The 112,516-nt window shown below is 64.0% G+C and carries 107 protein-coding genes and 1 tRNA gene (2 of these 108 cut by a window edge); 76 read left to right on the forward strand and 32 right to left on the reverse strand.

What is annotated here, in order from left to right; all coding sequences use genetic code 11:
- On the forward strand, window positions 1-337 hold the end of the coding sequence (locus FBY20_RS06510; RefSeq protein WP_142050848.1) for a nitronate monooxygenase family protein. Its footprint begins 629 nt before the window's first position; only the last 337 of its 966 coding nucleotides appear in the window; the start codon falls outside the window, past its left edge; its stop codon occupies window positions 335-337.
- A 588-nt stretch (window positions 338-925) separates the two neighbouring features.
- Window positions 926-1,597, forward strand: coding sequence for a lysozyme inhibitor LprI family protein (locus tag FBY20_RS06515; RefSeq protein WP_142050851.1), 672 nt, complete (start codon window positions 926-928; stop codon window positions 1,595-1,597).
- Between the two features lie 57 nt (window positions 1,598-1,654).
- Here the strand turns inward: FBY20_RS06515 and FBY20_RS06520 are convergent, their stop codons facing one another.
- Together FBY20_RS06520 and FBY20_RS06525 are read right to left on the reverse strand one after the other, a co-directional pair.
- Window positions 1,655-2,638: a tripartite tricarboxylate transporter substrate binding protein gene (locus FBY20_RS06520; RefSeq protein ID WP_142050854.1), complete on the reverse strand. Its 984-nt coding sequence runs from the start codon at window positions 2,636-2,638 to the stop codon at window positions 1,655-1,657.
- Window positions 2,639-2,932: 294 nt separating this feature from the next.
- Window positions 2,933-3,832 carry a LysR substrate-binding domain-containing protein gene (locus FBY20_RS06525; RefSeq protein WP_056320945.1) on the reverse strand — a complete coding sequence of 300 codons (900 nt, stop codon included), beginning with the start codon at window positions 3,830-3,832 and terminating at the stop codon, window positions 2,933-2,935.
- A 152-nt stretch (window positions 3,833-3,984) separates the two neighbouring features.
- Here FBY20_RS06525 and FBY20_RS06530 point away from each other — a divergent pair, with 152 nt between their 5' ends.
- From FBY20_RS06530 to FBY20_RS06540, 3 genes are read left to right on the forward strand one after another with little or no spacing between them, the layout of a single operon-like run.
- Window positions 3,985-4,899, forward strand: coding sequence for an SDR family NAD(P)-dependent oxidoreductase (locus tag FBY20_RS06530; RefSeq protein ID WP_056320944.1), 915 nt, complete (start codon window positions 3,985-3,987; stop codon window positions 4,897-4,899).
- A 9-nt stretch (window positions 4,900-4,908) separates the two neighbouring features.
- Window positions 4,909-5,769 carry a MaoC/PaaZ C-terminal domain-containing protein gene (locus FBY20_RS06535; protein ID WP_142050857.1) on the forward strand — a complete coding sequence of 287 codons (861 nt, stop codon included), beginning with the start codon at window positions 4,909-4,911 and terminating at the stop codon, window positions 5,767-5,769.
- Complete coding sequence (locus FBY20_RS06540; RefSeq protein WP_142050859.1) at window positions 5,766-6,995, forward strand: CaiB/BaiF CoA-transferase family protein; 1,230 nt, start codon at window positions 5,766-5,768, stop codon at window positions 6,993-6,995. Before FBY20_RS06535 ends, FBY20_RS06540 begins: the two co-directional genes overlap by 4 nt.
- An 18-nt stretch (window positions 6,996-7,013) precedes the next feature.
- Here FBY20_RS06540 and FBY20_RS06545 read toward each other — a convergent pair whose 3' ends face one another.
- From FBY20_RS06545 to FBY20_RS06560, 3 genes are all read right to left on the reverse strand, one after another.
- Entirely contained in the window at window positions 7,014-7,460 is a 447-nt protein-coding gene (locus tag FBY20_RS06545) for a carboxymuconolactone decarboxylase family protein (RefSeq protein WP_142050862.1), read from the reverse strand.
- A 153-nt stretch (window positions 7,461-7,613) separates the two neighbouring features.
- Window positions 7,614-9,137: a fumarate hydratase gene (locus tag FBY20_RS06550; protein ID WP_056320934.1), complete on the reverse strand. Its 1,524-nt coding sequence runs from the start codon at window positions 9,135-9,137 to the stop codon at window positions 7,614-7,616.
- Between the two features lie 245 nt (window positions 9,138-9,382).
- Window positions 9,383-10,150, reverse strand: coding sequence for a crotonase/enoyl-CoA hydratase family protein (locus FBY20_RS06560; protein ID WP_056320931.1), 768 nt, complete (start codon window positions 10,148-10,150; stop codon window positions 9,383-9,385).
- Between the two features lie 337 nt (window positions 10,151-10,487).
- On the opposite strand from FBY20_RS06560, the gene hisD reads away from it, so the two are divergent.
- From hisD to def, 12 genes are all read left to right on the forward strand, one after another.
- Window positions 10,488-11,750 carry a histidinol dehydrogenase gene (gene hisD, locus FBY20_RS06565; protein ID WP_056320929.1) on the forward strand — a complete coding sequence of 421 codons (1,263 nt, stop codon included), beginning with the start codon at window positions 10,488-10,490 and terminating at the stop codon, window positions 11,748-11,750.
- Window positions 11,751-11,795: 45 nt separating this feature from the next.
- Window positions 11,796-12,770 carry a tripartite tricarboxylate transporter substrate binding protein gene (locus FBY20_RS06570; protein WP_056320925.1) on the forward strand — a complete coding sequence of 325 codons (975 nt, stop codon included), beginning with the start codon at window positions 11,796-11,798 and terminating at the stop codon, window positions 12,768-12,770.
- Between the two features lie 38 nt (window positions 12,771-12,808).
- Complete coding sequence (locus FBY20_RS06575; RefSeq protein ID WP_142050865.1) at window positions 12,809-14,317, forward strand: M81 family metallopeptidase; 1,509 nt, start codon at window positions 12,809-12,811, stop codon at window positions 14,315-14,317.
- A gap of 70 nt (window positions 14,318-14,387) precedes the next feature.
- A complete protein-coding gene (locus FBY20_RS06580; RefSeq protein ID WP_105237452.1) occupies window positions 14,388-14,936 on the forward strand; it encodes a cupin domain-containing protein in 549 nt (182 codons plus the stop codon).
- A 94-nt stretch (window positions 14,937-15,030) separates the two neighbouring features.
- The gene (glyQ, locus tag FBY20_RS06585) at window positions 15,031-15,942 is read left to right on the forward strand and encodes a glycine--tRNA ligase subunit alpha (RefSeq protein WP_056320918.1); all 912 of its coding nucleotides are present in this window, start codon (window positions 15,031-15,033) and stop codon (window positions 15,940-15,942) included.
- On the forward strand, window positions 15,943-18,081 hold the full coding sequence (glyS, locus tag FBY20_RS06590) for a glycine--tRNA ligase subunit beta (RefSeq protein ID WP_142050868.1): 2,139 nt from the start codon (window positions 15,943-15,945) through the stop codon (window positions 18,079-18,081).
- Window positions 18,078-18,617: a D-glycero-beta-D-manno-heptose 1,7-bisphosphate 7-phosphatase gene (gene gmhB, locus FBY20_RS06595; protein WP_128829986.1), complete on the forward strand. Its 540-nt coding sequence runs from the start codon at window positions 18,078-18,080 to the stop codon at window positions 18,615-18,617. Before glyS ends, gmhB begins: the two co-directional genes overlap by 4 nt.
- 4 nt (window positions 18,618-18,621) lie before the next feature.
- Entirely contained in the window at window positions 18,622-19,350 is a 729-nt protein-coding gene (locus tag FBY20_RS06600; protein ID WP_062840273.1) for a 1-acyl-sn-glycerol-3-phosphate acyltransferase, read from the forward strand.
- Entirely contained in the window at window positions 19,337-20,347 is a 1,011-nt protein-coding gene (locus FBY20_RS06605; RefSeq protein ID WP_174245388.1) for a M48 family metallopeptidase, read from the forward strand. The genes FBY20_RS06600 and FBY20_RS06605 overlap by 14 nt, the downstream gene beginning before the upstream one ends.
- Before the next feature lie 45 nt (window positions 20,348-20,392).
- Window positions 20,393-21,535: a 2-aminoethylphosphonate--pyruvate transaminase gene (locus FBY20_RS06610; protein ID WP_142050871.1), complete on the forward strand. Its 1,143-nt coding sequence runs from the start codon at window positions 20,393-20,395 to the stop codon at window positions 21,533-21,535.
- 11 nt (window positions 21,536-21,546) lie between these two features.
- Window positions 21,547-21,942 (forward strand): lactoylglutathione lyase, encoded by a 396-nt coding sequence (gene gloA, locus FBY20_RS06615; RefSeq protein ID WP_056320907.1) that lies wholly within the window; start codon window positions 21,547-21,549, stop codon window positions 21,940-21,942.
- Window positions 21,943-21,956: 14 nt separating this feature from the next.
- Window positions 21,957-22,490 carry a peptide deformylase gene (gene def / locus FBY20_RS06620; RefSeq protein WP_056320904.1) on the forward strand — a complete coding sequence of 178 codons (534 nt, stop codon included), beginning with the start codon at window positions 21,957-21,959 and terminating at the stop codon, window positions 22,488-22,490.
- Here def and FBY20_RS06625 read toward each other — a convergent pair.
- Window positions 22,487-24,892 carry an acyl-CoA dehydrogenase gene (locus FBY20_RS06625; protein ID WP_255452259.1) on the reverse strand — a complete coding sequence of 802 codons (2,406 nt, stop codon included), beginning with the start codon at window positions 24,890-24,892 and terminating at the stop codon, window positions 22,487-22,489. The two genes, def and FBY20_RS06625, sit on opposite strands and share 4 nt — an antisense overlap.
- A gap of 143 nt (window positions 24,893-25,035) precedes the next feature.
- Between FBY20_RS06625 and FBY20_RS06630 the strand changes: the two genes are divergently transcribed.
- Complete coding sequence (locus FBY20_RS06630) at window positions 25,036-26,265, forward strand: nucleoside recognition domain-containing protein (RefSeq protein WP_056322665.1); 1,230 nt, start codon at window positions 25,036-25,038, stop codon at window positions 26,263-26,265.
- Between the two features lie 10 nt (window positions 26,266-26,275).
- Here FBY20_RS06630 and pyk read toward each other — a convergent pair whose 3' ends face one another.
- Window positions 26,276-27,718, reverse strand: a complete 1,443-nt coding sequence (pyk, locus tag FBY20_RS06635; RefSeq protein ID WP_142050874.1) for a pyruvate kinase — start codon at window positions 27,716-27,718, stop codon at window positions 26,276-26,278.
- Window positions 27,719-27,823: 105 nt separating this feature from the next.
- Here pyk and FBY20_RS06640 point away from each other — a divergent pair, with 105 nt between their 5' ends.
- Complete coding sequence (locus FBY20_RS06640) at window positions 27,824-28,966, forward strand: glycerate kinase (RefSeq protein WP_056320900.1); 1,143 nt, start codon at window positions 27,824-27,826, stop codon at window positions 28,964-28,966.
- Window positions 28,967-29,160: 194 nt separating this feature from the next.
- Here the strand turns inward: FBY20_RS06640 and rsmA are convergent, their stop codons facing one another.
- Genes rsmA through FBY20_RS06655 form a run of 3 tightly spaced genes read right to left on the reverse strand, consistent with a single transcriptional unit; the run spans window position 29,161 to window position 33,941 of the window.
- Window positions 29,161-29,952: a 16S rRNA (adenine(1518)-N(6)/adenine(1519)-N(6))-dimethyltransferase RsmA gene (rsmA, locus tag FBY20_RS06645; protein WP_056320897.1), complete on the reverse strand. Its 792-nt coding sequence runs from the start codon at window positions 29,950-29,952 to the stop codon at window positions 29,161-29,163.
- An 18-nt stretch (window positions 29,953-29,970) separates the two neighbouring features.
- A complete protein-coding gene (locus FBY20_RS06650) occupies window positions 29,971-31,563 on the reverse strand; it encodes a peptidylprolyl isomerase (RefSeq protein ID WP_056320896.1) in 1,593 nt (530 codons plus the stop codon).
- Entirely contained in the window at window positions 31,560-33,941 is a 2,382-nt protein-coding gene (locus tag FBY20_RS06655; protein ID WP_056322662.1) for an LPS-assembly protein LptD, read from the reverse strand. The genes FBY20_RS06650 and FBY20_RS06655 overlap by 4 nt, the downstream gene beginning before the upstream one ends.
- 168 nt (window positions 33,942-34,109) lie before the next feature.
- On the opposite strand from FBY20_RS06655, the gene FBY20_RS06660 reads away from it, so the two are divergent.
- The 6 genes from FBY20_RS06660 (at window position 34,110) to FBY20_RS06685 (ending at window position 39,141) form a co-directional block, all read left to right on the forward strand.
- Window positions 34,110-35,150 (forward strand): aminoglycoside phosphotransferase family protein, encoded by a 1,041-nt coding sequence (locus FBY20_RS06660; RefSeq protein ID WP_142050878.1) that lies wholly within the window; start codon window positions 34,110-34,112, stop codon window positions 35,148-35,150.
- Window positions 35,150-35,836: an N-acetylmuramate alpha-1-phosphate uridylyltransferase MurU gene (gene murU / locus FBY20_RS06665; protein WP_142050881.1), complete on the forward strand. Its 687-nt coding sequence runs from the start codon at window positions 35,150-35,152 to the stop codon at window positions 35,834-35,836. The genes FBY20_RS06660 and murU overlap by 1 nt, the downstream gene beginning before the upstream one ends.
- 146 nt (window positions 35,837-35,982) lie before the next feature.
- Window positions 35,983-36,681, forward strand: a complete 699-nt coding sequence (locus FBY20_RS06670) for a DUF6776 family protein (protein WP_056320887.1) — start codon at window positions 35,983-35,985, stop codon at window positions 36,679-36,681.
- A gap of 143 nt (window positions 36,682-36,824) precedes the next feature.
- On the forward strand, window positions 36,825-38,450 hold the full coding sequence (locus FBY20_RS06675; protein WP_142050884.1) for an FAD-dependent monooxygenase: 1,626 nt from the start codon (window positions 36,825-36,827) through the stop codon (window positions 38,448-38,450).
- A complete protein-coding gene (locus tag FBY20_RS06680; RefSeq protein ID WP_142050887.1) occupies window positions 38,447-38,689 on the forward strand; it encodes a hypothetical protein in 243 nt (80 codons plus the stop codon). Before FBY20_RS06675 ends, FBY20_RS06680 begins: the two co-directional genes overlap by 4 nt.
- Window positions 38,686-39,141 carry a MarR family winged helix-turn-helix transcriptional regulator gene (locus tag FBY20_RS06685; protein WP_142050890.1) on the forward strand — a complete coding sequence of 152 codons (456 nt, stop codon included), beginning with the start codon at window positions 38,686-38,688 and terminating at the stop codon, window positions 39,139-39,141. The genes FBY20_RS06680 and FBY20_RS06685 overlap by 4 nt, the downstream gene beginning before the upstream one ends.
- Before the next feature lie 30 nt (window positions 39,142-39,171).
- Here the strand turns inward: FBY20_RS06685 and FBY20_RS06690 are convergent, their stop codons facing one another.
- On the reverse strand, window positions 39,172-39,498 hold the full coding sequence (locus tag FBY20_RS06690) for a 4a-hydroxytetrahydrobiopterin dehydratase (protein ID WP_062841672.1): 327 nt from the start codon (window positions 39,496-39,498) through the stop codon (window positions 39,172-39,174).
- Window positions 39,499-39,568: 70 nt separating this feature from the next.
- A complete protein-coding gene (locus FBY20_RS06695) occupies window positions 39,569-40,213 on the reverse strand; it encodes an OmpA family protein (protein WP_056320876.1) in 645 nt (214 codons plus the stop codon).
- A 145-nt stretch (window positions 40,214-40,358) separates the two neighbouring features.
- Here FBY20_RS06695 and FBY20_RS06700 point away from each other — a divergent pair, with 145 nt between their 5' ends.
- A complete protein-coding gene (locus FBY20_RS06700; protein ID WP_142050893.1) occupies window positions 40,359-40,709 on the forward strand; it encodes a hypothetical protein in 351 nt (116 codons plus the stop codon).
- 56 nt (window positions 40,710-40,765) lie between these two features.
- Here the strand turns inward: FBY20_RS06700 and FBY20_RS06705 are convergent, their stop codons facing one another.
- Window positions 40,766-42,691 (reverse strand): bifunctional UDP-sugar hydrolase/5'-nucleotidase, encoded by a 1,926-nt coding sequence (locus tag FBY20_RS06705; protein ID WP_142050896.1) that lies wholly within the window; start codon window positions 42,689-42,691, stop codon window positions 40,766-40,768.
- A gap of 436 nt (window positions 42,692-43,127) precedes the next feature.
- Here FBY20_RS06705 and FBY20_RS28055 point away from each other — a divergent pair, with 436 nt between their 5' ends.
- Window positions 43,128-45,038, forward strand: a complete 1,911-nt coding sequence (locus FBY20_RS28055; protein ID WP_142050899.1) for a bifunctional diguanylate cyclase/phosphodiesterase — start codon at window positions 43,128-43,130, stop codon at window positions 45,036-45,038.
- An 87-nt stretch (window positions 45,039-45,125) separates the two neighbouring features.
- On the opposite strand, the gene FBY20_RS06715 is transcribed toward FBY20_RS28055, so the two are convergent.
- Both FBY20_RS06715 and FBY20_RS06720 read right to left on the reverse strand, forming a co-directional pair.
- A tRNA-Lys gene (locus FBY20_RS06715) sits at window positions 45,126-45,201 on the reverse strand.
- Window positions 45,202-45,339: 138 nt separating this feature from the next.
- The gene (locus tag FBY20_RS06720) at window positions 45,340-46,086 is read right to left on the reverse strand and encodes a 3-oxoacyl-ACP reductase family protein (RefSeq protein WP_142050902.1); all 747 of its coding nucleotides are present in this window, start codon (window positions 46,084-46,086) and stop codon (window positions 45,340-45,342) included.
- A 116-nt stretch (window positions 46,087-46,202) separates the two neighbouring features.
- On the opposite strand from FBY20_RS06720, the gene FBY20_RS06725 reads away from it, so the two are divergent.
- Both FBY20_RS06725 and FBY20_RS06730 read left to right on the forward strand, forming a co-directional pair.
- The gene (locus FBY20_RS06725) at window positions 46,203-46,850 is read left to right on the forward strand and encodes a TetR/AcrR family transcriptional regulator (protein WP_142050905.1); all 648 of its coding nucleotides are present in this window, start codon (window positions 46,203-46,205) and stop codon (window positions 46,848-46,850) included.
- Window positions 46,851-46,861: 11 nt separating this feature from the next.
- Entirely contained in the window at window positions 46,862-48,448 is a 1,587-nt protein-coding gene (locus tag FBY20_RS06730; RefSeq protein WP_142050908.1) for a sensor domain-containing diguanylate cyclase, read from the forward strand.
- A gap of 62 nt (window positions 48,449-48,510) precedes the next feature.
- On the opposite strand, the gene FBY20_RS06735 is transcribed toward FBY20_RS06730, so the two are convergent.
- The gene (locus FBY20_RS06735) at window positions 48,511-50,586 is read right to left on the reverse strand and encodes an AsmA family protein (RefSeq protein WP_142050911.1); all 2,076 of its coding nucleotides are present in this window, start codon (window positions 50,584-50,586) and stop codon (window positions 48,511-48,513) included.
- A 348-nt stretch (window positions 50,587-50,934) separates the two neighbouring features.
- On the opposite strand from FBY20_RS06735, the gene FBY20_RS06740 reads away from it, so the two are divergent.
- Window positions 50,935-52,839, forward strand: coding sequence for an LTA synthase family protein (locus FBY20_RS06740; RefSeq protein ID WP_142050914.1), 1,905 nt, complete (start codon window positions 50,935-50,937; stop codon window positions 52,837-52,839).
- Here the strand turns inward: FBY20_RS06740 and FBY20_RS06745 are convergent.
- On the reverse strand, window positions 52,836-53,453 hold the full coding sequence (locus tag FBY20_RS06745; RefSeq protein ID WP_142050917.1) for a DNA-3-methyladenine glycosylase I: 618 nt from the start codon (window positions 53,451-53,453) through the stop codon (window positions 52,836-52,838). The genes FBY20_RS06740 and FBY20_RS06745 overlap by 4 nt on opposite strands.
- Window positions 53,454-53,672: 219 nt before the next feature.
- Between FBY20_RS06745 and FBY20_RS06750 the strand changes: the two genes are divergently transcribed.
- Entirely contained in the window at window positions 53,673-54,134 is a 462-nt protein-coding gene (locus FBY20_RS06750; protein WP_056320849.1) for a YkgJ family cysteine cluster protein, read from the forward strand.
- 33 nt (window positions 54,135-54,167) lie between these two features.
- Here the strand turns inward: FBY20_RS06750 and FBY20_RS06755 are convergent, their stop codons facing one another.
- Window positions 54,168-54,950 carry an AraC family transcriptional regulator gene (locus FBY20_RS06755; protein WP_142050920.1) on the reverse strand — a complete coding sequence of 261 codons (783 nt, stop codon included), beginning with the start codon at window positions 54,948-54,950 and terminating at the stop codon, window positions 54,168-54,170.
- Window positions 54,951-55,058: 108 nt separating this feature from the next.
- On the opposite strand from FBY20_RS06755, the gene FBY20_RS06760 reads away from it, so the two are divergent.
- The 3 genes from FBY20_RS06760 (at window position 55,059) to FBY20_RS06770 (ending at window position 56,314) form a co-directional block, all read left to right on the forward strand.
- Window positions 55,059-55,499, forward strand: coding sequence for a transcriptional repressor (locus FBY20_RS06760; RefSeq protein ID WP_056320848.1), 441 nt, complete (start codon window positions 55,059-55,061; stop codon window positions 55,497-55,499).
- Window positions 55,496-55,915: a hypothetical protein gene (locus tag FBY20_RS06765; RefSeq protein WP_056320845.1), complete on the forward strand. Its 420-nt coding sequence runs from the start codon at window positions 55,496-55,498 to the stop codon at window positions 55,913-55,915. Before FBY20_RS06760 ends, FBY20_RS06765 begins: the two co-directional genes overlap by 4 nt.
- Window positions 55,916-56,023: 108 nt before the next feature.
- Window positions 56,024-56,314 (forward strand): ClpX C4-type zinc finger protein, encoded by a 291-nt coding sequence (locus FBY20_RS06770; RefSeq protein ID WP_056320842.1) that lies wholly within the window; start codon window positions 56,024-56,026, stop codon window positions 56,312-56,314.
- Between the two features lie 11 nt (window positions 56,315-56,325).
- On the opposite strand, the gene FBY20_RS06775 is transcribed toward FBY20_RS06770, so the two are convergent.
- Together FBY20_RS06775 and FBY20_RS06780 are read right to left on the reverse strand one after the other, a co-directional pair.
- Window positions 56,326-57,777 (reverse strand): GntP family permease, encoded by a 1,452-nt coding sequence (locus tag FBY20_RS06775; RefSeq protein WP_062841662.1) that lies wholly within the window; start codon window positions 57,775-57,777, stop codon window positions 56,326-56,328.
- A gap of 2 nt (window positions 57,778-57,779) precedes the next feature.
- Window positions 57,780-58,766, reverse strand: a complete 987-nt coding sequence (locus FBY20_RS06780) for a patatin-like phospholipase family protein (RefSeq protein WP_369818535.1) — start codon at window positions 58,764-58,766, stop codon at window positions 57,780-57,782.
- Window positions 58,767-59,189: 423 nt separating this feature from the next.
- Between FBY20_RS06780 and FBY20_RS06785 the strand changes: the two genes are divergently transcribed.
- The 38 genes from FBY20_RS06785 (at window position 59,190) to mobF (ending at window position 97,420) form a co-directional block, all read left to right on the forward strand.
- Complete coding sequence (locus tag FBY20_RS06785; RefSeq protein WP_142050923.1) at window positions 59,190-62,297, forward strand: autotransporter outer membrane beta-barrel domain-containing protein; 3,108 nt, start codon at window positions 59,190-59,192, stop codon at window positions 62,295-62,297.
- A gap of 506 nt (window positions 62,298-62,803) precedes the next feature.
- The gene (locus FBY20_RS06795) at window positions 62,804-63,079 is read left to right on the forward strand and encodes a hypothetical protein (RefSeq protein ID WP_142050926.1); all 276 of its coding nucleotides are present in this window, start codon (window positions 62,804-62,806) and stop codon (window positions 63,077-63,079) included.
- Window positions 63,063-63,389, forward strand: coding sequence for a hypothetical protein (locus FBY20_RS06800; RefSeq protein WP_142050929.1), 327 nt, complete (start codon window positions 63,063-63,065; stop codon window positions 63,387-63,389). The genes FBY20_RS06795 and FBY20_RS06800 overlap by 17 nt, the downstream gene beginning before the upstream one ends.
- 6 nt (window positions 63,390-63,395) lie before the next feature.
- Window positions 63,396-63,848 (forward strand): hypothetical protein, encoded by a 453-nt coding sequence (locus FBY20_RS06805; protein ID WP_142050932.1) that lies wholly within the window; start codon window positions 63,396-63,398, stop codon window positions 63,846-63,848.
- A gap of 103 nt (window positions 63,849-63,951) precedes the next feature.
- On the forward strand, window positions 63,952-64,689 hold the full coding sequence (locus FBY20_RS06810; RefSeq protein ID WP_142050935.1) for a TcpQ domain-containing protein: 738 nt from the start codon (window positions 63,952-63,954) through the stop codon (window positions 64,687-64,689).
- 24 nt (window positions 64,690-64,713) lie between these two features.
- A complete protein-coding gene (locus tag FBY20_RS06815; RefSeq protein WP_142050938.1) occupies window positions 64,714-66,402 on the forward strand; it encodes a type II secretion system protein GspD in 1,689 nt (562 codons plus the stop codon).
- A 1-nt stretch (window position 66,403) separates the two neighbouring features.
- A complete protein-coding gene (locus tag FBY20_RS06820) occupies window positions 66,404-67,771 on the forward strand; it encodes a hypothetical protein (protein WP_142050941.1) in 1,368 nt (455 codons plus the stop codon).
- Window positions 67,755-68,285 carry a hypothetical protein gene (locus tag FBY20_RS06825; protein WP_142050944.1) on the forward strand — a complete coding sequence of 177 codons (531 nt, stop codon included), beginning with the start codon at window positions 67,755-67,757 and terminating at the stop codon, window positions 68,283-68,285. Before FBY20_RS06820 ends, FBY20_RS06825 begins: the two co-directional genes overlap by 17 nt.
- A complete protein-coding gene (locus tag FBY20_RS06830) occupies window positions 68,282-70,075 on the forward strand; it encodes an ATPase, T2SS/T4P/T4SS family (RefSeq protein WP_142050947.1) in 1,794 nt (597 codons plus the stop codon). Before FBY20_RS06825 ends, FBY20_RS06830 begins: the two co-directional genes overlap by 4 nt.
- On the forward strand, window positions 70,072-71,169 hold the full coding sequence (locus FBY20_RS06835; RefSeq protein ID WP_142050950.1) for a hypothetical protein: 1,098 nt from the start codon (window positions 70,072-70,074) through the stop codon (window positions 71,167-71,169). The genes FBY20_RS06830 and FBY20_RS06835 overlap by 4 nt, the downstream gene beginning before the upstream one ends.
- A 56-nt stretch (window positions 71,170-71,225) precedes the next feature.
- Complete coding sequence (locus FBY20_RS06840) at window positions 71,226-71,852, forward strand: type 4 pilus major pilin (RefSeq protein WP_142050953.1); 627 nt, start codon at window positions 71,226-71,228, stop codon at window positions 71,850-71,852.
- A gap of 68 nt (window positions 71,853-71,920) precedes the next feature.
- Window positions 71,921-73,198 carry a prepilin-type N-terminal cleavage/methylation domain-containing protein gene (locus FBY20_RS06845; protein WP_142050956.1) on the forward strand — a complete coding sequence of 426 codons (1,278 nt, stop codon included), beginning with the start codon at window positions 71,921-71,923 and terminating at the stop codon, window positions 73,196-73,198.
- Between the two features lie 57 nt (window positions 73,199-73,255).
- Entirely contained in the window at window positions 73,256-74,116 is an 861-nt protein-coding gene (locus tag FBY20_RS06850) for a hypothetical protein (RefSeq protein ID WP_142050959.1), read from the forward strand.
- 15 nt (window positions 74,117-74,131) lie between these two features.
- Complete coding sequence (locus FBY20_RS06855) at window positions 74,132-74,749, forward strand: TrbM/KikA/MpfK family conjugal transfer protein (RefSeq protein WP_142050963.1); 618 nt, start codon at window positions 74,132-74,134, stop codon at window positions 74,747-74,749.
- Window positions 74,750-74,751: 2 nt separating this feature from the next.
- The gene (locus tag FBY20_RS06860; protein WP_142050966.1) at window positions 74,752-75,465 is read left to right on the forward strand and encodes a lytic transglycosylase domain-containing protein; all 714 of its coding nucleotides are present in this window, start codon (window positions 74,752-74,754) and stop codon (window positions 75,463-75,465) included.
- A gap of 109 nt (window positions 75,466-75,574) precedes the next feature.
- A complete protein-coding gene (locus FBY20_RS06865) occupies window positions 75,575-75,901 on the forward strand; it encodes a TrbC/VirB2 family protein (protein WP_142050969.1) in 327 nt (108 codons plus the stop codon).
- Window positions 75,902-75,903: 2 nt separating this feature from the next.
- Window positions 75,904-76,308, forward strand: coding sequence for a type IV secretion system protein VirB3 (locus FBY20_RS06870; RefSeq protein WP_142050972.1), 405 nt, complete (start codon window positions 75,904-75,906; stop codon window positions 76,306-76,308).
- A complete protein-coding gene (locus FBY20_RS06875) occupies window positions 76,305-78,764 on the forward strand; it encodes a VirB4 family type IV secretion/conjugal transfer ATPase (RefSeq protein WP_142050975.1) in 2,460 nt (819 codons plus the stop codon). The genes FBY20_RS06870 and FBY20_RS06875 overlap by 4 nt, the downstream gene beginning before the upstream one ends.
- Window positions 78,765-78,766: 2 nt before the next feature.
- A complete protein-coding gene (gene virB5, locus FBY20_RS06880) occupies window positions 78,767-79,516 on the forward strand; it encodes a P-type DNA transfer protein VirB5 (RefSeq protein ID WP_142050978.1) in 750 nt (249 codons plus the stop codon).
- Window positions 79,516-80,406, forward strand: coding sequence for a type IV secretion system protein (locus FBY20_RS06885; protein ID WP_142050981.1), 891 nt, complete (start codon window positions 79,516-79,518; stop codon window positions 80,404-80,406). Before virB5 ends, FBY20_RS06885 begins: the two co-directional genes overlap by 1 nt.
- Before the next feature lie 610 nt (window positions 80,407-81,016).
- The gene (locus FBY20_RS06890; protein WP_142050984.1) at window positions 81,017-81,712 is read left to right on the forward strand and encodes a virB8 family protein; all 696 of its coding nucleotides are present in this window, start codon (window positions 81,017-81,019) and stop codon (window positions 81,710-81,712) included.
- 5 nt (window positions 81,713-81,717) lie between these two features.
- The gene (locus tag FBY20_RS06895) at window positions 81,718-82,305 is read left to right on the forward strand and encodes a hypothetical protein (protein ID WP_142050987.1); all 588 of its coding nucleotides are present in this window, start codon (window positions 81,718-81,720) and stop codon (window positions 82,303-82,305) included.
- On the forward strand, window positions 82,302-83,120 hold the full coding sequence (locus FBY20_RS06900) for a TrbG/VirB9 family P-type conjugative transfer protein (protein WP_142050990.1): 819 nt from the start codon (window positions 82,302-82,304) through the stop codon (window positions 83,118-83,120). Before FBY20_RS06895 ends, FBY20_RS06900 begins: the two co-directional genes overlap by 4 nt.
- On the forward strand, window positions 83,117-84,283 hold the full coding sequence (gene virB10 / locus FBY20_RS06905; RefSeq protein ID WP_142050993.1) for a type IV secretion system protein VirB10: 1,167 nt from the start codon (window positions 83,117-83,119) through the stop codon (window positions 84,281-84,283). The genes FBY20_RS06900 and virB10 overlap by 4 nt, the downstream gene beginning before the upstream one ends.
- 122 nt (window positions 84,284-84,405) lie before the next feature.
- Window positions 84,406-85,425: a P-type DNA transfer ATPase VirB11 gene (gene virB11, locus FBY20_RS06910; protein WP_142050996.1), complete on the forward strand. Its 1,020-nt coding sequence runs from the start codon at window positions 84,406-84,408 to the stop codon at window positions 85,423-85,425.
- A gap of 113 nt (window positions 85,426-85,538) precedes the next feature.
- Complete coding sequence (locus FBY20_RS06915; protein WP_142050999.1) at window positions 85,539-86,231, forward strand: hypothetical protein; 693 nt, start codon at window positions 85,539-85,541, stop codon at window positions 86,229-86,231.
- Window positions 86,215-86,721 carry a hypothetical protein gene (locus FBY20_RS06920; RefSeq protein WP_142051002.1) on the forward strand — a complete coding sequence of 169 codons (507 nt, stop codon included), beginning with the start codon at window positions 86,215-86,217 and terminating at the stop codon, window positions 86,719-86,721. Before FBY20_RS06915 ends, FBY20_RS06920 begins: the two co-directional genes overlap by 17 nt.
- A complete protein-coding gene (locus tag FBY20_RS06925) occupies window positions 86,722-87,036 on the forward strand; it encodes a hypothetical protein (RefSeq protein ID WP_142051005.1) in 315 nt (104 codons plus the stop codon).
- Entirely contained in the window at window positions 87,023-87,469 is a 447-nt protein-coding gene (locus FBY20_RS06930; RefSeq protein WP_142051008.1) for an HNH endonuclease, read from the forward strand. Before FBY20_RS06925 ends, FBY20_RS06930 begins: the two co-directional genes overlap by 14 nt.
- Window positions 87,462-87,980 carry a class I SAM-dependent methyltransferase gene (locus FBY20_RS06935; RefSeq protein WP_142051011.1) on the forward strand — a complete coding sequence of 173 codons (519 nt, stop codon included), beginning with the start codon at window positions 87,462-87,464 and terminating at the stop codon, window positions 87,978-87,980. The genes FBY20_RS06930 and FBY20_RS06935 overlap by 8 nt, the downstream gene beginning before the upstream one ends.
- 199 nt (window positions 87,981-88,179) lie before the next feature.
- Entirely contained in the window at window positions 88,180-88,449 is a 270-nt protein-coding gene (locus FBY20_RS06940; protein WP_142051014.1) for a hypothetical protein, read from the forward strand.
- A 64-nt stretch (window positions 88,450-88,513) separates the two neighbouring features.
- Window positions 88,514-89,563, forward strand: a complete 1,050-nt coding sequence (locus FBY20_RS06945; RefSeq protein WP_142051017.1) for a helix-turn-helix domain-containing protein — start codon at window positions 88,514-88,516, stop codon at window positions 89,561-89,563.
- 734 nt (window positions 89,564-90,297) lie between these two features.
- Window positions 90,298-91,176, forward strand: a complete 879-nt coding sequence (locus FBY20_RS06950) for a hypothetical protein (protein WP_142051019.1) — start codon at window positions 90,298-90,300, stop codon at window positions 91,174-91,176.
- A gap of 40 nt (window positions 91,177-91,216) precedes the next feature.
- Entirely contained in the window at window positions 91,217-91,648 is a 432-nt protein-coding gene (locus FBY20_RS06955; RefSeq protein WP_142051022.1) for a hypothetical protein, read from the forward strand.
- 9 nt (window positions 91,649-91,657) lie between these two features.
- Entirely contained in the window at window positions 91,658-92,365 is a 708-nt protein-coding gene (gene stbB / locus FBY20_RS06960) for a StbB family protein (protein WP_142051025.1), read from the forward strand.
- Window positions 92,366-92,373: 8 nt separating this feature from the next.
- On the forward strand, window positions 92,374-92,778 hold the full coding sequence (locus FBY20_RS06965; RefSeq protein WP_142051028.1) for a hypothetical protein: 405 nt from the start codon (window positions 92,374-92,376) through the stop codon (window positions 92,776-92,778).
- 61 nt (window positions 92,779-92,839) lie between these two features.
- The gene (locus tag FBY20_RS06970) at window positions 92,840-94,468 is read left to right on the forward strand and encodes a type IV secretion system DNA-binding domain-containing protein (RefSeq protein ID WP_142051031.1); all 1,629 of its coding nucleotides are present in this window, start codon (window positions 92,840-92,842) and stop codon (window positions 94,466-94,468) included.
- A gap of 54 nt (window positions 94,469-94,522) precedes the next feature.
- Complete coding sequence (gene mobF, locus FBY20_RS06975) at window positions 94,523-97,420, forward strand: MobF family relaxase (RefSeq protein WP_142051034.1); 2,898 nt, start codon at window positions 94,523-94,525, stop codon at window positions 97,418-97,420.
- A 158-nt stretch (window positions 97,421-97,578) separates the two neighbouring features.
- Here the strand turns inward: mobF and FBY20_RS06980 are convergent, their stop codons facing one another.
- From FBY20_RS06980 to FBY20_RS07005, 6 genes are all read right to left on the reverse strand, one after another.
- Entirely contained in the window at window positions 97,579-99,513 is a 1,935-nt protein-coding gene (locus tag FBY20_RS06980) for an RNA-binding domain-containing protein (protein ID WP_142051037.1), read from the reverse strand.
- Window positions 99,514-99,666: 153 nt separating this feature from the next.
- Complete coding sequence (locus tag FBY20_RS06985) at window positions 99,667-99,969, reverse strand: hypothetical protein (RefSeq protein ID WP_142051040.1); 303 nt, start codon at window positions 99,967-99,969, stop codon at window positions 99,667-99,669.
- Window positions 99,970-100,649: 680 nt separating this feature from the next.
- Entirely contained in the window at window positions 100,650-101,579 is a 930-nt protein-coding gene (locus FBY20_RS06990) for a Fe-Mn family superoxide dismutase (RefSeq protein ID WP_142051043.1), read from the reverse strand.
- A gap of 29 nt (window positions 101,580-101,608) precedes the next feature.
- On the reverse strand, window positions 101,609-102,085 hold the full coding sequence (locus FBY20_RS06995) for a chromate resistance protein ChrB domain-containing protein (protein ID WP_142051046.1): 477 nt from the start codon (window positions 102,083-102,085) through the stop codon (window positions 101,609-101,611).
- 9 nt (window positions 102,086-102,094) lie between these two features.
- On the reverse strand, window positions 102,095-103,477 hold the full coding sequence (chrA, locus tag FBY20_RS07000) for a chromate efflux transporter (RefSeq protein ID WP_222119263.1): 1,383 nt from the start codon (window positions 103,475-103,477) through the stop codon (window positions 102,095-102,097).
- Window positions 103,474-104,412 (reverse strand): chromate resistance protein ChrB domain-containing protein, encoded by a 939-nt coding sequence (locus FBY20_RS07005; RefSeq protein ID WP_142051049.1) that lies wholly within the window; start codon window positions 104,410-104,412, stop codon window positions 103,474-103,476. The genes chrA and FBY20_RS07005 overlap by 4 nt, the downstream gene beginning before the upstream one ends.
- A 145-nt stretch (window positions 104,413-104,557) precedes the next feature.
- Between FBY20_RS07005 and FBY20_RS07010 the strand changes: the two genes are divergently transcribed.
- From FBY20_RS07010 to FBY20_RS07020, 3 genes are read left to right on the forward strand one after another with little or no spacing between them, the layout of a single operon-like run.
- A complete protein-coding gene (locus FBY20_RS07010) occupies window positions 104,558-104,836 on the forward strand; it encodes a metal-sensing transcriptional repressor (protein ID WP_142051052.1) in 279 nt (92 codons plus the stop codon).
- A gap of 11 nt (window positions 104,837-104,847) precedes the next feature.
- Window positions 104,848-105,999, forward strand: a complete 1,152-nt coding sequence (locus tag FBY20_RS07015; protein ID WP_142051055.1) for a nickel/cobalt efflux transporter — start codon at window positions 104,848-104,850, stop codon at window positions 105,997-105,999.
- Between the two features lie 25 nt (window positions 106,000-106,024).
- Window positions 106,025-107,341, forward strand: a complete 1,317-nt coding sequence (locus FBY20_RS07020; RefSeq protein WP_142051057.1) for an MFS transporter — start codon at window positions 106,025-106,027, stop codon at window positions 107,339-107,341.
- 63 nt (window positions 107,342-107,404) lie between these two features.
- On the opposite strand, the gene FBY20_RS07025 is transcribed toward FBY20_RS07020, so the two are convergent.
- Genes FBY20_RS07025 through FBY20_RS07035 form a run of 3 tightly spaced genes read right to left on the reverse strand, consistent with a single transcriptional unit; the run spans window position 107,405 to window position 109,322 of the window.
- The gene (locus FBY20_RS07025; RefSeq protein ID WP_142051060.1) at window positions 107,405-108,121 is read right to left on the reverse strand and encodes a transmembrane anchor protein; all 717 of its coding nucleotides are present in this window, start codon (window positions 108,119-108,121) and stop codon (window positions 107,405-107,407) included.
- Between the two features lie 11 nt (window positions 108,122-108,132).
- A complete protein-coding gene (locus tag FBY20_RS07030; RefSeq protein ID WP_142051063.1) occupies window positions 108,133-108,870 on the reverse strand; it encodes a HupE/UreJ family protein in 738 nt (245 codons plus the stop codon).
- Window positions 108,871-108,920: 50 nt separating this feature from the next.
- On the reverse strand, window positions 108,921-109,322 hold the full coding sequence (locus FBY20_RS07035) for a hypothetical protein (RefSeq protein ID WP_142051066.1): 402 nt from the start codon (window positions 109,320-109,322) through the stop codon (window positions 108,921-108,923).
- Between the two features lie 127 nt (window positions 109,323-109,449).
- On the opposite strand from FBY20_RS07035, the gene FBY20_RS07040 reads away from it, so the two are divergent.
- Window positions 109,450-109,575, forward strand: a complete 126-nt coding sequence (locus FBY20_RS07040) for a YHYH domain-containing protein (protein WP_142051069.1) — start codon at window positions 109,450-109,452, stop codon at window positions 109,573-109,575.
- A 273-nt stretch (window positions 109,576-109,848) separates the two neighbouring features.
- Here FBY20_RS07040 and FBY20_RS07045 read toward each other — a convergent pair whose 3' ends face one another.
- From FBY20_RS07045 to FBY20_RS07055, 3 genes are all read right to left on the reverse strand, one after another.
- Entirely contained in the window at window positions 109,849-110,244 is a 396-nt protein-coding gene (locus FBY20_RS07045; protein WP_142051072.1) for a type II toxin-antitoxin system VapC family toxin, read from the reverse strand.
- Window positions 110,241-110,480: a type II toxin-antitoxin system Phd/YefM family antitoxin gene (locus tag FBY20_RS07050; protein WP_063954271.1), complete on the reverse strand. Its 240-nt coding sequence runs from the start codon at window positions 110,478-110,480 to the stop codon at window positions 110,241-110,243. The genes FBY20_RS07045 and FBY20_RS07050 overlap by 4 nt, the downstream gene beginning before the upstream one ends.
- 125 nt (window positions 110,481-110,605) lie before the next feature.
- Window positions 110,606-112,516, reverse strand: the 3' portion of a protein-coding gene (locus tag FBY20_RS07055) for a ParB/RepB/Spo0J family partition protein (protein WP_142051075.1). The gene runs 75 nt beyond the window's last position; 1,911 of the gene's 1,986 nt are visible here — the last part of the coding sequence; its start codon lies off the right edge, out of view; the stop codon is at window positions 110,606-110,608.

Genomic DNA, 112,516 nt, shown 5'->3' on the forward strand with positions numbered 1-112,516 from the left:
GACGCAGGAGTCGTTGGCGGGAGATGCGTACCGGGAAATGGTGATGGCGGCGCAGGCGGCTGATGTGACTTACACGCCGTACTTCTCGGGGGTGCCGGCTAATTATTTGTCTGAGAGCATTTTGGCGGCGGGGTTGGATCCTGTTGTGCTGGCCAGCAATGGAGTGGCCCCGCCCGCGAACATGGACAAGAGTTCGCGGCCGAAGGCTTGGAAGGATGTCTGGAGTGCTGGGCAGGGGGTGGGGGCTGTGCAGGAAGTGTTGGCTGTGGCGGAGTTGGTGGCGCAGTTGGAGGGGGAGTATCTCGGGGCTATTGCTGCTGTGCCGGGGAAGGATTGAGTTCTTTTGACGCCCGGCGCGGCGTCGGCCTGGGGCGCGCGGGGCTACGATTGCGGTCCGGAGCCTTCGCTCCGGACTGCCCCTTCGTCAACCTCGTCCGCCTTCGGCTCCCTTCGGTTTCCCTCGGGCGCATCTACACGCCCCGCGCACCCCAGGCCGACGCCACGCCGGGCTCCGGTGGTTTGAACTTGGCGGTCGCTGGGGTGGGTGGGGTTCTTTAGGTTCTTGCCTGCGTTTGCGCGGGTTTGGAGCTTCTTGCGGGGCCCGCGCCCGGTTGGCCGCGCGGGCGGCCTCCGGGCGCTTACGCGGTGTCTTGCGTCGGAGGATGACGCTTCGCGCTTGCGGGGGCCGGTTCGAGATCGGGTATCTGCTCGCTTATCTGCTGGGGTATCTGCTCGGGTGTCTGACACCCTTGAGGCACATCGTCGGCATCGCTCGGGTGTCTGACACCCTTGGGGCACAACGTATGCCCGACGGCAGTCTTCGCAGGGTGTCTGACACCTACTCCAAGATGACACCGGTAAACTGCGCGCTCATGCGGCGCCGGTCGGCGGTCCGACTTGTACATCCTCTGGAGAGCTTCACACCATGATCCGTCTTCTGGTCCTTTCCGCTTCGCTGGCGATGGTTGGCAGCGCGGTAGCCGCACCATCGTTCAATTGCGCCAAGGCTTCCACGCCGGTTGAGAAATCCCTTTGCGGCAATTCCAGGCTTGGCGATCAGGATGCTGCGATTGCGCAGCAATACAAGGCTGTGCGCGATCAAATGGATGCGGAGTCGGCCAAGGCGTTGATGGCCGATCAGAAGTACTTTCTGAGCGTGCGCGACGCGGCCTATGCGGAGCCGTACGTGCAAAGCACACCGTTCGAGGCGCTTACCGACACCATGCGTTACCGGCTGGCGTTCCTGAAGGCGATCAATCCCAAGCCGGCGGCGGGCTTTGTGGGCAAGTGGAAGAACATCGAAGGCGAGATCGAGATCACGCAGAATGCCCACGGCGAGCTGCTGGTGGCGGCCAATTCCGCGCGGCCCTATGACGGGCGCTGGGTGTGCGATCTGAGCGGCAAGGCCGTGGTGTCGGGCGACACGCTGACGGTGACCTATCAGGATGGGCCGCCCTGGACGTTGACGCTCAAGCGCCGCGGTGCGGTGCTGGTGGCGCGGGTGACGCCGCCGCCGGGGGGCAAGGATGACGGTTTCGGGCCGCCGTTCTGCGGCATGAATGGCAACCTCCACGGCGACTGGTTCGCGGTGCGCTGATCGGCCTTTCTTGGGATGCACGGGTGAGCCGCGCTGTGCTCACCCGTCGCGCACGGGTCATTCCAGTTTGATGTTCGCGGTCTTGATGAGGTCGCGCCACTTTGCGATTTCGTCGCGCACGAATTTGCCGAATGCTTCCGGCGATCCGGGCTTGGGCTCGGCGCCGGCCGCGATCATCGCCTTTGCCGTGCTGTCGTCGGACAGCACTTTCACCATGTCCGCATTGATGCGCTTGACGATGTCGGGCGGCGTGCCCTTGGGCGCCATGACGCCGCTCCAGGAGTAGGCCTCGTAGCCCGGCAGGCCGGATTCGGCGATGGTGGGAATGTCGGGCACCATGCTGGATCGCGTGGGGTTGCCGACACCTAGCGAGCGGATCTTGCCGCCCTTCAGGTGAGGCACGGCAGAGGGGCCGTCTGCGAACATGACCTGGACCTGGCCGCCGAGCAGATCCTGCATGGCGGGCGCGCTGCCGCGGTATGGGACGTGCTGGATGCGCACGCCGGCCATGGCGTTGAAGAGTTCACCGGCCAGGTGCGTGCCGCCGCCGGTGCCGGACGAGCTGAAGGACAGCTTGCCGGGGTTCTGCTTGGCGTAGGCGATGAGTTCGCCGACCGTGTTCACCGGCAGCGACGCGTTGACGACAAGAACGATGGGGAATACGGCGGCCATGCCGACCGGCACGAAGTCGGTGGTGATGTCGTAGCTGAGGTTGTTGCGCAGGCTGGGCAGCACGGCGTGATGGATGGACGCGAAGAAAAAGTTGTAGCCGTCCGGCTCGGCCTTGGCGGCGAATTGCGCGCCGACGATGCCGCCGGCGCCGGATTTGTTGTCGACCACGGTGGGCACGGACCATAGCTGGCCGAGCGGCTGCGTCGTGAATCGTGCGGTGGTATCCACCGGTCCCCCTGCGGGAAAGGGAACGATGAAGGTGACGGCGTGGCCCGGCCAGGTGGCGGCGCGGGCCCAGGAAGGAAGCATGGCGGCGGCGCATGCAGCGCCCAGCCCCGCGAGGACGCGGCGGCGGTCTTGATGGATCACGGCAGTCTCCTGAGTCTTGTTCTGGTCGCGGTCAGGCCTTCAGCACTGCCACCCGCCGCGTTTTTTTATTATTTGCCGAATGCCGGGATACGCCGCTACGTATTTGCAAAAGCCCCTCTTTCGCGCGGGCTGAAGCAGGCCGCGGATGTGCGCGTGCGCCCCTGTGGCGCGGCACTACGGCGCATGGGCTACGGCATAGGGGGCAGGGCAAACCCCGATCCGGACGGGGGCTGCCGGCGCCGCGCCATTGTCCGCGCCCTGGCGCGCAGCGTGGACTGGATGCGCCGGGGTGCGTTATTGGCCGCGTGCGGCCCGCTGCACGTGGCCGATGAAGCACTCGGCGAAGCTGGGCAGGTCGCGGCCGCGTTGGCGGCACAAGAGGCGATCGCGCATCGCCCAGGCGTCATCCAGCTTGAGCACATGCAGCCCGTCGGGGCGGCTGTAGCGCGCCGCGCAGGCGCGCGGGACGACGGCGATGCCCGCGCCGGCCTCGACCATGCGGCACACGGCTTCGAAACTGCCCACGTGCACACGCTGGCAAATGCGCTTGCCCAGGCCGCTTGCGATGTCTTCAAGAAACGTCTGGATGGCGCTGTCCGGGTGGATGCCGACGAACTGGTAGGCATCGACCAGGTCGGCGAAGTGCGCGGTCTTCTGCGCGGCAAGCGGGTGGTCCAGGGACGTGACCACGGTGAGCTCGTCGCGAAAGAGTGGCGTGACGTCCAGGCCTTCGACGTCGATGTTGCCCGCCACGAGGCCCAGGTCCGCCGCGCCTGCGCGGATGGCGATGACGATGTCGCCGGAGATCTTTTCCTCTAGCTCGACGTCTACGTCGGGGTTCTCGGACAGGAACGTGGACAGCGCATCGGCCAGGAAGGAGTTGGTGGCGGTGGTGTTGGCCAAGAGGCGCAGGCGTCCCTTCAGGCCGCTGGCGTAAGGCTGCAGATCCGCGTTCAGGCATTCAAGCTGGCGAAAGACGGCGTTGGCGTGCTTGAGCAGCACCTCGCCTGCCGGCGTCAGCGCCACGCCCGTGGCCATGCGCACCAGCAGCCGGGCCTTGAATGCCTCTTCCATGTGCTTGACCCGCGCGCTTGCCGCCGGCAAGGACAGGAAAGTGCGTTCCGCAGCACGGGTCAGATTGAGTGTTTCGCCCACGTTCAGAAACAAACGCAGGTCCGTCAGATCATGTCTCATGTTCCACCACGCAGAAGGGGGGCATTTCTAATTTTGAATTCTTCGAATGCCGGGTCGAATCTACCATGAGGCCATGCCCATCAACCAGACGGGTTGATGCGGAACTGTTTTCCACAGACGGCGTGCGCGCCGCAGCACAGGAGTCAGAGGCAATGAGCGGCTTGGTATCCGGAAAGGTGGTGATCGTGACGGGCGCGGGCGGAGGAATCGGCCGCGGCGTTGCACTGGCGATGGCCGAGGCGGGCGCGAAGGTCGTGGTCAACGACATCGGCGTTTCGCTCACGGGCGAAGGCGGGGCGGACGGTCCCGCGCAGGCGGTCGTCAAGGAAATCGTGGACGCGGGCGGCGCGGCCGTGGCCAACACCGACAGCGTGGCGGCGTACGACAGCGCAAGCCGCATCGTGCAGACGGCCATCGATGCATTCGGCCGCGTCGATGCCGTGATCAACAACGCGGGCAATCTGCGCGACCGGGTTTTCCACAAGATGAGCGAAGAGGAATGGCGCCAGGTGATCGATGTGCACCTGAACGGCTCGTTCTACATGAGCCGCGCGGCAGCGCCCTACTTTCGCGAACAGGAATCCGGCGCCTTCGTGCACATGACCTCCACGTCGGGATTGATCGGCAATTTCGGCCAGGCCAACTACGCGGCGGCCAAGCTGGGCATCGTGGCGTTGTCCAAGTCGATCGCGCTGGACATGGCGCGCTACAACGTGCGCTCGAACTGCATCGCGCCGTTTGCCTGGAGCCGCATGACCAGTTCGATCCCCGCCGAAACGGACGAAGAGAAGGCGCGCGTCGAAAAGCTGAAGAAGATGGAAGCCGGCAAGGTGGCGCCTATGGCCGTGTTCCTGGCCAGCGACGCGGCCAGCGAGATCACGGCGCAGATCTTTGCCGTGCGCGCCAACGAAATCATGCTGATGAGCCAGCCGCGGCCCTTGCGCACGGTGCATCACGGCGAAGGCTGGACGCCGGAGCGCATTGCCGAGATCGCGGCGCCCGCCATGCGCAAGCATTTCTACGCGTTGGAGCGTTCGCCCGACGTGATCGACTGGGATCCCATCTGAGGCCGCCACATGCCGTTGGACTATGCAACCGTGAAGGACTGGCGCTTTGACGACGTGCGCCAGCGCTACGACCAGAAGGACACGATGCTGTATGCGCTGGGCATCGGCCTGGGGCAGGACCCCGAAGACACCGGCCAGCTTCGTTATGTGTACGAGAAGGACCTGCGCACGTTTCCGACGATGAGCGTGATCCTGGGCTACCCGGGGTTCTGGGTCAGCGACCCGCGCTCGACGGTGGACTGGGTGAAGGTCGTGCATGGCGAGCAGCGGCTGACGCTGCATGCGCCGCTGCCGGTGGCGGGCATCGTCACGGGCAGGACGCGCAACACGCACGTCATCGACAAGGGCGCGGACAAGGGCGCCATCATCGTCAGCGAACGCACGCTGCACGACGAAAATGGCGAGTGCCTGGCGACGCTGCAATCCAGCACGTTCTGCCGCGGCGACGGCGGCTTTGGCGAGGGCGACGCCAGCCCGCAGGCCCTGCCCGCCGCGCCCGATGGCGACCCCGATTCGCGCTGCGAGCTGCGCATTCCGCCCAGCGCGGCGCTGCTGTACCGGCTGAACGCGGACCGCAATCCGCTGCACGCCGATCCCGACGTGGCGCGTCAGGCGGGTTATCCCCGGCCCATCCTGCATGGCCTGTGCTCGTACGGCGTTGCCGCGCACGCCCTGGTCAAGACGTACTGCGGCTACGACGCGGCGCGGCTCACCAGCCTGAACACGCGCTTTTCGGCGCCCGTCTATCCGGGCGAGACGCTGCAATGCGACATGTGGCGCATGCCGGACGGCCAGATCCGCTTCATCGCCCGCGCCAAAGAGCGCGGCATCGTGGTCATGAGCCACGGCACCGCGACGGTGCAATCATGACGCGCCCGCCTCCGCTTGACGGCATCCGCGTGCTGGACCTGTCGCGCATCCTGGCCGGCCCGTGGTGCACGCAGAACCTGGCCGACCTGGGCGCCGACGTCATCAAGATCGAACGCCCCCGCGTGGGCGACGACACCCGCGCGTGGGGGCCGCCCTACCTGAAGGACGGCAACGGCCAGGACACCAACGAATCGGCCTATTACCTCAGCGCCAACCGCAACAAGCGCTCGGTCGAAGCCGACATGGCCACGCCCGAGGGCGCGGCGCTGATCCGGGAACTGGCCGCTGTCAGCGACATTCTGGTCGAGAACTTCAAGGTGGGCGGCTTGGCCAAGTACGGGCTGGACTACGAAAGCCTCAAGCAGGTCAACCCGCGCCTCATCTATTGCTCGGTCACGGGCTTTGGGCAAGATGGGCCGTTTGCGCAGCGCCCCGGCTACGACTTCATGATCCAGGGCATGGGCGGGCTGATGAGCATCACGGGCGAGCGCGACGACCTGCCCGGCGGCGGACCGCAGAAGGCGGGCGTGGCCGTCACCGATATCGTCACCGGCATGTACGCCACCGTGGCGGTGCTGGCGGCCCTGCAAGAGCGCCATCGCAGCGGCCAGGGCCAGCACCTGGACATCGCGCTGCTGGACAGCCACGTGGCCCTGCTGGCCAACCAGAACTCCAACTACTTCAACTCGGGCGTGGCGCCCACGCGCGCCGGCAACGCGCATCAGAACGTGGTGCCCTACCAGGTGTTTGCCGCCAGCGACGGCCACCTGATCGTGGCCACGGGCAACGAATCGCAGTACCGCGCCTACTGCCGCGCCATCGGCGTGCCGGAACTGGGCGACGATCCGCGCTTTGCCACCAACCGGCTGCGCGTCACGAACCGCGTGGAACTGATCGGGATCCTGACGGACATCATGCGAGAAGGCCGGCGCGACGACTGGATCGCCAAGCTGGAAGCGGTGGGTGTGCCGTGCGGGCCGATCAACGACATTGCGCAGGCCTTCGCCCATCCGCAGGCGCAGGCGCGGCAACTGCGGCGCGACATGCCGCATCCGGCCGGCGGCGTGGCGCCCGTGACGGCCAGCCCGCTGCGGTTTTCGGATTCGCCGGTCGTCTACCGGCGCGCGCCGCCGATGCTGGGCGAACACACCGAGGAAGTGCTGCGCGACGTGCTGGGCAAATCGGCGCAGGCGATTGCGGCGTTCAAGGGTAAAGCGCAGGCGTGACGGCGCGTTGTAATCCCATCACGCCTTGGCGGCGACGGGCAGCCGAAACGGCGCGCCCAGCCGATTGAATGCATTCATTGCGGCAATCGTGATCGTGAGGTCGACAAGGTCCTTGGGCTCGAACGCGGCCGAGGCGGCGGCGTACGCTTCGTCAGAGGCGTGGGTTTCGCTCACCCGCGTCACCTCCTCCGCCCACGCAAGCGCCGCACGTTCCTGGTCGGAGAACAGATGCGGCACCTCGTCCCATACGGGCAATAGCGTGATCTTGTCGACCGACATGGTTTTGCGCAGGTCACGGCTGTGCATGTCGATGCAGTGCGCGCAGCCATTGATCTGCGAGACGCGCAGAAAAACGAGATGAACGAGCTCTTCCGGCAGGTTCGTGCGTGTCGTGACGTAGTGGTGGACGCCAAAGAGCGCCTTCGCGCCTTCCGGTGCAATCTCTTGCCAGTTCATGCGGGTCATGTCAGTCCTTTGCTGTCGAAAAGTGAACCCCGCCACCTTACACGCCGGCGTTTCGGTGAAACAGGTCCAAGAATCGGCAAATCGACTGATCCAAGATCGGCCCGGACCCCATAAAAAATTGGCCGCTGTTTCCAGCGGCCAATTCGTCTTCACTTAGGCAACGGCAACCGGGATCTTGCCGATCTTGGCCTGCCACTCCTTGGGCCCGGTCGTGTGGACCGAGGTGCCCTGGGCGTCCACCGCCACGGTCACCGGCATGTCCTTCACGTCGAACTCATAGATGGCTTCCATGCCCAGGTCGGCAAAGCCCAGCACCTTGGCGCCGCGGATCGCCTTGGACACCAGGTAAGCCGCGCCGCCGACGGCCATCAGGTAGGCCGAGCCGTGCTTCTTGATGGCTTCAATGGCGACCGGACCGCGCTCGGACTTGCCGATCATCGAGATCAGGCCGGTCTTCTCCAGCATCATGTCCGTGAACTTGTCCATGCGCGTGGCGGTGGTGGGGCCGGCGGGGCCGACCACTTCGTCGCCCACGGGATCCACCGGACCCACGTAGTAGATGACGCGGTTGGTGAAGTCCACGGGCAGCGGTTCGCCCTTGGCCAGCATGTCCTGGATGCGCTTGTGCGCGGCATCGCGGCCGGTGAGCATCTTGCCCGACAGCAGCAGCGTCTGGCCCGGCTTCCAGCTGGCGACTTCTTCCTTGGTCAGCGTGTTCAGGTCGACCTGCTTGGACTTGTTGTAGTCCGGCGCCCAGTGCACTTCGGGCCATTCGGACAGCGACGGCGGATCCAGGCGCGCGGGGCCCGAACCGTCCAGTTCGAAGTGCGCGTGGCGCGTGGCCGCACAGTTCGGGATCATGGCGACGGGCTTGGAGGCCGCGTGCGTCGGGAAGGTGTTGATCTTGACGTCCAGCACGGTCGTCAGGCCGCCCAGGCCCTGCGCGCCAATGCCCAGCGCGTTGACCTTTTCGTAGAGCTCGATGCGCAGCTCTTCCAGCTTGTTCTGCGGGCCGCGGGCCAGCAGCTCGTACATGTCGATGTCTTCCATCAGCGACTGCTTGGCCATCAGCATCGCCTTTTCAGCGGTGCCGCCAACGCCGATGCCCAGCATGCCGGGCGGGCACCAGCCGGCGCCCATCGACGGAACGGTCTTGAGCACCCAATCCACCAGCGAATCGCTGGGATTGAGCATGGCGAACTTGGTCTTGTTCTCGGAACCGCCACCCTTCGAGGCGATCTGCACGTCGACCTTGTCGCCCTGGACAAGCTCGACGTGCAGGATACAGGGCGTGTTGTCGCGCGTGTTCTTGCGCGCGAACAGCGGATCGTCCAGCACGGAAGCGCGCAGGGGATTGTCCGGGTTCAGGTAGCCGCGGCGCACGCCTTCGTCACAGAGTTCCTGCAGGGTGCGCTTGGTGTCAAACCGCACGCTCATGCCGATCTTCAGGAAGACGTTGACGATGCCGGTGTCCTGGCACAGCGGACGCTTGCCTTCGGCGCACATGCGCGAGTTGGTCAGGATCTGCGCCATCGCATCGCGCGCGGCCGGGCTTTCCTCGCGCTCGTAAGCGCGCGCCAGGTGGCGGATGTAATCGACGGGATGGTAATAGCTGATGAACTGGATGCCATCGGCTATCGACTGGATCAAGTCTTCTTCTTTAATGATGACGGACATGGCGGTTTGCAGGTCTGGATGGAAAACGTGAAAACGCGGCTGATCAGGTAATCAGCCGCAGGTGAAAAGAACTATTTTGCCGCCGGGCCGCCCCAAGGCAAAATGCGCCCCCCTCGGGGGGCAGCAAGCGCGCGAAGCGTGCGCGGCGTGGGGGCTCCTTTTGCCGCCGGGCCGCCCCAAGGCAAAATGCGCCCCCTCGGGGGGCAGCAAGCGCGCGAAGCGTGCGCGGCGTGGGGGCCAACCACTTATTTGCCTTGCCACACGGGCTTGCGCTTCTCGGCGAAAGCCGTCGCGCCTTCCTTGGCGTCGGCCGACGTAAAGATGTGCGCGATCAGCGGACGCTGGCGGTCGAACATGTCTGCCTGGTCCCAGTCGCCGCCCTGCGCCACGATGCTCTTGGCGGTCTGCACGGCCAGCGGGCCGTTCTCGACGATGGCGCGGGCCAGTTCCAGCGCGCCGGCCAGGGCGCCGCCCGGCTCGGTCAGGCGGTTGACCAGGCCAAAGGCGTGCGCACGCTCGGCGGTCAGCATCTCGCCGGTCAGGATCACTTCCATGGCGATGTGGTACGGCAGGCGGCGCGGCAGGCGCAACAGGCCGCCGGCGCCGGCCACCAGACCGCGCTTGACCTCGGGCAGCCCGAACTTGGCGTTGCTGGCGGCCACGATCAGGTCGGAAGCCAGCGCCATTTCGCAACCGCCAGCCAGGGCATAACCCTCGACCGCGGCGATCAGCGGCTTCTTGGGCGGACGCTCGTTCAGGCCGGCGAAACCGCGGCCTTCCACGTAGGGGCGCTGACCCGACGCGGCGAACGCCTTCAGGTCCATGCCCGACGAAAACGTGCCGCCGCCACCCGTCAGGATGCCGATGCGAACGTCGTCACGGCTGTCCAGCTGGTCCAGCGCGGCGGCCATGGCCACGGCGGTTTCCAGGTTGATGGCGTTCTTGGCCTCGGGACGGTTGATCGTGATGATCTGGATGCCGTCAGTGACTTCCACCGTGATCAGGTCGGACATGGGACTGCTCCTTTTTCGCGAATTCTCGGAATCGGGTTCCGGGTTTTATATAAGACTCAAGACTCAACCTGGAATCATACGACCATTGGCCGGCGGGTGCTGGCGCAACCGGCCGATCACAATATTCACCAGCAGTGCGCGTTCCGTCCCCAGACCGCAACGCGCGCCAAGTCTGCGCCGCGTCGCATTGCCCGATGCGCCGGGAAGCCGATATCTGCGTCCGGGACAGCCCGTCCCGTTCAATATAGTGACCACACGCGTCCGGGCATGAAACAAGCGCCGGAGCGGCTTTTATAGTGGCCTTCACCCGCAACACTTAAGCCACAAAGAGCCCTTCATGCCCGCAACAACCGATCGAAACTACATCAAAGCCCCCGCCGCCCGCGCCGAGGACAGCGCCAGCGCCATCGAGGACACCGTGCGCGAGATCATCGCGCAAGTCCGGGCCCGCGGCGACGCGGCGGTGCGCGAGTATTCGCAGAAATTTGACGGCATGGAGACGCCGGCGCTGGAAGTATCCATCGAGGCGCGCCTGCAGGCGGTTGCCGACCTGGACGAGCAGACCCGCAAGGACACGGAATTTGCCATCGATCGCGTCCGCGCCTTTGCCGAAGCGCAATTGGCAACGGTGCTGCCCTTGGAAATCGAGACGCTACCCGGCCTGCACCTGGGCCACCGGGTCATCCCAGTACAACGCATCGGCGCGTACGTGCCCGGCGGCCGCTATCCGATTCTGTCGGCCCCGGTGATGACCATCGTGCCCGCCAAGGTCGCCGGATGCGATGAGGTCATTGCCTGCCTGCCGCCTGGCGCCCATCCTGCGATGATCGCGGGCTGCCACCTGTCCGGCGCCGACCGCATCTTCCTGGTCGGCGGAGCGCAGGCCATCGCCGCCATGGCGTGCGGCACGGAATCCATTCCTGCCGTGGACAAGATCGTCGGCCCCGGCAACGCCTACGTGAACGAGGCGAAACGCCAGGTGTTCGGCGAAGTCGGCATTGACCAACTCGCGGGGCCCAGCGAGATCTTCGTCGTCGCGGACGACAGCGGCGACGCGGACATGATTGCGACGGATCTGCTGGCACAAGCCGAGCATGATGTGCGCACGCGCGTCGGCCTGATCACCACCAGTGAGCGTCTGGCCCGGGAAACGCTGCGCGCCGTGGAACGCCAGCTCGAGGATCTGCCCACCGCCCCCGTGGCGGCCCGCGCGTGGACGGATTATGGAGAGATCGTGTTGTGCGACACCGAGGACGAGATGCTGGCGTACTCGGATTACGTGGCCGCCGAGCACCTGCAGGTCCACACCCGCGATCCGCACGCGACCGCCGGCCGGTTACGCAACTACGGATCGCTTTTCATCGGCACGCTGGCCAGCGTTGTGTACTCCGACAAATGCTGCGGCACCAACCATACCCTGCCCACGATGCGGGCAGGCCGTTACACCGGCGGCTTGTGGGTGGGATCGTTCCTGAAGATCTGCACGCACCAATGGCTGGATGCGCGGGGCGTGGCCGCCGTCGCACCGCCGGCCGAGCGGCAGAGCCGCACCGAAGGCATGGAAGGCCACCGCCGCGCCGCTGCGCTACGCCTGGGCTGAAACAGTCCGGCAGCCATTCTAAAAATTGTCCACAAGGGGAAAACAATGAAGCTTGGCATCATCTTCAGTGCGCTGGCGATCGCCGGCGCAAGCCTGGCGGTACCTGCCCAGGCGCAGTCGTCCTATCCGTCGCGTCCCATCAAGTTGGTCGTGCCCTTTCCGCCCGGCGGCACGACCGACGTGCTGGCCAGAACCATCGCCGACCCGCTGGGCAAGCTGTTGAAACAGACGGTGGTCGTCGAAAACCGCAACGGTGCGGCAGGCCGCATCGGCAGCGAGTACGTCATCCGAGCCGATCCCGACGGCTACACCTTGGGCATTGCCACGGTCAGTTCGCACGCGGTCACGCCGGTCGTGTACGACAACATCTCGTATGACGTCACGCGCGACCTGGCACCCATCACCAAGCTCGCATCGGTGCCCAACGTCCTGACGATCGGCCCGAAGGTGCCTGCCTCGGACATGGCCTCCTTCGTGAAGCTGCTCAAGGACAAGCCGAACGTCTACACCTATGGGTCGGCGGGCGCCGGGTCCGAGGCCAACATGATGGGCGAGTTATTCAAACTCAGCACAGGCACTGAAATGATGCACGTGCCCTACCGCGGCTCCAGCCCCGCGCTGCAGGACGCATTGGGGGGCCAGATCGCCGCGGTATTCGACAACCTGCCGTCGTCGTTGCCCTTCATCCGCAGCGGTGACTTGAAAGCGTTGGCGGTTGCCTACCCGCAACGTCTGAATGCGCTCCCCGATGTGCCGACGTTTGCCGAGGTAGGACTACCCGATGTGAACGACGCTTCATGGTTCGGTCTGGTGGCGCCGCGCAATACGCCACCCGCCGTGGTGGAGCAGATCTACCAGGCAGTCGCCCAGGTTCTGGCCATGCCGGACGTGAAGGAAAAGCTGGCAGGCTTCTCGGCCGTGCCGGTGGGCAACCCGCCCGCAGAATTCGCCGAACAGCTCAAAGCCGAGATCGACAAGCAGCGCGCCACGGCGAAGCGCGCCAACATCAGCCTAAAGTAGATCCCGGGCGTGTTCCGCCCGCATCAGGAGACCGAGACATGCCTGCCCGCTACCGCGTCCTGGTGGCCCAGTTGTTCCAGGAGACGCACGGATTCACGCCTGTGAATACCCCGCTGTCCGCGTTCGAGATTGAACGCGGACGGACCATGTTGACCGCCAATGCCGACGCCGACTCGGTACTGGGGGGCATCCTGCGCACCTTGAAGGCGCAGGAATGCGAGGCCGTGCCCACCCTCGCGGCGCGCGCCCGGCCAGGCGGCCGGGTCGACGATGGCGCGTACTCGCTGCTGCGCGAGGGCATTCTGGACGGCGCGCGCGCCGGCGACTTCGACGCCATCGCGCTGTGCCTGCACGGATGCATGCAGACTGTCGGATTGGATAGTGCCGAAGCCGACCTGCTGGAAGGCCTGCGCGCCATCGTCGGGCCCGCCATGCCGATCGTCGCGGGCTTCGATCTGCATGCCCACGCCGTGCCGGCGCTGCTGCGCCAACTGGATTTTGCCTCGGCCTACAAGACCAATCCGCACGCGGATGCCGCCGAGACCGGCGCGCGTGTGGCGAAACAGCTTCTGCATATGCTGGACACGGGTGAGCGGCCCGCGGGCGTCAGCGTCCTGGTGCCCATGCTGACGCGCGGCAACGACGAGACGTCGCATGGCCCCCTGGCCAAACTGCATGCCAAGGCGCAGGGCGCCGTGCAAGCGAACAAGGGTGTGCTGGACGTCTCCCTTTTCAACGTCAATCCCTTCATCGACGGCGAAGGCGTGGGGCAGACCGTCCTGGTTTACGCACGCACGGCGGACCATATGGCCGAGGCGCGCAAGCTGGCAGGGACGCTCGCTCGCGCACTGTGGGACGAACGCGCCGCCTTCGTGCACGACCTGCCAGACATCGATACGCTGCTGCGCGGTCATGCAGACGTTGGGCGCAGGCTCATCGTTGGCGATTTCGGGGACCGCGTGCTTGCCGGCGGCCCCGGCGACAGCCTGCATGTGATGGAGCGGGCGCTTGCGTTGACGCAGGGACGGATCGCCGCCATCGTGACGGACCCGGCCGCGCTCAGTGCCTGCGAAAGGGCCGGCGTCGGCGCTCACGTGCAGTTGCGGGCGGGCGGGCTGTACAGCGTGGACTGTCCGCCGATGCGGGTGTCGGGGCACGTCGCAGCCCTGGGCAGCGGCGTCTTCCGCAACCGCGGCGCGTTCATGCGCGGGGCCACGCTGCGCCTGGGCCCATACGCCGTTCTGCGCAATGAGCGCTATGACCTGCTGATCACGCAGGACGCTGTCATGTCGCAGGATCCTGGCTGTTACCTCGACGCCGGCATCAATCTCAACGACGTGGACCTGATCGTGGTCAAGTCCGGCTATCACTTCAAGCTGGCCTTCGAGGAATGGGGGTACTGCGCCTGCGCCGAGACGCCTGGCCTGACCGGCTACCATCCCGAACGCCTGCCGTTCGACAAGGCCAGGCCGCTCTACCCGCTCGACGCCCCTGCATACCGTCCCCAAATAGTGGAATTGCGGGTTCCGCCAGCGGCGGCGGGTTGAGCCACCGCCCCGTGTATCCTGCAGACCACGTCGACCGCCGGCCCCCGCCCGGCTCGCAGGAGGAGACACGATGCCGAGAATTGGCGAAGACATCAGGGAATTACGCCGCCGCCGCGGTCTGGGCATCCGCGAGGTTGCCCAGCGCTCCGGCGTTTCGCACGCCTCGATTTCGCTGATCGAGCGCGACAAGATCAGCCCATCGCTCGACACCCTGGCTGCGGTGCTGGACGCCTTGGGCACGACCATCGTAGGGTTTTTCTCGAACAGCCGGCTGCTGGTGGCGGAATCGCCCTTCTACACGCCGGAGGACCTGCCGGAAATCGGCAATCCCAACGCCATTTCCTACCGGATGATCGGCAGCCGCTTCTCCAACCGCGCCATGCTCATGATGCAGGAGCGCTACCAGCCAGGCGCCGACTCAGGCGAGCTCTTCAGCCATCCGGCCCAGGAAGCCGGTCTGGTGCTGTCCGGGGCGGTGGAAGTGACCGTCGGCGACAAGAACCGGGTGCTACAGGCTGGCGATTCGTACTACTTCGACAGCCGGGTCCCCCATCGATTTCGCAACGTTCACGACGGCCCCAGCGAAATCGTCAGCGCGGTCACGCCGCCGACCTACTAGGCCTCTTCGGGACGAGCCGCTCGCCGCCGGTTAAAATGCCGGGTTTCCCACGCGCAGGGCAGCCCTTGCCCGGCGGCCGAATTCCAAGAATCCTATGCTCACCTTTCAGCAAATCATCCTTACGCTCCAGGAATACTGGGACAAACAGGGTTGCGCCCTGCTGCAGCCCTACGACATGGAAGTCGGCGCCGGCACCTCGCACACGGCCACGTTCCTGCGCGCCATCGGGCCGGAGCCCTGGCGCGCCGCCTACGTCCAGCCCTCGCGCCGCCCCAAGGATGGCCGCTACGGCGAAAACCCCAACCGCCTGCAGCACTACTACCAGTACCAGGTCGTGCTCAAGCCCGCGCCCCCTGAAATCCTGGACCTGTACATCGGTTCGCTGAAGGCGCTGGGCATCGATCCCACGCAGCACGACATCCGCTTCGTCGAGGACGACTGGGAAAACCCCACGCTCGGCGCCTGGGGCCTGGGCTGGGAAGTCTGGCTGAATGGCATGGAAGTGACCCAGTTCACGTATTTCCAGCAGGTCGGCGGCCTGGACTGCACGCCCACCACCGGTGAAATCACCTACGGCCTGGAACGCCTGGCCATGTACCTGCAGGACGTGCAAAGCGTCTACGACCTTGTCTGGACGGAAGGCGCCAACGGCAAGCGCGTGCTGTACCGCGACGTGTTCCACCAGAACGAAGTCGAGCAATCCACGTACAACTTCGAGCACTCGTCGGCCGACATGCTGTTTGCGCATTTCAACGACTACGAAGCCGAGGCCAAGCGCCTGATGGACGTGCCGCTGGCGCTGCCGGCCTACGAGGCCGCGCTGAAAGCCGCGCACACCTTCAACATGCTGGACGCGCGCGGCGCGATCAGCGTGACCGAGCGCGCCGCCTACATCGGCCGCATCCGCAACCTGTCGCGCGCCGTCGCGCAGGCCTATTACGATTCCCGCGAACGACTGGGCTTTCCCATGCTGGGCCGCGACAAGGCCGCCGGGGAGGCTGCATAAATGACGACGAACATCCGCCCGCTGCTGGTCGAACTGCTGACCGAAGAACTCCCGCCCAAGGCCCTGCAGAAACTGGGCCAGGCCTTTGCCGAAGGCGTGCGCGCCACGCTGGACCGCCACGGCCTGCTGGCCGAAGGCTGCGCCGTGACGCCGTATTCGACGCCGCGCCGCCTGGCCGTCCACCTGTCCGCCGTGCTGGCGCAGGCACCCGACCAGGCCTATGCCGAAAAGCTGATGCCCGTGAAGATCGGCCTGACCGAAGACGGCAAGGCCACGCCGGCGCTGCAAAAGAAGCTGGCCGCCAAGGGCCTTGAAAACATCGATGTCGCCACGCTGGACCGCGAATCCGACGGCAAGCAGGACTACCTGGTGGCGCGCGGCACGGCCGCCGGTGCGCAACTGGCCGCCGGCTTGCAGGAAGGCATCGAGGCCGCCATCGACGGCCTGCCCATCCCCAAGGTCATGCGCTACCAATTGGCCGACGGCGTCACCACCGTCAAGTTCGTGCGCCCGGCGCACGGCCTGATCGCGCTGTTTGGCGCCGACGTGGTGCCGGTGCAGGCACTGGGCCTGTCCGCTGGCCGCGAGACGCTGGGCCACCGCTTCATGAGCCAGGGCGCCGTTGCCATTGCCGACGCCGACGCCTATGTCGCCACGCTGGCCGAAAAGGGCCACGTCGTGGCGTCGTTCGAAGCGCGTCGCGCCGAGATCCAGCGCCAGCTGCAAGAAGAAGCGACCCGCCTGTCCGCCACGCTGGGCGACGACCCCGAAGTGACCGCGCTGCTGGACGAAGTGACCGCGCTGGTCGAACACCCCACCGTCTACGTGGGCCAGTTCGAGGAACAGTTCCTGCAGGTTCCGCAGGAATGCCTGATCCTGACCATGCGGCTGAACCAGAAGTACTTCCCGCTGTTCGATCCGGCCACCGGGCGCCTCACGCACCGCTTCCTGATCGTGAGCAACATGCGCACGGACAACCCGGTGAACATCGTCGAAGGCAACCAGCGCGTGGTGCGTCCGCGCCTGGCCGATGCGCAGTTCTTCTTTGAAACCGACCGCAAGACGCCGCTGGCCGCGCGCGTCGAGCAACTGGGTTCCATCGTCTATCACAACAAGCTGGGCACCCAGCTCGAACGCGTGGAGCGCGTGCGCGCGATTGCCCGCGGCATTGCCGGCGAACTGGGCGGTGACGTGTCCGCCGCCGACCGCGCCGCCATGCTGGCCAAGGCCGACCTCGGCTCCAACATGGTGGGCGAATTCCCCGAGCTGCAAGGCATCATGGGCGCTTACTACGCCGCCGGCGACGGCGAGCCCGCCAGCGTCGTCGAGGCCCTGCGCACCCAGTACCGCAACCGCTACGACACGCCGGTGACCCAGGACACCCTGACCGCCGCCACGCTGTTCATCGCCGAACGCGTCGAAACGCTGGTCGGCATCTGGGCGATCGGTCTTGCCCCCACCGGCGAGCGCGACCCCTTCGGCCTGCGCCGCGCCGCGCTAGGCCTGATCAGCGCCTTCGAACAACTGGCCGCGGGCGGCTGGCTGAAGATCAGCCAGGACGGTCCGCTGACCCTGGACGGCCTGCTGCAGCTGGCCGCCAGCACGTTCGCGGACGGCAAGATCCCGTCCGGCACGCTGGCCGAGGTCCGCACCTTCATCTACGAGCGCTACCGCAACCAGCTCATCAACGACTTCGACCGCAATGCCGTCGAGGCCGTGATCGCGCTGACCCCGCCGCTGCATCAGGTCGCCGAGCGCGTGCGCGCCGCCGCGGCATTCGCGCAATTGCCCGAAGCCGCCAGCCTGGCCGCCGCGAACAAGCGCATCGGCAACCTGCTCAAGAAGGCCGAAGGCGAGATCGGCACGGTGAACGACGCGGCGCTGGTGGAACCGGCTGAAAAGGCCCTGGCCGCCGCCGTGGCCGCGCTGCGTCCGAAGGCCGAGGCGCAACTGGCCGCCGGCGACTTCACCGGTAGCCTGTCCACGCTGGCTCAGGCCCGCGAACCCGTGGACGCGTTCTTTGCCGACGTCATGGTCATGGCCGAAGACCCGGCCGTGCGCGCCAACCGGCTGGCCCTCCTGGCCCAGCTGCATGGCCTGATGAACCAGGTCGCTGACATCTCCAGGCTCGCCCAGTGAAGCTCATCATCCTCGACCGCGACGGCGTCATCAATCAGGACAGCGACGCCTTCGTCAAGACGCCCGACGAATGGATCGCGCTGCCGGGCAGCCTGCAGGCCATCGCGCGCCTCACGCAGGCCGGCTGGAAGGTGGTGGTTGCCACCAACCAGTCGGGGCTGGCGCGCGGGCTGTTCGACATGGACACGCTGACCGCCATCCACACCAAGATGCGGCGCGAACTCGCCGCGGTGGGCGGCAGCGTCGACGCCATTTTCATGTGCCCGCACGGCCCCGACGACGACTGCACCTGCCGCAAGCCGCGTCCGGGCATGTTCGAGCAGATCGGGCACCGCTACGACGTCGACCTGGCCGGCGTGCCGGCCGTGGGCGATTCGCTGCGCGACCTGCAGGCCTCCTCGGCAGCGGGATGCTCGCCGTGGCTGGTCCTGACGGGCAATGGTGCCAAGACGCTGGCCAAGGGCGGCCTGCCCGACAACACGCGCGTCTGCGACGACCTGTCGGCCCTGGTCGACGCCCTGCTGCAGGACGCGTGACCCGATGGCCTGGCTTCGTTCGTTCCTGTACTTCGTGTTCCTGGCCGTCACGGTCATTCCGTATGCCTTCGCCTGTGTCCTGTGGGCGCCGCTGCCGCTGCACTGGCGCTACAAGCTGACGGTCGGCTGGCCCCGGCTGGCCATCTGGGGCGCCAAGGTGTTCTGCGGCATCCGCTGGCAGGTCAAGGGCTGGGAAAACCTGCCCGACGGCCCGGCGGTGCTGCTGTCCAAGCACCAGTCAGCCTGGGAAACCCTGTTCTTCCCGGCCTACATGCCGCGCGAGGTGTGCTTCGTCTACAAGAAAGAACTGCACATGGTGCCGTTCTTCGGCTGGGGCCTGGCGCTCTTGCGCATGATCGCCATCGACCGCGCCAAGGGCCGCGACGCTTTCGAGCAGGTGGTCAAGCAAGGCCAGACCCGCCTGAACGAAGGCCGCTGGCCGCTGCTGTTTCCGGAAGGCACGCGCGTGGCGCCCGGCAAGACCGGACGCTTCAAGATGGGTGGCGCGCTGCTGGCCTCGCGCACTGGCGCCGTGGTCATCCCGGTGGCGCATAACGCCGGCGAATGCTGGCGCCGCAACGCCTTCATCAAGTATCCCGGCATGATCACCCTGTCGATCGGTCCCGCGATAGAATCCAAGGGACTCACCCCCGAGGAACTGAACCAGAAGGTTCAGGACTGGATCGAAGGGGAAATGCGGCGTCTCAACCCCGAAAGGTATGCCCAGCACTGATCAGCTAGAACTCCTGTTCAACACGCAGGAAGACGACGCGCCCGCGGGCGCGCCGCCGCTGATCGCCGTGCCGGCGGCGCCGGCCGCCCCGCGCGCGCCCTCCGCCGGGCCCGGCACGGCCCGCCCCGTCACGCCCCCCAACCTGTTTCCCGACGCCGCCAAGGCCCCCGCCCCCGCGGGCGAGCCGCTGCTGACGCTGTCGCCCAATGCGGCGTCGCGCGTGCCCACGCCCTGCCCCGACCCGCTGCCGCCCGGCGCGCGCTGGCGCGAGGTGCCCACCGATCAGCAGACCATCGGCTTCGTGCTGCTGCGTTCGCGGCGGCGCAGCATCGGCTTCGTCATCACCGACGACGGCCTGCGCGTGACCGCCCCCAATTGGGTGACGCTGACGCAGATCGACGACGCGGTGCGCGAAAAATCGCGCTGGATCCTGACCAAGCTGCGCGAATGGCACGCCCGCAAGCAGCAGCTGGCCATGGCGCACACGCGCTGGCAGGCGGGCGGAGAACTCCCCTATCTGGGCCGGCGCATCGTCATCGGCGTGGGCGGCGACAGCCGCCAGGCCAATCTGTCCGGCGACGCCGACGCGCCGCAAGATGGCGACACTCTGTGGCTGGCGCTGCCGTCCCACGCCGACCAGGGCCGCATCCGCGATGCGGCCCAAGCGTGGCTGCAACAGCGCGCGGGCGCCTGGTTCGGTGCGCGGCTGGCGCACTTTTTGCAGGTGAGCGGCCTGAAGATCCGCCGCTGGCGCCTGTCGTCGGCCGCCACGCGCTGGGGGTCGTGCACCAGCGACGGCAACATCATGCTGAACTGGCGCCTGATCCACTTCGCCCCGGCCATCATCGATTACGTCATCGCGCACGAGCTTGCCCATTTGCGCGAGATGAACCACAGTCAGGACTTCTGGCGCGAAGTCGGCCAGATCCTGCCCGACTTCGAAGACGCCAAGAACATCCTGCGGCGTCACGATCCCGCTTCGCTGCCTCAGTTCTGAAGCGCGCGGCACCCAGCGCCTGTTGCGATCCCAAGGAGAATCGAAATGTTGCTGCTGATTCCGGGCCCGGTCACCACCGACGCGCGGGTGAAGGCCGCCATGGCGCAGGACTACGCGCCGTGGGACAACGATTTCCGCACGCTGTACCGTCAGGTGTGCGACGGCGTGCTGGCAATTGCGCAGGCCGGCGCGGACGAGCACGTGGCGCTGGCCTTGCCGGGCTGCGGCCACTTTGCCGTCGAGGCCGCGATCCGCACCTTCGTGCCGCCCGGCGGCCGCATGCTGGCCCCGTCCACCGGCGCTTACGCGGCCCGGCTGCAAAAACTGGCCGCCGAGGCAGGCCGCATCGCCGTGCCGCTATCGGTGGGCGCCGCCGAGCGCGTGGATCCGCAGGCGGTGGCCGACGCCCTGGAACGCGACCCCACGCTCACGCACCTGGCGCTGGTCTACAGCGAAACCGGCAGCGGCATCTGCCACGACGTCCCCCATCTTGCCCGCATCGCCCACGCGCTGGGACGCCGCGTGATCATCGACGCCGTGTCGGCATTCGGCGCGTTGCCGCTTGAATTGCGCGCCCTGCCCGCGGTCGACGCCGTGGTGCTGACCGCCAACAAATGCCTGGAAGGCCTGCCGGGCGCGGCCTTCGTTGTCGCGCGCCGCGACAGCCTGGATGCCGCGCGCGGCAATGCGGGCAGCTGGTCGCTCGACCTGGCGGACATCTACCAGCACACGCTGGCGCCCAACGCCGGCCCCCGCTTCACGCCCGCCGCGCCCACGCTGGCCGCGCTGGCCGTGGCGCTGGAACTGTTCCGCCAGGAAGGCCGCGAGGCTCGTCTGGCGCGTTACACGGCCAACATGCGCACGCTCTATGATGGCGTGATCGATCTTGGCCTGACCCCATACCTGCCGCCCGAGCTGCAAGGCCCCATCGTCGTCAACGTCCGCGCGCCGGATGCCCCGACCTGGCACCTGCAGCTCTTCGTGGACGCGCTCAAGCAGCGCGGCTATGTGATCAGCAACTTCACCAACACCGAAGAACCCACGTTCCGGGTCGGCTGCATCGGCGCCTTTGGCGCCGGCCAGATGCGGCAGGCGGTCGACGCCATGGGCGGCGCGCTGCGCGACATCGGAATCTCCCGGGAACACGCCGGAACCCCCCAGCGCTTCCCCCAACCTCTCATCGCGTAAGGAATCCTCCCATGCGTCTGCTCCACACCATGCTGCGCGTCGGCAACCTCGACAAGTCCATCGACTTCTACACCAACGTGCTGGGCATGCGCCTTCTGCGCCGCAACGACTATCCGGACGGCAAGTTCACGCTGGCCTTCGTCGGCTACCAGGACGAAGCCGACGGCGCCGTCATCGAACTGACCCACAACTGGGACACCGACAAGTACGACCTGGGCAACGGCTACGGCCACATCGCCCTGGAAGTCGACAACGCCTACGAAGCCTGTGACAAGGTCAAGGAGCGCGGCGGCAAGGTCACCCGCGAGGCCGGCCCGATGAAGCACGGCAAGACCGTCATCGCCTTCGTGGAAGACCCCGACGGCTACAAGATCGAATTCATCCAGAAGAAAGACCGCCAGGACTGAGCGGAACGCCAGCCATGATCCATCCCATCCTGAAAATGGGCGACCCGCGGCTGCTGCGCGTGGCGCCCCCGGTCGACCGTTTCGACACGCCTGAGCTGCACGCCCTGATCGACGACATGTTCGAAACCATGGCGGCCGCGCAGGGCGTGGGCCTGGCCGCGCCGCAGATCGGCGTGGACCTGCAACTGGTGATCTTCGGGTTCGACCGCAACGACCGCTATCCCGACGCGCCGCCGGTGCCGCAGACGATCCTGTGCAATCCGGTCATCACGCCGCTTTCGGACGAGATGGAAGACGGCTGGGAAGGCTGCCTGTCGGTGCCGGGACTGCGCGGCCTGGTGCCGCGCTACCGCCATATCCGATACAGCGGCCGCGATCCGTACGGCCAGCTGATCGAGCGCGAGGCCGAAGGCTTTCACGCACGCGTCGTCCAGCACGAATGCGACCACCTGATCGGCCGCCTGTATCCGTCCCGGATCCAGGATTTCTCGAAGTTCGGCTTCACGGAAATCCTGTTCCCGGGCATGGACCCGAATCAGGACGACTAGGCGTTATCGCCGGGTCTTGCAGCAGCGGGGGGCTCGTCCTCCTGCTGCTGCGGCGGCTGCGGTTGCTGTGGCGGTTCCGGCTGTTGCGGCGGCTGCTGTTGCTGCGGCTGTTGCGGCGGCTGCGACTCCGGCTGCGGCGGCTCCGGCTGCGACTCCGGCTTCTGTTCCTGCGCCCGAACCGGCGCGCCTTCGCCCAGCGGCGTCAGCGCTTCCGGCGCAAAATCATCCACCTGCAATACCTTCAGCACCGTCGCTTCCGCGGCTTCGAGCTGCGCCGCCTGCGCGTCCGTGATGGCGCCGCGCTGATGGGCTTCGCGCCAGTTGCGCACGTTGGACTGACGCAGACGGTCGCGAATCGGCTGCACCGCATCGGCCAGCGCAAAGGCGCGGGTCAACAGGCCCAGCGGATCCTCCCCGGGTTCGCGCTGCAGGTCGGCCGCCAGACGCACATGCGTGGGCGACGGCTTGAGCAGCAATTCGGCGCATTCCCGCGTGAGCGCGTCGTCCGGCCCCTTGGCTAGCCGCAACGGCAGGATGGCCGCCCGCAACGCCCAGGACAGCGCCTTGACCGGCAGGTTCCGCAGCACCTGATCCATGCTCTTCTCGATGCTGGCGAAACCCTGCGCCATGCACCAGCGCACCAGCGGCAGGTCATCGTGCTTGCGCCCCTCGTCTTCCCAGCGCTTTAGCACCGCGGACAGCAGATAGAGTTCGGACAGGATGTCGCCCAGGCGCGCGGAGATCATTTCGCGGCGCTTCAGGCCCCCACCCAGTTGCGCCAGCGTGGCGTCGGCCAGCAGCGCGAAGCCCGACGCATAACGGCCCAGCCGGCGGTAATGACCCGCCACCGGTCCCGAGGCCGGCGCGGGCGCCAGCATGCCGCCCGTCCACGCGCGGCCGATCGCGCGCAGCGTGTTCATGCCCGCGTGGCGCAGATGGCGCCAGAAGACATCGTGGAAGACCTCGATGCCGCGTTCCTCGTCGGGGTTGCCCAGCGCCAGGATCTCCGGCATCAGATAGGGATGCGCGCGAATGGCGCCTTGCCCGAAGATGATCAGATTGCGCGTCAGGATGTTGGCGCCCTCGACAGTGATGGCGATGGGCACGGCGCGGTACAAGGAGCCCAGGTAATTGCTGGGGCCGTCCATGACGGCGCGGCCCGCGTGCACGTCCATGGCGTCGTTCACCGACACGCGCATGCGCTCGGTGGCGTGGTATTTCATGATGCCGGACACCACCGCAGGCTTGACGCCCTGATTGAGCGCGGCGCAGGTCAGGCGGCGCGCGGCCTCGACCAGATAGGCGTTGCCGGCCAGGCTGGCCAGCCGCTCCTGCACGCCCTCGAACTTGCCGATCGGGATGCCGAATTGCTCGCGCACCCGCGCATACATGCCGGTGGTGTGCGCGCACATCGCCGCGGCGGCGGCAGACAGCGACGGCAGCGAAATGCCGCGCCCTGCGGCCAGTGCGCTCATCAGCATCTGCCAGCCCTGCCCGGCGCGCTCGACGCCGCCGATCAGCGCATCCAGCGGCACAAAAACGTCGCGGCCCGAGTTGGGCCCGTTCTGGAACACCTGCATGGCGGGCAGGTGGCGCCGGCCGATCTCGACGCCGGGCGCGTCGGTGGGAACGAGCGCCACCGAGATGCCGATATCCTTGGGCCCGCCCAGAATGCCGTCGGGGTCCGACATCTTGAACGCCAGCCCCAGCACCGTGGCCACCGGCCCCAGCGTGATGTAGCGCTTGTGCCAATTGAGCCGGATGCCGATGAGCTCACGCCCATCCACGACCTGGCGGCACACGACGCCGGTATCCACCATCGAGGCCGCGTCCGAGCCGGCTTCGGGACTGGTCAGGCCAAAGCACGGGACTTCCCGGCCGTCGGCAAGCCTTGGCAACCAATAATCGCGCTGCGCCTGCGTGCCGAACTGCATGAGCAGTTCGCCCGGCCCCAGCGAGTTCGGCACCATGACCGTGACACCCGCCGTGATGGAATAGGCGGAAATGCGCCGCACCACTTCGGAGTGCGCATAGGGCGAGAACCCCAGGCCGCCGTGGCGGCGCGGAATGATCATGCCGAAGAAACGCTGCGTCTTGAGGTATTCCCAGACGCGCGGCGGCAGATCGCGCCGGTTCCAGGAGATATCCCATTCGTCCAGCATGCCGCACAGTTCGCGCACGGGACCGTCGATGAAGCGCTGTTCATCCGGCGTCAGCGTGGCCGGCGGCACGCTGAGCAGCTTGCGCCAGTCGGGATTGCCCGTGAACAGGTCGGCGTCCCACCAGCTGTCGCCGGCTTCGATGGCTTCGCGTTCGGTGGCCGACATGGCCGGCATGGCATTGCGGGCCCAGCGGTATGCGGGTTCCGAAATGCGGCGCCGGCGCCAGGCGTTGAAATCCATGGGTCCCCCTGTTGTTCGCTACAAGACGTATCGGGCCAAAGTACCAGAATTGGCGCGGCCCGGCCAAGCTGCGGCTTACCGACTCTGCGACAATGGGCGTCGCCGCGCAGATGCGCAATCAACCGCTGTCCGGGCACGTCCGCATGCTGAACAAACTCTGGCTTGGCTTCTTCCTTACCGCTGCCGCGGCCGCGCTGTACCGCTGGCTCGTCATCGGGGACCCGGAAGTCTTTCGCCAGATGGTCGCCAGCCTGTTCGACATGGCGCGCGTGTCCGTGGAAGTGATGGTGCTGCTGTTTGGCACGCTGACGCTGTGGCTGGGTTTCCTGCGCATCGCCGAGGGCGCGGGCCTAGTCGAAAAGCTGGCGCGCGTCCTGGGCCCCCTGTTCGCGCGCCTGATGCCCGAGGTGCCGCGCAATCATCCGGCCATCGGCCTGATCACGCTGAACTTCGCAGCCAATGGCCTGGGGCTGGACAACGCCGCCACCCCCATCGGTTTGCGCGCCATGCGCGAGCTGCAAGCGCTCAATCCCAAGCCGGACACCGCCACCAACGCGCAGATCCTGTTCCTGGTGCTCAATGCGTCGTCGCTGACGCTGCTGCCCGTCACGCTGTTCATGTTCCGCGCGCAGCAGGGCGCGCCCGATCCCACGCTGGTCTTTTTGCCCATTCTGCTGGCCACCAGCGCGTCCACGCTGGCCGGCTTTCTGGCGGTCGCGCTGTGCCAGCGGCTGCGCCTGGCCGATCCGGTCATCCTGCTGTGGCTGGGCGGCGCGGCGCTGGTGCTGGGCGGATTCATGGCGCTTCTGGCCAGCATGTCGGCAGCCGCCATCGCGTCGCTGTCTTCGCTGCTGGGCAACCTGACGCTGTTTGGCATCCTGCTGGCGTTTCTGGTCGTCGGCGCGTGGAAAAAAGTGCCTGTGTACGAGGCCTTCATTGAAGGCGCCAAGGAAGGGTTCGATATCGCCAAGAGCCTGCTGCCGTATCTGGTGGCGATGCTGTGCGCCGTGGGCGTGCTGCGCGCATCCGGCGCGCTGGACTTCCTGTTGGATGGCATCCGCTGGCTGGCGCAGCAGGCAAATTGGGACACGCGCTTCGTGGACGCGCTGCCCACGGCGCTGGTCAAGCCGTTCTCGGGCAGCGCGGCGCGAGCGATGATGCTGGAGACCATGACGCACTTCGGCGTGGACAGCTTCCCGGCGCTGCTGTCCGCGGTGGTGCAAGGCAGCACCGAGACCACCTTTTATGTGCTGGCGGTGTACTTCGGGTCGGTGGGGATTCTGCGCGCCCGGCATGCGGTCGGCTGCGCGCTGATCGCCGACCTGGCCGGGGTGCTGGCCGCGATCGGCGTCTGCTACTGGTTCTTCGGCTAGGCGCCCTGCTTCAGTCCACCAGCAGGATCTTCATCCCGTTGGTGCCGCCGCTGTCGCGATAGAAATCGCCCTTGGTCAGGATCACCCAATCGCCGGCCTGCACCAGATTGCGCTTGCGCAGCTCGTCGATGGCGGCGTTGGAAAGATCGGCCGGATCGTAGTCCGATGGCGCGAACGGAATCGTGTACACGCCGCGGAACATCGTCACGCGGTTTTGCGTCACGCTGTGCGGGCTGTAGCAGTAGATGGGCACGCCCGAGCGGATGCGAGACATGATGAGCGGCGTGTGGCCGCTTTCGGTCAGCGCGATGATGGCCTTGACGCCGGGAAAATGGTTGGCGGCATACATGGCCGCCAGCGCGATGGTTTCGTCGCAGCGCGTGAAGGTCTCGCCCATGCGGTGGTGCGACTTCGTGGACGTGGGATGCTTTTCCGCGCCCAGGCACACACGCGCCATGGCTTGCACGGTTTCGACCGGATACTGGCCCGAGGCGCTTTCAGCCGACAGCATGACGGCGTCGGTGTAGTCCAGCACCGCGTTCGCCACGTCGGAGACTTCGGCGCGGGTCGGCATGGGGCTGGAGATCATCGATTCCATCATCTGCGTGGCGGTGATGACCACCTTGTTCAGCGTGCGTGCGTGCTGGATGATGCGCTTCTGGATGCCCACCAGCTCGGCGTCTCCCACTTCCACGCCCAGGTCGCCACGCGCCACCATCACGCCGTCGCTTGCGCGGATCAGCGCATCCAGGGCCTCGTCGTCGGCTACTGCCTCGGCGCGTTCGATCTTTGCGATGATCCATGCCTGGCTGCCGGCCTCGGCAAGCAAGGTGCGGGCCTCGTCGATGTCGCTGCCATAGCGCGGGAACGACACCGCCACGTAATCCAGCTCCATTTCGGCGGCCAGCTTGATGTCGACGCGATCCTTGTCGGTCAGGCTGGGCGCCGACAGGCCGCCGCCGCGGCGGTTGATGCCCTTGTTGTTGGACAGCGGACCGCCCACCGTGACGGTGGTGTGGACTTCGTCGCCTTCCACGCGATCCACGACCAGCACGACGCGGCCGTCATCGAGCAGCAGCTCGTCGCCCACGCGGCAATCGGTCACGAGTTCCGGATAGTCGATGCCCACGATGCTGGACGTGCCCGCATCCTTGGGATGCACGCGCGACAGCGTGAACGGCTGGCCCACGTGCAACTGCACCAGCTTGTCGACAAAGCGGGCGATGCGGATCTTGGGACCTTGCAGGTCTCCCATGATCGCGACGAAGCGGCCCTGCTTGGCCGCGATCTCGCGCACCAGCCGCGCGCGCTCGCGGTGGTCGTCCGCGCTGCCATGCGAGAAGTTCAGCCGTGCGACGTCCAGCCCCGCGCGGATGAGCGCGTCGATGCGTTCGGGCGACGAGGTCGAGGGTCCCAGGGTGGCGACAATTTTTGTGCGGCGCAATACAGGCATGGCGGTCCACTCTCGCAAAAGCAACGAAAGCGCTATGGTACGCCGGCCGCGTTGTCACGGGTATCATGGGTGACACATCGATCACTAACGCGCCCCCTTCCGACCGTGAAAATCGTCATCGCTCCCGACTCGTTCAAAGAAAGCGTTTCCGCGCCCGATGCGGCGGCGGCCATTGCGCGCGGCGTCAAGGCCGCCTTTCCCGGCGCGCACACCGTCTGCATCCCGATGGCCGACGGCGGCGAAGGCACCGTCGAAGCCGTGCTGGCGGCCACTGGCGGCAAGGAACATCAGATCACAGTGAACGACGCGCTCGGCCACAAGGTCGACGCCGTGTGGGGTTTGCTGGACGACGGCACCGCCGTCATCGAGATGGCCGCCGCGGCGGGCCTTGAATTGATCTCCCCGTCCAAGCGCGACCCGATGCGCGCCAGCAGCCACGGCGTGGGCGAGCTGATGCGCGCGGCGCTGGACGCGGGCGCCAAGCGCATCATCCTGGGGTTGGGCGGCTCGGCCACCAACGACGCCGGCGCCGGCATGCTGACGGCGCTGGGCGTGCGGCTGCTGGACGCCGGCGGCAACAGCCTGCCGCCGGGCGGGGGGGCGCTGGGCCAACTTGCCTCCATCGACACGCATGGCCTGGACCCGCGGCTCGCCCAGGTGCGCGTCGACATCGCCTCCGACGTCGACAATCCCTTGTGCGGCCCGCATGGCGCGTCGCACGTGTTCGGGCCGCAAAAGGGCGCGACGCCGGAACAGGTGCAGACCCTGGACACCCTGCTGAGTCACTTCGCCGACGTGTGCGCAAAGCACCTCGGCGCCGACCACCGCGACGCCCCTGGCGCGGGCGCCGCCGGTGGCCTGGGTTTTGCCGCCAAGGCGTTCCTGAACGCGCATTTCCGCCCGGGTGTGGAGATCGTCGCAGAGCTGGGCGGTCTGGCCGACGCCGTGGAAGGCGCAACGCTGGTGTTCACTGGCGAAGGCCGGATGGACGCACAGACGCTGCGCGGCAAGACGCCCGCGGGCGTGGCCCGGATTGCGCAACGCGCGGGCGTTCCCGTCGTGGCGCTGGCCGGCTCGCTGGGCGAAGGCTACGAGGCCCTGCACACCTGCGGCATCAGCGCCGCATTCAGCCTGGCCCCCGGCCCCATCACCCTGCAGCAGGCCTTGGCCGACGCCGAGCGCCTGCTTGCAGACCGGGCACGCGATGTGATGCAGCTGTGGATGGCGGCGCAGAAGCGCATGCTGTAATCGGGCGCCAGGGACAAACCCATCTGCCTGCAACGTTGCGGTTCGCGATGCCAGGTGTCAGACACCCTTGCGGCGCCTTATCAATCTGACGATCACCTCTGACGGGTGTCAGACTCCGTCGCACGCTCCCAGCACCGAAATGCAAAGAGGCCCCGTGGGGCCTTATTGCACTGCCATGCCATACCGAAAAGACGTCAGTCCCGCGCCAACACCCCGGCTTCGACCAGCGCATCCGACAGGCGCATGTAGCGGTCCACCGAAATGTCCTCGGCGCGCGCGGTGGGCGCGATGTCCAGCGCTTCCCAAGGCACTTGCGCGGCCCAGTCGGCCAGCACCCGCCGCAGCATCTTGCGGCGCTGCGAGAAGGCGCGGGCCACCACGGTTTCGAAAGCGCGCTCGCTGATGGGCCGCTGGCGGTCCGCCGGCAACGGCACCATGCGCACGATCGCCGACACGACCTTCGGAGGCGGATCGAAGGCCTCGGGCGGCACGTCGAACAGCTTGTGCATGCGGTAGCGCGATTGCAGCATCACGGACAAGCGGCTGAAGTCGCCCGAGCCGGGCTTGGCCACCATGCGGTCGATCACTTCGCGCTGCAGCATGAAATGCTGATCGCGGATGTGGTCGGCCCACGTCATCAGGTGGAACAGCAACGGGCTGGAAATGTTGTAGGGCAGATTGCCCACGACGCGCAGCGCGCCGCCGAACTGCGAGAAATCCACCGTCAGCGCGTCGGCCTCGACCACCGTCAAGCGTGATGCGTCGAACTGCTTGCGCAGCCGGGCGGCCAGGTCGCGATCGATTTCGACCGCGGTGAGATGGTCCAGCCGTTCGAGCAGCGGCCGCGTCAGCGCGGACAAGCCAGGGCCGATCTCGACCACGGCATCGTCGCGGGCGGGCGCAACCGCCCGGACGATGGACTCGACGACGCTGTCGTCGGTCAGGAAGTTCTGGCCAAAGCGCTTGCGCGCCTGGTGTTGAGACATGAAAAGCCCGTAATGCGTTTAGCGGTTGTTCTGCTGGATTTTCTGCTGCTTTTCGAAGCGGTTGTCGACGTACGCCTGTGCGCGCAGTTGCTCGAGCCAGTCTTCGAAGGCCGGCTGGGCGCGGCGCTCGAACAGCGTCTGGCGGGCGCGCATGCGCGCCAGGTCGTCGGTCGCGTCGTGCTCGCGGCGCTCTTCCACCTGGATCAGGTGCCAGCCGAACGGCGACTGCACGGGCTGGCTGATTTCGCCAGGTTGCAGCGCGTTCATCGCGGCCTCGAACGGCGGCACGGTTTCGCCCGGGTTCAGCCATCCCAGCTCGCCGCCTTGCGGCGCGCTGGCGTCCTGCGAATACTGGCGCGCCATTTCCTCGAACGTGGCGGCGCCATTGACCAGGCGCTGGCGAACCTGCTCCAGGCGCTGGCGGGCCAGATCATCGCTCATGACGGTCGAGGTCTTGATGAGGATGTGGCGGGCGCGCGTCTGCACGACCTGCGTCGGACCCTGGGGCGCCTGCTCACGTGCGGCCGGCTGAGGCGCCGGTTGCGGCGCGGCTTGCGGCGCCGGGGCGCGGGCCGTGCGGCCGGGCGCGGGCTGGGCGGTGCCGCGGTCCATCACCTTGATGATGTGAAAGCCATTGCCGCTTTGGATCAGCTGGCTGACCTGGCCCTTCTGGAGATTGCTGATGGCCTTGACGAAAAGGTCAGGCCAGCCGTCCAGCGGGCGCACGCCCATGACGCCGCCCTGCAGCGCCTCGGGGCCGTCGGACGATGCCGCGGCGAGGCTGGCAAAATCGTCGCCGCGCTTGGCTCGCGCCAGCAGGCCTTCGGCCTTCTTGCGCAGCAGCGCCAGTTGGTCGGGCGACGATCCTTCCGGCACGCGCACCAGAATCTGCGCCAGCGCGTAAAGCATGGGGCCGGCAGGCGCGGCGGCCTGCTCGGGCGCGGGCTGCGGCTGCACCTGGGGCTGCGCTTGCGCCGCCTGCGCAGGCGCCGCGCCAAAAGCCGGGTTGCGGCGCTGGTCTTTCAGGAAGGCGTCGACTTCCGCGTCGGAAATGACGATGGTCGAGTCGACCGCGCGCTGGCGCAGGCGATCCGAACGGATCTCGTCGCGCAGCGATTTGCGGTAGTTTTCCCAGGTCGTGCCGGACTTTTCCAGTTCCTGGCGCAGTTGCTGCACCGTGATCTTGTTGCGCGAGGCGATCGCCTGGATGGCGGTGTCGATCTGTTTGTCGTCAACCCGGATGCCAAGGCGGTCGGCTTCATGGCGCTGCACGCGTTCCATGATGAGACGCTGGAGCACCTGGTGCTGCAGCGTCTGGTCATCGGGCACCTGGATGCCGCGCGACTTCAGTTCGCCGGCAATGCGCTGGGAAGCGTCGCGCAGTTCGCGCAGCGTGATCACGTCCTTGTCGACGATCGCGGCGATGCCGTCCACGAACTGCTCGCCCTTGGGCGCCGGCGCGTCCTGTTTCTGCGCGGCGGGAGCGGCCTTGGCGCTGTTGGCGCCGCGGCTGGTCTGCTCGGCCGCATGGGCGGCGGGCAAGCCGGCGCACAGGGCCAGCAGCAGCGCGTTGCCGGAGAGGCGGCGCAAAGAGTGCAACCTACGCATCATTCATACCTTTCAAATGTGGTCCCGGCCTGCGCGGGCGGCGTGACGCGCGTGTAACCGGGGATACTTCTGTTCAGCAGGCTCATGGGGTCGGTTCCGAGGGAACCCAGGCCCGTGAGCTCAAGCTGGAAGAACAGCGCGGAATTGGTGTCCGCCGCCGATACGGCGTAGCGCTGGTAGACCATGCGGCCCACCCAGCAGCAGTCGCCCTTGTACTCCAGGCCGGCGATGGCCTGCGTCACGCGCGGGGATTCCGTCGTATTGGCAATCGTACTGGACGGTCCGGAACGCAAAGAATAGTCGACCCGGCCCACACCGTACCAGCGCTTGCTGAATGGCCATTGAACGGCCAGGCTGACCTGGTTCTGACCCTGCGGCTGATAGAACACGCCCGGCTGCGGATCGCGCTGGTAGCGGTAGGCCACCGCCACCGTGGTCAGGCGCTGGGGCGACCAGCGCGCGCTGATGAGCCCGCGCGACCAATTGTTGTCGTAGGGGTTGTACTGCGCGGCGAGGTCCGTGTTGAGCGTATCGGTCAACGCGGCGCTGACGCCCACCAGGAAGTCGGAACGCACGTCCGTGCGCGGGGTTTCCAGCGGCAGCGTGACTTTCTGGTCTTCGAAGTACAGACGCTGCGCCACGCCCACCGACAGGCGCTCGAATCCGCTGTCGGCATCGAGCCAGCGCGTCGTCAGGGCCGCGGTCAGCTGGTTGGCGTTGGCGATACGGTCCCAGCCGCCCGAGTAGATGTTTTCCTCAAACGCCTGGGTGAAGCTGAAATCGGCCAGCGACGTGTCGAAGACAGGAATCTTGGACTGGTCGCGGTACGGCACGTACAGGTAATACAGCCGCGGTTCGAGCGTCTGCGTGGACGATTTGCCGAACAGCGTGGTGTCGCGCTCGAAGATCAGGCCCGAGTCCAGCGACAGGATGGGCACCGTGCGGGACTGCGAGCGCGGCAGGCCATTGGCCGTGCCGCCATTGAGCCCCTGCGCATCCACTCCATACCATTTGGTCTGATACGACGTGTAGTTCACGCCCGCCTTCGGGGTGATGAACCAGCCGGGGCGGACGATCGGATACGAGATCGTCGGGTAGGTCTGGAAGCGGTCGCCATCGGGGGCTCGCAACGCCGCGCCATACTCCGGCATGCTGAAGCGCACCGCGGTCGAGGTCCAGTCCAGGTCGAAGCCGCCGACGTCGTACCGCGAACCGCGCAGGTAGATCTCGGGTTCCTTGTTGTACGGCGGAACCAGCGGCGCATCGGGATCCTGCAGCGTCTGGAACTTGTAGACCTGCGCGTAGGCGCTCCAGTAGTTGGAGACCCAGCCCACGCGGCCGCGTTGCGGCAGGTAAGTCGTGGAGGCCTGGTTCAGGCCCAGCTGCGAAATGTCGCGGAAGTAATTGTCGTCCGAGACCTTGGCGATATCCCAGTCGGCGTAGAAACCGTGCGAGAACTGCTGCTGATGGCGCCACCAGTACATCCAGCGGTCGTTGCCCGTCACGTCGTCATTGGGCAGGTAGGTGCCGTCCATAATGCCGCTGTACCCGTAACCCAGATAGCGGAACTCGCCGCCCAGCTGGGTGCCGCGCTTGGAGAAGTAACGCGGCTGCACCGTCAGGTCGTAATTGGGCGCCAGGTTGAAGTAGTACGGAATCGAAATGTCGAAACCGCCCTGGCTGGTCGTGCCGTAGGTCGGGATCAGGAAACCCGACTTGCGTTCGCGCTTGACCGGGAAGGTCATGTAGGGCGACGCCAGGATCGGCACATCCTTGAAGTACAGGACGCCGCCGCGGGCGACGCCTTCGTTTTCGTCGAAATCGATATCGACCGAATTGGCCTTGATGTACCAGGACGGGTTTTCGCACGGGCAGCCGCTGTACGTCACCGTGTGCAGCCGCATCTGCGACTTGCTGAAAATGTCCGCGTGGTCGGCGACGGCAAAGCCGCCGGTGGCGCCCAGCCAGAAGTTGGGCTTTTCGACCTCGCCGGAATACCGGTCCACGTTGAACGTGGCGGACGGGCCCGTGACCAGGGTGCCATCGCGCATCATGCGGGCATTGCCGCGGACGTCGACCTTGCCGGTGTCCTTGCGGTAATTGATCGCGTCGCCCTTGATCACGCCGTCGATGCGGCGCACCTGCGCGTTGCCGGTCAGGTTGAGCTCGTAGTCGGGATCGCCCGAAATCGTGTCCGCTTCCATGAAAGCGGGAATGCTCTCGTCGGGCAACCGGTGCATGCGCAGGCCGGGCGAGGTGCGCAATTGCGGGGTTGACGTGACCGACGGCGCGGAAGCAGCGGCGCCCGGGCTACTTTGAGCCTGGGCGGCTCCGGCGGCGACGCTGACTACGGAGAGGATCAACCACGGAACCTTGCGCACGAATGAAAACAGCCCTTTATGACCATGGGAGAGCCGCACAAAGACGCCCACGCGGCGCCAATGCTGACGGAAACGAGCCGGTATTATAGAGAAGCCGCGAACAACGCCCAGCCTTATGTTCGCCAAATCGAAAATTCCCCAATTTTGCCCTTCTGACACGGATCTTCCTTGAAAAACGATCACGACCCCCGCTTGGCGCAGGTGCGCAACTGGCTGCAAGGCCTGCCCCCTGCCCTGAACCTGGCCGTGGAGACGCTGCGCCCCGCGTCGGCTGACGCAAGCTTTCGCCGGTACTTCCGGCTGGACGCGGGATCGCGGACCCTGATTGTCATGGACGCCCCGCCCCAACACGAGGACTGCCGCCCGTTCCTGCATGTGGACAAGCTGCTGGCGGACGCCGGGCTGAACGTGCCGGCCGTGCTGGCGCAGGACCTGGACCAGGGCCTGCTGCTGCTGTCCGATCTGGGCGAACAAACCTATTACCAGCGCATCCAGGACGGCCTGGACGACGCCCAGTTGCAGACGCTGTACCGCGAGGCGCTGGCCGCCCTGGTCAAGCTGCAACAGGCCTCGACCGCCGGGCTGGGCGTCTACGACGGCACGCGGCTGGCCGACGAGCTCAAGCTGTTCCCCGAGTGGTACGTGCAAAAGCACCACGGCGTGACGCTGGACGACAAGACGGCCAATGCGATGGAAAAGATCTTCGCCCTGCTGTCGGCCAGCAACGCCGGGCAGCCGCAGGTGCTGGTGCACCGCGATTTCCATTCGCCCAACCTCATGGTCTGCGACCAGCCGCAATACGGCCCCAACCCGGGCATCATCGACTTCCAGGATGCGCTGGCCGGTCCCATCACCTACGACCTGGCGTCGCTGGTGACGGACGCCCGCACCACCTGGGAAGAACCGCAACAGCTCGACTGGGCGATCCGCTACTGGGAAATGGCGCGTGCGGCCGGCCTGCCGGTCGACGCCGATTTCGCCGAATTCCACCGCGCCTATGAATGGATGGGCCTGCAGCGCAACCTGCGGATCCTGGGCGTCTTTGCCCGCCTGAACCATCGCGATGGCAAGGCCCACTACCTGGCGCACATTCCCCGCGTGAACGGCTACGTCCGCCAGGTGGCGCGGCGCTATGGCGTTTTCACGCCGCTGCTGCGCCTGCTGGACCGCCTGGACGACCGCCAGGTCAGCGTCGGGTACACGTTCTGATGCGCGCCATGATTCTTGCCGCGGGCCGCGGCGAACGCATGCGCCCGCTGACCGACCGCCTGCCCAAGCCCATGCTGCCGGTCGGCGGCAAGCCGCTGATCGTCTGGCATCTGGCGCGCCTGGCCGCGGCCGGCATCCGCGACGTCGTCATCAATCACGCCTGGCTCGGCCACGAAATCGAACGCGCGTTGGGCGACGGCGCCGCGCACGGCGTGCGCATCAGCTATTCGGCCGAAGCCACCGCGCTGGAGACCGCGGGCGGCATCGCCCAGGCGCTCCCCCTTCTGGGCGACGACCCGTTCCTTGTCGTCAACGGCGACATCTGGTGCGACTGGAACCCGGCCGACGCGCACGACGCCGCCGGCCTCGTGACGCAGGGCGGCGCATGGCTGCTTCTGGTGGACAATCCCGCGCACCATCCTGCCGGCGACTTCGTCCTGACGGCCGAGGGGCGCGTGCTGGCGCAGGGCGAGCCCCGTTTGACCTTTGCAGGCGTCGGCGTCTACCATCCTTCGTTGTTCGCGGACGTCCCGCGCGGCCAGGCCGCGCCGCTGGCGCCGCTGCTGCGGCAGGCGATGGGCCAGGATCAGGTGCGCGGCGCGCGGCATGCCGGCCGCTGGACCGACGTCGGCACCCCGCAACGGCTCGCCGACCTGGACGCGGAACTGGCCAGCACGGCCGCGTGACGCTCACATATTTCACAATATCAAGGTGCGCAACGAGGCTTGTCCGCGCACGCAACGCCCCCGGCTAACGGGGTATTCTCTGACGCTTTGGCATGCGCGCGCGCCTGCCCACGAGCACATACACAGGAAGTTTTCTAGGAATGGGGATGTTTGGAAGATCGCAACGGGCCACGTTCAAGCCCTCCGTATACCAACCGGGACAACGCACGCGCCGCATGCCGCGCTGGCTCGTTCTGCTGCTGGTTGGCATTGCGCTTGGCGCGGGCGGCGTGCTCTTCCTGCAAACCAACTACGGTCCGCAACGCCTGACCGTCGAACAATCCGAACAGCTGCACAGCGAGCTCAGCGCCTCCAACATGGAGCGCCAGCGCCTGCAAACCCAGCTTGAAGAAGCCACCCAGCAGCGCGACGCCAACAAGGCCGGTCACGAAAAGCTGACCACCGACCTGGCGGAAAGCCGCGCCAAGATCGAAACCCTGAACAAGGAACTGGTGCTGTTCCAGGACGCCATGCCGCCCGACCCCCGCGGCGGCAACCTCGGCATCCGTTCGGCCACCTTCAAGCGCGCCCCCGGCCTGCTCGACTACCAGGTGCTGGTGATGCGCGAAGAACGCACGGGCGCGCCCTTCAAGGGCACGCTGACCTTCGCCATCGAAGGCTCCTACCCCAACGGCCGCTCCGCCACGGTGACGCCGGAAGGTCCCGCGCTGACGGTCGACCGGTACGACTACGCGCTGGGCCAGCTCAAGCTGCCCGACGGTTTCACCGCCAAGGTCGTGGTGCTGCGCGTGCTGGACGCCAACCAGAAGCAGCAGGCGATGCGGATCTACAACGTACGCAACTGACACGCGCCACTGATGGCCGCCAACCGGCCTGAACCGGCCCCCAAACCCGCCCCTTGGCGGGTTTTTTATCGCCTTCAAAAATTGGTTGCGCGCGCAACATGGCGGGCATATAGTTGCGCAAACAACCAAATTCTGGAGACAGCATGACGCTCCCCTCGCACGTTCCCGTCCTGATCGCCGGCGGCGGTCCGGTCGGTCTGACCCTGGCCGCCCTGCTCGCCGAGTACGGCATCGCCTCCCTCACCGTTGAGGCCGATGAAGGCTATTGCAGCGGCAGCCGCGCCATCTGCATGTCGCGCCGGTCGCAGGAGATCCTGGGCTGGATCGGCGCCGACCGGCCGCTGATCGACACGGGTCTGGCCTGGACGGGCGGGCGAAGCTACTACCGCGACCGCGAAGTCCTGCACTTCCAGATGCCGCACGATCCCCTGCAGCGGTATGCCCCGATGGTGAACATCCAGCAGTACTACGTGGAGGAATTCGCGCACCAGGCCATGCGGCGCCATCCCGGCCTCGCCACGCTTGCCTGGTCGGCACGCGTCACCGCCGTGCAGCCCGGTCCGGACGGCGTATCGGTCGAGGTGGAGGCGGACGGCGCCCGCCAGACGGTGCGCGCCGATTGGCTCGTCGCCTGCGACGGCGGCCGCAGCACCGTGCGCGACGCGATGGGCTTGAAGCTGGAAGGCATGCAGTACGAGGGGCGCTACGTCATCGTCGACATCGAACAGGAATCGCAACGGCCCGTCGAACGCCTTGCGTGGTTCGATCCGCCTTCCAATCCGGGATCCACGCTGCTGATGCATCGCCAGCCCGGCAACGTGTGGCGCGTCGACTACCAGATCCGCGACGACGAAGACCCCGACGAAGCCGTCAAGCCGGAAAACGTGCTGCCGCGCGTGCAGAGCCATCTGGACATGATCGGCGAGACCGCGCCCTGGAAGCCGCTCTGGATCTCGATCTACAACGCCAAGTGCCTGACGCTGGATCGCTACCGCCACGGCCGCGTGCTGTTCGCGGGCGACGCGGGCCACCTCGTGCCGATCTTCGGCGTGCGCGGCCTGAATTCCGGGCTGGACGACGCCGGCAACCTGGCCTGGAAACTTGCCTGGGTGCTGAAGGGCCAGTCGCCCGACGCCCTGCTGGACAGCTACAGCATCGAGCGCGTGCATGCCACGCGCCAGAACCTGGCCTACGGCGCCAAGAGCACGGAATTCATGGCGCCGCCGGACTTCGGCTTCCGGCTCATGCGCGAGGCCGCGCTGCGCCTCGCGCTGGTGGACGACGGCGTGCGCTCGCTCATCAATCCCCGCCAGTCCGCGCCCATCTCGTACGACACCTCGCCCTTGAACCGCGAGGACCGCGCCCCCGAGGCCGGCCCGGCCGCCGCACCGGGCCAACCGGCGCCCGACGTGCTGCTGCAGGATGGCGACGCGCCGCAATACCTGACCGCCCATTTCGGCGCGGGCTTCGTGGCGCTGGCCATTTCGCCCGACCCGGCCGTGTCGGCCGCGCTGGATGCGCTGGCCGCCGCCACGCAGGACGCGCCGCGACCACTACAGGTGTTGCGTGCCGGCCCCGGCGGCCTGGCCGACCCGCACGGCCAGCTCGCCTTGCGTTACGGCAATCAGGCCGGCGCCGTCTACCTGCTGCGCCCCGACGGCTACGTGCTGGGACGCTGGATTGCGCCTGCCGCCGCCGACCTGCGCGCCGCGTTGGCACCCTACCACCCCGCGCTCACTTCCACCGCCACCTCGAAAGGCCACGCATGAATCCCGAAGCCCTGGACCAGGTCTACACCAGCATGGCGCAGACGCTCACGCGCGTCGGCGAATCGCGCGCGCCGCTTTTTCTGTCGATACTCGGCTTGTCGCTGCTCAGCCGCCTGCCGTCGGCCGAAGAAGCCTTGTCGCTGCTGGCGCAGGCCGAAGCCGCCAGCCAGGATGACGGCGCTGTGGCAAACTATCCGGCCTCATCCTGCGCGGGCGCCGATCCCGCCCGCCCCACGTGAAAACGCCCGCCCTGGAACGATTCCTCACCTATCGCCTTCACGTGCTCAACAAGATCACGGACCGCGACACGAATCGTGCCTATCTCAAGGACTGCGACATTCCGCTGGGCGAGGCGCGGTGCCTCGCCGCCATTGGCCGGTTTGCGCCGCTGTCGGTCAACGACCTGGCGCGCGCCGCCAACCTGAACAAGGGCCAGGCCAGCCGCTCGGCGCAGGCGCTGGTGGATCGCGGGCTTGTCGAAAAGACGGTCTCCGCATCCGACGGACGCGGCGTGGTGCTGGCGCCGACCGCCGACGGCCTGACGCAGTACCGCCGCATCGTCGACCTCATTGCGCGCCGCAACGACGAAATCTTCGGCTGCCTGACCGCCGATGAACAGCAGCAATTCGGCGACATGCTCGACCGCCTGATCGGCCACCTGCAAACCGAAGCCGGCGACACCGCGGACTAAGTCACGGGCCGCGCAGCCGGGCAACTCAAATCAGGGCTGCGCTTTGGGCGCTGTCGCGCCCGCGTGTTCGGCCGCCTCATCCATGAACTGCGCCATCCGCACATCCAGCTCGGTCACACCGCCCGCGTCATGCGTGGTCAGCGTCACGTCCACGCGGTTGTAGACGTTGGTCCACTCGGGATGATGGTTCAGCTTTTCCGCGAACATCGCCACCCGCGCCATGAAGCCGAACGCGGCGTTGAAGTTGGGAAAGCGATAGCGCTTTTCGATGGCATCGCGCATGGCCACGGCCTGCCAGCCGGTGAGCGCGGCAACCGCGGTATCGGTACCGATGCAGGCGGGAGGAAAATCGCTCATGACAGACTCCGGAAAGAAAAGGCGGCCGCGCATCGCGCCAGCCGCCTGACAGCAAGGAACGTGCCCGTGCTTACTGCCGGACCGCGTACAGGTAGATTTCCACGCGCCGGTTCAGCGCGCGCCCTTCGGCCGTCGCATTGTCGCCGATCGGATCGTTCGGACCGCGGCCTTCCACGGACAGACGCGTGCCCGCCACGCCCTGCTTCGCCAGGTAATCGGTCACGCTCTTGGCACGGTTCACCGACAGCGTCTGGTTGTGCGCAAGCGAACCCGTGCTGTCGGTATGGCCGACCACCTTGGCCCGCAGCTCGGGATGCTGGTTCAGCGAACGCGCCACGCTATCGAGCACCGGCAGCAACGCCGGCTTGAGCTGCGTCTTGTCCGTATCGAACGACACGCCGCTGGGAATATTGACCTTCAGGCTGCCGTCGGGCATTTCCACGACGTCGATGCCCAGCGACGAGGCGCCGGAACTTTGCACGTCCTCCTTGACCACCTTCCAGTTGTAGCCCACCAGGCCGCCCGCCACCGCACCGATGCCCGCGCCGATCGCCGCGCCCTTGCCGTGCCCGATCAGCGCGCCAATGCCAGCGCCCAACGCCGCGCCCGCGCCCGTTCCGACAGCGGTATTCGTTTGCTGTTGCGTCGCGCAACCGGCCAGCAGCACGCCCGCGGTCGCAAGCACGGCGATCCGGTTGATTGTTCTTGAGTTCATGGCAACCTCCACTGTCCATCCAGATACCGGTTCATTCCGGCGAGGATCATGCTAGCAAGGGGCTGCCGGGCGTCGGGCAACATTTTGTACGCCCCCGATTCCCGTTGCGCCGAGCGATATGATGCCGCTATCAGCGGAGGCTCCCATGACCGTGGCACGCACTTACTTTCTAGATAGAACCAGCGCCGAACAGCTTGCCGGACTATGCAGCAACCGGCAGGACTTCCATCTGGAAAACGTCGAGGCCCTGAATCCGACGCTTGCGCGACTTCAGGCCCTGTTGAGCGAAAGCGGCCTGAGCATCGAGGTCATCCAGGCGCCGCTCAATCCGCCGCCAGGCGTGGACGACCTGCTGAACGTGGCCGCGCCGGCCTTCGGCCTGCTGTCCGGACTGGTCCGCGCCGCAGGATGGGCGACGCGTCCGGCCAGCGATGTGCAGCTACGGGTAACGTCGGCGCATTCGCTGAGTGTAGTGTTCGCCAACGCTGCCAAATGATCGACGTTTTCTAGACGGCCGCGCGCCAGGCCGAAACCCTGGCGCGCGGCTCACGATCACGGCTGCCAGTTATGCGTGCTGTAGCGGTCGTTGTCGATGCGGTTCAGGATCGGCAGTCCGGTGCCCGCGTCCTTGGTCTGCATGTCGATGTAGGCCTGGAACACGTCGGCGTCCAGCACACCGATGTCGGAACGGCGCTCGGACGGCACGTTGGCCAGGGTGGCGTAACCATCACCGCCCGTCGCATTGAAGCTCAGCACGAAGAGGCGATAGGTGCGCGCATTGTCCAGCGGCAGCCACGTGCGGGTTGCCTGATCCAGGTACTGAAAGTTGCTGGCGCGGCTGCCCTTCGCGTTGGAGGCCGTCACGTCCCAGCGCAGGCCTGCCGCGTAGGGATAAGGACCGTCCTTGCCGCCCGGCTTGTACGTCGCGTCCAGACCGTCCTCGACCATGGACCGGACCTCATTGGCGGTCAGGTCCAGGCGCCACAGCATGTTGCCGAACGGCACGACGGCGATCACGTCGGCCGCCGTCACGGTGCCATTCAGGGCGCGCCGCACACCGCCGCCGCTTTGCAGGGTCATGTCGGCGCCGCCGTATTCGGCATTGGCCACATCAAGATACGCTTGCGCCACCAGTTGCTGGATGTCGCCGCCGCGCAGGGCGACGTTGCCTTCGCTTTCGCAAGCCGGACTGGCTGCATTGCTGGCGGGCGTGGGGCCCGGAATGCGGCGAAAGCACAGCTCCAGCGGCACCTGCGCAACGTTGGTCTTGCTGAAGACGTCGATCTTGTCCTTGAAGGGTTGCAGCACCGACAACGCCGCAGCGTCCGGCGTCTGCTCACGCAGGAAGCCGCTGGCCGCAACCTCGGCCTTGAAGGCGGCGCGGTCGGCGTCGGAGGCCGCAACCAGGGCGCTGCCCGACTTGACGCGGTAGTCGGTGTCGATCAGCACGTGGGGCGTGCCGGCGCAGTTCGTCACATCGCCGTTGGCATCGAAGCTGACCTTCAGTTCGCCCACGACTTGCGAGTATTCCCATGCCTGCACCAGGCAGACGGGTTTGCCGTCCTTGTCGGCCAGACGGGTCGGATAGGCGCCGCCCGGCGTGCCCACGGCCATCGTCTTCATCGAGTCGGGACCTAGCAGCGTGTGCGAATCGCCACCTACCACCACGTCCACACCGCTCAGCTTGGCAATCACTTCCTTGTCATAGCCGTAGCCGATGTGGCTGAGCAGGATGATCTTGTTGACGCCATCGGCGCGCAGCGCGTCGATCTGCCCCTGGGCGGCGACGGCTTCGTCGGTGAACGTCGTGTCCGCGTTGGGGCTCGACGATTCTTTGGTCTTGCTGGCGATGGTCAGGCCGACGATGCCGATCTTCTGGGCGTCGCGCTCGACGACAATGGCAGGCTTGATCAGATCGGTGCCGTGCAGCGGAGAACTTGCGCCAAACGCGACGTTCGCACTCAGGACGGGCGTCTGGCACGCGCCGGCATGCAGGAAGTCCACAAAGCGCTTCAGCCCGTCGTCGCCCTTGTCGAACTCGTGGTTGCCCACCGCCATCGCATCGAAGCAGACCGTGTTCATCAGCGCGGCATCGGCCTCGCCCGGCGCGCCGGCGCGGTTGAAATACAGCGTCCCGGTCTGCGCATCGCCCGCATGCAGCTTCAGCACGTTCGGCGAATTCGCGGCCAGCTGGTCGATGGCGGCTTTCACGCGCGGCATGCCCGCGGCCGACACGGTCACGTCGGTATCGACCCCGGCCGCATTCTTCAAGGTCAGCGTCTTGTCCTTGCCGTCCAGCGTGGAATGGTGGTCATTGATGTGAAGGATCGTCAGTTCCAGCGGCCGGGCCTGCGCGGGCGGCTCCTCGATGACCGGCGGCGTTTCGTCATCGCTGCCATTGTCGCCACCGCAGCCCGCGATCAGCGTCATCGCACTCATGACGGCGCAGGCAAGCACATTCCGATTCCAGAACTTCATTTCCTTTTTCCCGTGGAAGCTGTTCGAGGCCCGCATTCTGTGTGCCGCGCATGACGCAACGATGAATGCAAGCTGAAAACCTTCCGCGCAAAAAAATGATTGTTTTCGGCCGGCGGGTAATGGTTTTGACTCGTTTTGTGCGTACCGCGCGGGCTCGCGCGCGCGACCTTCGCGCCCCGAGTGATCGCGCAATCGCGTCCCGCCGCGCGCTGGCAAACGGAAGAAAGCTGCGCTAAATTCGAAAACGGAATATTCAGTTACAGGTGTGTCGGGGAATCTTTCATGATCGCGTCACACTTCGATACTGGTTCTTCGGCGCCTCCCGCGCGCCAAAACAGGCCACAGGCCAGGACGGTGATACGTTGCGCGGCTCGGCCAAGCAACGCCGGGAAATCCAGTACGTCGCAGGACAAGGAGAAATAAAAGGAGGCTGTAGATGAAATGCCCCCCGCCTTTGCCAAGCGAGACCGAAAGACTGCGCGCCCTGTCGGAATATGGGCTGGATGCGCGGCGCGCGCTTCCCAGTCTTGATCCGGTGGTTCGCATTGCGTCGCGCATGTTCAACATGCCGGTGTCGGCCATCAACATGATCGGCAGCGATCACGTCTTCTTTGCGGCCAGCACGGGCTTCGAAGAGACGGACATGCGCCGCGACGTCTCCTTTTGTGCCCACGCAGTCTTGCAGGACGACGTCATGGTCGTGCCGGATGCCCGGCTGGACGATCGCTTTCACGACAACCCCCTCGTCTGCGGGGCGGCGAGCATCCGGTTCTATGCCGGCGTGCCACTGAATTCCCCCGAAGGCCATCCGCTGGGCGCGCTGTGCGTCATCGACACGGAACCGCACACCGACTTCAGCGAGGAAGACAAGGACCGGCTGCGCGAACTGGCCCGAATGGCCTCCGACCGCCTGGAGCTTCGGCGTGTCGAGGTCAACGCCGAACGCGCCCGAAAAATAAGCGATCTGGCCTCGGTCGAGCGGCAGACGCATCTGGCCGCGCCGCGTGCCGGTGCGGACCCCGCGCCCATGCGGCATGACGAGGACGCACGCAAGTTCACCGGCTTCGATCCGCTGACCGGCCTGGCCAACCGCGGCGTCTTCTATCGGCGCGTGGAAGAAGTCCTGGCGCGCCCGTCTCCTGCCGCCATCCTGATGCTGGACCTGGATGGCTTCAAAGACATCAACGACACCCTGGGCCACGCGATCGGCGACGCAATCCTGCTCGAACTTGCGGCGCGCCTGGAGCGCACGGCGGATCGCTGCGACACCGTCGCACGCCTGGGCAGCGACGAATTCGCCATCCTGCAGCAAGACGCCGGCGACCTGACGCAGGCGACGGAATTGGCGCAACTGGCCCTCGCGCGGATTGCCGAACCTTTCCACATCGGCGGGCAGGAGCTTCGGCTTACCGCAAGCTGCGGCGTGGCCATTGCGCCGCTGCACGCCCACGAAGCGCTCGAGCTCGTCGGCAACGCCGATCTCGCCCTGGTCAAGGCCAAGGCGGTGGGCCGCGGCCGCGTCTCCGTCTTCGCCCCCAACCTGCGCCTGGAAGCCGTCGCACGCCGCCTGTATGGCATGGAGCTGCACCGCGCGGTCGCCAAAGGCGAGTTCCTGCTCTTCTATCAACCGCAGATCAACCTGGCCACCGGTGCGCTGACCGGTGCCGAAGCGCTGTTGCGATGGCGTCATCCTCAACTGGGCCTGCTGGCGCCGGCGGTATTTCTTCCCTCCTTGGAGAGCGGACCGCTGGCGGCCACCGTCGGCTCATGGGTGTTGAACGAAGCATGCAGCCAAGCCGCGTTCTGGCGCCGCAGCGGCTTGCACGACTTTCGCATCGCCGTAAACCTTTTCGGCGCGCAGTTCCGCGAAGGAGACCTGGCGGCCGAGGTTGCGCAGACCCTCGCCCGGCACGGCCTGCCGCCCGAGGCGCTGGAACTGGAGATCACTGAGAACATCGTGCTGAACCACGACGCCGCGGTGCTGGAAATGCTGCAGCGCCTGCGCGCGCAAGGCGTGGGCATCTCGTTCGATGACTTCGGCACAGGGTATGCGTCGCTGAGCCTGTTGAAGACCCATCCCATCACGCGCATCAAGATCGACCGCTCGTTTGTCAGCGGCATGCTGGACTCGAACCGCGACGCCACCGTGATCCGCGCCATCGTGGACGTGGCGCGCAGTTTTGACCTGAACACCATCGCCGAAGGCATCGAAACGGATGCGCAACGCGAACGGCTGCTGGCCGAGCATTGCGAAGAGGGTCAGGGGTATCTGTTCGGCAGACCCCTGCCGGCGCAGCAGTTTGCGCAGGCGTTTGGGATCGAGACGGCGCTGCGGATATTGGCGTAAGGGTTGCGCGCGCCAAGCCAATAATTGCGAAGCAATGCAAAAAGCCCACCGAAACCGGTGGGCTTTTTGATGTACTGCCAAGAATTCTGGTGGGCTGTGAGTGGCTCGAACACTCGACCTACGGATTAAGAGTCCGCTGCTCTACCAACTGAGCTAACAGCCCTGCGAGTCACTCACTTTGATCTGCTGCCGCGCTGTGCGCCGTAGCGTTTCGTTATGTGTGTGCTGCGAAGAAGAAAGATTATATGGGGCTTTTTTTATTTGTGCAAGTCGGGTGGCGAAATAGTTTGGACGGACCGCATCAAGCCGCGTAGCCGCCGTCCACCGCGAGGCTCGCGCCCGTGACGTAGCGGCCTTCGGGTCCTGCCAAGAATGCGACCATCCCGGCGATATCGCGCGCTTGTCCGTAGTGGGGCAAGGACAGCACCGCCACCATGTCGGCCGCGCGGTCGCCGTCGGCCGGATTCATGTCGGTGTCGATGGGACCAGGGTGCACGACGTTTGCGGTGATGCCGCGCGGACCCAGGTCGCGGGCCAGGCCTTGCGTCAGGCCGACCAGCGCGGATTTGCTGGCCGCGTACAGCGCGACGCCTGCCCGGCCGGCGCGGGCTGCCAGGCAACTGCCGATGTTGATGATGCGTCCGCCATCTGGCATGGCGGCCTGAACCGCCTGGATGGCGACGAAAGGCGCACGCACGTTGATGTCCATCGTCCGCTCGTAGTCGTCCAACGTGTTGTCCGCGATGTGCCCGGCCAGGAAGATGCCGGCGTTGTTGACCAGCACATCCACCGGTCCGAGTTCGCGGATGGCGATTTCCACCGCGCGCCTGACCGCGGCCACGTCCGCGGAATCGGCTTGGATCGCTGCGGCACGGCGGCCCTGCGCCTTCAGTTCGTGCACCAGCGCCTCCGCGGGCCCGGCCGACGACGCGCTGACGTACGTGAAGGCCACGTCCGCGCCGTCGGCCGCGAGCCGACGCACGATGGCGGCGCCGATGCCGCGGCTGCCGCCGGTGACGAACGCCACTTTGCCGTTTAAGTTCTGCATGGTCAAACCTCGTTTTGTAGTGATCGGTACAAATATCATCGCCGGGCGCTTCATGGCTGGTCAATGAATTTTTTATCGATCAACACAAAATAGTCGGCACGGGTAAAATCCCCGGCATGGCTGAACGAGGGCGCCCGCGCAACTTCGACCGGGACCAAGCCTTGCAAAAGGCCATGGAAGTCTTCTGGTCGAAGGGATATGAAGGGGCATCGCTGACCGATCTGACGGAAGCGATGGGCATCAACTCGCCCAGTCTCTATGGCGCATTCGGTTCCAAGGAAGGCCTTTTCCGGGAAGCCGTTCAGCTGTACCGCGACACGGAAGGCGGTTCGGCGCGTCGCGCGCTGCTGGCGGCGCCAACCGCGCGTGATGCCATCGAGGCCATGCTGCTTGCGTCGGCCGAGCGCTTCACGGCGCCGGGCTTGCCTCCCGGCTGCATGATCGTGCTGGGCGCGCCGGCCGGTTGCGACAACCAGGCCAGCGTGGGGCATTTTCTGGGGGACAACCGGCGCGAGATGCAAAGCCGCATCCTTGCCCGCCTGACCGCGGGCGCCGCGCAGGGTGAATTGCCCGCCGGGACTGACTTGAAGGGATTGGCCGCGTTCTACACGACGGTGCTGCATGGCATGTCGATCCAGGCCCGCGACGGCGCCAGCCGCAAGACATTGCAGGCGGTGGCCCGGCAGGCGATGCGCGCCTGGGAAGCGCTTGCCTGCGACGCCTTGCCGCCTTCCGGCGATCCGCCGGGCCGCGCCCGCAGCTGACGGATGCCGTCATGTTTCGTGTCGACCTGCGGCGTCTCATCCTGTGGATCAGCCTGCTGTCGGTCCTTGTGGTGCTTGCGGGCGGCCTGCATGCCAGCTATCTGGTGCAGCGCGATCTGCTCTTGCGCAATGCGATGGACACGAATCGCATCTATGCGTCCAAGCTGGCGCTGACCACCAATGCGCTGCTGAACGACATCCACCGCTACCTTTCCTACAGCGCCGACGAATTGGCCGACATGGAAAGCCACCCCGAGCGCATGGCGGCGGAGACGCGGCGGCTGGAACAGCAGATGGGCCACTTCAACTCAAGTTTCGTGGCGTCACCGCAAGGCAAGGTGCTGGCCGTGTCGCCGTCGTATCCGCAATTGCTGGGACACCAGCTGGTCAGCGATGCGGTCAAGCAGGCGCTCGCCGTCCGCCAGCCCACGATCAGCGAGCCTTTCAAGGCCAGCAACGGGCGTTGGCAGATCCTCTATACCCATCCAATTTTTTCGCGCGACTACCGTTACCTCGGATTCATCGCGGGGTCGCTCTACCTACACGAAGACAACGTGCTGGACCGCTTGCTCGACGAGCATTTCTACCGCGATGGTTCATTTCTCTATGTCATCGACCGCAACGGCACGCTGATCTATCACCCGGACCGCGCGCGGCTGGGCAAGCCCGCCCCCGACAACGACACCTTCGCGGCCGCCCGGCGCGGCGAGACGGGTGAACAGCGCTTCATCGACAGCGATGGCCGCGACATGCTGGCCGGTTTTGCGCCGGTTCCCAGCACCGGCTGGAGCATCATCGCGCAGCGGCCGGTGGACAGCACGCTGCGCCCGCTTGCCGACCTGCTGATGGCCACGGTCCGCAACACCCTGCCGCTCTTGATGCTATCGGTCGTTCTGATATGGCTGCTGTCGCGCTGGATCGCACGCCCGTTGGGGCAGATGGCAAGTATTGCCAAGCGCATGCAGGACCCCGATTCCGCGGACCGGATCCGCGCCGTGCGCTCATGGTATTTCGAGGCCGCGCAGTTGCGGCGCGCGCTGCTGACGGGTCTGGCGTCGATGCACCACAAGCTCAGCGACCTGCGCCAAGAGAGCACGACCGACACGCTGACGGGTCTTCTGAACCGCCGCGGCATGGACGAGGCGCTGGCGCTGTTGGGCGCCGAGGGTACGCCGGTGGCCATCGTGGCGATCGACGTCGACCACTTCAAGCGCATCAACGATCGCTATGGCCACGCGGCAGGGGATCAGGCCTTGCAGGCGTTGGCCGGCGTGATGCGCGAGGGTTCGCGCAGCGGCGACGTGCTGACGCGGCCGGGCGGCGAGGAATTCGTCATGCTGCTGCCGGGCGCCAGCATGGCGGCGGCCATCGGGATCGCGCAGCGCCTGCGCGCGCGCCTGGCCGTCGCGGAAGGCTCGCCCCTGCCCGCTTTCATCACGATCTCGGTGGGTGTGGCGCATTACCCGGATCAAGGCGCGACACTGGAAGCCGTGTTCGAGCGCGCGGACCAGGCGCTCTATTACGCCAAGAATCACGGCCGCGACAGGGTCTGTGCGGCCGACGACACCGCGCCGGAGGGATTCCGGACGATGCCCTGAGCCTTAGCGTCGCACGCCGATGACAGCGAGAAGGCCGGCAATGTGCCGGCCTTCTTGCCTATCTACTTCTTGGCCGGCGCAGGCGCCTTGGGCGGCTTGCGCATCTGCTCCAGCAACGGCCCGCAAGCATTGTCGTCATTCGCGCTGGGCGCGATCAGCGCCAGCAGCCCGGCCGCCGGCGTCAGCAGCACGCCCAGCGCCACCATGCCCGCCCCGCGCGCCGCCAGCGGCGCGACGTGCACGCCCACGTCGGGCGAACCGAACGTCCCGCGCACGTACAACGGCGAGCGCAAGGAGAAGATGCGAAAGCCCTTGCTGTCCGGGTCGATATCCAGATCCAGGGTCTCGTCCTTGAAGCTGGCCGAGCCGGTGATGGTGATCAACGCGTTGTCGGTGTCGAACACAAAGACGCGCGGCGTCATCACGCCCCGTTTCAGCTCCAGGTCGGCCGCGCCGCAGTTGATCTTCACTTCATCGTCGCCGAACAGCTTGGAGACCACATAGTTGGCGACGTTCAGACCCGCCAGCTCCATCAGGCTGCGGCTGATGACGCCGTCGTTGACCAGCATCTTGACGTCGCCCGTCGCCGTGCCCAGCAGGGCCGCCACGGAGTTGCCGGTACCGCTGATCGCCAGGTCGCCGTTGAGCTCGCCCAGCGTTTTCTGCATGGCTTCGGCAGACGGAAACAGCTGCTTGAGCTGCAACCGGCGCGCGTGCATGTCGATGCGGCCGGTAAGCGGCGCTTTCGAGCCGTCCAGTCGCGCCGTCGCGTTCATCGTGCCGCCGGCCATGCCGAAGCGCAGCGGATCAAGCGTGAGCTTGCCGTCCTGCAGGATGACGTGGACCGAGAGATCAGACAGCGGCAGTTTGCTGTCGTGGACGATGCGCGCCGCATCCAGCGACACATCCGCATCCATGTCGCGCCAGCGGTCGGTGCGGAACTCCTGCGTAGGCAGAACCTTGCCGCCCTTGGGCTTGGCTGGCGCGTCCTTGGATTTGTCCGTGTCGGCCTTCGGGCCGCCGCCGGACGGCACGCCGATCAGCGGGCCCAGGTCGGCCATTTGCAGCAGCTTGGACGACAGCTTGCCCGTCAGCTTGGGACGGGGCGCGCCCAGCGCGAACCTGATGTCGCCATGCAGATCGCTGTCGCCGACCTTGCCGTTGAAATTCTTGTAGTCGAACACCGCCCCGCCGGGGTTCTGCAGTTTGGCCACCAAGTGGCCGTCGGTGCTGTAGGGCGGGGTGTCCGGCAGCGTGACGCCCGTCAACGGATACAGCTGCGCCATGGACGAGCCGGACAGTTTCAGGTGCAGGTCCAGCGCGCCCAGATGCGCGGGATCGGTCAGCGTGCCCGCGACCGAGGCGCGCGTGCCGCCGATGGCAACGTCGGCCTGCAAGGGGAACGGCTGCTTGGGATCCTGCAAGGCCAGCATGCCGCCGACCTTGCCCTCGCCCTTGGTGGACAGCCCCTTGTACTTGCCGTCGACCTTCCATCCGAACACGTAGTCGCGCGGCGCGACGGCCGAACCGTCCTCGGGCTCGAAGGATTTACCGGCCACGTCCGCGAATGGCACGGGCTTGCCCAGCGGATCGACCAGCACGGTCAGGTCGGCCTTCATGACTTCGTCGGCATAGCCGACGCGCCCCTTGTCAAAGCCGATCTCATTGATGTCCAGGACCCACGGGGACGGCTCGCCGGACTCTGGCAGGGTGAAGACCCAGTTGGCGCGGCCGTCTTCCAGCCTTTCGAGGTCAGCCGCGGGCTCGGTCAACTGGATATGACGGATGACGACGTGCTGGGCCAGCAGCGGCAAGGGGGACAGGCTGAACTCCGCGCGCTTGAGGGTGGCGAAGTGCGGCGCCTTGCCCCAGTCGGTATTGGCGATGGTGATGTCGTTGGCGACCACACGCGGCCACGGTACCCAGCTGCGCCAGCCGCCCTCTCCCGCCTCCCGTTGCCATCGCACGCTCAGGTCGCCGTTGATGGCAAACGGGCGGCCCATGGCGGCCGTGGCCCGTTCGTTGATCATGGGCTTGGCGCGGTTCCAGTCGAACGTGGCGATCACGATCACCATTACCGCCACCAGCAGGGCAATGCCCCCTACAATCCCGATCGCTATTTTTCTTGTTCGCGTCATGGTTACTATCCTTGGCTTTGCTGCCCGGCCGAACTGAGCTGGCCGGATCACTACCCCAGGGTATCGCGGCCTGCAGCGACGGTCGGACGGAACGACGCCATAATGTGTGCGGATTTTTCCGGGCGAACTCGCCATGCAGGCATGCCGACGGCGCGAACGTCCGCACCGCTGCGCAGCAAGCGGCGTGCCCGTGCAATGGGTGCGCCGTTACAAAGAGAGACGACTGCGGCTGGGCGGTAGTAACCGTATCCGGCCCTGTTGCCGAATTTTTGACGCCGGCGCGGTTCCAATGCCAAATGACCAAATCCGCCCTGACCGGGCGCAAGTGCAGGACAACCTGGAGGCCCGATGCGGCACTCGACTTTGATATTCGTGTTGGCGGCCTTCGCGCTGCTGACGCTCAGCCGCTTGGCGCTGGCGCTTTGGCAGTGGCAGCGCGTGCGCAATGCCGGCGGTTTGGCGCCTTTGCTGCTGCGGGGACTGCGCATCGATGCGCATCAGATCGCGGTGCTGGCGGCGCTGCCGGCCGTGCTGTCGCCGCTATTCGGCCACATCCCGGTGGCGGCGGACATCACCGCTGTCTGGTACATCGTGGCGTTCGTCTTGCTGGCGTTCCTGGAAGTGGCGACGCCGCCCTTCATCATCGAATACGACTCCCGTCCAAACCGCCTGTTCGTCGAATACCTGAAGCACCCGCGCGAAGTCTCGGGGATGCTGTGGCGCGGCTACAAGGGCGCTCTGCTGGGCGGACTGGGCGCGCTGGCGCTGATTGGCTGGGGCGCGTGGGCGCTGCTGGGCCACGCGCGTCCGGATGCGCCGCTGACGTGGTGGCAGATGCCGCTGGCCAGCGTGGCGATCCTGGCGGTGGTGATCCTGGCCATCCGCGGCACGCTGGGCCACCGTCCCATCAACCCGTCCTCGGTGGCCTACAGCTCCGACGGCATGCTCAACACCCTGGCGTTGAACTCGCTGTACAACGTGTTCTATGCGGTCTACAGCATGAAGAACGAGAAGTCGGCCTCCGCCGTATATGGCGGCATGGACGACGACGAAATGCACGCCCTGGTGCTGGCGAAGTCCGGGCTGCCGTTTCCCCCGCCGAATCCCGATTACCCCAGCCTGCATCGCCAGCCGGCCACGCGCAAGACGCATCGCCCGCTCAATCTGGTCATCATCCTTGAAGAAAGCCTGGGCGCGCAGTACAGCGCGGCCTTGGGCGGCGCCAACCTGACGCCGGAGCTGGACGCGCTGGCGCGCGAGGCTTGGACGTTTACGCGCGCTTACGCCACCGGCACGCGCTCGGTGCGCGGACTGGAAGCCGTCACCACCGGGTTCCTGCCCACCCCCGCACAAGCGGTGCTGAAACTGCCGCGCTCGCAGCGCGGGTTCTTTTCGCTGGCCGACCTGCTGGGGCGCCACGGTTATCACTCGCGCTTCATCTATGGCGGCGAGTCGCACTTCGACAACATGAAGGGCTTCTTCCTGGGCAACGGCTTCAAGCAGATCGTCGACCGGCCTGATTTCGTGGACCCCGCGTTCGTCGGCACGTGGGGCGCGTCGGACGAGGACATGTTCAACCAGCTTGACCGCCTGCTGCGCGAAGACGGCGACCAGCCGACCTTCACGCTGGCGTTCAGCGTGTCCAACCATACGCCTTGGGAGTACCCGGCGGGCCGCATCGAAACCGACGGCAACCCCGCCACCGTCGAGAACACGGTGCGCTACGCCGACTGGGCGCTGGGCCGGTTCTTCGAACGCGCCAAGGCGTCTCCGTATTGGGAAAACACGGTCTTCCTGGTGGCGGCCGACCATGACTCGCGCGTGTTCGGCGCCAGCCTGGTGCCGGTACGCCACTTCCACATTCCTGCCGTGATCCTGGGCGCCGGCATCGAGGCGCGGCGCGACGACCGCATCATCAGCCAGATCGACCTGCCGCCCACCCTGCTGTCGCTGATTGGCGTGGATACCGAGCACCCGATGATCGGCCACGACCTGACGCGCAGCACGCCCGGACGCGCCATCATGCAGTACGACAGCACCTATGGGTATCTGAAGGGAGACGACCTGCTGGTGCTGGCGCCCAACAAGCCCCCGGTGCAGTACCGCTACACGGCCCCCGAGGACTACGCGCCCGCGCCGCTGAACGCCGAACTGGCAACCGAGGCACTGGCGCACGCGCTGTGGCCAAGCTGGGCTTACCGCGAGGGGCGCTACAGCTTGCCCACGCAGGCACCGGTGCAGACCGCGCCCTAGGCTGACCGGACACCCGGCCGAACAAACGCCTTGCGCTTCTTTTCGACGAGCGCATGGCAATGGCAGCCGGGGCTGTGGTCGTTGACCATGCCCACGGACTGCATGAAGGCGTACACCGTGGTCGGCCCCACGAACTTCCAGCCCAGCTTCTTGAGCGACTTGGACAGGGCTTCGGACTGTTCGGAGGTCGAGGCGCCGTAGGTGGATACCTTGGAGGGCGGCGCTTCGAAGCGCCAGAAATACGCGGCCAGGGACCCTTCGCGGTCGATCATTTCCAGCGCGCGGGCCGCGTTGTTGATCATGGCTTCGATCTTGCCGCGATGGCGCACGATGCCCGGATCGGCCAAGAGCGCCTGAACTTGCTGTTCGCCAAAGGCGGCGAGCCTGGCCGGGTCGAAGTTGGCAAAGCCGCGGCGGAAGGCCTCGCGCTTGTTCAGGATGGTGCGCCAGCTGAGCCCGGACTGGAAACCTTCAAGGCAAAGCTGTTCGAACAGCGCGCGATCGTCGCCTTCGGGGTGGCCCCATTCGGTGTCGTGATAGGCCATGTATTCGGCGGACGTGTCCACCCAGCCGCAACGGGCAAGGCCATCTGGGAAATCGGTTTTGGCGGACAAGGGATCGCTCCTTACGGCTGACGGGAAACCGATGCTACTCCAGCAACGTCCCTGAAAAAAGTCGTAGCGGCCGCAACGCAAATCCAGATAATATTTCCGGCCTTGATTCGGCGCCGGCCTGTGCCGCGCGCACCGTCGGATCAGCGCGGCGGGCCGGCGCATCGCAGGCCCGGCATGCGCCAAGACGGGGAGCCGGACAGGCCATTTCGGACCTTGCCCATGTCCCTGCCACTGACTTCGCTCGTTACCTTCGTGTCGCCTGCCGTGCTGGCCGGCGACGACCCTTCAGCCAATCCCTGCCTGGACTGCGGCGCATGTTGCGCGCACTTTCGCGTGTCCTTTTACGTCGGTGAACTGGCCGGTGAAAACGGCGGCCAGGTGCCACTGGAACTGGTCACCCAGATGAGCCCCTTGCGCGCCTGCATGAAGGGCACGGAGATGGGCGGCGGGCGCTGCATCTCGCTGCGCGGAGAACTCGGCAAGCCCGGCATTCACTGCGACATCTACGACAACCGGCCCACGCCGTGCCGCGACTTCGACATCTGGATGCCGGACGGATCGCCCAATCCGGATTGCCAGCGCCTGCGTCTGGGATTGGGTCTGGCACCCGTGCCGCCCCGTCCCGACGCCGAGAACGACCCGCAGGGACCGCTGCATCCGGACCAGCCCGCGGCCGCCTGACGCGCGCCGCGGCGAACCCTTCGCGGTCATTTCCTAGGCGCGCCCCGCCAGATAGCGCGTGGGCGTCATGCCGAACGCTGTGCGAAAGCTGCCGATGAATGCGCTGGTGCTTTCGTAGCCCACCGACAACGCCGCCTGCGTGACGGATCCGCCGCGAAACAGCATCTCCAGCGCCCGTAGCAGCCTGGCCTGCTGACGCCACTGCCCCAGCGTCACGCCGGTTTCCTGGCGAAAGCGCCGCATCAGGGTGCGCGAAGACATGTTCAACCGCTGCGCCCATTCGTCGATGCCGGCCGTGTCGTCCGGCGTATCCAGCAATGTGTTGGCCAGATCCTGCAGGCGCGGGTCGGCCGGCATCGGCAGCGGCACGGTCGCCTCGGCGCTGCGCTGTCGCAGCTCTTCCAGCAGCACGTCAAAGAGTTGCGCCTGATAGGCCGCCGGGGTCTCCCGCGACGTGCCTTCGATGAAGCGCTCGACCAGCGCCTCGATCAGCCGCGAGGACGGCCACGCCCGGCAATGCGGCGGCAAGCGCGCGCACACGTCGGGGTGCACGTGCAGGAACGAGCCGCGCGCCTCGCCAAACCAGCGCGCGCCATGTCGCACGCCGGGCGGAATCCAGCCCAGGCTGCCCGGCAGCACCGTCAACACGCGATCGCCCGACTGCACCATGACAAGTCCCTCGTGCACCAGCACCAGCATGCCCTCGGCGTGGACGTGCGCGGGCACCGAAATGCCCTTGGATTCCCGGCGCCGGCGCAGGCTGTACGGCGTCAGCAGGACGTCGGGCAGAGGGGGAGAGGCAGCCGCTTCACGCATGGTTGGCAGGTTTGAGGTACAGGTTGACGGATTCCCGTTAGCGGGTCCATTTGAAAATGTACATCATTCTCATCATTGGGATATCCGCCCACCGAATGGAGAAATTTCATGGACCACGCACGGCTGCGCGACGCCGGCATCAAAGCCACCTTTCCGCGTCTGAAGATCCTGGACATCTTCTACCGCCATGCCGACGAGCACATGAGCGCCGCGGACATCTACCGCCGCCTCATCTCGGACCACAGCAATATCGGCCTGGCCACGGTGTACCGGGTGATCACGCAACTGGAGCACGCCGGCCTGCTCAAACGCACCCAGCTCGATTCGCACACCAACGTGTTCGAACTGAACGACAAGGGGCATCACGACCACCTGGTCTGCACGCGGTGCGGCCAGATCCGGGAGTCCAGCGATCCCGCCACGGCGCAGCGGGTCAGGAAGATCGCGCGGCGCTGCGGCTTTGAACTGGATTCCTACAGCCTCGTGCTTTACGGCAGCTGCGGCTGCGCCACGGACGACCCTGCCCTGCCCCACGGAGCCTTCGAATGAACCACGACCAATTCTTCTTTCACGACCTGTCGCAGTTTCCCATCGTGACGGCCCGGCACGGCGGCGCGCCGCTCGGCTATTCGGCCACGTGGATCCGGGAAATGGAGCTGCTGGTGGAGAACCCGCGCACCTTTGTCATGGTGGTGCCCGACACGCGCCATGAGGCCGCGCACGAGGACCGCAGGGCCATGATCGAATGGCAGACCGCCAACATGCCGCGCCTGCGGGCGCGATGCCGGGCGTTCATCGCCGTCGAACGCGATGCCCAGGCGCTGGACAAGCTGCGCAAGCGCGGCGAAAAGATGGCTCGCGCCTTCGGCCTGCCGTTCCTGGCGGTCGCGACACCGGGAGAAGCGGTCCAATGCGCCCGGGAATTGCTTGGGCACGCGGGGCCGGGCGGCTTCAATGTCGATTAAGGCGCCAAGCCCCGCGATTTAAGACTGGGCGTGCGCGGCCGTTGTTCAATGACAGGCCCCGTCGTTTCCGTGGCCGTTTTTGCCAACTCTCGTCCCGCCGCCCGACGCATGAACCACGCCCTCGCCTGTCAGTTTTGCCAATCGACGCTCGCGCAGGGCGCGCCGCTGCTCGAGCAGAACGGCGCGGCCATCTGCAAATCGTGCGTGGACCAGTTTGCCGTGCGCTTTGCGGACCGGGCATGGGCGATGGCCGCCACGCCGCAAGAGCAGCTGGACGTGCTGCTGGAGGAAAGCAGCCGCGCCCTGGCGCAGAGCGAAACGCTGGCCGAGCGGGCGCGGTGCTGCGGCCTGAGCCTGAACGACCTGTCGGCGGCGCTGCCCGCGCGCACGCTGTCCTGACGGGCGTCGCGTCAGAACGATCCCACCGCGCTGCCCAGCGCGATGACCGCCGCCAGCCCGATGATGGGTCCCACGATGCCCACCACGACGATATTCATGTAGCCATCCCGGTGGTTCGACCCGCACACCGCCAGTAAGGTCACCACGGCGCCGTTGTGCGGCAAGCTGTCCAGCGTGCCCGCGCCAATCACCGACACGCGGTGCATCAGCGCCGGATCGATGCCCAGGGTCTGCGCCAGCTCCATGTAGGTGCCGGCCAGCGATTGCAGGGCGATGGTCAGGCCGCCCGACGCCGATCCGGTCAACGCCGCCAGCACGTTGGTGGCCACGGCCAGCGACACCAGCGGCCCGCCCTCGATCGACAGCACCCAGTCGCGCACCGCCGCAAACGACGGCAGCGAGGCGACCACCGCGCCGAATCCCACCAGGCTCGCGACGCTCAGGAGCGGCAGCGCGGACGCGTTCACGCCGGCGTCCATCGTGTCGCGCAGCGACGGCAGGCGCCGGAAGTTCAACACCACCAGCACCACGATCGCGGCCAGCAACGCGGTGATCACCGACCAGACGCCGCCAACCGCGGCCAGGCTGGTGCCGCCCCAGCGCGCCTCGGCGAGCCACGCGGTGTCCATGCGCGGCAGGACGATCAGCGTCATGAGCAGGTTGACCAGGATCACCACGACCAGCGGCGTCGCCGCCACCAGCGCCGAGGGCGCGTCCGGGCTGCGCTGGCCATGTTGCATTTCGGCCGGGTCGAACTCGCGCGCGACGGTGGCGCGCTCGCGCACCAGCACGTCGTCGGCCACGTCGCTGGCCATGCCCGCGGGCGCAACGTAGCCTTCACCCGCCCGCCGCGCGGCGGCTTCCGCGCGGCTCAGCCACCACAGCCCGAAGCCCAGCATGATTGCGCTGGCAACGATGCCCAGCCCCGGCGCGGCGAACGGCGTGGTCGCAAAAAACGGCATGGGAATGGCGTTCTGCACGGCTGGTGTGCCCGGCAACGCGGACATCGTGAAGGTTGACGTGCCAAGCAGGATGGCCGCCGGCATCAGGCGTACCGGAATGCCGGCCGACCGGAACAGCGCATGCGCCATGGGCGCCAGCACGAAAAACGCCACGAACAGGCTGACGCCGCCGTACGTCACGATGGCGCCGGCCAGCACCACGGCCAGGATGGCGCGCCGCGCGCCCAGCTTGCGCGTCATGGCGTCGGCAATCGCAGTGACCGAGCCGCTGTCGGCCATGAGCTTGCCGAACAGCGCCCCCAGAAGGAACAAGGGAAAGAACTGGGCGACGAACCCGGCCGCGCCGCCCATGAAGGTCTGCGTCCAATGGGCCAGCAGCGGCTCCCCCGCCGCGGCAGCCGTCACCATGGCCGCGGCCGGCGCCAGCAGCAGGATGCTCCAGCCGCGATAGGCCAGCCCGATCAGCAGGACCAGCGCCAGCAGAATACCGAACAGTCCCATGATCAGACCTCGCCCAGCAATTCGTCGATATCCAATGACGACCGTTTGCCCAGGTCGTCGCCGTGTTCGGCCAGGAAACGCTCGGCCGCCTTTCTGCCCTCGTCGCGCAGCATGCACAGGAACGGCCATTCGGCGTTGAGCTTGGACGAATACCCCAGCTCCACCATGAGCTCGGACGAGATCCGGTGTATCCGCATCTGCGCCCACATCCTGCCCTCGCCATTGCCGGGGTCGGCCACCTGACGCAGCAGCGCGATCATGCGCAGCTCCTTCAGGAGCGATGCGTTGAAGGTGACTTCGTTCAGGCGGTTCATGATCTCGCGGGCGCTGCTGGGCAACCCGGCCCGCTCCACCGGATTGATCTGCACCAGGATCGTGTCGTGCGACTGGCAGTCCCGCACCAGCGGCGTGATGGTCGGATTGCCGCTGTAGCCGCCGTCCCAATAGGGATCGCCGTCGATCATCACGGCGCGGAACAGGGTGGGCAGGCAGGCCGACGCCAGCAGCACGTCGGCATTGACCTCGGCATTCTTGAACACCCGGCCCCGGCCCGTGCGCGCGTTTGTCGCGGTGATGAACAGATGGATGGGCGCGCGCGCCAGTTCGTCGAAATCAATGACCTCCCGCAGGATGGCGGCCAGGGGATTGGCCCCGGACGCGCTGAGGTCATAGGGAGAGAACACCCGCGACGCCATGTCGAAGGCGATGAACATGGGGGAATTGTCCAGCGACCACGAGCCCATCAGGATGTCGAGCGGGCTGCGGCGAAAGGGACTGAAGCGGGCGGCGTCGGACACGCGGCGCCAGAAGTCCTCGAGCGCGGCGCGGGCGCCCTGCGCGCCCCCGCGCGCATGTCCCAGCACCAGCACGGCGGCGTTCATGGCGCCGGCCGAGGTGCCGGAGATGCCGTCGATGCCGAGCCAGGATTCTTCAAGCAGCCGGTCCAGCACGCCCCAGGTGAAGGCGCCGTGCGCGCCTCCCCCCTGCAGCGCAAGATCGATCAAGACGGGATCGCGGGCAGTCGCTGACGCTTTGGATCGGGCCACGGCGGAACTCCTTGCGGGAGGCTGGGGGTGAGCTTGCGATCGGTGTGACTGCGACATGCGCCATGTTGCGCTGCACATATCGTTCGGAAGTTATACGCGATGCGCCTGGAAAACGGAAGACTACGCCCTCGGGATAGAAATTGGGGTCGCATCATAATAAGAAAAATAGCCGTCAACACCGGTGTTTTTTTGGGTTTTGGCTTTTTCAGCAAATCGTAAGATCGATTGCGCGCGCCCCAACGCGCAGGCTTCCCAAGCATCGAGGCCGCAGCATCCCTCGCATCCCCGCTTTCCCTTCACGTGCGCCATGGCTTTTTCAGGATTTGCGCCATTCCGCCTCAGCTAAATTCACTTCTGAAACGCGAAATGCCTCGACAAAAACTGAAAAAAAGGGCGATTGTCATTGCCTTGCAAGCGCTTGGCCTGTCCGGGTCCGGCATGCTGACCTTGGGCGCCGCGCCTGCAATTGCGCAGAACATCACCTGGAACGGCACGCAGAGCGCAGACTGGCAAGACGTGCAAAACTGGTCGTCGGCATCGCTTCCGGGCTCGACCGGCTATCTGTTCATCAATAGCGTTACGCCGTACGCGCCGGTTATCTCCAGCGGCAGCAACCAGGCGGGCGTCATCTTTCTTGGCGCGATTGGCGGTCCCTCGCTCAACGTGGAACATGGCAGCCGTTTGACCAGCGGTTCGGCCATCATCGGCAACTCCACGAATGGTTTCACGCCCGGCACGTCCGAACTTCAGTCCGGCACGGCCACCATCAACGGCGCGGACTCTCAGTGGACCGCAGAGGCCTTCAGCGTCGGCTTCTATGGCACGGGCACGCTGAACGTGACCCGCGGCGCCAAAGCCATCGCATCGACGGCCGTCACGCTGGGCTCGCACACCGGCTCTCTCGGCACCCTGAATATTTCTGGCCTGGGCAGCTCCCTGAACGCCGGGCAAATCACCGCAGGTGACAACGGCACCGGCGTCGTCACGATCTCCGACAAGGGCACGGTTCAACTTACCGGCCTGCTGGTGGCCAACTCGGCGGGTTCGACGGGCACGATCGAAATCACGGGCGCTGGCTCGTCGATGCAGACAGTCAGAAGCATGTCGATCGGCTCGCGCAGCACTGGCACGCTGGACATCAAGGGCGGGGCCACGGCCACTTCCGGCGCCCAGACCTATGTGGGCATGTACGCGGGCGGCGACGGCAAACTGCTGGTTTCCGGCGCCGGCAGCCAGCTCTCCTCGCTGACCAGCTACATTGCGCTGGGCATGTATGCGGGTTCGAGGGGCCATCTGGCTGCGACGGACGGTGCGATGATCGATGCCTACCAGGTGGTCGCCGGCTTCAGCGCAGGCAGCGAAGGCACCCTCGTCGCGGACGGCCCGCAGACCCGGCTCAGGACCTCCAGCGCCTTCCTCGTCGGCTATCAAGGCACGGGCGCCGCCACCTTGTCCAACGGCGCCACCCTTGAAACCGCCAACCGCGTCCGAATCGCCGATGCGGCGGGATCGGTGGGCACCTTGAATATCGGCGCCGCCGCCAGCGATGCCGCTGCCGCGCCGGGCGTCGTGCAGGCCGCGCTTGGCGTGCGCTTTGGCGACGGGACCGGCAAGCTGGTCTTCAACCACTCCAGTTCGAACTACGTCTTCGCCCCCGGCATCAGTTCTCTGTCGCCGGGCAAGGGCACCATCGACATGCTGGCGGGATCGACCACCTTGACCGGCGATTCCAGTGCCTTCAGCGGCCAAACCAATCTGCTGGGCGGCGCCCTGACGGTCAACGGCGCCCTGGGCGGCACCCTGAACGTCGCCAGCGGCGCATCCCTGCGCGGCTCGGGAACGGTCGGCACGACCACGCTGCAAAACGGCGCCACGCTGGCCCCTGGCGCGGCCGGCACCACCCTGAACGTCGCGGGCGACCTGACGTTCTCGCCAGGTTCGGTCTATCAGGTGACGGCCGATTCCCAATCGTCGGCAAGCAGCCGTGTCGTTGTCAGCGGCACGGCAAACCTGGCGGGTTCGGCGGTGCATGTCGGGCCGGACGGCGGGTTCCAGACCCGGCGCGAATACGCCATCCTCAGCGCGGGCACGGTCAATGGGCAGTTCAACAGCGTCTCGTCCAACTACGCCTTTCTGGATCCGGCCCTGCGTTATGACGGCCAGAACGTCGTGATGCAGCTTGGCCGCAAACAGGTGCCCGTGACCCCGGAAACCCCGGAAACCCCGGTCACCCCGGAGACCCCAGTGACTCCGGTTACCCCGGTCACCCCCGTCACGCCGGTCACGCCGGTCACCCCCAGCGTTCCTGAAACGCCGACTCGCCCGATCGCCTTCGCCGACGCGGCGCAAACCGGCAACCAGCGCGCCGTGGCCAACGCCCTGGACAGCCTGCCCGCCGGCAACCCGCTGCACGAATACATCCTGACGCTGCCCGAAGGCGCCACGGCCGCGGCCTTCAACAGCCTGTCCGGAGAAGCGCACGCCAGCGTCACCTCCACCCTGACGGGTCTCAACAACTCGGTACGCGCGGTGCCCCTCGCCTACCTGCGCGCCAACCTGGGCGCCGGCATGCGCGCAGGCGCGCCGACCGCGCAACTTGGCGGCACCCCATCCGCGTCCGCCCTGCCTTCCTCCAATGCGCAGCCCGCCTGGGCCGAAGTCATCGGCAACTGGCAGACCTGGAAGGGCAACGGCGACTCGGCGCAAGTGCGCCAAAACACCGGCGGCGTCTTCGCCGGCGTCGACCACGCCTTGGGCGGCGGCTGGCGCCTGGGCGGCGCCCTGGGCTTCACCGACAGCAAGATTCGCGTGGACGACCGTTCGTCGCAGGCCGACATTGCCGGCTACAGCGCGGCGGTGTTTGGCGGCAAGGTGTTCGAGGTCGGCCCCGGCAAGCTGAACGTGATGGCCGGCACGGCCTACACCTGGCACGACATCTCCACCGAACGCCGCGCCAGCGTCTCCGGCGTGTCCCAGACGCTGACTGCCGACTATGGCGCAAGCACCACCCAGTTGTTCGCCGAACTCGGCTACGCCCTGCCGATGTCCGAGCGCGTCAGCATCGAGCCCTTCGCCGGGCTGTCCTGGAGCGATACGCGCAACCGCAGCTTCTCGGAGTCCGGCGGATCGGCCGCCTTGAACGGGCAGAGCGACAGCAACAAGCAAACCACCTCCACGCTGGGCTTGCGCGGGCTGATGAACTTCACGGTTGGCCAGACCGAAGGACGCGTGCAGGCCACCTTGGGCTGGCGCCACGCCTTTGGCGACGTGCAGCCCGAAAGCACCATGTCTTTCGATGGCGGCCAGGCCTTCACCGTGGCCGGCGCTCCCATCGCGCGCGATGCCGCGCTGGCCGAGCTCGGTGTCGAAACCGCGCTCACGCGCAACGCAACCATTGGCCTGAACTACACCGGCCAGTTCGGCGGCGGCAACCGGGAAAACGCCGGTTCCGTCCATATGACCTGGCGGTACTAAGACGTACACGAACGCCAGGCAAAGCAAAACGCCGCTATGTCGATAGCGGCGTTTTTGTATTTGGCACAAATATTTGTGCACCAACAAAAAACGCCGCTAACGAAATAGCGGCGTTCGACTTGATGTTGCGCGAATTGGGGTGGTGGGTTGTGCGAGACTCGAACTCGCGACCAACGGATTAAAAGTCCGCCGATCTGCAAATCCCTGCAAGTTAGAATGTCTTTCCAATCAAAGACTTGCAACGATAGCCCCCTTTTAATCACTGGACATTCAAACAGTGATATGCAGGGTTTTGCGTTCTTTTTTAAAGACTACGGTCAAGATTTGGTCAAGGTCTCCTAGAGACCACTGCCCTGATATCCACCTCTCCGGCGTCCTGCCCCTGGCGCCAGCCGCCCCTATAGCCGCTTCTTTCGCGGTCCATCCCCCATAGCTCAGCCCGCACCCCCGCGTATGTTGCCAACGGCGACAGGCTGGGGCGCGCAGGCCATTCGCAGAGGATCAATATGGTTCAGTCGTCCGCGGCCTATCCCTCCGGCGCCGCTTTTGAATTTCCGTCTACGGCGCGCGACGCCCGTCACGCCGCTCGTACTTGGTTCGAAGCGGCGCCCGAGATGAGTCCGGCCCAGTACCGCGACCAACAATTTATCGAGCATTGCAAAGGCAAAGCCGACTCGCCCCTCGAACGCAGGATCCGGCGGGACGCATTCAAGCAGGCGTTCGCGGAGGCCATGGGCCACATCGTGGTGGAGGAGGCGCGCCTGCATGCGCTCCCTGCTTGAGCGCCCAATTACCTTCCGGCTGTCAGACGCCGCCCGCCGGAGGTACGAGCAAGCCGCTGCGGAACGAGGAATGACGCTCTCGGCCTACCTTCGTGACCGGCTCGAAGTCGATGACCAGGTCGCCGAACATGTCTCGCAATTGCGCCTCACCCTACTAGATGGTGGCGTTGGGGGACAACATGGCGAATCTCTGCTCCCCATATTGGTGGAGATGCTGTTGCTCACGCGGCGGATTACCTCTCCGGGTGACCTCCGCGCCGTCCACCTCGAACTCGACCGGCAAGGGATAACGCCCTGGACGGCCCCATAACTTCAAATGTCACACCCCACGATGCAATTCGCGCACTATCTTCAAACCTTGCTCCTGGCGCTCTTCCTTGTGCCGGTCACCGCATCCGCCACGCAGGAGGCGCCGCGGCCGCTGCTCCGGATCGCGCCCTTGCCACCTCTCGAAGACACACTTCCCCAGGCCGTCCAAGAGAACCTGGAACGTGATACCTGGTTCTCCGCCGACGGGTCGGACTGGGGTATCACGGTCCAGGACGGAGAGTATGTGGAGACGTACTTGTCTCCGCTGGCGTGCCAACGTTGGCTTCTAAAAGGTAAGTCGATGCAACCCCGGACCCTGCATATCAATGGAAATCCGGTGGACAAAGCTGCCTGCCGCAGCAGCATTAACAAGGCGCAGTACATTGCGCCGCCCCTTGTTGCCCGAGACGTTGAGGAACTCCTCTTTAAAAAGCCCGGCTCCGACATCGTGCTTCCATAACCGCGCCATCAGTCCGCCCTAGTCGTCTTTCGCGCCCCGATTGCGCGAGCGCAGACGCTTCTCATCCCGGCGAAATCGCCAAGCTCCCTGCGGAGTACCCTCCATGCAAGCATCCCATTTGGTTGCCGTGATTACGGCGGCCAGCCTCCTTTCGGCCTGCGGATTCGTACCGCCCTCCCCCCCAACTCCTCCGGACTCCGGACGCATCCTCATCAATCATGCGGATCCGCGCACCGTTCTACCGGGTAAATCGCCGACGGCCCTGGCCTCGGCGGACATTCCCTCTGTCCCCGTGCCCGAAGCGCCGCCCAAGGTCGAAAGCACTGCGCCCGCTGCCAGCGCGCCGCTTCCGGCCGCTGCGGCTGAAGCCACGCCTGGCGCCATCACCTCTGCGTCGGCGCCGACGCCGGGAGCGGCAAGTGAAGCCTCCGCGCCTCCCACCGATGTGAGCGCAAGTCTGCAAGTCGCTCCGACCGCTGGCGCCGTGGTCACGGTTGAAGTTGCTCCGACCGAGCCCGCAGCAGAACCGCAAGTCGTGGAACCGCCTAAGCAAATTTGGCGGGTCAGTCCACAAGACGGGACAGTCCGGCAAGCGCTCGTGCGCTGGGCAGCCGATGGCAACTGGACCTTCGGGCCTGACCAGTGGGAACTGAATTTCGACATACCGATACAGGCTCCCGCTGAGTTTGAGGCGAACTCGTTCCAAGAAGCCACGCAAGCGCTATCGCAGGCGGTCGCCATGAGTGATTCGCCGATCCGCCCCTGCTTCTACGGCAACCGCGTGCTCCGCGTGTTGCCCTTCACCCGCAGCTGCAACCGATCCCCCGCCACGCAATCCTAGCCGTGGTGTTGAACAGGAAATCCAATGATTGCTTACCGCACCGTACTGCCGGCGGTCATGCTGGCAGCGCTTGCCGGCTGCTCGGCCCTGCAGGCCACCGACCGAGTCGAATCCCGCGCCGCCCTCCGTCAAGCCGACGGCGCCATCGCGCTGGACCATTTCAAGCTCAAAGCCGGAGACATCGACCGGGCGAAGGGTCAGGTCGTGGAGCTGCCCTGGATCGCAGGCCGACCCCAACCTCTGGCTCGGGAAGTGACTCTACCGCCGGCACTCCGGGCAAACGTCAATACGACGCTGCTATTTGAAAACAATTCCGCAGACCTCAAGACGCTGGCCGACCGCATCCAGCACGCTACGGGCATCCTGACGCAGGTAACGGCGGACGCCTTGCTGCCGGCCGAGTACTTCTTACCACGCCTGGCGGGCGACCTCGGTACGGTAAACCCGCTTAGCCTGGGCGCCAACACCGCTGACACGCTCGTCCCGGCCCTCGTCCCCGGCGCGGCGGTGGATCGAATTGCAGGTCCCGCGCTGCCCAATGGTGTGGCCCGCACAAAGATGGCGCCCCTTCCGGCCGGGCAAGCCCCACTCGCGTCCGTCCTGGATGCCATCGCACTCCGCTTGGGCGTCTACTGGCGATACGACGACAAGATCGGCGCGCTGCGCTTCTACCGGACAGAAACCAAGAGCTATGTCGTTCGCACGCCCACACAGGCGGCAGAAGAGAACCTGCAGCGGGACATCAAGTCGACCAATTCGATGCTGGCGGACAGAACTACCGCCGGCGCGAAGGACGAAGCGCGCGAGCTGGCCGCAGTCGTCAGCAAGGTCAGCCAGTTCCTCAGCCGTGCCGGCGTGATCAAAGCGGCGGACGGCGCGTCGAACACGATCGTGGTGACGGACACCAAGGAAGCCCAGGACCGGATTGGGGAATTCCTCGACGCCGAGAATCGCCAGATGACCCGCCGCGTTCGCCTGGTCTTTGAAGAAATCACGGTGCAGAGCGACCGCATCAATCAGGGAAGCGTCGATTGGAGCATCCTGTTCAACAGCCTGGGCCGCCAAAACACGGCCTCCGCAATCGGTGTCGCACCGATGCTGGACGCGGCCAAGGCCGCCGGTAGCGTTGGCGCCACCGTGGGAAGCGGCCCGTTCGCAGGTACCAACCTTGCACTGTCAGCGCTCTCGCAGTTGGGCTCGATCATCGACCACAAGAGCATCCCGCTCTTGATGCAAAACCGCCGCCCGGGCAAGTACGACACACGCCGCTCCTTCGACTACATCAAGGACCTGCAGCAGACGCAGAGTACGTCGGACAACTCGGCCCCTACCGTCACCGTCACGCAAGACAACAAGACTGTCGGCACTTTCCTCACCGTTGTGCCCGATGCGCAGGACGACGGCCAGGTGCTCTTGACGATCGCCTACGACGACACCCGGCTCATTGAAATGAAAAGGGAGCCGGTCGGCTCCCGCGATGATCAATCGTTCGTCCAGCAGACCGACATCGGCGGCCAGGGCCGGGTGCAGCAAGTGATGGTCCGGCCGGGTGAGCAGGTGGTGATCGGCGGCTACCAGCAGTCTGCAGACACCTCCACCAGACGGCGCCTGGATGACAAGGCGCCGATGCTTGCTGGCGGGTCGGACGCCTCGCAAGAGAAGCAGATGCTCACGGTCGTGCTGGTAACGGCCATTCCTGAAGAAGGATTCTGACGTGGCACGACGTGAGAAGACCCCGCGGCGGCTGAGTTATCGGCTCGTCGCCATCCCTGGCACCTCGAATCAGCTTGTCTTCGGCATTCGGTGGCAGACGATCCTCGGCGAGGATCTGCAAAAGGAAGCGCTGCGCCTGGCACGCAAGGTGAAGGCCACGCACTTCGTTCACAGCGATGCTCGCAGCCCTTCCGTGGGGCTTCTCATCGCCAAAGGCAAGGAGCGTCGCGCAAAGACGCGCGCCAGCCTATTCTCGGCGGCGTCCGCGTTTGCACAGCTACACCGCCACGGCACCCACATCGTGGCGCTCAATCTGCCCGACAAATCCGTATGGATTGCCATCATCGTCGCGGGTGTGGTCCAGGCGGGCGGCGACACAGTCTTTGCGGATACCCAGGCGGAGGCGGCTCAACGCGCCCTCGATGAGGCGCTGGCGCGCTACGGCGAGGCGCAGGTGCACGGAGACCACCGGGCGCAGTCACGGCCGTTCTCCCTGCAACAGCTCGCCGCTCACACCAACCAGCAGTCGTCCCTGCGCCGAGCCGGCTTCAGTCTCGCCATGGTCTCGCCCTTCTGGTGGACCATCCTGGGCCTATTTCTGGTCTACGAGGCCTGGGACATCGGCATGAGTTACTGGGAGGAGCGGCAAGCACGAATTGCACAGGAAATGCTGGCCGCGCAGCCCGAAATTGACCCGGCAACGTTGTGGAAAAAAGCAGTTTCCGCATGGGCAAAGACCGCGCGAACCCTTGGCGAGCCAGGGCTGGCGCCATTGCTGCAGCAATTGGAAGCCGTGCCCACCGCACCCGGCCGCTGGAAGCTCATCGAGGTCGACTGCCGACCGCGGGCACGCAACTGCGTAGCGAAGTACCAACGCACGCGGCTTGCGGACAATCGCACCCTGCACGCGGCCTTGCCTTCGACCTGGAAGATCGACCACCTCGATCTCGAAACCGCGAACGCCTCATGGACTATCCCAGGGGCAATGGCGGATCAGCCCTTGGTGCTTGCGGACCTGCCCGACGCTAGGGCAATGCGGCAGCTTTGGGAGCCATCTTGGCAGGCGCTGCGCCCGGCGTTGCAGGACTTGACACTCTCCCCCCCGGGACAGGTGCCGATCACGGTGCCAAACATCAAGCTGGCGAACGGGTTGGAGCAACCCGTGGTCCGGCCCAAGGAAATCAAGCTTCCGGCTACGCGAGCGCTCGTCATCAATGCGCCGCTGCGCTCCCTGTACGGCTTGGCGCTTCCGCGTACCACAGAAGTCACGCAGTTGCAGATGCGCTTTACGCCGGACACTACACCAGGGCTCACGACGAGCGCCTTCGTCACAACGCTCAAAGGAACCATCTATGTTGAATCGCCCTGAACGCAAGCGGCGAAGCTGGCTCGTGTTTGCCGCCGCCGGCGCAACTGTCGCGCTCGCAGTCCCTCTCTCGGCATTGGCACAAAACGGGGTGGTCGGCGCCGGAGTCGACGTCGCCAGCCTGAGCCAGCCTGTTCCCCAAACGGTTCAAGAACTGCTGCAGCTCGACGCCCAGCGCGCCCTCGATGAGGAAAAGCGCAAAGCGCAATCCGCAAATGGTGGAAGCACTCAGCTTGCCGCTCCCGGCCCGTCTGCCGCCCAGGACGTCGGCCACAACTCCGAAGCCGCACCCGTCGTTGCCCCGCCCCGGCTTATCGCAATCATGGGCGTGGGCAAACAGTTGACCGTGACGGTCGACCAGGCCGGCCGCCGGGCGCATTACCGCGCAGGCCGCGCCGAGCCAATGGCGGGGGCCGATCTCGGCCTCCGCCTGCAGGCCGTTTCCCAACCGTGCGCCAGCTTCGTTGACCAGTCGCAGGACGTCGTCACCTATTGCCTTAATCGGGGAACACCATGATCTCAAGCCTCATTCAGTTGATGCGGCGGCTCAAGCGCACGGTGCATGTCAGCCTGCGCGAACAAGAGGAAATGCCAGTGCTGGACATGCATGCATCGATGCCTGCAGTGGCCACCGGTGGCGCCTACCAGCACCTCGATTCGTTCGAAGACATTACCCAAATGCAGCCGCCGTTTAGGACGCTCAAGGTCGATTGGTGCGGCTCGACATCGGCGGTCACCGCGTGCGTGGCCGAGCTCGAGGGACCGCGGTATGTCGTGTTCGTCAAACCGCGCGAAGTCGACACGGACATCTTTCGCGCCGTCGAACAGCGCGCCATCGACGCCGCCAAGGGCCCGGTCCAGATCTATACGATCAACCCGGTCATTCTGCTGACCCTTGTCAGAGAGCGTATGCAGGCCGAAGACGTGATGCAGCGAAGCTCCCGGATCCGAGGCCAAAAGGAGAAGTCGGCGGTACGCCAGGGGTTTTACGACATCGTGTCCTGGGCGGTACGCAACGATGCGAGCGATCTGCATCTGAATATCGACACCACGGCCGCGAAATCGCGCATCAGCGCCACCATCGACGGCCAGTACACCACGCCTGAACATCTGGCGATGCCCACGCAGCAGCTCCTCGACATGGCCAGCGTTGCCTGGCTGGATGTCAGCGGCGGAAACGGCTTATTCCTTGACATGGCCAACGAGCAACAGGGCCGACTATATGAGGTGGTGGACGAGCGCAGCTACATGCTTCGGTGGGGTTCATTTATTGCAGACAAGGGACCGTCCATCACGCTGCGATTGCTCGACGTGGACTCCAAGGTGCAAAAGGTGGACATGGCAGCCCTCGGATATCTCCCCTCGCAAATCGCCCAGTTCGAGCGGGCGATGCGGAGCATGGGCGGCGCCATCGTCATGGGCGGCATCCCTGGCTCCGGAAAAACGGTGAGCATCGCCCAGCTCATCGTGCGCTTGCCAAAGACCCGCAAGCGGATGTCGATCGAAGATCCGGTGGAACTCATTATGGAGGCAGTGCTCCAAGCCAGCGTTTCGCGCTCATTGGATGGCTCCGACCGCGACACGATGAAATCGAAGCTCATGGCGCTCAAGCGGGCGGCCGCCAGTGACGTCTTTCTCGGTGAGATTCGCGATGTGCTCACGGGCGCTGCATTTCAGGACATCGTGCTCTCGGGCAGCAACCTCTATTGCACGACGCACGTGGGAGGTGCGCTTGCCATTCCGCAGCGCTTTGCCTCCAGCGAGATCGGGATACCACGCAGCACGCTCGGAACCCCTGGCGTACTGAAGTTGCTCGTTCACCAGGCCCTGATGCCCAAGCTATGCAGCTGCGCCCTTCCAGCGGCGGCGCTCCTCGACGGAGCCGAAGACCGTATGGGCGTCAAACGTGACCGGAGCATCTGGCAGCAGTATTTGGCGGACATCGAAACCCTTTACGACTTTGGCAGCAATGCACTCTGGATCAGAAATCCGCTCGGATGCGAACACTGTCGCAAGAAGGGGATTCCCGAGCTCTTCGGCTACGCGGGACGCACGGCAGTGGCTGAGCTTTTTGAGCCCTCTAGCGACCCTGATGCACTTCGTGCCATCACGAGCGGCGACGAAATCCGCCTGAGAGAGATCTTCGCGAGCCAGCGCACCGCCCGGTACGACGATCCCGACATGCAAGGGAAGTCCACCATGGATTGCGCGGTCTACAAGATGAGCCAAGGGTTGATAGACCCCCGGGACATTGAGCCCCACTTCACGGCGTACGCAACACTTCTACGCCAAAGGAAAAAGGGATGAAAATTCCTTTCTACTTCACGCGGGTCGGGCAAGCCGCCAACAAGTTCGCGCGCGCCCGTGCGGACTGGTACGAGTACTTGGCAGACATGACGGAGGACACCCAGGGTCGCCGGACGTTCCTGAGCATTCTTGAAGCTGATGCGCAGCGCTACGGCAAGAGCGCCCGCGGCGTCCTGTCGGCTTACTGGGCCCACCGTATCGTGGAAACCGGCGAGCTTGGCAGGACGCTTCACCGCACGCTCCCACCGCGAGAGGTAGCGGAATTTGTTTCGCTGCAAACCCAAGGGCAAGCGGTCTTCGCGGGCGGCCTGCGCGACATGGCCGCCGTCGTGCGGGTGACGGCCAAGCTTAGGTCCATCCTCGTTGGAACGTTGGCGGTGGCCGCGCTCATGCTGCTGCTGGTATGGGCCATGGTGATGCTCGCGGTCCCTTACCTCACCGCACCAATGCTGCAGGACGCCATGCCCGACATTCGGTTTGAGCTCCTCAGTCCGTCGACGCAGGCGTTCTTCGACATGGCGCAGTGGATTCGGGACAAAGGTATTCGACTGTGGTTGGTATCGATCGCCCTCGGCGTTGCCGTCTATCTCTCGTTTCCCTATATGGACAACGCTCTACGCCGATGGCTCGACAAGTGGGGGCCGTATCGGCTTTACCGGGACGTTCAGGCGATTGCAGTGGTGAGCACGGCGGCAACCGCCGTAAAGCCCCGCGCTGGCAAGGTCATGCAGATCCGTCAAGCGATAGAGCTGCAGTTACCGGGGGCATCCCGTTGGCTTAGCCGCCGGCTTCAGGCTATCCAGAATCGACTCGACGACGCAAAAAAAGGCGCAGAGATATTCGACGTCGGGCTGCTGGATCGAGAGATCTATTGGTATCTCGAAGACCTCACGAACACACTTGGCCTAGACGCCGGTCTGCAGAAGACACGAGCACGCATGGAAACAACCATTCTCAAGCGCGTGGAAGACCGCGCAAAGGTCCTGCGATGGGCGGCGCTCATCTGCGCCGTCCTCGTCATGGCGGGTCTCTTCTTTTGGCATCAAAGCGTGATCATGGACATGCGCAACGCCTTGATGATCGACGCAATGTAGCAATTCGCCACCACGAAGGCTCGTGGTGAAAACTCATTCGAACAATCGGAATTCAAATGCAAATGCACAACATCGCAACCCAGCGCGCCATCCAGCGCGCAAATTCGGCGGATCTGCGCCGCCAAGGCGGTTGGACGCTGGCGGAGGTGGGCGTGGTCATCACCATCGTCATCATCCTCGCTATCGTGGGCTTTCCCTCGGTGAAGGGATTCTTTGTTCAAGGACGGGTTCCCGCGGCGGCCGGCGAGCTGCAGCGGTTCATGTCCACCGCACGAATCATGAGCGAGGGTGACTCGGCTACGCCCTATTCGGCGATCGACAATGCCCAAAACCTGGCTCCGTCGCTGCGAGATTCCACCGTCTTCAAAGTGACCGGAAACACGGTTGCACACCGCCTCGGAGGTACGGGCGTGGGCTCGAACGGAACGATCACCATCGCACCGGCCGCGCTGGGCGGCGGCGCGGTGGGCAGCGCTTTCTCTCTGACGCTGACGAATGTCAACCATCGCGCCTGCCCCGTTCTAGCCTCCACGTTGAACGGCATCTCCGAGATGATCAGCGTGAACGGCACGGTCGCAAAGACGTTGGGCGCTAACAGTGAATCGGGGACGTTCAACGCCGTCACTGCCCAGAACCTGTGCGTCAATGGTGACAACAACACTTTCGTCTTCGCCACGCGTTGATTCCCCCGGGACAGCGTGAGGGGCGTGCCACCAGCACGCCCGGACGGGCTCTCAACGGAGGCGACCAAATGCAATTATTTCAATCACCGCCGACCCACCGGGCGCGCACACAGGCAGGCTTCACCCTCGTCGAGGTCACGGTTGCCCTACTGCTCGTGATGTTGCTGGCTGTATTCGCGGCGAAGGAAGTCAGGCGCAAGGCCGACGAAAGCGCCGCAGAGGCGACCGGACGTTTCCTGATGCAAGTCCGGGGCGCGGTAGTCGATCTGCAGTTAAAGCACGAGGCGTGGATGCGCGGCGAAAACCTCGCTGGTCTGCCCGATGGCTCGTACCCCACATTTCCAGCTCTAGCCTGGACCAGCGTGGGAGGCGCCCAAGTGGCGCGGGGCGGGCTGTCCGACCTCACGGCGCTCGGTCTGCTGCCGGCGACCATCCCGCGATACCCGAGCCTGGGAGACGTAGCGCGGTTCATTTTGGTCCGACAGGGCGCCTGCCCAGGCGCTGATTGCCGTACCAGCGCCTTTGTCTATGTCTGCCATCCCATCAGCGCAGCGAGAAGCCTCCGGCAAAACTCCGAATGCACATCACCTGTCGGCAGCCGTGGCGTCTTCGATCCAACCCTCCTGAGCAAGGTGGTCCTGGCCGCTGAAGGCTACGGTGGCCACGACGCCCGCGGATCGACAAATGTACGCGGCCCCCTGATGGACATTCCGCGTGCCTGGTTCGATTTCGGCACGCAACCTGGGCACGCAGTCATCGCTGCAAGCCTGGACGCCACACCCTTCGGCCAGTTTGTGCGGCATGGAGAAACTCGGCCAGTCACGCTTCACAACACGCTCACCGTTGGGGAGACTATCCAGAGCAACAAGGGTCTGCTGCTGAACACGTCAGTTGCGTCAGGCGCGGCGTGCGCGGTGGAGGGTCTTTATGCCTCCACGGCCAATAAGATGCTGGCGGTCTGCACAGGCGGCGTTTGGTTCACGCCCTTCGGGCACGTGATCACAGGCGTCTACAGCAATCTGCCCAGCGATGCAGCGATCCCAGCGCTTTCCTGCCCGGCTGGTCAGACGCCGTGGCGGTATGCGTCGGTCCAATCCCTGGACGTCACCGTCACGGGTAGCGACGTCAACGTTGGGGGCTCGGTGGGGGGGTCCATCCAAGGGTCCGGGTCGGTCAATGCCGCCGGCGCTGTTGCCGTGAACGGGACCTTTGCAGGAAGCTTTCAGAACTCAGGCTCCAGCTACGTGCGCGTAGGTCAGACCGTGGCCATCGCCGGAGACCGTGTCGTTATCTCTCCGGCCGGCGCAAACGCGCGCGCGGCTGTCATCCAGGGCTGCAGGAACTAAGCAGCCCGCTCGCTTTGTGCGTCCGATCTGGGCGCACTCATTACCTCTGAGGCAAGCATGAATTTCCACACTCTCAAGTGCTGGGGCAGGCGCACGCTCGCCCTGGCCGCGCTCCTGATCTCAAGCCACGCCGCAGCCGCTGCGGATCCGACTGGCAAGCAGGCAGACGTGCAGCTCAAAACGGATCTCACCCATATGAACATCCTGGTCACCCAGGGCGCACCGCTGCCCCCGGGTGGATGCGTGACCGGCTATGCCTGGCATACCACCTACGGCGGCTGCCGACGGGCCGAATCCCAACCCGAGTCGGCCGCCTGCCCGGCCGGGTTCACCGGGAGTCGTACCCGATATAGGACAGCGTATATCCTGCAGGCGAACGCCTACGACGTCGCGTATGAGCCGTGGGGACCCTGGCAGGATGCGTGCACTGCATCTCGCCTGTCGGGTGTCGTGGACACGTTGATCGCAGCGGCGAACGGTGCGGAATCGGGGGAAACCAACAACACGTCCACTCTCCCCCCAAACCTGGCGAAAGCCATGCAGGTCAATTACGGAACTCGCTTCGGCGTCACCATCCATCGACCTACCGCCACGTTGAATTGCACCTATGCATCGGGCACCACATCCGGCAGCGGGAACTCGACGTCACTCATCTGGTTCGGCCTCTTGATGAGGCCCGGGGAGTCGATTACCAAGGGCGGCGAGAGCGGCTCCTTCGGGCACTGCCAGCTTTCAAACGGCAACCGCACCGCGGAGCTGTACGGCAGCTGCGACAGCAGCACGGGTGGGGATGGCGATTACTGCGTTGGCGCAACGCGCGTGGTCAACATCACATCCGTCAACGGATGCACCGTCACCACGGAAACGCGCGAGAAGAACAATGTCATCGACGTCGGCAGCTACGACATCTGCCACTGATCCAAGGAAATGACTATGCAAACGCTGCCGCGCCTGATGGCGCTCCTCTTCCTCTCGCTTCTCCCGGCACTGCCTCCCGCCGCGTGGGCCCAAGCCCCGGGTCAGTTCGACCTCCTGACCGGCGACAAGAAGTTGGCCTGCGAGGCGCTCCTTTGCCTCTCCAGCGGGGTACGGCCGGGACAATGCGACCCGGCCCTATCGCACTTCTATGGGATCAAGAAGAAAAAGCTATCCGACACGCTGGATGCTCGCCATGACTTTTTGAAGCTGTGCCCGTCCTCCAACCAAACCAAGGAAATGGCATCACTCGCAGATGCGCTCGCCCACGGTGCAGGGCGGTGCGACGCCGGCTCCTTAAACGCGGGCCTCGGTGCCTGGCGTGGGACCAGCGACGACGGATACCCCATCATCAGCGACAAGCGACCGGGCTACTGCAACGCCTACGCCTCGCACGAGTACACATCATTTGATGATGATCTTCCGCGCTACGTTGGAACGCCCGAAGAACGCGGCTACTGGGTCGAAGCGAAGGACTATGACCGAGAGCTCGCCAAGTACGAGAAGGAGCTTGCCGAACGCAAGGAGCGCGAGCAGAACGGCCAAGGGACCGGCTTCGGCATGGTCGGGAACTGACCATGGACTTTCCCACACTCGCCCGGCAATGCGCCCCGGACGTGCATATCAGCACGCTGAGTGCCGTAGTGCGGCATGAGTCTGGCTTTAATCCCCTGGCCATCGGAGTCAATTCCAAGCCGCACCGCAGCATCCGCCCGAAGTCCAAAGACGAGGCTGTTCAGGCAGTGCGTGACCTCATCGCCCGGGGTGTCGACTTCGACGTGGGCTATGGCCAGATCAACGTGCGCAACTGGAAGTGGCTTGGCGTCACACCGGAAAGCATCTTCGACCCCTGCGTCAACCTGGCATCTGCCCAACGCGTCCTCGTTGACTGCTACAAGCGAGCCGCGAAATTGCACGGCCCCGGGCAGAACGCCCTGTATGCGGCGTTCAGCTGCTACAACACGGGCAACCTGACATCAGGTTTCAGGAATGGGTATGTTGGAAAGGTCATTGCGAGCGCAGGCCTGGCGGTACCGGCCATCGTGAAAGAGGCAGGCGCAACCGCCAACGCCGACAAGCAGACACGTGGTTCGCCGCCAGCGAAGCCATCCAAGCCAGATGCATTCCAGACGCCCCGTGGAGATGCTTTCGGCACGCGGCGCGACGATGCATTCCAGACGCCCCGTGGAGATGCTCTCGGCACGCGGCGCAACGATGCATTCACGCCGCAGTCCGACGCGGTATTCGGGCGCCCAGTACCAACTACTCCCTCAGGCAGGCCTGCGCAGTAGCCGCGTACCTCTCAGCGGTGTTTAGCCGCTAAACCCAGCACCTTTTCATCTACGTCAACGAATGCCACCCCGCTGTTCGGCCGGGTGGCGCCACCCATTGGAGTTTCACATGTTCGTCGCTTCCAAATCCGCCAGCGTTCCCGCTCAGTCCAAGGCCTGGCGCACGTTCTGCGCCCTGGCGTATGCCACCCTTGCAGTGCTCATGTTGCTGCAGCCTGAGCTTGCTATGGCGCAGTTCGAGAAAGCCACCAGCACCGCGCAAGCCTTCAAAGATTGGCTGTGGATCATCATCCCGGTCGTGGGCCTCATTTCCGCCGGCATCATCGGCATCCTCTATTCCTTTGACGTGATTCGCAAGGAAACCGCGTATCAGTGGGCGGTCGGCATGATCTTCGCTGGCGCAATCGCCGGCGCAATCATTAAGCTGCTGTTCTGAACATGGCCACCTCGCCTAAGCAGAAGGCCAAAGCGCCCGCCCCAACGGCGCCAGCCGCGGTCGGATCACAGGTCCCGCCCAACCGCTTTCCTTTGTTCAAAGGGGCGACCCGCGTCGCGACCGTTCCGGGCGGTGTCCCCACCCGGGCATTTGCGGGCCTGGTCTTCTTGACCGCCACCGCCGCCTCGTTCATCCCCATCTGGGGCTGGCTTCTCTTTCCCATCCTCTACCCGATCATGGCCATTCTCAGCCGCAATGATGATCGGGCCTTCTGGATCTGGGAGCTTTGGGTAAAGACCAAGCTGTTTGCCAGAAACAAGGGATATTGGGGCGCGATTTCCCTTACGCCCACACCCTACAGCCGGCGGCGCCCCTGGGCCCGCTGGCTCGGAGTTCACGACCGATGACACAACAATCTATCGTGGCGCTGCCGGCGTATGAACCGCCGGTCAGCACGTATGTCCCCTACTCTCACCACGTCACGCCAACCATCATCGCAACCCGCGACTGGGAGTACCTCTCGGTATGGCGTATCGATGGGCGCACGTTCCAAGGCTACAGCGATGAGGAGCACTACCGCTGGATCGAGGAGCTGAACAACGTGTTCCGGGGGTTCCCGACCGGTTTCGGAATCTGGTCGCACTTGGTCCGGCGCAAGGTGTTCGAGTACCCCGAAAGCGAGTATCCGGATCAGTTCTCCCGCGATCACGATGCCGCTTATCGGAAGGTCTTCGCCGGCAAGCCGCCGATGATCAATGAGATGTACTTGACCGTGTTGACACGGGCGCAGATCGATCCCGCTCTGCGCTTGTTGTCAAATTTTGAAAAGCGCACGGCGCGCTCGGCGCTCGCATGGCAGAACCAGGCTATCGAGCAACTCGATGACGTCAACCGCAAGCTTCGCGGATCGCTTAAGCGCTATTCACCCGAGCTCTTGTCCATTGTCGAGCGCGGGTCGCCCCACGACATGGGCGGTGGCGGCGCTCCGCGCGGAAAGTCGCGGTTCTCAGAACCTGCAGAGTTTCTGAGCTTTCTGCTCAACGGCAAGATGCAACCGGTTCCGCTGGTGGACGCGCGCCTCTATAACTACCTGCCCACCAGCCGGCAATTCTTCTCCACGCACGGTGAACTCGCCGAGATGCGGGGGCCCGACTGGACCCGCCGCTATGTGATGTTGGAACTGCGCGAATACTCCAACAACACCAAGGCGGGCCACCTGAACTGCTTGCTCAATCTGCCGCACGAGTTTGTACTGTCCCAGTCCTTCGGCGCCATGTCGAAGGCAGAAGGGCTCAAGGCGCTATCGCGCCAGATCAAGTGGCTGGAGGATTCGGGTGACTATTCGGCGTCGCAGATCGCGGACTTGCACAAAGCGCGCGACGAGCTGGCCGCAGGCCGCTTCGTCATGGGCGACCACCACGCCACCATCCAGGTGTTCGGTGAGGACAACGAAAGCGCCCTCCGCGCAGCCGCCAATATCAGCGGCGCGCTGGCCGACGAGGAGATCATTGGAAAACTGTGTGACCGCGCTTCCCTGGCGGCATGGGCGGCGCAGCTCCCGGGAAACTGGAAGTGGCGCCCGCGTCCGGCGCCAATTACCTCGCTGAACTTCCTGAGCTTCGCCTCGATGCATAACTACCTCTTCGGAAAGCCGGCCGGCAATCCTTGGGGGCCGGCGGTCACGATGCTCAAGACGACGGGGGGCACGCCCTACTACTTGAATTTCCATGCTTCGCTGGAGGACGTGGACGAGACCGGCAAGCGCCGCCTCGGCAACACATCCATCATCGGGCAATCAGGTGCGGGCAAGACGGTCCTCTTGGGCCATCTGATCACCCAGGCCCGCAAGTTCAACTACACGGGCGTCGTTTTCGACAAGGATCGTGGTATGCAGGTGACCGTCATGGCGATGGGCGGTAAGTACTTTCCGCTCCGGCTTGGCGTCAAAACCGGCTGGAACTACCTGCAGTTGCCACCCGACGCATCAAACGTCGCTTTCATGGCCAGCATGACTCGGCAGTTGGGTGCAAGAGGCGACGAACCGCCCAGCAGTTCCGAACAGAAGCAGATCGCTGAGGCCATCGACCACCTCGTCACCCACATCGACCTGGAAAGCCGGTGCCTTTCCACCCTCGTGCAGTTCTTGCCTTCGGCGCCGGCGCCGGACGGCCAGCTCAGCCTGAAGGACCGTCTCAAGCGCTGGTGCGCGGGAAGCGAAAACGGCTGGTTGTTCGATAACCCGAAAGACGAGCTTGACCTGGCCGTCAATAACCTCTTTGGCTTTGACCTGACGGAGTTTCTCGAACAAGGGCCAATCCGGGATGCGGCAATCACGTACCTGCTCTATCGGACGGATCAGATGATGGACGGCCGGCGCATCGCCCTCTTCTTTGACGAAGTGCAGCACCCGTTGAAGGTGCCGTACTTCCAGGCATCGATGCAGGACGCAAGCCGCACGGTCCGTAAGAAGAACGGCGTGCTGGTCTTCGCCACCCAGGAGCCCGCTGCAATCTTGGAGAACCCCGTGGGACGCTCGCTGATTCAGCAATCCGCAACCGCCATGTTTCTCGAGAATCCCAAGGCGACCGCGGAGGAGTACGTCGAGGGATTCAAGCTGTCGCCTGCCGTGTTCAAGATGGTCAAGGAGCTGCCGCCCTTCAGCCGCCAGTTCGTTGTCAAGCAAAACGAGTCTGCCGTCACCGCCGAACTTGACCTCTCATCATGTCCCGAAGCGCTGCTGGTGTTCTCCGGATCCGAGGACCTGGCGGAAATAGCAGAAGGGGCAGTCGCCAAATATGGCGAAGACCCAGCCCTCTGGCTGCCCCACTACCTCAAGCTCGCCCAAGAGGCGACAAGGAGCTGAAAATGTCCCAGACGCACAACGTCAACCACCACCCGCGCCGCGCCTGGCGCATCCGGTTTACCACCGCCCTGGCTGTTGTCTTTCTTACCAACTCCCTGGCGCCCGTGCACGCGAGCGGCATCCCGGTAGTGGATGCGGCCAGCATCGCCGACCGGGCAATCAAGCACGTCGAGACGCTGGCCAAGTACGCCGAGCAGATCGAAGTCCTCAAGGGCCAGCTCGAAAGCCAGAAGCGCCAGCTGGAATCCCTCACTGGCACCCGAAACTTGGGGGACATCCTGAACAACCCAGCTATCCGCGAGGCGCTGCCGGCAGATGCCCGCGAAATCCTGCGCGCCTCCAACGGGGGCCTGGGGGGAATCTCGGACGCGGTGGAGCGCATCGAGCGCGAGGAACGGCTGACGGGCAACTACGAACAGGACAAGAAGAACCTGGACGCCCGCGCGGAAAAACTCGCAGTCCGCAGTCAGGCGATGATGGAGCAGACTCAGAAGGCGATGACGGCTCGCGTCAAGCAGGTGGACCAGTTGCAAGCCAAAATCAACCAGACTCAGGATCCGAAGGCGATCGCTGACCTGCAGGCCCGCCTGTTGGTCGAACAGGCGAACATTCAGGCCGATCAGACGCGGGCCGACATGCTCACCCGCCAGATCGAGGCCGAGCAAGCATTGATGGAGCAGCAAGCCCAGAAGCTCGCGGACAGCTCTTTCAGCCTGAACGCAATACGAGCACCACTTCCGGGAGTGCGGTAATGGCCACCACCGGGGTTAGCCTGGTCAGTCTCGGTGGAATCGCGAACTGGATTGATCAGTCGGTGACCACGATGCTGACAACCATCATCACGCCGATGGTCGCATCCGTTACCGCCAAGCTACTACCATTCGTCTCCGTCTGCCTTTCCATCTCGCTGGTATGGTATGGGTGGTTGATCTGCTCCGGAGCCATTCAAACACCGGTACTCCAAGCGTGTCGGCGAGTCTTCAACATCGCGATCATCGTGAGTATCGCAGGGGCAAACGGGCTGTATCAGAAGCAGATCGTCAGTGTCATGCTGGATCTGCCCACCTCCGTCGCTCAGCTGTTCACGGGCACCGTCAAAACCCCATCCGAGATGATGGACGATGCAGCGAACAACGGCGCAGAGATCGGCACCCGGTTGCAAGAGCGCGCACCAGGCGGCATCAAGAAGATCGCGCAGGCCTTCGTCTTTGTAGTTGTGTCGGTAATCATCACCATAATCTCCGCGGTCATGAGCGCCATAGGGATGCTGGTGCTGATCACGGTAAAAGTTGGGATGGGCTTAGTCGTCGTATTAGGGCCGTTTTGCATACTGGCTCTACTGTTCGATGTCACCAAGGACTTCTTTACCACTTGGCTACGTCAGGCCTTGTTTTACGCAATCTATGCTGGTCTTTTCATGGTGGTATTTATGTTCATCATGGGGATGTTCGGCATGTTGCAGCAAGGACTGATTGACCTTACAAAGGCAGACCAGATCAACATCTTTTCCATGCTCACCGCCATCGTCTTTTTTATGATGTGTTCGAAGTACATGCTTGAACAGGTCGCTACGGTCGCGGCGAAAATTACCGGCGGTGAAGGTGGAGGTATTTCGGTTCCCTTCCTGGGTAGGATCGGCTAACATTGATTTCATCCCACTGCAAGTCATCATCGCGTTTCACGTTTATATGTAGGAGCTCTGATGGCCCCGATCACGCCACTCGGCAAACCTCTTTCCCGTGCTCCACTCGTGAGCCAGGATGTCCCTTTATCTGCGCCCGTTCAAACCGGTACCGAACAACCGATTTCGGCGTTCCAGTGGGTCAGCTTGGCACGCGCCAGTTGGACGTGGATTCTGCGCCCGCTGTGGTACTTATGTTTCAAATGGCCAACGCAGCTGTTCATAGCGGGGACCGCGACCTCGACTCGCTCCGGTGACGCCGGACGTAAGCCTTGGCAGAAGAGACATTCGCAGCAGCAGCAAAATGAAATGACCCGCTCGATGGTCCGAAACATGAGCCAGGACCGCTAACGCGGCCGGAGCCTTATTGCAGTCTTGTCACAGGGCACAGCACTCGCTGTGCCCTTCTTATTGCGCTGCGCCTTAGCCAGCCGTCTCTGATTTAAATCCCCTTATCTCTTCGGAGAATCGATGAAGCACGCCACTTCGGCCGCGCTCGCCGCGGCTCGCCCGTTCACGCCCGTACGAAACGCGGCGCCCCTCCATCTCACTCGGCGATCGGAGGACCACCATGTCCTTTGAAGATCCCAAGCTCTCCCTGCAGCAAGAACTAGATCGCAATCGAAGCCTAGACAAGGACCTTCTAACCGAGTTCATTTCCTCCAGGGCCAAAGCTTGGCGTGTGGCCCTCGGCTTCTTTGTGCTCGCGATCCTAGCAGTGGGCGCTTTGGCAGCCCTCATGCTCAGCTACACGCCCCAGCCTCCATACGTTGTGCGCGTCAACGACGCGACCGGTGAGGTCGAGAATGTTTCGCAGGTCGGCGATGCACGAGAGGACTACGGCCCTCGGCTCGCACGGTACTTCGTCACTCAGTACGTGCTTTCCTGCGAAGGCTATGACTGGCGAACCCTGCAGAACATGTACGACCGATGCGGACTGTTCAGCTCGCCGGATGTGCAGAAGCAGTACCACTCGAAGTTCGAAGACGACCCCAGGACAGGCCGCGAGGCTTTGGACAAGAAGTACGGGGAGCACGTCCGCCTCGTCATCAATGTTCGGTCGATCACACCCGGCCCCAACCAGACCGCCACGGTCCGATTCACGAGAAGCGAGATAGGGCCCAACCGCTCGCCCAGCTCAGAGCAGTTCATTGCCACCCTCGCCTACCGGTTCGTCAACGCGCCGATGTCAGAAAGCGTAATCCGTGACAACCCCCTGGGCTTCCAAGTCATTTCCTACTCAACCGCTGTCGAAACGCTGAGGTAATCGTCATGCAAAAAGCACAAATCAACGAACTCGCCCGCCGCCTCGAAGAAGTGGGCCGCATGGACAACGCACAGCGCACTGCCCTGCTGCGCGACATCGAGCGCTACGCGAAGAGCGACCTGTACGGCGCCGCACGCTTGTGCAAGGACCATCTTCACAAGGATGCGAACCTGCGTCTGCCCACGGCTGTTATGGCCGCCGACCGCATCGGCAAACACTTCGAGGAGCGGATCCGCGAAGCGCGCCGACCGGTGGAACTGTACGGCGAGCAGGACCGGCAGATCCGCCAGCCGGAAGACGGACGCGAGTACAAGGGTCCGATCGTTGGGACGACTCCCAACTGCCTGATCCAGCGTGATAACGATACGGGAGACCTCATCGTCCACGCCCGTAACACGCTGAACCGGTCCTTCGAGATGACCGGCAAGGAAGATTCGCTCGCCATCAGCTATCCCTTCAAGGCGGTGGGCGGCGTAGGCCTGGTGCGTGAAGCAGACCACGACAAGCAGGCGGAGATGGGAATGGACCACCAACATACGCACCAGACGGCGCGCCAACGTGAAAGCAACCTCGAGATGGGACACGCCCGATGAATAACCGCTTCAGGCCTTTGGCCATGGCGGTGCTGTCAGTCGCGCTTTGCGCGGCTGCAACGCCGGCATGGTCGCTTGACCGTCCTGCAGCTTCGCCCAAGGATCAGCGCATCCGCTGGACGGACTATGACGCCGCCGACGTCATTCAGGTCGATACAACGCTGGGGGTTGCCACGCAGATCCAGCTGAACGACGACGAGGACTATGTGACGCACGCTTTCGGCGACTCGGCCGCGTATGACTTCCAGCAGATCGGCAAGCACCTCCTTCTCAAGCCCATCGTCGAGCAGGCGGACACCAACCTCCTTTACATCACGACCAAGCGCAACTACTCGTTCCTCCTGAAGTACGAAAAGGCCCGAAAGAGCGGAGGAGTATTTCGCGTGGTGCTGCGCTATCCCGAGCTCGAGCAGGCAAAGTCTGCGGCTCAGCAGGAGCGCGACCGCGTGCAGCGCGATCTGGCCACCGCCGAAGTCGCCATCAACTGGCAGGCCTACTCGATGAGCGGCGACACCAGCCTGGCGCCGACCGCCGCCTGGGATGACGGCGCGCAAACTTGGCTGCGTTTTGCTCCTGGCCAGGATCTGCCTGCGATCTATTTCGTGGATGCCGATGGACAGGAAGTGATCGTCAACCGTCATATGGAGGACGAGCAGACCGTGGTGCTCCATCGGGTCGCCAAGCGCTGGCACTTGCGCATCGGCAACCAGGTCTTGGCTGTTCACAACGACGGTCCGCCCGTTGCACGCAGCTTGGCCACGGGCACGGTCTCGCCACAAGTTGAGCGTGTCATTCGTGAGGAAGCTGCGCCATGAGATTATTCAAAAGGCGGAAAAAACCCGGTCAAACCATCGACGCCGTGGCCGAAATCGAGGAACACCAGGCGGAGATACAAGGCCGCGGCCGCCCGGACCTGTCGGGCACTGCCAAGCCCATGCAACAGGGCGCGAAGGCCTTCATGTTTCTGATGATCCTCATCGCATTGATGGCGATCGGCGTAACGGGATGGCGCGCGGCAAATGCACCGACTGCGGAGGAAGCGGCACCAGCGCTACAGGCGAAGATTGAAAATGTGCTTCCCGGTTTGAAGCTCCGGCCCGATCCTCCACCGCCACCTCCCGCCCCGCCAGAGCCTGCCCTTTCGGCACCCATCGTGCCCGGCCCGGAACGCTTGTCAGAGCAGAAGGGCACGCTCTCGAACCTGGCCGAAGCCGTCGCTGTTGACGCTGTCACGCAGCGGCGCTTGAGCAGCGGGCTGCGAAATGCCAAGCGAGAGGGGGACCAGTCCTCTGCCCAGCAGAATTCGTCCCAACCGCCGGCACGCGAGGCGGATAGCGGCCCCATGGCCAACAAGCTGACTCCCATGAAGCTCTCTGCATCTCGCGCGGGCCTGATCGGCGATAGAGACATGTTGATCACCCAGGGATCAATGATCGACTGCGTCCAGGAAACCAAGCTCGTCACGGCACAGGCCGGGATGCTCAGCTGCCATGCGCCGCAAGATGTCCGCTCAACCAGCGGCCGCGTGGTGCTGATCGACAAAGGAACGCGCTTTATCGGCTATCAGCAAGGGGTGCTGGCGCAAGGGCAGCCGCGTGTCGGCGTTGTATGGTCGCGGCTGGAAACGCCCAAGGGTGTGGTCATCCATCTGGACTCGCCTGGCACCGGCCCCTTGGGCGAGGCAGGCCTGGACGGGTTTATCGACACGCACTTCGCTGAGCGGTTCGGGGGAGCCATCATGGTTAGCCTGATCAGCGATCTGGGCACGTGGGCCACCTCACGTGGCAGCAGCGACAACGGCCAGGTGCAATTCAACACCACTGGCGACGCAGCCACCAACGCTGTGACCACGGTACTGGACAACACCATCAACATCCCGCCGACGCTCTACCGCAACCAGGGCGGCCGATTGGGAATCTATGTCGCTCGCGACCTGGACTTCGGCTCTGTCTACACCCTCCGCTCCGTCGCACGGTAGCAGCGCCGGGCACCGGCTCGGCCAACGCTGCCGGCGGGGACCGACTCCTCCCACTTCAACACCCGCCAAGCCCACCTGACCATTTGGTCGCGGTGGGTCGGCGGTCCTTGACTAGGCATCCCATGAAAGATTCCTCCAGCGCGCCGCCCGTCGACTCGGGCGGCCGCGACACCGCATTGCGTCAGATGATGCGCCCCATCTCTGGCTACATGGCTGACGACGCCGTGCGCGAGATCACCATCACCCGGCCAGGCGTGATCTTTACGCGCTCTCAAGGGCGATGGCACGAGCGCCACGATCCGAAGCTGACGTACAGCTTTCTGGAAGCGCTGGTGTCGGCCATGGCCAGCTACAACAACGTCAACTTCACGCCGATCATGTCGCTGCTGCTGCCGGACGGTGAGCGCGCACAGGTGGCCCAGCCGCCTGCAGTGATCGAGGGCACGCTCTCGATCAATATCCGCAAGCACAGTAGCGTCGTGAAAACCCTGGACGAGTTGGCCTCTGAGGGGGCCTTCGCCAACTGGGTAAATGTGAGCGGTCGGGTGGGGAACCTCGACAACCCGACCGACAGCGACAAGGAATTGTTCGACCTACTGGAAGCAAGGGATATGCTGCAGTTCCTTCGACGCGCAGTCCTTCAGTGCCGCAACATCATTGTCGCGGGCAAGACCGGCTCAGGAAAGACGACGTTCGCGCGCAGTCTCATCGACTGCGTTCCTTTCCACGAACGCCTCTTGACCGTCGAAGACGTGCACGAGCTCTTCCTGCCTAACCATCCCCATCGCGTGCACATGATCTACGGCAAAGGTGCGGGCCGAATGTCGGCCACAGAGTGCATCGAGGCCGCCATGCGCAGCTCGCCCGATCGGATCTTCCTGTCCGAGCTGCGCGGCCCCGAAGCGTGGGATTACCTGAACGCACTCAACACCGGCCATCCTGGCTCTGTTACGACCACGCACGCCAACAGCGCCCGCGACACGTTCGAGCGCGTCGCGCTACTGGTCAAGCAGTCCGCTGCGGGAAATCAGATGGATATCGAAACCATTCGGCGCTACCTGTTCTCGACACTGGATATCTCGCTGTTCTTCGCCGATTACAAGCTGGTCCAGGTCTATTTCAATCCCGCGCGAAAGATCTAGTGTCGTATTCATGAATCCTCGGGCGTCACATCGTGTCGCGGCGGCACAGTCCGCCACCTCGCTCGATTGCCCTTCCGCAAAGGCGTGCGCATCCGCGCCATATGGAGAAATCAATGTATTTCAGAAAATCCGATCTTTCTTTTCCGTGTCGCATCGCCGTATTCACGATCTGCTCCCTGTTCATCTTCCTCATTGGGACGGTGAGCGGTATGCCGATGTCAGACTTCGGCATACTCGCCGGTGTGTTCGCCGCTTTTACGATTTTCATTGCCGTGAGTACCGACCGTCGGCTGCAGGCACGTATCACGAAGCCCCAGCCATGGATCTGGGAGATCGCCGTGAATGACGTCCCTGTTGGCACGATCACAGATGGACAATACGCCGCGATCCTGCGCGGTGTCCTGCGAAATTGGCGCGTCGCAGCAGAGCAACTCTTGGCCTCCTTGAAATGGGCGGCAGTCCTGACTGGAAAGATGGTCCTCATTATTCCTTTGGTGCTCTTCTGGCTTCTGGCCGTCCTCGCCATCGCCTTCCCGGATGAGTCCATGCCTATCGTGCGGGAACTGTTTGTCGATTGGCAGGGACGCGCGTGGGGCAGCGTATCGCTGAAGAACGCTGTTGGCATCACCGGCATGCTGGCCTTCTTCTTGGCCTTCTTTTCCATGCCGGCGCGTTCGCTGTCTCGCTACGAGCAGGCCGTCGACCGCCGGCTACGCCTGTACTTCAATACGCCCGCCGACGGTGACGTGCAAGCTCTTCGATTGCCTGCGCCTTGGAAAGATTGGAAAGATGCAAACCCTACGTGAGAGCATGCGGAAGCTCTTCTACCGCCGGACACCAGTCGGCACTTTAAAAGGCTCGCTGCGGCCGGTCAGCGAAGCGGTAGAACTCGGAGTCATCGATCCGCGCATCGGGCGACTCGTGACTGCCTTCAATGTCAACGGCATCGTCTCATCAGTAAGCAGCTGCGAAGGCCATCGAGCGTGGCTCCTGCCCGCTCGCCACACGCCGTTCGTGATGTTCTCTACGGAAGTCTCGCGAGCGGCGAGGCTCGCAAGCCGAATCCTCCGGGATTACGAGCAAGCCTGCGAACTGCAGCACTACTGGACCGTCGAAGCCACGTTCAACGCTGACAGCGAGCTCGTCTTCTCCCTGAATTGCCCTGACCGTCGCTTCAATCGCCGCAGGCTTGACGCGGACATGGCGCTTCTCGCGGAATGGGCCAGAGAAAGCTTTCAGGTCAGCGGGGAGAGGCTCGCCGCTCCCCAACACAGCACAGACCAAGGATCGCAATAAATGGGTAGCCATATCACCACTTATATCGTGCCGCCGACGCTGCCGGGCGAGCAGTGGCAACCGAGCAACGGCACGGTTGGCCATTCGTTCGTCGAGCGTTACTGCGGCGACTGCGAACGCAACCGCGGCAATGATTGCGACATCCTGGCGCGCTCGTTCTGTGGCGAGGCCATCGAATGGCGCAGCACCGGCGAAGGGCAGTTCTGCATGGCGTACGCCCCGCTGGGAGAGCGCCTGCCGGAAGCGCCCTGCTCGAACACCAGCGCTCTGGATCTGGGCGAGCATGGGGAGGAGCAGAGCGATGGCAATCAGTAAGGCCCAACGCGCCCGCGTCTTCGCGATGTTCGACGGCAAATGCGCCTACTGTGGTCAGCCTCTGCCGGAGCGCTGGCACGTTGATCATCTTGAACCCGTGCAACGCGATCTCACGATGGTTCGCGGCGAGCGATCTTGGAAGCTTGTAAGCGGTGCTCCGCTTCGGCCTGAGCGGGATGTCCCCAGCAACTACATGCCCGCGTGCCCGCCCTGCAACATCGACAAGCATGCGATGAGCCTGGAAGCCTGGCGCGTAAAGCTCCAGCGCACCTGCAAGGTACTGACCGACAACTACCCGACTTATCGCCACGCGCTGCGCTTTGGTTTGGCCGTGGAAACGGGCGCGAAGATCGTCTTCCATTTCGAGCGCGTGAGCGGCACCGCTGCGCATTCCCATCTCCCGAAGTACAACAGCGGAGAGAGCTATGAGTGACGCAGCCGTGCTGGACCCGTGCTGCGGTGGCCGCATGATGTGGTTTGATCGGGCGGACCAGCGAGCGCTGTTTGGCGATATTCGCAGCGAAGAACACACACTATGCGATGGACGCGCGTTCAACATCACACCCGATCTGAACATGGACTTTCGGAATATCCCGTTCATGGACTGTACGTTCGGGCTCGTGGTGTTCGATCCGCCCCACCTGCGCCGCGCCGGCAAGGACTCCTGGTTGCGCGCCAAGTACGGAATCTTGGGCGACGACTGGCAGGAGGACCTTCGCCTAGGCCTGGCAGAGTGCTTTCGGGTGCTCAAGCCGGAAGGAGTTCTGATCTTCAAGTGGGCCGAGGTGCAGATCCCCGTTAGCCAGATCCTGGCCCTCACGCACCACAGGCCATTGTTTGGCCACAAGTCGGGCAAACGCGAGAAGACGCATTGGATGGCGTTCATGAAACCGTCCGCGCAGAATCCGTCCAAGGACGCTCATATCGAGCCGTGTCGAATTTGATCCCCGACCGCAGTGCCCGCGCTTTCACTTAATACACAGTAGGCAATAGCGTCGTTGCGGTCTGAAACGCCACCCTCGGCGCACGGCGCACCATCTTCTCCCTCTTCCCTAATTCCAGCGCACCCCGACCATCCGGGCCTGCGCCGCCGTCGGCCGACCTTTTCTAGCGTGCCGACGCCAATTCCACCCGGAGACTTCCATGACCCGAGCGAACCGCCAACGCGGCGCGCAGGAAGCACGCACCCGCATGGCCTACAAGATCATGCAAAGCGTCTTCGAGCGCTGCCGTGCCGAAGGCCTCAGCACAGAACAAACCCACCAGGCCATCAAGGACGCGTACCCGTGGGGTGAGCGCCGTGCCTGGCCCTACAAAGCGTGGCTGATGGCCCGCCGCGAGTTCTACGAAGCACACGGCCTGCCATTGCGCGCACGCCGCTCCATCGCTGAATCACTGGAGACGAACTCGTGATCAGCACGCTGTACGCGCAAGAATCTTTACCCGGCAAAAACTCAATGCAACGCAAGGGACGAACATGAGCGTCGAAGCAGCAAAATGGGCCAGAATGGCCAGCGTCCAGAAGTCCTCGTCCAAGATCGTATTGCTAAACCTGGCGCTGCTTGTTCGCTACGATGCCGAGCACTGGACTGTTTTCGCGTCGATCGACTATCTGGCCAAGGTTACACATCTGAACCGTAAGACGGTCATCGAAGCTCTTGGCCGGCTACGCGAGCTGGGCGCAATACAAGACACTGGGCGTCGTGCCGGCGACAATCGCAGCAGCATCATCTATCGCCTGTGCCCGAATGCGGTCCCCCTGATCGACCTTGCGTCCACCGGCGCCGTCGCCGGCGGCGAGTCACAGGCAGCGCAGCAGGACCTGGCGCTGCAGGACGGGTTCGAGGTTGATGATGGGAATGTGCCGCCGGCAGCTCGCGCCGGCGCCGGCGGGACGAATGCCAACCAAAGCCAGCCGTCAGAGCGGGAAGGATCCGCGGTCGAGGAATCGCTGTTTCTCCCCAAAGGTGACGCCCCGTCGCCGCACGAAGGCGTGACGGACGCGACGTTCCTTCCGGCGCCCGGATCAATCGATGCAACGGGTACTGCCGTCGGCGCGGCAGGTCAGCCAGCCTCTGATGCCGCACGGAACATGCCCACAAGCAAAGCAGCGAAGGGATCCAAGCGAAAGGCTCGACGCCGCCAGTCCGAAGCGCGCGCTGCCGGCGCCGGCCAGACCCGGCTTCCAGCGAGTTGGACCCTGCCGGAGCGGTGGCGAAGTTGGACGCAGGAGCAGCGGCCGCTTTGGACGCAGGAAAAGATCGACGCCATGGCCGCCACCTTCAGCGCGTACATGCGGTCCAGGCCCGGAGAACTGGGCATGTCGCCCGACTGGTTCGAGTCATGGCGGCTTTGGGTTTTCCGGGAGCGGGACGCCGGAAAGACGGCGGGCACGGCCTGGCAGAACAGTTGGACCGGCATCGTGGCCACGGGCAAGAAGCTCGGCTTGGAACAGGCCCCGAACGAACCGCCGCCCCATTTCAAGGCTCGCGTGTTCCAGGCCGCTGGGCTTGAGCCGTCCCATTAGAAGTTGTCCACAGCATGGCCCGGTATCGGGACTAGTCCCAATTTTGGGCCTAGCCCGAAAAGTGTTTTTGCCCGTCCCAATTTCTCCATTCGCCAGTACCGAAAACGGCTTTTTGCCAGTACCGAAAACGGTACCCAATAGGTATATATAGGTTTTATAGGTTTTAGAGAGAGTCGCGCGCGAGGCGCTGGCTCATCGCGAAGACCGATCCGCCTACCCTTCGGTCGCTGCGCTCCCTCCGCCCCGACGCCTTTGGCGCCGGCCTGAACCCCTAGGTTCAGTCCCCCTCCCCGCCGGCGCAATGCGCCGTCGGGCGGGGGAAAGACGTCCCCCCGGGGCGTTGCGGGCCGCTGGCCTCGCCCCGCCCTGAGCGCCCCGACCCGTCTGCCGAACTTGGCCAAAGCCGCGCCACCGCTGCTGACCTCCAGGGCCGCGCCAGCGTGCTCGCGCCATGGAAAGGTCCGTCCCCTTCCCGGCGGGCATCCCGCCGGGTGGGGATCGGCAGGCCCCACAAGCGCGGGGGCTGCTGCCCCCCTGGCCGGCCGCCTAGCGGCGTCCGCGCTTCCGACCCCCCGGGGAACCGCAACGGTTCCCCCGCGCCCGCCCACGGGCGCGGCTCCCCCTCCTCCAACCCAGGTTCTCCAGCAGGAGGGGCGCCACGGCTCACGTCAACTTAACCGCCCACCGGTGCCCAGCCGGGACCGCTACGCACCTTCACTTCACGAGGAAATCTCATGAAAATCTCTGATTGGAAATCCAAAGTCCAAGCGCTGTTTCGCCCGGCCCAGCCCGATCGCGCGGACGTTTCGAAAAGCCCGCGAGCTCTTTCCGCCGACGGGGAACGCAAGCCGGTCGAAATCTCAATCATCAGCACCGGCGAGCGATTCGTCCATGCCCCCTCGCTCGGGCCGGCCGCCGAGGCCCGCGACCTGTCAGCCGATCCTCATCGAGACGAACTGGAACGCGGCGCGGCGGAGGGAATCGAGCGCTGGGACGGAAGATCCGTCCGCGACATCGACACCGAACGCTTCTACGACTATCCGCATCTCGAGACGCACACGGCGCTGCAGACCAGTGTGCCTGTGGAGGCACGCGCCGAATTGTGGAATCCGGCACAGCAAGACCCGGCCTATCGGTCCAGCATCACTGTGCTCGCTATCGACCAGGTTGGTGAGGCGCTCGTCAAAGAGTACGTGGTCGACGATGCTCGCGACGCCGAAGGTTGGTCCTACTCCGTCATGTCCGCCGACCGAGCCGCCCAGCTCCTGCGGGATTACGGCGCGGCCGCAGATCTGAAGCTCGACATTGCAGATGACCTTTGGGAAGGCTCGCTTCCCGTGCAGCCCGCTGAGATTGGCGCGACCTATCGCGGCCAGCTCGTCTCGATCCGAGGCGATATCGCGTGCCAGATCGTTGGTGATGAAGTCGCAATTGAACACAGGATCGGCACGCTGGCAATTTCCGACCCCCAGCAATACGTGGGCAAGGAAGTGGAGATCAGCTACCCGTGCGGCAAGGTTGGCCTGGTGCGCCAGGTCGACACCCTCGCGCTCGAAGTGAACACGTTACAGAAGCTGGGCGTGGAGAAAACTTCGGGCGCCCTCGAACGCTAGACAAACCTGCCTAGCACCAGCAACGGTGAAGCTACTCACCATGGAAAAGAAACACTCATCACAGTCCGGCTTTCAACCTACCACTGTTCAGCGGCTGAACACACTCGCGGCCACGAGCCGAAAGGCCAAGCTTCGGGCATTGCTGCCGACCCTGGACGCGCTGCAACAACAGGGCGTTTCGTACAGCGAGATGGCAGAGGCTCTCGACAAGGAAGGGTACGCGCTGAAGGCCGAATCTGTTCGGAAGGCTCTTATTCGTTGGCGAAAGCGCCAAGTCGGCCCGCCATCCGCCAACCCAATCCCAACGACACCTACACCGAACCATGATTCCGGCGCCCCGTCGCGCTCCGCTCCTCCGGCGAACCCTGCGGTAACGCCAACGATCACGACCAAAGGCGACTTGGTACGACTTCGCACTGCTTCGGATCCCATTGACCTCAACGAACTGGCCGAAATCGGCCGAAGAAAATAGGCACTAACCATGAAAATCGCAACCGTCAACTATTCCGGCTCTGTCGGCAAAACCGTCACGACCAGCCACCTGCTGGCACCCCGCATTCCGGACGCCGAGATCATCGCCGTCGAGTCGACCAACGAGAGCGCAGCTGACCTGGGTCTCGCAGTTGAACAAATGCGCGGCGGCCAGTTCGGCCGGCTCTTTCGCAAGTTGCTGATGGCCGAAGCTGCCATCGTGGACGTCGGCGCCTCCAACATCGAGGACTTCCTGGCCGAGCTGGTGAAGTATGACCAGGCGCACCTCGAGATCGACTACTACGTCCTGCCCGTGGTCCCCTCGGGTAAGGCACAGCGGGAGACTATCAAGACCGTCCAGGTTCTCGCGCAGATGGGCGTGCCGGCTGACCGGGTGCGCGTGCTTTTCAATCGCGTCGATTCCGACGTCCGAGAGGAGTTCGCAGCCATCTTTGGCTACGCAAAGCAATCCGGCGATCTCCGCGCCAATCCTGAAGCGGCGATCTTCGAGAACGAAGTGTTCGATCTGCTGGCCAACAAGCGGACTACGATCAAGGAGATCCTCGCCGATCCGCGCGACTATCGCCAGGAGCTGCGCGAGGCTGACCGCGACGACGAGAGGCTCGTCAGCCATCTGAGCGACATGCACGCCCTGCAGTCGCTGGCGCGTCCGGTCGACCGCCAGTTGGACAAGGCGTTCGGCGCACTCTTCCTGTAGGAGGCTCCGTGACCGCCACACCTCCCGATGGCCCGGCCACTTCGTCCGTCATCCCCCGCAGCAGGATGGAGCTTCTGTACCGCGACATGCTGCAGGAGAGCGCGCAACTTGTAGGACTGATGGAACAGCTGACGGCACGCCAAGAGGCAATCTCCCAGGCGATGCATGCGCTGCCCTCCACCGTGCGCCAAGCGGGCCTGGAGGCGGCGGCAGATGCCGGCGGTCAAGCCGCCCGCTCGCTTCTTGAGGCAAGCCGGACCCTCGCCAAGTCGACGTCCGAAGCCCGTATCGCGACTCGCGTCGCAACCCGTGCGTTGCCCGCGACCGCGTGGCGGGCTGGTGTGCTGTGCGGGGTGTGCGCGCTCATTGGAAGCGGCATCGGCGCCGCACTCATGACGCTGGCTCTGCGCTAGCCCAAGCCGCAATCACGAAGGCGTCCTCAGACGCCTTCTTTCTATTTCCGAAAGGACTTTCATGGCACCCGACATACGCCGGCGAATCATCAAGTTCGCCCTACTCGTTTTCCCGCTTTGCGCCTGGCTCCTGACAGCCAAGGTTATCTCTGGCCTCCCCTTTGCCCACATAACCTGGACGGTCCTCTCACACTGGGTCGTTTCCACGCCGGACTACCCCTCCCTGATCGCGGCGCCCAGCATCGCCTTCGTCCTAGCGCTCGCGCTCTCCCTCACCCTCAAAAAGTACTCGACCAAGGATGGCTTTGACGGCGCGGGATACAAGAAGCACATTCGCGGGACCGAGGCGGTGCCCGTCAAGAAGCTGCAGAAGCTTTGCGCGGAGAATGGCCGCCAGCAGATCGATGTAGCGGGTGTCCCGATGCCGACGGGCATCGAGAATCTCCACATCCTTCTGAACGGAGCAACGGGCAGCGGCAAGTCGGTGTTATTGCGCAACCTGGTCTATTCCGCCCTGCGGCGCGGCGACCGCATGGTCGTAGTCGATCCGAACGGCGACCTTTACAGCAAGTTCGGGCGGGAAAGCGACGTTTTGCTCAACCCCTACGACCAGCGTACCGAGGGGTGGTCATTTTTCAACGAGGTGCGGGCGGAGTACGACTGGAAGCGCTTGGCGCTCTCCATTGTTCCCCTGGGGAAAGACGCGAACGCGGAAGAGTGGAACGGCTACGCCCGCCTCCTGCTGCGCGAGACGGCCCGTAAGCTCAACGAGCTGGGCACGCCGTCCATCGAGGAGCTCTTTCGTTGGACCACAATCGCCTCCGACAAGGATCTGCGGACCTTCCTGTCCGGCACGTTGGCAGAGTCCCTATTCGCCGGCTCCGCCGAGGCGAGCAAAGCCCTGACGAGCGCACGCTTTGTCCTCTCCAAGTATCTCGCGGAACACGTCACGATGCCTGCTGGACAGTTCAGTATCCGAGACTGGATGGAACGAGGCACCGGCAGTCTGTACATCACCTGGCGCGAAGACATGAAGGAGGCGATGAAGCCGCTTATCTCCGCCTTCGTTGACGTGTTCTGCTCGGCCCTGCTGTCGCTGCCAGAAGATCAGGCGCGGCGGTGGTGGCTTGTCATCGATGAGCTGGGTTCGATGGAGAAGATGGCCAGCCTGGAGGACTTCTTGACGAAGGGTCGCAAGAACGGGGGCCGGGCGCTCGCCGGCCTGCAATCGGTGTCCCAGATGGACGACATCTTCGGAGAGAAGATGTCCCAGACTCTACGGGCAAGCTTCCGCTCGCTGGTCGTGCTGGGCGGCTCCAAGACCGATTTTGAAACCGCTGAGGTCATGTCCAAGTCGCTCGGCGAACATGAGGTCGCGCGTCCGGAATACACCGATAGCCGAAATCCCGGCAAGACGCCCAACACGAGCGAACGCATGGTCCGCTCCACCGAACGCGTCGTCACCCCGGCGCAAGTGCAAACGCTGCCTGAACTTACCGGCTGGGTCGCCTTCGCCGGCAACCGGCCGATCTCGAAGTTTGTGCTCGAGCCGCGGACCTTCGCCATTCGCAATGCACCCTTTGTCGAAGCAAGGCGCGGCGGCGCTCGAAGCATGACCAGCGCGTCCGCCGGCGGCCCCCAACCCTGGTCGCAAGTCGATCTACCCGAGGATCCGACACTCGCAGCGTAAGCGCATCACACCAGGTCGCCGGCGCCGCCGGCGGCCACTCGCATGGAGCATCCGATGATTTCGCTCAAGACCATCCACCGCAGCGCCGCCAACAAGGCGTCGCACTACTACGCGGATCAAAAGGACGATTACTACAGCCGAGACGGCACCGCCGCGCAATGGCAGGGAAAGGCTGCGGAAGCTCTTGGCCTCACGGGCAACATCCGGCAGGACGAGTTCCTTCGTGCTCTGCGTGGAGATTTTGGCCCTGACGTGACGTTGTCCCGCTCGGTACGACTAGATGCGCAGGCCCGCGCTGCGTTGGACATGACGTTCTCCCCGCCAAAAAGCGTGAGCATTCAGGCGCTGGCTGGAAGAGACTCTTCGGTCATAGAAGCTCATGACCAGGCAGTCACTAAAGCGCTCGAATTCCTTGAACAGGAGCTTCTACGCGCTCGGCAGACCGCGAATGGAATCACTACGAGCGAGCGCACCGGCAACGCCGCCATTGCGAAATTTCGGCATGAGACGGCAAGGCCAACGGAGGGCGCCTACTCCGATCCTCAATTGCACACGCATGCGCTGCTATTGAATATCACGCGACGCGCCGACGGAACGTGGACGGCAATCTCGAACGACGAAATCTACCGTCTGAAGTCAATGACGGAGGCCGTGTATCACGCCGAGCTGGCGACCGGTCTCGAGAAAGCAGGCCACCAGCTGCGCTACGAGCGCAAATCGTTCGAGCTTGCTCATATTTCCCGCGCCCAGGTCGAAGGCTTTTCGAAGCGCTCTCAGGACATCAATGCTGAGCTGGCCGCCATGGGTGAAACCCGGGGTACGGCTAGCCGGGCGCTAAAGCAGACCATCGCTTTGAAGACACGCATGAACAAGGCTCCGGAGATTACGCGCGAAGAGCTTCAGAAGGACTGGGAACGCCAGGCCGTTGATCTTGCGGTCGATCTGAGCAACGCGGGGCGCCCGCGAGGGAAGGAACGCGATGTCTCCGAGGGAATGGGAGCCGAATCTGGAAGCCAGCCCGCATCCGGTGAACGGCCCGCCCTCACACCAGAGGCCGCCGGCCTTATTGCAGACGAATGCTTGAGATGGGCGATCAAGCACCACACCGAACGCGAGTCGGTGATGGAGGGCAAGGAAATGTTAGAAACGGCGCTGCGCCGCGCGCACGGGACCGGCGTCACGTTGAACGACCTCAAGGCCGCGGTACGACGCTCCTTAGGAAAAGGTCACCTAATTCTCGGCACGCTGCAGTATCGCGACGTCAAGAAGCACAGCGGACCAGCCAGATCGAAGACGGCTATGGTCCAGGAGCTTGTCGATGGTGGCATGTCTAAAAAGCGTGCCGAAGAAAGCGTGCGCAGATCGATCGCTCGCGGCGAGGTCATTCCCATTGGCGCGCAGTACACCACGCAGTCTGCTCGCGAGCGGGAGAAGCGAATCTTGCAGATCGAGCGCGAGGGCCGCGATCAGGTGGCCCCAATCCTCGAAGTCGAAGCTGCTCAGGCAGCACTGTCAGGCAAGCGGCTCAAACCTGGCCAGTTGGCTTCAGCGTCTCTAATCCTGAGCACGGCGCACCGCTTCGTAGGGGTCCAAGGTTTGGCGGGAACAGGGAAGTCTCACATGCTCGCACAAGTGAAGGAAGTGGCCGAGGCCGAGGGCTATACCGTGCAGGCCGTAGCCTCGTATGGGAAGCAGATCGAGGCTTTGCGAGAACTCAACATGGAAGCCCGGACCGTCGCCTCGGTGTTGGAAGCACGGCAACAAGAGCGCTTCAAGCTTGATGACAAGACTGTGCTTGTTATCGACGAGGCAGGCGTGATCCCCGCTCGGATTATGGAAAGACTGATGAAAATGGCTGAGGCCGATGGTGCCCGCGTTGTGATGTTGGGAGATACCGGGCAGACGAAGGCAATCGAGGCGGGCCGGCCGTTCCATCAGTTGCAGGTTGCCGGGATGGAAACCGCGCTCATGGGCGACATCATTCGTCAGAAATCGCCGGAACTGAAAGAGGCTGTAGAACTGGCCGCTACAGGAAGGGCCTCAGCTTCGTTGGGAGTCCTGAGCAACAAGCTGAAAGCGGTCCATACCATCAATGACGATGACGAGCGATACGGGACCATCGCTGATCGATATGCTGCACTCAGTGCTGACGAGCGACACGAGACGCTGATCGTGACAGGTACGAACAAATCACGCAACGCCCTGAACGAAGCGGTTCACCAAGCCATTGGTCTGGGCGGGCGCGGTTTCGAGTTCAACCTTCTCACGAGGCGTGACACCACTCAGGCCGAGCGGCGTGTGGCGTCGTATTACTTCGTTGATGACGTCATTCAACCAGAGCGCGACTACAAGTCCGGCAACTTGCGTGAAGGTGAGATGTACCGAGTCATCGGTACGGCGCCAGAGCGGCCCCGTGATTTGGTGGTCGAGCACGTCGTAACCAAAGAGCGAACCCAATTCAACCCGGCGCGAGCTGCGAAGCTCTCCGTATACCAGCCAGTCGAAGCCGAGCTAGCTGCAGGAGATCTGGTTCGTGTCACTCGCAACAATGCCAAGCTCGACCTGGTGAACGGTGGCCGCTTCAGAGTGTCGGCCGTTACACCGACGACCGTCACCATCGAGGGCGGCGGTCGGCGGGTGACGTTGGATGCAGGATCACCTTTGCACCTTGATCGCGCCTATGCGGCGACAAGCCACAGCGCCCAAGGGCTGACATGTGATCGCGCTTTCATCAATGGCGAGAGCTTTAGCCGAACGACGCAGCGAGACGTCTATTACGTTGCGATCTCGCGCGCACGTCATGAAACGGAGGTTTTTACGAACGACGCTGGCCGACTTGCCAAAGCTGTTGATCGCCTGGAGGAAAAGACTGCGGCTCTCGATATCGGAATTGAACCCGCCCGTGCGTGGCAAGCGCAAAAGAATCCCGTCAACATGGAACTCGACCCTTGAAAAGCCCACGATTCAATGGTGTGCAACCACCGTTCGTCACACGCAAAAGTCACGGGGTGTTGTGTATTCCCGAAACTCCCGTCACGGAAGCGGCCCCCCTGATATCTGAACATTTGCATATCCGTCCCAGGCCTATACTCAAGCTGGGCCGGCCTCGTTCAGGCATCCGTTCCTTCGGTGCGCCGTTTGTACGCCTGTTGGGGGTGGCTAGGCGCGGGATGCTTTCGCACCAGCATCCCTGCATCTACGAGGGGATTCAAATAGTGCTTTCTCAGGGACGCGTCTGAACGGCGGAGTGTCTGAGCCAAGTCCCGGAGCGTTACAAAACGATCATCGCAAAGTGACACGATGAGTTCGGCCATCCGTTCGGGTGACATTCGCCCGGGGAGCGGTTTCCCCTCGAGGAGAATTTGTAACCGTTCTTGTAGGTCTACCCCCCCTTCCTCTACAGCGGCCTTATGTACAGAGGCGAGGTCGCTAAGTCCAGAGGTGGGCGCCTTATGTCCAGAGCTGGAAGGCGCCGCAGCGATCGCTTCGGCTGCTTGCGCCGAGCCGGTCGCGGGGGTAGCGAACAGTTCCGAATTGTCCTTTTTGTATCCTGGCAGGAAGTAAATCATCCCCCTACGGACGCCGTCCGACTCGAGCATCCCCGTCCGCACTAACGACGTCAGCGCGCGGGTTATGTCCACAGGGTGATCGGCGCACAGTTCCTTTACGCGTGCATGGTTAATGACGCCTTCCGCCGCCGCGGACACCAATACTAAGCGTTCCAGTTCCGGCAACTCTGCAAAGCGCTCGCCGAACCGTTCCTTCAGACCGTCAATGGCTTCCTCCGGAAACATGCTCTCCATACGCAGTTCCATGAGCGTCTGCTCTGGCTCATCCAACTCGTACAAGGAAGGACGCCGCCACTGTTGGCTTTGCCAGTTGCTATAGATTTTCGGTATCCCAGAACCGGCGTGATCACCGTACCCGACAAGCTGGAACATGGTCTGCAAGCGTCGATTTCTGCAATCACTATTTCCACCCGCCAGAGCAAGCTCCAGCGGAATGCGCATCCGCCCAGGATTTCTAAAACCGTACATATCCGGACGTTTGACCACGAGCACGGACACCCGTCCCGTGAAATCCGCGTGGATGAGCGTGTTTACCAAGGCTTCTCGCAAAGCCTCCGTCTGCGCGCTGTCCTCCACGCGCTGGCCGTCCACTAGGCGGAACGGCACCTTCGAACCATCCGTCAGCTTTTGATAGGTGCGCCGGAAGAAATCGTAGACATTGCCGGACCAGGATCCATCCGGAATCAGTCGATCAACCCACCTCTTTTCGGCCTTGGCTTCAGGCCGCTCTTGATAATCGACCATGTAGTTCGGCAGAACCTCCCGGATAGTCTCCGACTGCCCGAACATTAGGAGGCCGGCCAGTGTTAATCCGCTTCTGCCTGTCGCCCTATCTCGAGCGTAAGCGCCGATTTTCTGAAGGAAATCGGGAGTTCCCAGGTCTAGGTAGATATGGCCGGGGCGCACTGCCGAGAATCGGTTGCGATATGACGTAACGCTTTCGAGGTCCAAGTCCGCAATGTCGTAGTGCTCAAGGACCCGAGCATCTCGAGCGTCCTCAACCCTCTCTGCCATCATCCGGCGGACCTGCTCCTCGGTCGCTCTAAAGTCCCCCTCATTCCGACGCAAGTACGTGCCAGTCATGGGATTCAGACCAACGTGTACGGGCCTTTCCTCTCGCCTGGCTTGGCGAACTGAAACCACCACGATTTCGGTTTCGCCGATCGAAACTCGGCGAACGTCGTTGGGACCGAGGACGTTGGCGCTGATTTGATTCGTGTTGTGTGCGCCGTTCCACAGATCCTGAACAACCTTCTCCGCGTTGGGAACTCCCACAGCAATGAGGCCAGCCCCCCTTTCTTCTACGCCAAGCAGAATGTCGCCGCCATGCGTGTTGGCCATTGCACTATATGACTCCCAAAAGGACTTCGGCACCTGCCCCGCACCGTCTTTGCCGTGCGCCAGTTTGCATTCGACGTCTGTCGTCTCTGCGAGGTTCGCTAAGTCAAAATTCTGGCTGTAGAGCGTTGAGGCCATATTTCCTTGTCCTATACGATTACCTGGGACTCAAATGAGCGGGGTGCCCAGATCTTTCAAGCCGTGATTCGTCGCGGGTCAAAAAAGCCCTGCATAGCAGCCTGCACGCAGTCCCGCGCTAGCGGCCGTCGCAAGCTGTCGCTTCTATGCCCTTCACCCGATCACCTTCGCGCTCGGGAACATTCTGGCGCGGAGCTTCCCCAGTAGATGCTGCGCAACGCAGCCCCATAACGTAGCCAATATGCCCAGAAAGAACAGAGCGATAAAGCAAACCAAGGCATTCCAATAGAAGGGCCCGTATTTATCAAACTCCGAGACAACTATGTCACCAAACTCCGACGTCTTCTTGATCCAGAACCACGTCTGTGCGGACGCGAACATCGCCGCGAACAACGTCAGCCAGCCCTGAACCCTCGTCGGGGAATGGGGCTGCGCAGTGTCTGCAAGCTTGACCATCTAAAGCCTCCTCGGCTCGTTATTAATAGAAACCGCGCTCAATATAAGCGATGCGCGAAAAGCCACGAGCCATCCAGTGGTGCAGAGCACACCTTGTACCGGAGTGGTCCCAGTATTGTGCCGGGTTCGTCCCTGCCGAGTCCCAAGTTGGTGCCTATTCGGTACCGGCCTCGTCCCGAAATTGTCCCGGATTTGTCCACGTTGCGCCGTTCTTCACGCCCGAAAGGCGATTTGTATACGACAGAATTGCGCGCGAGCCCTTGTTTCAAGCTGATCTCGCTAGCTGTGCAGGTTTCGTTGTCAGACAAAAGAAAGCTGCTCTCCGCAAGAAAAACAACAAAAAATCAAAGGGATACCCGCACCCGCAGGGTGCGTCCTGTGTGGTGGCCTTAAGGGGCCCGGCGCCGCCCCTGGCGCCGGGGACTTTAAGGGCACCTGTGAGCGTCCGGGGGACGCTCACGAAGTCCGAAGGACGGCCCCGCCGGCGCAGCCGGCGGGACTGGACGCCCCGATCCAAGACGCCGATCATCCAAAGCAAAGGGCCGCCCCCCGGGCGGCCCTTTGCTTTGGCGGATGTTGCGGAGTGAGTGGAAGTCAGCAACCCCGGAGCGCCAACCACGAAAGACCGCTCCCGGCCAGATGCGGACATTCCCCTGACAGTTGCCTCTTGGGCCTTGCGCTCAGTCCATCGCGTGCGTCCTTTCAGTCGCCAAAGCTAGCCCAGCCTCTCTCCATGCTTCGATCCCCCCAGCGAGATATCGCGCTAGGATACCCTTAGCGTTAAGCGCCAATGCGATGCTGCGGCTGACTTCACGACCGTGGACGCAATAAACCATGACAGGTCCGGACTTTTCGATATTACGCATCCATTCGGTAGGCTGCGCAGGGTCTTGCCACTCAGAGCCTGCAATACTCTCGCAGGAAAGGGAATACACGGGACGCCGTCGCACGTCCAAAATTGTGATTGCGCCCTCGGCCGCCGCTTCAGATGCTTGGATTCCCATTCCTAAGCTCGCTTCATCTATCGCCCTGGCATATCGGGACGCGACGACATCCCATTGGACTCCAGCCATGAACGCGTCGACGTAGGCAGCTGCCTTCGCTCCAAAGTCGATGTGATAGGCGTGCTCGTACATGTCTAGTGCGAGCAACGTCGAAGCACCAGCCAATAGCTGGGTGTGGTCACCCGCCCACTGGTTGACCAACCTGGCCTCGCGCGAGGACCAAGCGAGGATCGCCCAACCGGATCCCCGGCTCATCGCTCTTGCCAGAGAGGTGAATTCCGCGCGCCACTGGTCTACTGACCCGAAATCGCGCTCCAATGCGACGGAAAGCCCGCCTGCGGGAACTATCCCATCACCTCCTAGAACCTCAAAGTAAGCCTCGTGCAGGAACACGGAGTTGGCTGCGAGCAACTCCTCTCGTTTGGCACCGATGAGCGAAAAAGCGAGCGTCGGTTTCCAACGCGATTCCTCCAGTTTTTTCCTAATGGCATTCAATCGTGCCAGCGCTCCCAGATAGTTGTTTTCATAGTGGCTGCGTACAAGCAGCCCACTCAGCCCGGAGACCCGTTCTGGGTCCACGAGGAACGGCTTCGCCATCAGTTCCATAATGACTCTCCCTTCACTTTGGTCCGCACCTATGGCGAGGCCGCCCGAACACCCGCAGACGCATAGTTCCAATTGTGGGCTTCGCCGCGTGCGTAGCGGCACCAGGCGAATAGCGCGTCATAAATCACCAGACCGCGTTCGAGCATCTCATGGTCATCAGGGAAATTCCGAGACAGCCCGAGTGATACGGCCAGAAGGCCGGCGCATTGTGGCGCGAGGTCCAATCTGCCTGTATCTGCCCCGCGCACGATCACTGCGAGTTCCTGTAGGCTTGAGTCGTGCAACTCGTATTGATCTAGAAACGTGTCGAAGCTGCATCGCTCCCCAACGTGCGTCAGGGTGACTCCTGGGATGTCATACGGCACAGCTCCAGTTGCTTCCGCTTCGCTCAGCACACAGTCGGCTGGAACATACAAGAACTCGGGGTCTTTATCGATGTACCGACTGATCAGCCAAGGACAGGCTATGCGGTCAATTTTCGGATGTTCTCGCGTAATCCATTTCATGGCGCCACCTCATAGGGTGAGTTTCACGATAAGGCCAATCACGGCGCAAGCCGCAATGACCTCGATAACACCGCGTTTGAACCTAAACAGCGCGATGGCGGCTCCCAGCGCAATCAGCGCCGAGCCCAGGTCGAACCGCCCTGCCTGGCCCTCCGGCCATAGGACGTGATATCCAAAGAACACCGCCAAGTTGAGAATGACGCCGACTACCGCTGCGGTGATAGCCGTGAGTGGCGCCGTGAATTTCAGATCTTCCTTAGTCGCTTCCACCAGCGGCCCGCCTGCCAGAATGAATAGGAAGGAAGGCAAAAAGGTAAACCAGGTGACGATAGTTGCAGCCAGCGCACCGGCCAGGAACAAAGCGTCAGGGCCCAAAAGAGCTTTCGCGTACCCCCCGACAAAGCCGACGAAGGCGACCACCATAATGAGTGGTCCTGGTGTGGTCTCTCCTAGCGCCAAGCCGTCGATCATCTGGATTGGCGTGAGCCACACATAGGTGTCTACGGCGCCTTGATAGATGTATGGCAGCACCGCGTATGCACCGCCGAAAGTCAGAAAGGCCGCTTTGGTGAAGAACCAACCCATCTGCGTATACGCACCGTGCCAGCCGTACACAACGGCCAGTACACCCATAGGCACTGCCCACAGCAAGCCCCCTATTCCCACAATCGCTGCCAATCGTGACCAGCGAAATCTGGCGTGCTCAGGTGTGGGCGTGTCGTCATCGATCAGAGCAGGACCGGAGCCCGTTGCGCCGCAGCCGTGGCGAACGCCAATACGAAAATGCTCCGGCCATTTCTTGCCACCAATGAAACCGACCACTGCTGCCGCTGCGACGATTAACGGGAATGGCACATTCATCGCGAAGATTGCAACGAACGCGGCCGCCGCAATGCTCCAGAGCGCCGGATTCTTCAGCGCTCGGGAGCCGATTCGATGCGCGGCGTGCAAGACGATCGCCGTCACCGCGGGCTTGATTCCATAGAACAGCCCAGCGATGACAGGGACGTCGCCCCAGGCGATGTACGCCCACGACAAGCCGATCAGGATGAACAGCGAGGGAAGCACAAAAAGGCCCCCTGCTACTACCCCACCCCTAGTCCTGTGGAGGAGCCATCCAATATAGGTCGCCAGCTGCTGAGCTTCCGGACCGGGCAGCAACATGCAGTAGTTCAGTGCATGTAGAAAGCGGCGTTCACTGATCCAACGCCGCCGCTCGACCAGCTCGGTATGCATGATGGCGATTTGCCCAGCAGGTCCGCCGAAGCTGATAAATCCCAGTTTCAGCCAGAACCAGAGCGCTTGGCGGAAACTCACGGGCAGCGGTGCCTCCACCGGGACACCGCCAGGATCCAGGGGCGGGGCTGCACCTTCCTGCATTCGAGTATTCATTTCCCGCCCTCTTTGGAAAAGCTAGCCGCCAAACCGTCAAAAACGCTACTAGCAAGAGCGAACAACTGGTCGTCGTCGCTGATCGTCTCGCGCAAACCAGCCAAGATCTGTTCCACGCCCGCGGCTTCCGCTGGCTGCACGCCACCAACGTCCAAGTAATGAACAATCGATCCCAGACGGTCCAACGCCGGACTCTGCAAGCGAAAGGCGGCCAGCAGGGTTTCGAAAGTGACCTTGGCACCGACATGCGAAAAAGTCGCCCCGTCAAAATCGAAACCCAAGGCGTCGCTCGGACAATCGACTGGCGACTGAAGCCATAGCAAGCAGGCGTCTGGATCGATGGATCTACGAATCAACCATGCACTAGCCAGCCGATCAACCCATGGGCGTGCCCGGGTTGCCCACGTGCGGCCCCGATAGTCGGCGGCGGACAGATACGGAATCGCGCTATCCGCAGCATGGGGTTCGTCCGGTGATAGCGCCCGATTTGCCCCCTCTTCCAGATCTTTCAGTGCGAACTCCGCTTGCCGTTGTGCCTCGCCGGCGAAAAAGTCGACAAGCGATATCTGTACAAACCGTTTGCGTAGCTTGCGGGTCTGCTTGAGCGTTTCCATGGCGCTGGCCGGAGTTAGCAAGCCGTGCACCTGTGCTACCTCCTTCATCAGCTCGGCATAGTCAGGCGACCGATCGAAAAGCGCCTGATACTCGCCCTCCTCGTCACCACTCACCGCTGCGTGAAGCAGATAGGCACTGCCCCCGCTATCGCGTACGTCCTGCGCAATAGAAGTCAAGGTGTCGTTGCCATCCTGCTTGGGCAAGATGTAGACACCGTCGCGCAACACAGCTGCCCCGCAAGATTTCAGGGCTCGCCAGGCGCGCATGCGTGCCGTGGCGTTTTCAGTGGGCAGGGAGAGGATCAGAGTCAGCCAGTTCATGAGCCAAGAGTACTCTTTTGAAGTAGCGTTATCTACAATTTTGTATCTATATCTACAAGCAACATAAACATGAGAACGCAATAGATCCCTAGTCGATCTCAAGGTTTTTCCTGCAACATCCCCCCAGGGGGGATACTATCGCCGCATGACGATATCAAACCCGCACCACCACCATGACGCAGTCGCTAAGCGCCTTAAGCGCGCCGAAGGCCACCTGCGGAGCATCCTGCAAATGATGGAAGACCATCGTTCCTGCCTGGATCTTGCGCAGCAGTTGCATGCAGTCGAAAAGGCGATATCCCAGGCTAAGAAAATCCTTATTCAGGACCACATTGACCACTGTCTGGAAGATGCGGTAGGCGAACTCAATGACGAGCGTCGACGCACCATCGACGAGTTCAAAGAAATTACGAAGTATCTCTAGCAGGCACACCCATGCTTTCCTTTTCCGATCTCCTTGCGCAAGGAGCCGCCCACGCGTGGCTGTTCATACCAAGCGCCATACTTCTGGGCGCGTTGCACGGTCTTGAGCCCGGTCATTCCAAAACGATGATGGCTGCGTTCATCGTCGCCATCCGAGGCACCGTTGGCCAAGCAGTGCTACTCGGTATCACCGCAACGATCTCGCACACATTGATCGTGTGGGGGATCGGCCTTGGAGGGATGTACTTGTGGCAGGGTGTGGACGCCGAAGGCTTGGAGCCCTACTTCCAGTTGGCATCAGGCTTGATCATCGTGCTGATTGCCGCCTGGATGTTCTGGCGGACTTGGCGGGAACAGCATGCGAACGAGTCGCACGACCACGATCATGGTCATTCGCACAGTGCGCATGCTCATGACGAAGAGCGCCGGGAAATTGACACAGGCCACGGCCGGGTAGTTTTGGAGGTCTTCGAGCAAGGTGTCCCGCCGCGCTGGCGCCTACGGACTATGAATGGGCGCGCGTGGCACGCCTTGGACGTCAGCGTTTGCACAGAACGTCCAGATGGCTCGGTGCAGCATTTTGCTTTTATGGATCGGGGTAAATACCTGGAGTCCGTCGACGAAATTCCTGAACCCCATCAGTTCATGGCGCGGTTGAGCCTGAGGCACGGCCATCACACACACAGCTATGACGTTGCTTTCATCGAAAGCGATGCACACCAGCACGATCACATCCACGAGGAACTCCGTGGGTTGGACGTGTCAGGAGAAGGCTTTCAAGATGCCCACCAATTGGCACATGCGAATGACATCCGACGTCGCTTTTCCGACAAGAACGTCACGAACTGGCAGATCGCGCTATTTGGACTGACGGGAGGATTGATTCCCTGCCCTGCCGCAATTACGGTGCTGCTGCTCTGCCTTCAGCTCAAGGAATTCACCCTAGGCGCAGTCCTGGTGCTGTGCTTTTCCATCGGTTTAGCGATCACGCTGGTCACCGTCGGCGCCGTGGCAGCGTTGAGCGTGCGTCACGCGACAAGACGGTACAGCTGGTTTTCGGCAGTCGCACGGCGCGCGCCTTACCTATCCAGCCTGTTAATCATCGCGGTGGGGATATACGTCGGACTAAACGGCTGGCTTGGGTTACAGGCGCTCCGCGGTTAACAGCGCCCCGCTCAGGAGTTAACACGTGCTTAGCATTCTTGCCAACCGCACTTATCGCCATCTCTTCGCCGCCCAGGTTGTCGCGCTCGTGGGTACCGGCCTGGCTACGGTGGCGCTGGGGCTCTTAGCCTACGACCTCGCGGGAGCCAGTGCCGGCGAGGTGTTGGGCACAGCGCTCGCAATCAAGATGCTGGCCTACATTGGTGTTGCGCCGATCGCGACCGCTTTTGCCGACCGGTTGCCCAGAAGATCGATGCTGGTGGCGTTGGACCTACTGCGCGCGGCTGTAGCCCTGGCACTGCCGTTTGTTACTCAGCCTTGGCAGATCTATTTCTTAATCTTCCTCTTACAGTCGGCGTCTGCCGCGTTTACTCCGACGTTCCAGGCAACGATTCCAGATGTGCTGCCCAACAAGGAAGACTACACGCGGGCCCTCTCCCTTTCCCGGCTAGCCTATGACCTGGAGAGTGTCGCCAGCCCAATGCTGGCGGCACTACTGTTGACCGTCGTTAGCTTTCACAGCTTGTTTTGGGGAACGATGGTCGGGTTCCTGGCATCGGCGGCGTTAGTGGTTTCAGTGGTGCTGCCCAAAGGACAGGCGCCCCTGCCGCGCGGCATCTACGAGCGTACAACGCGCGGCCTACGAATCTATCTGGCGACGCCGCGCCTTCGCGGCTTGCTGACATTGAATGTCGCTGTGGCGGCAGCGAGCGCAATGGTGATCGTGAACACCGTTGTGCTCGTGCAGGGAAATTTCGGACTCACTCAGCATGCCACCGCCTGGGCTCTCGCGGCCTTTGGAGGTGGTTCGATGGTGGCTGCGCTAGCCCTACCGAGCATGCTTGAGCGCGTTCAGGATAGGCGAGCCATGCTGGTAGGCGGGTTGGTGCTTGCAAGCGGTCTATTCGTGGGAATAGCTATCACCTCGTATGGCTGGCTTTTGCCACTTTGGGCCATGCTGGGCTTAGGCTACTCCCTGGCTCAGACCCCTTCAGGTCGATTGCTTCGGCGCTCCGCTCACCCGGAGGATCGGCCGGCCCTTTTCGCTGCGCAGTTCGCGTTATCCCATGCTTGTTGGTTGATCACCTATCCACTTGCCGGCTGGCTGAGTGCCAATGCCAGTGTGCCCACAATGTTCGTAGTGATGGGGGCCGTTGCCTGTATGGCTGTCGCCGCCGCAGCGGTGATCTGGCCTACAAGCGATCCTGACAGGGTTACGCATCGGCATCCTGACCTTGAACCAGACCACCCTCATCTAGCCTCAGGAATGGGGCACGCTGAAGATCATTCCCATGAGTTCATCGTGGACGACAATCATCGCCGCTGGCCTGACCGAAATTAAAAATGGCCCGGACAGTTGCCCGGGCCATTGCTTCTTGGTACTGCTTATCGTACCGACCGAGGTTTACAGAACGCGCTTGAGATCCTGATAATCCCCCGTCGTCTGCAAAGTGATGGTCACGTCCTGTTTGCTGCGATTCCGCCAGAACCAGCCGTGTTTACCATCGAATGCAGCTTCAATCTCACCCGAATCTTTGGTGACTTGACGTCCCTTGCCATAGCCATGATAGAAGTCTTTCGGTGGGTTGATGGGATCCCCATGCGTATCAAAGTTGACCGCCCCCCCCTGTGTGCTCCAGGTGTACGTCACCTTGGCGCCTTGCTTCATGTTCAACTTGATTTCGGCGCCTTGTCCCGGCCGTAGGGTAAATGTCGTTTCATCATTGCTCCCTGTCACGGCAGCCTTTTGAGAAGACTCGGTAACGGGCTTTGGCGCTGGCACAGGTGGCGGGGTGGCACTTGCGATGTTCTGCAGCGGCGGCGCGGACGCTTGGGGCACGGGTAGCGGCACGGCAGCGCCTGATGTAGCTGCGACGCCCTGTCCTGACGTCTTCCCCGCTTGCGCATCAGCGGCGGCCTCCTTTTCCAGCTCTACCTTGATGTCACCCATTGATGTCAGGCCGAGCACCTTTCCTACGCCGGTGGGATCAATGCCGTATTCGCCTGGCAGCACAGCGGTGACAAGAAGGACGGCGGCCACTACCGCCGCGATGGCAGTGGAGCGCAGGAGCTTTGCAGTAGACGGCAATTCAGCGCGCGTCGGAATATCGGTGTTGTACATAACTGAACCTCTTAAGCGGCGAAATAGCCGGTGAGCTGATATCCGATCAGCATGAAGCCGGCGCACATCATGGCGACGTTTGCGGTGTAGGCGTGGCGAAGGAAGCTGGCGGATCTGCGCCAGAAGCCCATCACAATCAGGATGGCCCCCAAAGCCAGTAGCTGGCCGATTTCTACACCGACATTGAATGCCAACAAATTGGGGATCAAGCCATCGCGGGCAATCTCGTACTCAAGGATCTTTGTCGCAAGACCAAAGCCGTGAAAGAAGCCGAAGACAAGCGTGGCGATCTTGGTATTAGGCTGGAATCCGAACCATCGCTGGAAGGCACCTATGTTGTCCAAGGCTTTATAGACCACGGACAAGCCGATGATGGCGTCAATCAGATAGGCACTGACCGTAGTGCCGAAGTACACACCCAGCAGCAAGGTGGTGGAGTGGCCGACCGCAAAGAGGCTTACGTAAAGGCCAATGTCGCGAAGCTTGTATAGGAAGAAGATGATGCCGAACAGAAAAAGCAGGTGGTCATATCCCGTGACCATGTGCTTGGCGCCCAGGTAGATGAACGGCAGTAGGTGAACGCCGCTGATTTCCTGGATGTAACCCTTGTCGCCCTCGGCTACACCGTGGCCGAATGCGTTTGACGCGAACAGCAATGCCAAGGTCAGCACTAGAACAGCAGGAGCTAGAAGACGGTTCAATAGGAACCCTCTTCCCTGCTCCCACGTGGGGAGTAAAGAATATTGCATCGTAGATCCTGAAAATGATTGATCGTGACCAGCCCGTCGGGGCTGACAGTTCAATTCAATTCAGAATCGGGGGGCCGGTCCTGTTGGCGCGCCGGGACCCAATACATCTGTCGCACGTATTGCGATACAGCCCAAGCAACCGGCGGCTCCCAGGTCGAGGCCGACGTGATCAGGTAATACTTCTGTTCGTGCGAGTGATCCTCTCCGACATGGTCGAGGAATGAAGACGCGAGGCAAGTTCCGACAGCGTCCGAAGCCTTCGAGCAGCCCAAGTCCGTCGAGATGATCGAATCATGAGTGAGCCCATCGCTGTGGTCGGTGACACCACTATGAAAAGGCGACCCGAGCAGCGGCACCAGCGCAACCAGAATGGCAAGCGCCAGCAACAAAATCGAAGGCAAGGACGGGGCTCGAGTAAACATGAAGCCAGCAGATTGAACGTCAGCAGACAAGCGATCCTATCCTACCCGGGGGGATAAGGCAAAAGCAGTTTGAACCCGTGAGCGTATCTGGATGATACCCATATGATTAAATACTACGAAGAGCTATCTGAAGCTCTTTCACCGAGGAGAGGCAATCATGAAGAAGATCGCATTTGCAATTGTGGCGATGTTGGTTTCCGTGTCCGCGATGGCGCATAGTGGCGGCACCGACAAGAACGGCTGTCACCGTGACACCAAAAACGGCGGATCACACTGCCACTGATCTCTGATACATGGGAGAGAGTGATTGCGTCGACCTCTCCCATGTAACGGTATTCACGAGAATGCACGCGATCAGACTGTGTATTTCTAGTGATGTGCAATAACTATCGCCTGCCAATTGGCCATGCCGATTGGCCGCTATGGGTCGAAATCAGCCCGTCGCCGATTACTGCCTCCGGCCGTGAGCAGTCCTGGACGCCCCGATCCAATACGCCGTGCATCCAAAGCAAAGGGCCGCCCTAGGGCGGCCCTTTGCTTTGGGAGATGGGTTACATCACCAGATGGTCTGAACGTGTGGGTAATCGCGAATCTTCAAGTCAGCAGATACCAGAGGCACCGAATGATGCCGCGCCGTGGCCACGATGATGCGGTCAGCCGGGTCCTTGTGGAATTCCCCAGGTAGGTCCACGGACTGAACAGAAACGCGCACATCCACAGGAACGAACCGAATAGCAGGCACTTGAGCGACCGTATCCAGCCACGTCTCCGCATCCATGGTCAAAGCCAAACGTCCGGCCTTGGCCAACATTGCGACTTCCCAGGCGCTGATGGCCGATACCAGGATTTCACCGTCCTGCGCTTCGGCCTCAATGGCCTCACGTGCGGGACGGCTCAACTGCGCGTCCCCTGCCGCCCACCACACCAGCGCATGGGTGTCCAGCACGATCATTGCGCTGCCTCCCACGCATCTTCGCCGACCGGCGACAAAGGATCGTCAAACCGCAGGACGGAGCCCCGCAGCACATCCAACGGATTGCGCTTGGCCACCGCCCTATAGGGACGGATCTCAAGTGCGGGCTTACCGTGGTCGGTCACGACAATGGATTCCCCGGTCGCTTCGACTTGCCGAAAAAGCTCAAGCGCACGCGCTTTGAACTCGGTCTTGGAAACTTGCTGGCTATGCATCGCGCCTCCTAAAATGGTCATTTAATATGGTCATTTTAACAGTGAATGACTAGCTTGAGTAGTCATTTTCGCCTCCAGAGTCACACCCGCCGGGCGCAGGCCCGGGCGGGCCCGGGCGCCAGTTCTTAATCCTCCATTTCCCCGATCGGATGTTCCACGGCAAATGAGACCTCAAGGGGTTGAGTGCGCATCAGTTCAGGCACCCAGCGCTTCCCTTCCAGCAATTGCTCGGCTGCGGCGGCGGCCTGCGCCTTCTTCATCGCGAGCAGCGGCTTCGCTTGCTCGGCATCGACCGCCTCAGTGACCACTGCCGCGAGCCGGTCCTTTGACACGTGGGCAAGGTAGGACTGCGTGGTCGGCTTCCACCACTTGCTCATGTCCAGGTCGATGATGCCCGCCAGGCGGTCCAGGTGCTTGGGTTCTGCACCGTACGAATGGCTTTGGCGAAGGTAGAGCGAGACGCTGGCCAGCACGGCGAGCAGTTCGATCAGGTCCGGCTGCGGCTGCTCAAGCAGCCAGGGCAGCACCGCAGCATCCTCTCCCGGCACATTCTTGGTCACTGCCTCTATCTGCGCGTGCACCGCAGCCCAGGCCGAACTGTTCTTGATGTCAGCGTCCGTGTTCGCCAGCTCGTGATGCGCGGTCCGCATCGAGATATCGAACGAATCTCCCGCACTGCTGCGCCGACTGCCGTCGAAGTCGCCCAGCATCTGCTCAAGAAGCAGGCAGAGTGCGAGCGTCGGGCGGGCCATGATTTCGGCCTGTAGTGCAATGACGCGCTGCGCCTGGAGCCGGTTAGTCAGTGCCTCAGAATGCACCGGCCGCGTCATGACGGGGGGCAGGTCAACGCCCGCCATGGTTTGGCCGTCTCCGTCGTTGCTGCGCATGGCCTGCGCCACGGCGTCACGCTCGTCCTGGCGGATCAGGCCACGAGTAACAGTCAATTCACCTTGATAATTCAGGTGCAGGACTGCTCCGGCCAGAGCTTTGAGGTCGGCAGGGTAATCGGCGAACGTGTCCTGAAGCGCATCGATTTGCTCTTCCAACCGTTCATGCTCTCCGATCAAGTCGCAATACTTATCCTCGTCGCGATCGTCATCCTGTTCCAACTCACCAAGGCTATCGGCGACCTTCGCCAACTTGGTTTGTAGCGCTTTCAGTGACTTCGCCTCATCCTTCGTCGGTTCTCTCCGCGTAAGTGGAATTTCGCCGAAAGGCTTCTTGTCGGTGTGCTCGAACGACAGGCGGCACTCCACCCACAACCAGCCTTCTGCCTGCACCGCCTTGAAAAGTTTGGAACGCTGCATTTTGGCATCGGCCATGCTGCGCACCTTTTCCGGGTCAGCCAAATAGGCGTCGTTCTCGAAAAGGTCGCGGCGGACTTCCCCGCCCGCCTTTTCGTAGGCGGCGACGGTCACGAACCGCGCGACGGGCGAATCGCCGCGCATTTCGGTTTCGGCCAGCAACTGGCGGATGTAGTAGGCCCGGTTCCAGGGTTGGCTCGCCGAAGCCTGCCAAGCCGCCTCCTGGCGAGCGTGGTCCGAAACCGAGGCGAGCGCCTGCATCTCGTCCATCTTGACTTTCCCCTCGCGGAACAGTTGCATGAGTTTGGACGACACGCTCCCCAGCGCCAGCAGCTTCTTCACGGCCGCTTCCGATGCGCCATGCGCGGCAGCGATGGCCGCGACCGTCCAATTCTCGTCGCGCAAGCGCGCGTATGCCGTGTACACGTCGGCCGGGTGCATCGCCTTGCGTCCGATGTTCTCGATGAGGCTGGCGTGGTGCGCGTGAGCGGCCGGAATGACAAGGCAAGGCACTGGGTAATCGGCGGAAAAAACACCGTCCGCGATCAGCAGGCCCAGGGCCGTCCAGCGCCGCCCGCCCGCGCACACCTCATAAGAACCGTCCGGCGCTGCGACCACAACGAGGTTTTGCAGCAACCCGCCCATTGCCTGGATGGTGGCTTTCAGTTCCAGAACCTCGGGGTCCTGCTTGCCGCCTTCCAGTCCACGGGCCTGATACGCCTCACTGAGCCG

Origin of the sequence: Achromobacter sp. SLBN-14 (assembly GCF_006715415.1) — a bacterium.
Taxonomy (GTDB): Bacteria; Pseudomonadota; Gammaproteobacteria; order Burkholderiales; family Burkholderiaceae_B; genus Achromobacter; species Achromobacter mucicolens.

What these genes read in the sequence shown, in the direction of transcription:
- FBY20_RS06700 (WP_142050893.1), top strand. Translation starts at nt 40,359, where the DNA reads ATGACCGTGGCACGCACTTACTTTCTAGATAGAACCAGCGCCGAACAG.
- FBY20_RS06575 (WP_142050865.1), top strand. Translation starts at nt 12,809, where the DNA reads ATGCCTGCCCGCTACCGCGTCCTGGTGGCCCAGTTGTTCCAGGAGACG.
- FBY20_RS06750 (WP_056320849.1), top strand. Translation starts at nt 53,673, where the DNA reads ATGTCCCTGCCACTGACTTCGCTCGTTACCTTCGTGTCGCCTGCCGTG.
- FBY20_RS06875 (WP_142050975.1), top strand. Translation starts at nt 76,305, where the DNA reads ATGACACAACAATCTATCGTGGCGCTGCCGGCGTATGAACCGCCGGTC.
- FBY20_RS07010 (WP_142051052.1), top strand. Translation starts at nt 104,558, where the DNA reads ATGACGATATCAAACCCGCACCACCACCATGACGCAGTCGCTAAGCGC.
- hisD (WP_056320929.1), top strand. Translation starts at nt 10,488, where the DNA reads ATGCCCGCAACAACCGATCGAAACTACATCAAAGCCCCCGCCGCCCGC.
- FBY20_RS06610 (WP_142050871.1), top strand. Translation starts at nt 20,393, where the DNA reads ATGTTGCTGCTGATTCCGGGCCCGGTCACCACCGACGCGCGGGTGAAG.
- FBY20_RS06605 (WP_174245388.1), top strand. Translation starts at nt 19,337, where the DNA reads ATGCCCAGCACTGATCAGCTAGAACTCCTGTTCAACACGCAGGAAGAC.
- FBY20_RS07025 (WP_142051060.1), bottom strand. Translation starts at nt 108,121, where the DNA reads ATGTACAACACCGATATTCCGACGCGCGCTGAATTGCCGTCTACTGCA.
- FBY20_RS06935 (WP_142051011.1), top strand. Translation starts at nt 87,462, where the DNA reads ATGAGTGACGCAGCCGTGCTGGACCCGTGCTGCGGTGGCCGCATGATG.
- FBY20_RS06725 (WP_142050905.1), top strand. Translation starts at nt 46,203, where the DNA reads ATGGCTGAACGAGGGCGCCCGCGCAACTTCGACCGGGACCAAGCCTTG.
- FBY20_RS07030 (WP_142051063.1), bottom strand. Translation starts at nt 108,870, where the DNA reads ATGCAATATTCTTTACTCCCCACGTGGGAGCAGGGAAGAGGGTTCCTA.
- FBY20_RS06890 (WP_142050984.1), top strand. Translation starts at nt 81,017, where the DNA reads ATGTCCTTTGAAGATCCCAAGCTCTCCCTGCAGCAAGAACTAGATCGC.
- FBY20_RS06865 (WP_142050969.1), top strand. Translation starts at nt 75,575, where the DNA reads ATGTTCGTCGCTTCCAAATCCGCCAGCGTTCCCGCTCAGTCCAAGGCC.
- pyk (WP_142050874.1), bottom strand. Translation starts at nt 27,718, where the DNA reads ATGCCTGTATTGCGCCGCACAAAAATTGTCGCCACCCTGGGACCCTCG.
- FBY20_RS06785 (WP_142050923.1), top strand. Translation starts at nt 59,190, where the DNA reads ATGCCTCGACAAAAACTGAAAAAAAGGGCGATTGTCATTGCCTTGCAA.
- glyQ (WP_056320918.1), top strand. Translation starts at nt 15,031, where the DNA reads ATGCTCACCTTTCAGCAAATCATCCTTACGCTCCAGGAATACTGGGAC.
- FBY20_RS06835 (WP_142050950.1), top strand. Translation starts at nt 70,072, where the DNA reads ATGAAAATTCCTTTCTACTTCACGCGGGTCGGGCAAGCCGCCAACAAG.
- FBY20_RS06955 (WP_142051022.1), top strand. Translation starts at nt 91,217, where the DNA reads ATGGAAAAGAAACACTCATCACAGTCCGGCTTTCAACCTACCACTGTT.
- FBY20_RS06795 (WP_142050926.1), top strand. Translation starts at nt 62,804, where the DNA reads ATGGTTCAGTCGTCCGCGGCCTATCCCTCCGGCGCCGCTTTTGAATTT.
- FBY20_RS06920 (WP_142051002.1), top strand. Translation starts at nt 86,215, where the DNA reads ATGCAAACCCTACGTGAGAGCATGCGGAAGCTCTTCTACCGCCGGACA.
- FBY20_RS06630 (WP_056322665.1), top strand. Translation starts at nt 25,036, where the DNA reads ATGCTGAACAAACTCTGGCTTGGCTTCTTCCTTACCGCTGCCGCGGCC.
- FBY20_RS06550 (WP_056320934.1), bottom strand. Translation starts at nt 9,137, where the DNA reads ATGTCCGTCATCATTAAAGAAGAAGACTTGATCCAGTCGATAGCCGAT.
- FBY20_RS06980 (WP_142051037.1), bottom strand. Translation starts at nt 99,513, where the DNA reads ATGGCCTCAACGCTCTACAGCCAGAATTTTGACTTAGCGAACCTCGCA.
- FBY20_RS06830 (WP_142050947.1), top strand. Translation starts at nt 68,282, where the DNA reads ATGATCTCAAGCCTCATTCAGTTGATGCGGCGGCTCAAGCGCACGGTG.
- FBY20_RS06885 (WP_142050981.1), top strand. Translation starts at nt 79,516, where the DNA reads ATGGCCACCACCGGGGTTAGCCTGGTCAGTCTCGGTGGAATCGCGAAC.
- FBY20_RS07015 (WP_142051055.1), top strand. Translation starts at nt 104,848, where the DNA reads ATGCTTTCCTTTTCCGATCTCCTTGCGCAAGGAGCCGCCCACGCGTGG.
- chrA (WP_222119263.1), bottom strand. Translation starts at nt 103,477, where the DNA reads ATGAATACTCGAATGCAGGAAGGTGCAGCCCCGCCCCTGGATCCTGGC.
- FBY20_RS06690 (WP_062841672.1), bottom strand. Translation starts at nt 39,498, where the DNA reads ATGAGCGATTTTCCTCCCGCCTGCATCGGTACCGATACCGCGGTTGCC.
- virB11 (WP_142050996.1), top strand. Translation starts at nt 84,406, where the DNA reads ATGAAAGATTCCTCCAGCGCGCCGCCCGTCGACTCGGGCGGCCGCGAC.
- FBY20_RS06870 (WP_142050972.1), top strand. Translation starts at nt 75,904, where the DNA reads ATGGCCACCTCGCCTAAGCAGAAGGCCAAAGCGCCCGCCCCAACGGCG.
- FBY20_RS06805 (WP_142050932.1), top strand. Translation starts at nt 63,396, where the DNA reads ATGTCACACCCCACGATGCAATTCGCGCACTATCTTCAAACCTTGCTC.
- FBY20_RS06755 (WP_142050920.1), bottom strand. Translation starts at nt 54,950, where the DNA reads ATGCGTGAAGCGGCTGCCTCTCCCCCTCTGCCCGACGTCCTGCTGACG.
- FBY20_RS06695 (WP_056320876.1), bottom strand. Translation starts at nt 40,213, where the DNA reads ATGAACTCAAGAACAATCAACCGGATCGCCGTGCTTGCGACCGCGGGC.
- virB5 (WP_142050978.1), top strand. Translation starts at nt 78,767, where the DNA reads ATGTCCCAGACGCACAACGTCAACCACCACCCGCGCCGCGCCTGGCGC.
- murU (WP_142050881.1), top strand. Translation starts at nt 35,150, where the DNA reads ATGCGCGCCATGATTCTTGCCGCGGGCCGCGGCGAACGCATGCGCCCG.
- FBY20_RS07045 (WP_142051072.1), bottom strand. Translation starts at nt 110,244, where the DNA reads ATGATCGTGCTGGACACCCATGCGCTGGTGTGGTGGGCGGCAGGGGAC.
- FBY20_RS06945 (WP_142051017.1), top strand. Translation starts at nt 88,514, where the DNA reads ATGAGCGTCGAAGCAGCAAAATGGGCCAGAATGGCCAGCGTCCAGAAG.
- FBY20_RS06850 (WP_142050959.1), top strand. Translation starts at nt 73,256, where the DNA reads ATGAATTTCCACACTCTCAAGTGCTGGGGCAGGCGCACGCTCGCCCTG.
- FBY20_RS06560 (WP_056320931.1), bottom strand. Translation starts at nt 10,150, where the DNA reads ATGTCCGACCTGATCACGGTGGAAGTCACTGACGGCATCCAGATCATC.
- FBY20_RS06515 (WP_142050851.1), top strand. Translation starts at nt 926, where the DNA reads ATGATCCGTCTTCTGGTCCTTTCCGCTTCGCTGGCGATGGTTGGCAGC.
- mobF (WP_142051034.1), top strand. Translation starts at nt 94,523, where the DNA reads ATGATTTCGCTCAAGACCATCCACCGCAGCGCCGCCAACAAGGCGTCG.
- FBY20_RS07050 (WP_063954271.1), bottom strand. Translation starts at nt 110,480, where the DNA reads ATGCATAGCCAGCAAGTTTCCAAGACCGAGTTCAAAGCGCGTGCGCTT.
- FBY20_RS06600 (WP_062840273.1), top strand. Translation starts at nt 18,622, where the DNA reads ATGGCCTGGCTTCGTTCGTTCCTGTACTTCGTGTTCCTGGCCGTCACG.
- gloA (WP_056320907.1), top strand. Translation starts at nt 21,547, where the DNA reads ATGCGTCTGCTCCACACCATGCTGCGCGTCGGCAACCTCGACAAGTCC.
- stbB (WP_142051025.1), top strand. Translation starts at nt 91,658, where the DNA reads ATGAAAATCGCAACCGTCAACTATTCCGGCTCTGTCGGCAAAACCGTC.
- FBY20_RS06985 (WP_142051040.1), bottom strand. Translation starts at nt 99,969, where the DNA reads ATGGTCAAGCTTGCAGACACTGCGCAGCCCCATTCCCCGACGAGGGTT.
- FBY20_RS06625 (WP_255452259.1), bottom strand. Translation starts at nt 24,892, where the DNA reads ATGGATTTCAACGCCTGGCGCCGGCGCCGCATTTCGGAACCCGCATAC.
- FBY20_RS06895 (WP_142050987.1), top strand. Translation starts at nt 81,718, where the DNA reads ATGCAAAAAGCACAAATCAACGAACTCGCCCGCCGCCTCGAAGAAGTG.
- def (WP_056320904.1), top strand. Translation starts at nt 21,957, where the DNA reads ATGATCCATCCCATCCTGAAAATGGGCGACCCGCGGCTGCTGCGCGTG.
- FBY20_RS06730 (WP_142050908.1), top strand. Translation starts at nt 46,862, where the DNA reads ATGTTTCGTGTCGACCTGCGGCGTCTCATCCTGTGGATCAGCCTGCTG.
- FBY20_RS06775 (WP_062841662.1), bottom strand. Translation starts at nt 57,777, where the DNA reads ATGGGACTGTTCGGTATTCTGCTGGCGCTGGTCCTGCTGATCGGGCTG.
- FBY20_RS06990 (WP_142051043.1), bottom strand. Translation starts at nt 101,579, where the DNA reads ATGGAACTGATGGCGAAGCCGTTCCTCGTGGACCCAGAACGGGTCTCC.
- FBY20_RS06810 (WP_142050935.1), top strand. Translation starts at nt 63,952, where the DNA reads ATGCAAGCATCCCATTTGGTTGCCGTGATTACGGCGGCCAGCCTCCTT.
- FBY20_RS06930 (WP_142051008.1), top strand. Translation starts at nt 87,023, where the DNA reads ATGGCAATCAGTAAGGCCCAACGCGCCCGCGTCTTCGCGATGTTCGAC.
- FBY20_RS06525 (WP_056320945.1), bottom strand. Translation starts at nt 3,832, where the DNA reads ATGAGACATGATCTGACGGACCTGCGTTTGTTTCTGAACGTGGGCGAA.
- FBY20_RS06765 (WP_056320845.1), top strand. Translation starts at nt 55,496, where the DNA reads ATGAACCACGACCAATTCTTCTTTCACGACCTGTCGCAGTTTCCCATC.
- FBY20_RS06530 (WP_056320944.1), top strand. Translation starts at nt 3,985, where the DNA reads ATGAGCGGCTTGGTATCCGGAAAGGTGGTGATCGTGACGGGCGCGGGC.
- FBY20_RS06680 (WP_142050887.1), top strand. Translation starts at nt 38,447, where the DNA reads ATGAATCCCGAAGCCCTGGACCAGGTCTACACCAGCATGGCGCAGACG.
- rsmA (WP_056320897.1), bottom strand. Translation starts at nt 29,952, where the DNA reads ATGTCTCAACACCAGGCGCGCAAGCGCTTTGGCCAGAACTTCCTGACC.
- FBY20_RS06740 (WP_142050914.1), top strand. Translation starts at nt 50,935, where the DNA reads ATGCGGCACTCGACTTTGATATTCGTGTTGGCGGCCTTCGCGCTGCTG.
- FBY20_RS06545 (WP_142050862.1), bottom strand. Translation starts at nt 7,460, where the DNA reads ATGACCCGCATGAACTGGCAAGAGATTGCACCGGAAGGCGCGAAGGCG.
- FBY20_RS06675 (WP_142050884.1), top strand. Translation starts at nt 36,825, where the DNA reads ATGACGCTCCCCTCGCACGTTCCCGTCCTGATCGCCGGCGGCGGTCCG.
- FBY20_RS06855 (WP_142050963.1), top strand. Translation starts at nt 74,132, where the DNA reads ATGCAAACGCTGCCGCGCCTGATGGCGCTCCTCTTCCTCTCGCTTCTC.
- FBY20_RS06970 (WP_142051031.1), top strand. Translation starts at nt 92,840, where the DNA reads ATGGCACCCGACATACGCCGGCGAATCATCAAGTTCGCCCTACTCGTT.
- glyS (WP_142050868.1), top strand. Translation starts at nt 15,943, where the DNA reads ATGACGACGAACATCCGCCCGCTGCTGGTCGAACTGCTGACCGAAGAA.
- FBY20_RS06815 (WP_142050938.1), top strand. Translation starts at nt 64,714, where the DNA reads ATGATTGCTTACCGCACCGTACTGCCGGCGGTCATGCTGGCAGCGCTT.
- FBY20_RS06940 (WP_142051014.1), top strand. Translation starts at nt 88,180, where the DNA reads ATGACCCGAGCGAACCGCCAACGCGGCGCGCAGGAAGCACGCACCCGC.
- FBY20_RS06705 (WP_142050896.1), bottom strand. Translation starts at nt 42,691, where the DNA reads ATGAAGTTCTGGAATCGGAATGTGCTTGCCTGCGCCGTCATGAGTGCG.
- FBY20_RS07040 (WP_142051069.1), top strand. Translation starts at nt 109,450, where the DNA reads ATGAAGAAGATCGCATTTGCAATTGTGGCGATGTTGGTTTCCGTGTCC.
- FBY20_RS06840 (WP_142050953.1), top strand. Translation starts at nt 71,226, where the DNA reads ATGCAAATGCACAACATCGCAACCCAGCGCGCCATCCAGCGCGCAAAT.
- FBY20_RS06900 (WP_142050990.1), top strand. Translation starts at nt 82,302, where the DNA reads ATGAATAACCGCTTCAGGCCTTTGGCCATGGCGGTGCTGTCAGTCGCG.
- FBY20_RS06580 (WP_105237452.1), top strand. Translation starts at nt 14,388, where the DNA reads ATGCCGAGAATTGGCGAAGACATCAGGGAATTACGCCGCCGCCGCGGT.
- FBY20_RS06720 (WP_142050902.1), bottom strand. Translation starts at nt 46,086, where the DNA reads ATGCAGAACTTAAACGGCAAAGTGGCGTTCGTCACCGGCGGCAGCCGC.
- FBY20_RS06995 (WP_142051046.1), bottom strand. Translation starts at nt 102,085, where the DNA reads ATGAAATGGATTACGCGAGAACATCCGAAAATTGACCGCATAGCCTGT.
- FBY20_RS28055 (WP_142050899.1), top strand. Translation starts at nt 43,128, where the DNA reads ATGAAATGCCCCCCGCCTTTGCCAAGCGAGACCGAAAGACTGCGCGCC.
- FBY20_RS07005 (WP_142051049.1), bottom strand. Translation starts at nt 104,412, where the DNA reads ATGAACTGGCTGACTCTGATCCTCTCCCTGCCCACTGAAAACGCCACG.
- FBY20_RS06770 (WP_056320842.1), top strand. Translation starts at nt 56,024, where the DNA reads ATGAACCACGCCCTCGCCTGTCAGTTTTGCCAATCGACGCTCGCGCAG.
- FBY20_RS06915 (WP_142050999.1), top strand. Translation starts at nt 85,539, where the DNA reads ATGTATTTCAGAAAATCCGATCTTTCTTTTCCGTGTCGCATCGCCGTA.
- FBY20_RS06535 (WP_142050857.1), top strand. Translation starts at nt 4,909, where the DNA reads ATGCCGTTGGACTATGCAACCGTGAAGGACTGGCGCTTTGACGACGTG.
- FBY20_RS06735 (WP_142050911.1), bottom strand. Translation starts at nt 50,586, where the DNA reads ATGACGCGAACAAGAAAAATAGCGATCGGGATTGTAGGGGGCATTGCC.
- FBY20_RS06760 (WP_056320848.1), top strand. Translation starts at nt 55,059, where the DNA reads ATGGACCACGCACGGCTGCGCGACGCCGGCATCAAAGCCACCTTTCCG.
- FBY20_RS06925 (WP_142051005.1), top strand. Translation starts at nt 86,722, where the DNA reads ATGGGTAGCCATATCACCACTTATATCGTGCCGCCGACGCTGCCGGGC.
- FBY20_RS06540 (WP_142050859.1), top strand. Translation starts at nt 5,766, where the DNA reads ATGACGCGCCCGCCTCCGCTTGACGGCATCCGCGTGCTGGACCTGTCG.
- FBY20_RS06825 (WP_142050944.1), top strand. Translation starts at nt 67,755, where the DNA reads ATGTTGAATCGCCCTGAACGCAAGCGGCGAAGCTGGCTCGTGTTTGCC.
- FBY20_RS06570 (WP_056320925.1), top strand. Translation starts at nt 11,796, where the DNA reads ATGAAGCTTGGCATCATCTTCAGTGCGCTGGCGATCGCCGGCGCAAGC.
- FBY20_RS06650 (WP_056320896.1), bottom strand. Translation starts at nt 31,563, where the DNA reads ATGATGCGTAGGTTGCACTCTTTGCGCCGCCTCTCCGGCAACGCGCTG.
- FBY20_RS06845 (WP_142050956.1), top strand. Translation starts at nt 71,921, where the DNA reads ATGCAATTATTTCAATCACCGCCGACCCACCGGGCGCGCACACAGGCA.
- FBY20_RS06950 (WP_142051019.1), top strand. Translation starts at nt 90,298, where the DNA reads ATGAAAATCTCTGATTGGAAATCCAAAGTCCAAGCGCTGTTTCGCCCG.
- FBY20_RS06670 (WP_056320887.1), top strand. Translation starts at nt 35,983, where the DNA reads ATGTTTGGAAGATCGCAACGGGCCACGTTCAAGCCCTCCGTATACCAA.
- FBY20_RS06860 (WP_142050966.1), top strand. Translation starts at nt 74,752, where the DNA reads ATGGACTTTCCCACACTCGCCCGGCAATGCGCCCCGGACGTGCATATC.
- virB10 (WP_142050993.1), top strand. Translation starts at nt 83,117, where the DNA reads ATGAGATTATTCAAAAGGCGGAAAAAACCCGGTCAAACCATCGACGCC.
- FBY20_RS06800 (WP_142050929.1), top strand. Translation starts at nt 63,063, where the DNA reads ATGCGCTCCCTGCTTGAGCGCCCAATTACCTTCCGGCTGTCAGACGCC.